Origin of the sequence: Streptomyces sp. NPDC015139, assembly GCF_043079785.1 — a bacterium.
GTDB lineage: Bacteria > Actinomycetota > Actinomycetes > Streptomycetales > Streptomycetaceae > Streptomyces > Streptomyces albidocamelliae.
The window spans coordinates 1-105245 of the sequence record NZ_JBIBUW010000019.1 but is presented as its reverse complement, the minus strand read 5'-3'; the positions used below and the strand labels follow the sequence as shown (position 1 = coordinate 105245).

Below are 105245 nucleotides of genomic sequence, written 5' to 3'. Positions count from 1 at the left end.
CCAACCCCCCCCCCCCGGGGGGTGTTTGGGTCGGCCGCCCCCCCCCCCCCCCCCCCCGGGGGGGGGGGGGGGGGGGCCCGCCCCCCCCCCCCGCCCGTCTCCTTGGTGCGGCTCGCCCGTGGGGCCGCCCACGTGGTGAGCCTTCTCTCTCATGGTGCGAAGAGTCACAAAAGCTGACTTTTACTCCGTCCGGTGGGTGGAGGGTGTCGGTCTGCCGTGTAGATTCCGGGGGCCGAGAGCCATGGAAGGGACCGATCCGGTGAACAAGAAGCTCACGGCCGCGCTGTCCGGCGGTGCGGTACTCGTGGTGGCGCTGTCGGGATGCACCAGCAGCGAAGACAAGGGGCCCGACCCCAAGCTCGTGGCCTGGGCCAAGACGGTGTGCGACCCGCTGCCCGCTCAGCAGTCGAAGATCTCGGAGGCCTTCGACGCCCTCGCGGCGGTGGCCAAGGACGGTCCGCCGAAGGACGTCCAGAAGACCGACTCGAAGGCCTTCCAGGAACTGGCCGACGGCTTCAAGGCCCGTGCCGGCACCCTCATCGACGCCGGAGCGCCCCCCGGTATCGAGGACGGCAAGCGGAAGCAGCAGGACGCCGTCAAGAAGCTCACGGCCCTGTCCGCGGCCTACGCGGACCTGAAGAAGCGGGTCGACGGGCTCGACACCAAGAACCAGACGAAGTTCGCCTCCGGTCTGAGCGACCTCTCGGAGCGGATGAAGGCGGTGTCGGTGCAGTACGACGGCGCGATCACCGCCCTGCAGAGCCTGGAGAAGGGCGATGTCAACGAGGCGGTGACCCAGCAGCGGGGCTGCACGAAGACCTCCGCGTCGCCGTCGGCCGCCAAGGGCTGACCCGGCCGCCACGGGACACAATGGGGGGCGTGACTGACTCCGGACTCGCACCCCTGCCCGCTTCCGACCGGCCCGGGGCCGCCGCGCGCCTGCGGGACGCGCTGCTGGCCGCCTCCTTCACCGCCGACGGGCTGCTGGACCTGCTCGGCGCCCCCGCCTACGCGGCGCTGGCCCGCAGCGAGACCGTGCCCGCCCTGCGGGCCACCCGCGGCGACACCCCGCTGGAGACCCTCGTCCGGCTGTTCCTCCTCCAGCAGCCGGTGCCCCACGCGCGCGTGGCGGCCGTGCTGCCCGTCGAGGAGGCCCTGGAGGCCGGCTGGCTGCGCTGTGTGGGCGGCGACGAGCTGGCCGCCACCGTGGACGTACGGCCGTACGGCGGTCCCGGCGGCGAGGACTGGTTCATCGTCTCCGACCTCGGCTGCGCGGTCGGCGGCGCCGGCGGCATCGGACAGCGCGACGAGGGTGTCGTCCTGGGCGTCGGCGGCGCCTCCACGACCCTCGCCGGCATCACGGTCCGCACGCCCGTCGGCTCCGCCCTCGACCTCGGCACCGGCTCCGGCATCCAGGCGCTGCACGCCGCCCAGCACGCCACGCGCGTGACGGCGACCGACCTCAACCCGCGCGCACTGCACATGACCGCGCTCACGCTCGCGCTCTCCGGCGCCCCCGCCGCGGAGCTGCGCGAGGGCTCCCTGTTCGAGCCCGTCGCCGACGACGAGACGTTCGACCTCATCGTCTCCAACCCGCCCTTCGTCATCTCCCCGGGCGCCCGCCTGACCTACCGGGACGGGGGCATGCGCGGGGACGATCTGTGCCGCTCGCTCGTCCAGCAGGCGGGGGAACGGCTGAACGAGGGCGGGTTCGCGCAGTTCCTCGCCAACTGGCAGCACGTGGCGGGGGAGGACTGGCAGGACCGGCTCAGGTCGTGGGTGCCGCGCGGGTGCGACGCCTGGATCGTGCAGCGCGAGGTGCAGGACGTCACGCAGTACGCCGAGCTGTGGCTGCGGGACGCCGGTGACCACCGCGGGGACCCGGCGGAGTACCAGGCACGCTACGACGCCTGGCTCGACGAGTTCGAGGCGCGCAAGGTGAAGGCGGTCGGCTTCGGCTGGATCACCCTGCGCAGGACCGGGGCCGCCGAACCGAGCGTCACGGTGGAGGAGTGGCCGCACCCGGTCGAGCAGCCCCTCGGGGACGCCGTCCGGGCGCACTTCGAGCGGCTCGACTACCTCCGGGAGCACGACGACGCGGCGCTGCTGGCGAGCCACTTCAGTCTCACCGCCGAAGTGGTCCAGGAGCAGGTCGGGCTGCCCGGCGCCGAGGACCCGGAGCACGTGGTGCTCCGGCAGCACCGGGGCATGCGCCGGGCCACGAAGGTGGACACGGTCGGCGCCGGGTTCGCGGGCGTCTGCGACGGCTCGCTGAGCGCGGGCCGGATCCTCGACGCCATCGCCCAGCTCATGGGCGAGGACCCGGTGGTGCTCCGCGACCAGACGCCCGCGCAGATCCGCCTGCTGGTGGAGCAGGGCTTCCTGGAGCCGGTCCGCTGACACCGGGCGCCCCCCGGCGGCCCCGCCCGGACCACCGTCGTATGCCGGTGGCACGGGCCGGGGCGTGCGCCCGCCCGGAGCCCTGACGCACGGGTGGCGTGAAAAAGGCCGGAAAAATATGTCCGCGGTCCGGGGCCCTCCACTCCGTCCGGGCCACGGGTGACGGGTCGATCTTCCGTTCACCTCGATGTCGCCCGCCGGTCTCCCTGGCGTGGCACCCTCCCCGCGCTGGGCAGAGCCGAACCGGACGGAAGAGGTGGGCGGGGGATGGAGAGCGCACCGGCGATCTTCGCGGGACTGGTGTTCGCCCTGTTCGGAGGGGGTCTGCTGGCGTGGACGGGAATTCGTCTGCGCCGCCGCGAGCCGGTGGCCCACGGTGTGAGCCGGGTCGCATCGGCGACCCTCGCGAGCCTGGCCGGCACGGTCGCGCTGGCCCTGGGTGTGTACTGCCTGACCCGCCTCTGACGTCGGCGGGCGCGCGGTCGTGACGATGCCGCGAGAGTAAGGGGAGCATCACGCTCCGGACAGGCGCCGGCGGGGTACCCGGCAGTCCGGGCGGCAGGAATGCCGGTAGTCGGGTTACCGTTCGAGTGGCCGTTGTGGGCTTTTCCCGTTTGACACGGGAGCGGGATGTACCGTCACACTCCGCAGCGTCACACGAGCCAGAAGCACGCCGCGACCCCGGGACGAACGCCTGGGGAGGGCAAAGCGTCGACCGGAGAGAAGAGCCAAGTTGTCCCCGACCAGCGAGACCGCACAGGGCGGCCGCCGACTCGTCATCGTCGAGTCGCCTGCCAAGGCGAAGACGATCAAGGGCTACCTCGGCCCCGGCTACATCGTCGAGGCGAGCGTCGGGCACATCAGGGACCTTCCCAACGGCGCCGCGGAGGTGCCGGAGAAGTACACCGGCGAGGTCCGCCGCCTCGGTGTGGACGTCGATCACGACTTCCAGCCGATCTACGTGGTCAACGCCGACAAGAAGGCCCAGGTCAAGAAGCTCAAGGACCTGCTGAAGGAGTCCGACGAGCTCTTCCTCGCCACCGATGAGGACCGGGAGGGCGAGGCGATCGCCTGGCACCTCCAGGAGGTCCTCAAGCCGAAGATCCCCGTCAAGCGGATGGTCTTCCACGAGATCACCAAGGACGCGATCCGCGAGGCCGTCGCCAACCCGCGCCAGCTCAACCAGAAGCTGGTCGACGCCCAGGAGACCCGCCGCATCCTCGACCGCCTCTACGGCTACGAGGTCTCGCCGGTCCTGTGGAAGAAGGTCATGCCGCGCCTGTCGGCCGGCCGCGTCCAGTCCGTCGCGACGCGGCTCGTCGTCGAGCGGGAACGCGAGCGCATCGCCTTCCGCTCCGCCGAGTACTGGGACCTGACGGGCACCTTCGCGACCGGCCGCACGGGCGATTCGTCCGACCCGTCGTCGCTGGTGGCCCGGCTGCAGACCGTCGACGGCCGGCGCGTCGCGCAGGGCCGCGACTTCGACTCCCTCGGGCAGATCAAGAGCGCGAACACCCTCCACCTCGACGAGGCGAACGCCCGCGCCCTCGCCGCCGCGCTGGAGGACACCCGTTTCTCCGTGCGTGCGGTCGAGTCCAAGCCGTACCGCCGCTCGCCGTACGCCCCGTTCCGTACGACGACGCTCCAGCAGGAGGCGAGCCGCAAGCTCGGCTTCGGCGCGAAGGCGACCATGCAGGTCGCCCAGAAGCTGTACGAGAACGGCTACATCACGTACATGCGTACGGACTCCACGACGCTGAGCGACACCGCCGTGTCGGCCGCCCGCGCCCAGGTCACGCAGCTGTACGGCGCCGACTACCTGCCCCCGCAGCCGCGCACCTACGCCGGGAAGGTCAAGAACGCCCAGGAGGCGCACGAGGCGATCCGCCCCTCGGGTGATCGTTTCCGCACGCCCGCCGAGACCGGTCTGACCGGCGACCAGTTCAGGCTGTACGAGCTGATCTGGAAGCGGACCGTCGCCTCCCAGATGAAGGACGCCACGGGCAACTCCGTGACCGTGAAGATCGGCGGCACCGCCGCCGACGGCCGGGACGTCGAGTTCAGCGCCTCCGGCAAGACGATCACCTTCCACGGCTTCCTCAAGGCCTACGTCGAGGGCGCCGACGACCCGAACGCCGAGCTGGACGACCGCGAGCGCCGGCTGCCGCAGGTCTCCGAGGGCGACGCGCTGTCCGCCGAGCAGATCACGGTCGACGGCCACGCCACCAAGCCCCCGGCCCGCTACACCGAGGCCTCCCTGGTCAAGGAGCTGGAAGAGCGCGAGATCGGCCGCCCGTCGACGTACGCGTCGATCATCGGCACGATCCTCGACCGCGGCTACGTGTTCAAGAAGGGGACGGCCCTCGTGCCGTCCTTCCTGTCCTTCGCCGTCGTCAACCTCCTGGAGAAGCACTTCGGGCGGCTCGTCGACTACGACTTCACCGCCAAGATGGAGGACGACCTCGACCGCATCGCCCGCGGCGAGGCCCAGGCCGTGCCGTGGCTGAAGCGCTTCTACTTCGGCGAGGGGCACAACGGCGTGGGCAGCGCCGCCGAGGCCGGCAACGGCGACGGGGACCACCTCGGTGGCCTCAAAGAGCTGGTGACCGACCTGGGCGCGATCGACGCGCGCGAGGTGTCGTCGTTCCCGGTGGGCAACGACATCGTGCTCCGCGTCGGCCGCTACGGCCCCTACATCGAGCGCGGCGAGAAGGACACCGAGCAGCACCAGCGCGCCGACATCCCGGACGACCTGGCGCCCGACGAGCTGGGCATCGAGCTGGCCGAGGAACTGCTGGCCAAGCCCAGCGGCGACTTCGAGCTGGGCACCGACCCGGCCAGCGGTCATACGATCGTCGCCAAGGACGGCCGTTACGGCCCGTACGTCACCGAGGTGCTCCCCGAGGGCACCCCGAAGACCGGCAAGAACGCGGTCAAGCCGCGTACGGCCTCCCTCTTCAAGTCCATGTCGCTGGACACCGTCACCCTGGACGACGCGCTCAGGCTGATGTCCCTGCCGCGGGTCGTCGGCACGGACGCCGACGGCGTGGAGATCACCGCGCAGAACGGCCGCTACGGCCCGTACCTGAAGAAGGGCACGGACTCGCGCTCGCTGCAGACCGAGGACCAGCTCTTCACGATCACGCTGGAGGAGGCGCAGGCGATCTACGCCCAGCCGAAGCAGCGTGGCCGCGCGGCCGCCAAGCCGCCGCTGAAGGAACTGGGCGAGGACCCGGTCTCCGGAAAGCCGGTCGTGGTGAAGGACGGCCGCTTCGGTCCGTACGTCACCGACGGCGAGACCAACGCGACCCTGCGCTCCGGCGACAGTGTCGAGGAGATCACCCCGGAGCGCGGCTTCGAGCTGCTCGCCGAGAAGCGCGCCAAGGGTCCCGCCAAGAAGACCGCGAAGAAGGCGGCGGCCAAGAAGACCGCCCCGGCGAAGAAGACCGCGGCCAAGAAGACGGCGGCGAAGAAGACGACGACCGCCGCGAAGAAGACGACCGCCAAGAAGACCGCCGCGAAGAAGGCGACGGCTTCCGGCGCGGAGGGCTGACACTCCGTCGGCACCTCCCGCGGACCCGGCGGACCCCCTCCGCGGCTTCGCGAATCGAACGCCCCGGCATCACTTTGGTGTCGGGGCGTGCGCATGCCAGGAGAGGCGAGGTGTGGTGTCCGTGGCTGCGGATAGGCTGAACGCATGACGCGAGCCGAGCAGCCAACGGCCCCCACCACAGCACCGGACGACGCCCTCGTCGCGGACTCCCGCGAGCGCGCCGTCCGTTCCCTGCTGCGACGACCGCAGTTGAGGCGACTGTGGAGCGCACAGCTGGTGAGTGGTGTCGGTGACACCCTCGCCCTCCTCGTGCTGGTCCTCCTCGCCCTCCAGGCGGCGATCGTCGAAGGCACCTTCGGCGGCGGCTACCGGGGCGTGGCGTTCGCAGTGGCGACGGTCTTCGGGGCGCGTGTCCTCGCCACGCTGCTCTTCGGCGCGGTCCTGCTCGGGCCCCTGACCTCGCTCACCGCCCAGGACGGCCCGCTCGACCGACGCTGGACCATGGTCGGCGCCGACGGCGTGCGCGCCGCGCTGCTGATCGTGGCGCCCCTGTGGATCGACTGGACCCCGGACAACGCGCTCGCGGTCCTGCTCGTCACCGCCTTCGTCGCCGGCATCGCCGAGCGGCTGTGGACGGTGTGCCGGGAGAGCGCGGCCCCCGCGCTGCTGCCCGCCCCGCCCCCGGAGGGCGCCACCGTCCGGCCGCTGCCCGACCACCTGGACGCCCTGCGCCGCCTCGCGCTGCGCACCAGCTTCCTCGCGGTCCCGCTGGCCGCCGCCGCACTGGTCGCCGCCGCCCTGCTGAACAACCTGCTGGGCACCGGCCTGGCCTGGTTCGACCAGCACCAGGCGGCCCTCGGCGCCTATGTGGCGGCCGGCCTGTTCGCCGCCTCCCTGTCCCTGCTGACCTTCCTCGAACTGCCCGGCACGCGCACCCCGCGCCCGCGCTCCCCGCTGGAGGGCCTGCGCCGCCCGCGCACCGGCACCGGCGTCGACAAGGGCCGCACGGGCGCCATCCCGCTGCTCGTCCCGGCCTGCGCCGCGGTCGCCGGAGCCATCGCCGCCGCCGTCGCGGTGTGCGTCCTGCACACCAAGGACCTGGGCGGCGGCCCCGTCCTCTACGGCCTGCTGGTGCTGGGCCTGACCGGCGGTGTCGCCGTCGGCATCCGCACGGCCCCCGCCGTGCTGCCCTCGCTCTCGCGCCGCCGGCTGCTGGCCCTCGCGATCGCCTTCACCGGTATCGCGCTGCTCGCCGCCGGGCTGGTCCCGGACGTCACCACCGTGCTGCTCATCGTCACGCTGGCCGGAGTCGCCGCGGGCGTGGCCGCCAACACCGGGCACGCCCTGCTCGACCAGGAGACCGAGGAATACCGCCGGGCGCGCACCACCGAGCACCTGCATGCGGTGGTCCGGGTCTTCATAGCGCTCGGCGTCATCGTCGCGCCCCTGGTCGCGGCGCTGATCGGCCCGCACCGGCTGGAGAACGGCAAGTTCGTCTTCGCCCACGGCGGCGCGGCCTTCACGCTGATGCTGGTCGGCGCGCTGCTGCTGCCGGTGGCCGCGCTGGTGCTCGCCAAGGTCGACGACCGCTCCGGCGTACCGCTGCGCCAGGACCTCAAGGACGCCCTGCTCGGCGGGGACGACCCGGACCAGACACCGGCGACCAACGGCTTCTTCATCGCCCTCGAGGGCGGCGACGGCGCCGGCAAGTCCACCCAGGCCGAGGCGCTCGCCGAGTGGATCCGGGCCAAGGGCCACGAGGTCGTCCTCACCCGCGAGCCCGGGGCCACGCCGGTCGGCAAGCGGCTGCGCTCCATCCTGCTCGACGTGTCCTCGGCCGGCCTGTCGCACCGCGCGGAGGCGCTGCTGTACGCGGCGGACCGCGCCGAGCACGTCGACACCGTCGTACGTCCCGCCCTGGAGCGCGGCGCGGTGGTCATCTCCGACCGCTACATCGACTCCTCCGTCGCCTACCAGGGCGCCGGCCGCGATCTGTCGCCGACCGAGATCGCCCGCATCAACCGCTGGGCGACCGACGGGCTCGTCCCGCACCTGACCGTCCTGCTCGACGTCTCCCCGGAGACCGCCCGTGAGCGGTTCACCGAGGCGCCGGACCGGCTGGAGTCGGAGCCCGCGGAGTTCCACGCGCGCGTACGGGCCGGTTTCCTCACGCTGGCCGCCTCGGACCCCGGCCGCTACCTCGTCGTGGACGCGGGCCAGGAACCCGAGTCCGTCACCACGGTGATCCGGCACCGCCTCGACACCGTCCTGCCCCTGTCCGAGGCCGAGATCCAGGCCCGGGAGGAAGCCCGCAGGAAGGCCGAGGAGGAGGCCCGCCGCAAGGCGGAGGAGGAGGCCGCCCGCAAGGCCGAGGAGGAGCGGCTGGAGCGCGAGCGCCAGGAGCAGCTCGCCAAGCTGCGCGCCGAGGAGGAGGAGCGCAAGCGGCGCGAGCTGGAGGAGGCGCAGCGCCGCGAGGCCGAACGGCAGGCGGAGGAGGCCCGGCAGCGGGCCGAGGAAGCACACCGGCGGGCGGAGGAGGAGCGGCAGCGGCTCCTCGCCGAGGAGAAGGCCCGCGCCGAGGAGGAGGCCCGTCGCAAGGCGGAGGAGGAGCGCCGGCGCCGGCAGGCCGAGGAGGAGGCACGGCTGCGCGCCGAGGAGGAGGCCCGCCAGGCCCGGGTGCGCGCCGAGGAGGACGCCCGGCGTCTGGAGGCGCAGCGCAAGGCCGAGGAGGCACTGCTGCGGGCCGAGGAGGCCCGGCGGCAGGCGGCCGAGGCCGCGGCGGCGGCCGACGTGGCGGCCCGCAGGCCCAGCACCCCCCGGCCGTCCGCGCCGGGCGTGGCCGCGGACGCGGCGACGGTCGCGACGCCGGCCGTGTCGCCGGGCGGGCGCGACGGGAACGGGCCGGAGCGCGCCGCGGACGAGACCGCGGTGCTGCGCCCGGTGCGTGAGGAGCGCGACGGCGCCGCCGGCCGTGCCCGGGGTGCGCAGTCCGAAGCCGAGGTGACCACCGAGCTGCCGCAGCCGACGGACGCCCCCGGCGCCGCGGACGAGACGGCGGTCCTGCCGCCGGTGCCCCCCGTGGGCGCCGCCGACGAGACGGCCGTGCTGCCGCCGGTCCGGGACGAGCGTCCGGGGGGCCGGGTGCCGCCCGGCTACTTCCGGGACGAGCGCTCCGGCGCGGGCCTCGACGGCACCGAGGACCGCACGCGTGAGATGCCGCAGATCGACGCCGACGGCACGCCCCGCCGCCGGCCGCGTTCGGACTGGGCCGAGGAGACCCCGCTGGACGACCTGCCCACGCTGGCGGACGAGCTGCTGGGCTCGTACGGCGAAGGGGAGTACGGGGACGCCGGCGACGAGCAGGGCCGCAAGGGCCGTGGCCGGGGCCGCCGCGGCTGACGCCGGCCGCCGCGCCGCACTGTCGGTGCCGACCCGCACAATGGAGTGCGGAACGCGCAGTGTGACGGAAGGGCGGCGTGACCCATGACCGTGTGGGACGACCTCGTCGGGCAGGAGAAGGTGAGCGCGGTGCTCGGTGCCGCCGCGCGGGACGCCGACGCCCTCGTCACCGCCGCCGCGGCCGACGAGCCGCTGCCCGAGACGTCCGGGATGACGCACGCCTGGCTGTTCACGGGCCCGCCCGGCGCGGGTCGCAACCAGGCGGCCCGGGCGTTCGCCGCCGCCCTGCAGTGCGTGAGTCCCGACCGCGCCCTGGGCGGTGCCCCCGGCTGCGGCTTCTGCGACGGCTGCCACACCGCCCTGCTCGGCACGCACGCCGACGTCAACCCGGTCGCGGCGGTCGGCGCGGAGATCCTGGTCAAGGACATGCGGGACACGGTCCGCAAGTCGTTCACCGCCCCGGCGAACGGCCGCTGGCAGATCATCCTCGTCGAGGACGCCGAGCGGCTGAACGAGAAGTCGGCCAACGCGGTCCTCAAGGCCGTGGAGGAGCCCGCCCCTCGCACGGTGTGGCTGCTGTGCGCCCCCTCCGTCGAGGACGTCCTGCCGACCATCCGCTCCCGCTGCCGGCACCTGACCCTGCGTACGCCCTCGGTGGACGCGATCGCCGACATGCTCATCCGCCGCGACGGCGTCGAACCGGCGGTCGCCACGGCCGCCGCGCGGGCCACCCAGGGCCATGCCGACCGGGCCCGCCGGCTGGCCACCGACCCGGCGGCCCGCGAACGCCGGGCCGCCGTGCTGAAGCTGCCGCTGCGCCTGGACGAGGTCGGCGCCTGTCTGCGGGCCGCGCAGGAGCTGGTCGACGCGGCCGCCGAGGACGCCAAGCAGCTCGCCGAGGAGATGGACGGCAAGGAGGCCGAGGAGCTGAAGGCCGCGCTGGGCGCCGCGCAGGGCGGGCGGCTGCCGCGCGGCACGGCGGGCGTGATGAAGGACCTGGAGGACATGCAGAAGCGCCGCAGGACCCGTACGCAGCGCGACAGCCTCGACGTCGCCCTCGGTGACCTCACCGCCTTCTACCGCGACGTCCTCGCCCTCCAGCTCGGCTCCCGCGTGGCCATCGCCAACGCCGACGCCGAGGACGCCCTGGAGCGGCTGGCCCGCGGCAGCACGCCGGAGTCCACCCTCCGCCGGATCGAGGCGATCGCCGGCTGCCGGGACGCCCTCGACCGCAACGTGGCTCCGCTGCTGGCGGTGGAGGCGATGACGATGGCACTGCGGGCGGGCTGAGGGGCCCGGACGCCGCGGACGGGACCCCGGGACCGGGGTGACCGAGGGGGGTGACGGGCCGGCGAAGGTCTGGAGGATCGCATGGGTGATCGCAGGGGTGCCGGACCCGCTCACCGGATCCCCGAGGGTGCCGGAGCTCCGGTCGCGCCCCCGGTGCCGTCCCCCGTACGAGCCACAAAGCGCACGTACCGCACTCGATCGATCGCGCAGCGTTACGCTCGCCTGATGCAGACCTGGCCTTCCGCCCACCGCCGACCACCCCGCCGTACCCGGGGCACCCGCACCCGGACGACGGCCCGCCTCACCGCCTCGCTCCTCACCGCGGCCGCCCTGCTGATCTCCGCCTGCTCCGCCGGCGGTTCGACCACGTCGGCGGGCGGGACGGTGGAGGCGGCGCTGGCCGCGCTGCCGCGTTCGACGCCCTCGGCGCTGGCGCCGTACTACTCGCAGACCCTGAAGTGGCGCGACTGCGGCGCACCCGGGTTCCAGTGCGCGACGCTCAAGGCCCCGCTGGACTACGACAGGCCCGGTGCGGGCGACATCCGCCTCGCGGTCGCCCGCAAGAAGGCCACCGGAAAGGCCAGACCGATCGGCTCGCTGCTGGTCAACCCCGGCGGCCCGGGCGGCTCGGCCGTCGACTACCTCCAGCAGTACGCGGGCATCGGCTACCCGGCGGACGTCCGCGCCCGCTACGACATGGTCGCGATGGACCCGCGGGGCGTCGCCCGCAGCGAGCCCGTCAAGTGCCTCGGCGGACGCCAGATGGACGCGTACACGCAGACGGACATGACACCCGACGACCAGAAGGAGCGGGACGCCGTCGTCACGGCGGACAAGAAGTTCGCGGAGAGCTGCGGCGCGCACTCTGCGCGGTTGCTCCGGCACGTCTCCACCGTCGAGGCGGCACGGGACATGGACATCCTGCGGGCGGTGCTGGGCGACCAGAAGCTGAACTACGTCGGGGCGTCGTACGGCACCTTCCTCGGGGCGACCTACGCCGGTCTGTTCCCGGAGCGCGTCGGCCGCGTGGTCCTGGACGGCGCGATGGATCCGAGCCTCGACGCCCGCAGGCTCAACCTGGACCAGACGGCGGGCTTCGAGACGGCGTTCCAGGCGTTCGCGAAGGACTGCGTCCGGCACACCGACTGCCCGCTCGGCGGCAGGGGCACGACGCCCGCGCAGGTCGGCGAGCACCTCAAGGCGTTCTTCCGCAAGCTGGACGCCCACCCCATCCCGGCGGGCGACAAGGACGGCCGCAAGCTCGGTGAGTCGCTGGCCACCACCGGGGTGATCGCGGCGATGTACGACGAGGCGACCTGGGAGCAGTTGCGCGAGGCGCTGGGCCAGGCGATGAGGGACAACGACGGCTCGGGTCTGCTCGCGCTCTCCGACAGCTACTACGAGCGGGACGAGAACGGCGGCTACAGCAACCTGATGATGGCCAACGCGGCCGTGAACTGCCTCGACCTGCCGCCGGCCTTCTCCGGCCCCGACCAGGTGAGGAAGGCGCTGCCCGCGTTCGACAAGGCGTCCCCGGTCTTCGGTGACGGCCTGGCCTGGGCCTCGCTGAACTGCGCGTACTGGCCGGTGAAGGCCACGGGCGAACCGCACCGGATCGAGGCGAAGGGCGCGGCGCCGATCGTCGTGGTCGGCACCACCCGGGACCCCGCGACCCCCTACCGCTGGGCGCAGTCCCTGTCCCGCCAGCTCTCCTCGGCCCGCCTCCTGACCTACGTCGGGGACGGCCACACCGCCTACGGCCGCGGCAGCACCTGCATCGACACCGCGATCAACACCTACCTGCTGCGCGGAACCCCGCCGGCCGCGGGAAAGCGCTGCTCATAGCCCTGCCGCCCGCCCCGGGGCCCTCCGCCCCGGGGCGGGTACGAAGCACCCCTCGAAACTGTGTAGACTTACCGACGTTGCTGATCGCACCATGGTGCGGACAGCGCGCCGCTTTAGCTCAGATGGCCAGAGCAACGCACTCGTAATGCGTAGGTCTCGGGTTCGAATCCCGAAAGCGGCTCCACTGGAACCCCAGCTCAGATCGATCTGAGCTGGGGTTTTTTGTCCAGCGGATGTGGTGGCGGCGAAGAGGACGCGCCGCGCGGGTGTCGGTGGTCTCAGTGGGCCCGGACCAGGGGCCGACTACGGCGGCACGAAGAACTCGCCCATGACGCGGCATGGCGTCCTTGGACAGGTGAGACCGGCCCTTGACGTACCGCCCCGAGCAGGGTGCTCGGGGCACCGAGAGCGTGAGCGGGCTGCTTGGGGTCATTTCGATGGAGCGGGCGACGCTGGTGCGGCCCCAGTCGATGAGGACGCCGCGTCCGGCGGGGAGCCGAGAACGATCGGCAGGGTCTCCGCTGTCTCAGACACTGCGGGCCTCGATCCCGCGACGGATTCCCGCTCGCCAGACGTCACCGGTGGTGGTGACGCGAGCTGCGAGTCGGCGGTATTCCCGCAGGGCGTCTTCCTGGCCGGCAGGCGCTTCACGGCGACGCCGAACGATCTGTGGATACCGGTCCCGCCAGTCGAGAAGGGCCGCGATGGCGTCGGCTGATGTGTACCAACACGCAGACCGGACCCGGTGTTCCAGGTCAACCGGAAGTCGCAGCGACATCTTTTCGGGAAATCCTCCGTCCTGTGAACCGGGCCATCGACCCGGACCGCGGGCCTCCTCCGGGTAATCCGGCCAGGAGCGGTCCCATCCCCGCGATTGCAGTTCGCGCAGTACGCCCAGAGCCGCCAACCGGTCCACAGAGTCCAGGAGTTCACCGCGTTCACGGGCCCTGAACAGTTGACGACGTCGTGCCGCGCGTACGGCTGCGACTTCGCGCTGAGTGAGGCCGGACAGGTCCAACTGTCTGCTATCTGCAAGCTCCTTGGACAATCTCCTTTCGTTATTCAACAACTGATGTAGCTGCACCCGAGTGCCGTACGGCAGGCGCACCGTCACAGGCACAGTTCCTTTTGTACGCACGACGCTCACTATGGCGTATTTAGCTTGCAACTTACGAGCAGTCAAAAAGGGAACCAGTAGCAGAATTGTTTCAGCGTGCGGGTCAACTCCGTTCGGTACATGATGTGAATGTCGCCGGGTGAGCGACCCTTTGGGTAGTCGCCCAAATCCGCAGGAAGAGAGGAGAAGGAGATGGGGAGCCCTAACGTCGTCTGGGAGCAGGGGACAGTGCTGACCCAGGAGTCCGCGCAGAATCATTTCGATCTGCTGCGTGCCGACCAGGAGGTGAGGCTGCACGAACTGCAGCACGCCCTTTCCACGCAGTACGCGACTAGCTCGTCGGACGAGATCGCAAGCGCTGTTGGCCTGGAATACAGCGCCCAGTTCGAACGCGCGGTACGTGATCGGGAAACTGGTCTGAGTGTGGCGCGGTACACCGCCAGGCTTGTGTTCGGCGAGGCGCCGAGCACGGATGATCAGCGGATAGGCCTCATGGCCGCCACGATCGCCACCTACCCGGCGGCAGGAGCCGCCGCTTCGACGGAGGAGACGGTGGCGAGGGCCCTCGTCCAGAGGGCCGGGGACGGGGGCTGGCTCGGCGCCGATGAGTACGAGCTCGACCCGAGCGGGGACCTCATCGCTGTCCGCGGCCTCTGGGACGCCTTCAGAAACTGTCTCGGGAGCAGCTGCGGCGGCACCTGCCTGGGGGCGCTGGGAAGCTGCCTCCCGCTGGGCGCCTTGCCCGCGGTGGTCGCCTGCCTGGCAGCCACTTGTGGGCTCTGCGCAGCCAAGTGCGCCGCCTGCGTGGCGTGCGATTGCGGCTGGCTCTGCAGCGTCGTCACCGGATGCTGCCACACGTGACACGGGAGATCGCGACGTGAAAACCGTCATCCACTGGCTGACCGTGCCAGTCGAACAGCAAGCGGGAAGAAATACGCTGCCGTCGCTGAAATACGATGTTCCCAACGCGATCATCGTCCGTGGCAGCGAGATGGCATACGTCGGGATCATTGACGGAGAGGCTGCCGAGAAGCTCCTCACATATCCGGACGTAGTGATCCTGAGCGAAAAGGAAAAAAAGCTCATCGAGATCGTTCCGGGTATACCCGTGAGCTGGGAAAGCCTCGAAAGTCAGGTCCCTGCACTCGGTGCAGACCATCAGCGAAAGAGCGCGGTCGGCCTGGGTGACGTGATCTCCGCCTTCACGCGCCGGGCGCGCATCCCTGAGTGCGGAAGCTGCGGCCGGCGCCGGAAAGGGCTCAACCGCATCACCGTATGGGGCTGGTGGCGCAATCGGAAACTGTTCCTCCAGCCCGAAGGGTGACCCACGCTGAATGGCGCCTCGCTCGGTCAGGGGGAGGCGCCCCCCATCGTTCGCACGGTAGCGAGAAGGAGCGTTAGTGCCATGACCGGTAAAAACGAAGACCAGATCCCCGCCTTTCTGTCTCGAGAGGAAGGGATCGCACTCAAGGAGCAAACGGTGGGTCTCGCCGAGGAAAAGCGCTGGCGTTGGATGGGGTTTTATGCCACACCCCAGGACGCCGTCGCCGTCGCGAACCAGAATCCTCCCCAGCGGGCTGGAGAAGTCATATTCACCGCTGGTTGGGGCCTGGCTCTCTTCTACTAGAGCGTGCAGCCCGGTCCAGCGGAGTCAAGGAAGCCTCGTGAGCAGGTGCGAAGTCAGCCACCTGGACCGCCGTGGACGTCCCCGGAGCAAGATCGCACAACTCGCAAGCGTAGGTCTCGGGTTCGCATCCCGAAAGCGGCTCCACGCAGACCCCAGGTCAGGCGTCAACTGACCTGGGGTTCTGTCGTTCGGTCCCGGAAGGCTTCGCGTGCGTGCGCGGCGGGTGGGAATGCGGCGGACAAAACCGGAGCAAAGCCACCGCAAAGTGAATCGGTATCAGCTGAACCCGCGGACCTGGGGCAACATCGTGGTGAACAGCGGGCGCCGCGCGGTCAGGTGCGGTGCCGCCGTCGGCCGGATGGAATGAGGGACGTGGTGGAGCCGAGGATCGCCGTCGCCGTGGTCACCATGGGCAACCGGCCCGCCGAGGTCGACGCCCTCCTGGAGTCCGTCGCCAAGCAGGATCTCCCCCCGGTCCGGATCGTGATCGTCGGCAACGGCTGCCGGCTGCCCGAGTTCGCCCGGCGGCTCGGCCTGCCCGGTGAGGTCACCACCCTCGACGTGGACGAGAACCTGGGGTGTCCGGGTGGGCGGAACGTCGCCCTGGCCCGATTGCGGGAGTACGGGGACGTCGACGTCGTGGTGGAACTGGACGACGACGGGCTGCTCGTCGACCCCGATGTGCTGCGCCGCGTGGCCGAGTTGTACGACGCCGACCCCCGCCTCGGCATCGTCGGCTTCCGTATCGCCGACGAGCACGGCGAGACGCAGCAGCGGCACGTGCCCCGGGTGGGGAAGTCCGACCCGCTGCGCGGCGGCCGGGTCACCGGGTTCCTCGGCGGCGGGCACGCCCTGCGCATGACGATGCTGGCCGAGACCGGGGACTGGCCCGCCGAGTTCTTCTTCGCGCACGAGGAGACGGACCTCGCCTGGCGGGCCGCCGACGCCGGCTGGACCATCCTCTACGCACCCGAGCTGCTGCTCCAGCACCCCAAGACCTCTCCGGCCCGGCACGCCATCTACTACCGGGTCAACGCCCGCAACCGCGTCTGGCTCGCCCGGCGTCGGCTGCCCCTGCCGCTCGTTCCCGTGCACCTCGGGGTGTGGACGCTGCTCACCCTCGCCCGCACCCGTTCCACCGCGGGACTGAAGGCGTGGTTCGGCGGGTTCGTGGAAGGTCTGCGGGAGCCGGCCGGCGAGCGGCGGCCGATGCGCTGGCGTACGGTCTGGCGGCTGACCCGGCTCGGACGCCCGCCGGTGATCTGAGGCACGCGAGTCCCGCGCACGGGAACGGGACGGAGCCCCGGTCGTTCACCTCCGCCGACCGGGGCCCCTCTGTGCCCCCGGATCCGGCCTGCGGCGACACTCCCCCGAGCTACGCGACTACGCGCGCGCCGTCGGGCCGGTTCCGATGGACATGATCACATCAGGGGACGCCAACGGATCGCTAACATGTGGCCAACGGTTCGACAGCAGGTCGCGGACCGGTTGGCCGGAAGTCGTCGGGCGGCATCGGGAAAGCGCCGCCGGACGGGCGGTTCCGGAGACCAGGTCGGCGATCGACGGTGGCGGGAAACCGTTGTGGGCAGGCGGAATTCCGCCAGGAACGGTGGGCGGAAGGCCGCCCCGGAGCGTGGCCGGTGCGGGCCGTGCGGGAAGGCAGTGGGCGGCGTGATGCGGCGGTACGAGCTGCGGTTCGGACTGCTGGGACCCCCGGTCCTCTACGACCGACCGCCGTACGAGATCTCGTACGACCCCTCCTCCGACGTGGCGGCGTCCGCCGACGCCCGCGACGAGGGTGTCCGTGCCATCGGCAGCCCCAAGGTGCGCGCCCTTCTCGCCGCCCTGCTGCTGGAGCCCGGACGGGTGGTGTCGGTCGAGTCCCTGAAGGACGCCCTGTGGGGCGGGGCGCCGCCCGTCTCCGCACAGGCGTCCCTGCACAACCACGTCGCCCGGCTGCGCCGGCTCCTGGACGACCCCGACCGGCTCAGGGCCGTACCGCCGGGGTATCTGCTGCGCGTCGACCACGGCGAGTTGGACGTGCACGTGTTCGACGGCCAGGTCACCGAGGCGCGCGCCGCACACGCGCGGCGCGAGTGGCCGGGCGTGGTGCGGGCCTGCACCGCGGCACTCGCGCTCTGGCGCGGCACCCCGCTCGGCGGGCTCCCCGCCGACTTCGGCGGCTACGCCCTCGTGGAGCGTCTGGAAGAGGCGCGACGGCTCCTGCTGGAGTGGCGCTACGACGCCGAAGTGGCCCTGGGCGGCGCCCGGCTGGCCGCACTCGTGCCCGAACTGACGGCCCTCGTCGCCGAGTATCCGCTGCGCGAGGCGTACCACCGGCAGCTGATGCTCGCCCTGCACCGCACCGGCCGGCAGGCCGAGGCCCTGGCCGTCCACCGCGACCTGCGTGCCCGGCTGGTCGAGGAGCTCGGCGTCGAGCCCGGACCGGCGGTCCGGGCGGCGCACGCCGAGGTGCTGCGGGAAAGCGACGGGGAGCCGCGGCCGGGGGCGGAGTACGGCGACGCCCCGGAGCGTGGCCTCGGCACGGCGCCGCAGCAGCCGCCCGCCGCGGGCCGTCCGGACGGGGGCGCCGCGAGGGCGTCCTCCGCGACCACGCATCCGGACGGCGCGGCGCGGCAGACCCCGCGTCCCGCCCAACTGCCCCCTCCGCCGGCCCACTTCACGGGCCGTGCGGAGGTGCGCGGACAGCTGCGCCGGGCGCTGACCGAGCCGCACGCACCGGCCCCCGCCGTCGCGGTGATCAGTGGCATGGCGGGCGTCGGCAAGAGCGCGCTGGCCCTGCACGTCGCCCATGAACTGCGCGAACGCTTCACCGACGGCCAGCTCTACGTCAATCTGCACGGCGCCACGCCCGGCATGGCCCCCCTCACCGCCGCGCAGGCCCTCGCGGCCCTGCTGCGGGACGTCGGGACGGAACCCCGGAACATCCCCGAACACCCGGACGCGGCCGCCGCGTTGCTCCGCTCGCTGCTGGCGCCGGCCCAGGTTCTTCTGGTGCTGGACGACGCGGCCAGCGCGGCCCAGGTACGGCCCCTGCTGCCGGCCGGCCCCGGCTGCGCGGTGATCGTCACCAGCCGTTCGCCGCTGACCGCGCTCGACGGCGCCCGGCGCTTCCCGCTCGGCCCGCTCACCGGCGAGGACAGCGCGGCCCTGCTGCGCGCGGTCAGCGGACGCGCGGGGCTGGACGCCGGTCACGCCCTCGTCGAGCTGACCGGCCGGCTGCCGCTGGCGCTGCGGGTGGTCGCCGCCCGCCTCGCCGCCCGCCGCGCCCTCACCCCGGACACCCTGGCCGGCCAACTGGCCGCCACCGGAGGGCGGCTGCATCACCTGGAGTACGACGACCTGAGCGTCCGCCGCTCCCTGGCCGTCGCCCATGACGCGCTCGCCGCCGCCGACCGCGAGGCGGACCGGGACGCGGCCCTCACCCTGCGGCACATCGGCGCGCTCGACCTGCCGGCCTACGGCGCCCCGCTGATCGCCCGGCTCACCGGCACGGACGAGCGCCGCGCCGAAGCCGCCCTGGACCGCCTGGTCGACGTCGCCCTGCTGGAGGAGACGGCGTACGGCCGCTACGCACCCCACGACCTGGTCCGCGACTTCGCCCGGGAACTGGCGGACACGGATGCGCGGTCCACCGTCCGGGCCGCCGGCGCCCCGGCATCCCCGGGCGCCCACCCGACCGTCGGCGCGGTCGGCGGCACACCCGCCCCCGCGGGCCCCGGCCCGGACCCCGCCACGGCACCCACGCCCCCCGAGCTGTCCGCCCTGCGCTGGTACGCCGCCGTTGCCGAGCGGGTGCTGACGGCGGTCGTGGAGCCGGGGCTCGACCAGGACGACCGGCGCCGGCCGACCTTCGCGCAGACGGCCGGGCACGCCGAGGACCTGGCCGCCATACCGCCCTTCGAGTCGGCCGAACACGCTCTGGCCTGGGGCGAGGTGGAGCTGGAGAACATCGTCGCCCTGGTGGCGCGGAACGCGGACACGACCGACGTGCGCCGGGCCGCCCAGCTGTCGGCGCTCATACGGCTGATCCATCCGTACGTGCAGCGCAGCGGACGGGTCGCCGAACTGGAGGTGCTGGGGAGGGCCGCGCTCGGGGCGGCGCGTCGGCTGGGTGACGCGGCCGCCGAGGCGTACGCGCTCGGCGACCTGGCGGGCCTGCACTTCCTGGCCGGCCGGCAGAACGACGCCCTCGCCCTCACCGACCAGGCCCTGGAGATCTGGCGGCGGCTGGGCATGGCGTCCAGGATCCGGCGCTGTCTGAACAACCGCGGGCTGCTGCTGGAGGGCCTGGGCCGGTTCGCGGAGTCCGAGGAGGCGCTGCGGCAGAGCCTCGCGTACTCGCGGCAGCTGAACGACGCCTACGGCGAGGCCGTCACCCACAGCCATCTCGGCAACCTCCACGAGCACACCGACCCGCGCGCCGCCATCGAGCAGCACCGGCGCTCGCTGGCGATCGGGGACGCGATCGGCGCGGTCGTCGTGCGGCACTCGGCACACTGCAACATCGGCTACGCCCATCTCAGCCTCGGCGAACCGGCCGCAGCCGCCCGGCACTTCGAGGAGAGCCTGCGCATCCTCGGCGGCAATGGCGACTGGCACGGCGAGTCGCAGACCCGGCTCGGCCTGGTTCGCGCGCTGCGCGGGCTCAGAGACACCAGGCGGGCGGGCCGCGAGTGCGCCGAGCTGCTGCACCGGGCCGACGCCCGCGCCGACCGCTACATCGGCGGTCTCGCCCGGCACCAGCACGGGCTGCTGCTGCGCGAGCAGGGGCGGCGGGCCGAGGCGCACGACGTCTGGCGCGCGGCGCTCGCGGCGCTGGACGGGACGGACGAGGAGACGGTGTCGGCGGAACTGCGCACCCTGCTCGCCGACCGGCCGGCGAAGGGTGACCGGCCGGCGACGGGCGACGGGCCGACGTAGGGCGACGGGGCGGCGCCCGGCGACCGGCCGGCAAACCGCCGTACCGTGCTCACTTGGCGTCGGCGTAGCACTCCACCACCGCCGTGGTGAACGGGAACCGCACCGGTGTCTCGCCGAAGGTCAGCCGTCCGGCGAGGTCGGCGGACTCGCGGATGACCCGGACGACCGCGTCGGCCTCCTCGGCCGGGCAGTGCACGATCACCTCGTCGTGCTGGAAGAAGACCAGTTCGGCCTTGAGCCCGGCGCAGGCCCGGCGCAGCGCGGCGAGCAGCAGCAGGGCCCAGTCGGCGGCGCTGCCCTGCACGACGAAGTTCCGCGCGAAGCGGCCCCGCGCGCGGGAGTTCGCGGAGGCGTGGCCGGGGACCCACCCCTGGGCCTCGGTCTGCGTCTCGGTGTCGTCCTCGCCGACGGGGATGCCTGCCTCCTCCGCCGCGTCCCCGCCCGCGCCGGCCGCGGGCGGGCAGGTCCGGCCCAGCCAGGTGCGCACCAGCCGGCCCTCCTCGCCCGCGCGTGCCGCGTCGTCGACGTAGGCGACGGCTCTGGGGAAGCGGCGGCGCAGCGCGGCCAGGTTCTTCAGGCCGTCTCCGGAGGTCTGGCCGTAGACCGCCCCGAGGACGGCGAGCTTGGCCTGGTTCCGGTCGCCGGAGAAGGCACGGTCGGAGACGGACTGGTACAGGTCGCTCTCGCGGCCGGCCACCTCCATCAGACCGGGGTCGCGGGAGATCGCGGCCAGGACCCGCGGCTCCATCTGGTCGGCGTCGGCCACCACGAGCCGCCAGCCGGGGTCGGCGACCACGGCCCGGCGGATCACCTTGGGGATCTGCAGGGCGCCGCCCCCATTGGTCACCCAGCGGCCGGTGACCGTCCCGCCGGCGTGGAACTCGGGCCGGAACCGGCCGTCGCGGACCCAGTCCTGCAGCCAGGACCAGCCGTGCGCCACCCAGATGCGGTACAGCTTCTTGTACTCCAGCAGGGGTGCGACGGCCGGGTGGTCGACGGACTCGAGCTCCCAGCGGCGGGTGGACTTCACCTTGATCCCGGCCTGCGTGAAGGCCTTCGTCACGTCGGCCGGCAGGTCCGGCCGCACCCGGCGGCCGAAGGCGGCGGACACCTCGTCCGCCAGCTCGGCCAGGCGGCGCGGTTCGCCTCCGCCCGTGTACCGGTCGCCGAGCAGGCCGTGGAGCAGTTCGCGGTGGACCGGGGCGCTCCAGGGCAGACCCGTGTGGTTCAGCTCGGCGGCCACCAGCATCCCGGCGGACTCGGCGGCCGTCAGCAGGCGCATCCGGTCGGGGTGGGCGGCCTGCCCGTGCCGCCGCTGCTGTTCGGCGTAGACGGCGAGGAGGTCCTCGAGGGGCAGACGGGTGCCGGTGGGTTCGAACAGCGGGGACTGGGCGCCCGGTTCGGCCGCGCGCTGCGGCGGGTCGGGCGGTACGGGGCCGCCGCGGAGGCGGGCCAGGGCGGCGACGGCCGAGCGTGGCTCGCCGTACCTGCCCTCGTGGCCCAGCAGCAGGGTCTCGGCGTCCTCGACGTCGTAGCACCGCTCCACTCGCACCCCCGTGGCGGCAGACGCGGGTAGACCTCGGGGGTCGACCGCCACACCCAGCGCGTCACCTCCGGGCGGCTCCGCACCGCCCCGGCGAGATCGCTCTCCCGCCGCACCGGTCCGGCGGGCAGCCCGTCCGGGCCGAGGGGGGCGACGTCCACGCCACCCTCCTCGGCCGGTGCGAGCGCCCACCGGTCGGTCATGACGCGAGTGTGGCACGCAGCTCTGACAACGAGGCTGACCTGCGGTTTCAGTCCTCCGTGGAGGCGGCGGAGGCGGTCGCCGAACCGGCCGCCTCCGCCGCTTCCTTCTTCTGCTCCAGCAGCAGGGCCAGCACCTTGCCGACGTACTCCTCGGTCGCCGCCTTGGTGATGCCGAGGCCGCTGAGGACTCCCGCGCCGTTCTCGTGCTCCAGAAGGGCCAGCAGGATGTGCTCGGTGCCGATGTAGTTGTGGCCCAGCCGCAGGGCCTCGCGGAAGGTGAGTTCCAGGACCTTCTTGGCCTCGGGGCCGTAGGGGATCAGGTCCGGGACGTCGTCCGCGGCCGGCGGGAGCGCGGCGGTGGCGGTCTGCCGCACGGCGTCCAGGAGGACGCCCTGCGCGGTGATCGCCTTCGCGGCGAGGCCGTCCGGCTCGGCCAGCAGTCCGAGGGCCAGGTGCTCGGGCCGGCCTTCCGGGGTGCGGGCGGCGACGGCCTCGCTGTGCGCGGCCATGACCACGTTTCGCGCGCGTGGGGTGTAGCGGCTGAAGCCCTGGCTGAGGTCGAGGTCGGCGGACTCCTTCGGTACGAACCGCTTCTGTGCCGCCTGCCGGGTCACGCCCATGCTCCTGCCGATGTCGGTCCAGGACGCGCCGGAGCGGCGGGCCTGGTCGACGAAGTGGCCGATGAGGTGGTCGGCCACGTCTCCGAGGTGATCGGCGGCGATCACCGCGTCCTGGAGCTGTTCGAGGGGCTCGTTGTGGGCCTTCTTGATGGCCTCGATCAGGTCGTCGAGGCGCACGGTCGCCGTGGTGTTCCGGTTGGTCGCCATGTGTCAACCGTAGGTTGCGCCCCTCGGGCTGTCAACCGATGGTTGACGGTCGCCGCGCGCCCATGCGGCAGGGTGGCCGACCGCCGGCGCTCCGGGCCGCGCCCTGGAGCCCGTCGCACGAGCCCGCCGTGCCGAGAGGTTGTCCACAGCCTGTGGACGGACTCCGCGCACTGTCGGCGGGCCATGGCACGATCGACGGCGTGACCAGCACTGCCAGCACCGTCGAGCGGGCCTTCCGGGCCGCCCTGTACGACGACACCGACACCGGCCTCGACACGGGCGCCTCCCTGCTCGCCGCCGACCCCGCGGCGGACGCCGAACTCGCCCGGCGGGGTGAGGAGTTCACGGCTGCCGCCTGGCAGCGCGGCTGGCAGCCCGCCGACGTGGTCCGGCTGGTGCGGCGCGAGCTGGACGAGTCGCACGTCGGCCTGGCCGCCGCGCTGATCCGGGCGCAGGCCGGCCGGGACCGCCCGCGCGGACGCCGCTGGGCCGCCCAGCTGGAGGCGCTGCCGGAAGACCCCGCGCGCGGGGCGGACCGCTTCTCGCACGCCACGACCGTCCTGGAGCTGTACCGCCTGCTCCTGCGCCTGCCTGCCCTGGAGCCGCTGGAGGACGAGTCCCGCCGCGCACCCGGCCCCGGCGCCTCCCGCACGCTCACCCGCATCCGCGCGCTGCTCGCCAAGGCCGAGGCGACCGGCTACCCGGAGGAGGCCGAGGCGCTCAGCGCCAAGGCGCAGGAACTGATGGCCCGGCACAGCGTCGACGAGGCCCTGCTCGCCGCGGGGGCGCCCGAGCCGGACACGCCCGGTGCCTGCCGGATCGGTGTGGAGCCGCCGTACGAGCAGGCCAAGGCGGTCCTGCTGGACGCCGTGGCCACCGCGAACCACTGCCGCGCGGTGTGGAACGAACCGCTCGGCTTCTCCACGGTCGTCGGGTTCGAGGCCGACCTGGAGGCGGTCGAGCTGCTCCACACCTCGCTGCTGGTGCAGGCCACGCACGCGATGGCCAGGGCGGAGGCGGCCCAGAGAGCCGGCGGACGGAAGCGGACCAAGACCTTCCGGCAGTCGTTCCTGGCCGCCTACGCCCACCGCGTCGGCGACCGGCTCGCGGCCGTCGCCGAGACCCAGGTGACCCGGGACCTGCTGCCGGTGCTGGCCACGCGCGAGGTGGCCGTCACCGGCCGCCTGGAGCGCATGTTCCCCGAGACCACCACGACGCGGATGCGGGGCGTGAGCGACGCGGCGGGCTGGACGGAGGGCACGGCCGCGGCCGACCGGGCCCAGGTCGAGCGCCGGCACCGGCTGCCCTGAGGCCCTCCGCCCGCCTCAGTCCCCGACCTGCTGGAAGGCGCTGACGGAGGCGTCCGGCCCGCTGCCCTTGAGGGCGACGGGGCCGTAGGACCAGGGGAAGCTCCGGGTCGTCGCGGAGCCGGGCAGGGCGATCGTCACCGACTTGGCCGCCACGCCGTTCTTGTCGCCCTCCTTTCCGCGCACGTAGGCGATGGTGAAGGACGCCGAGTCGCCCTTGGCGAGCTTCAGCTTCTGCGCCTTGGCGCCCGCGAGCACGGGCAGCTTCTCCTTGGCGGTGCCGGTTTCCAGCACGGCGCCCGGGAAGTCGTCGAGGGTGCACGGTGTGCTCTGGTTGGTGATGCTGACCGGCACCTCTCCGGCGTCACCGGCGGCCGGTGCGACGCTCGCCGACCCGATCTGCACCGACACCCCGCCGATCTCGCAGGCGGAGCTGTTCTTGTCGGTGCTCTTGCCGCCGCCGTCGTCGCAGGCAGTGAGCAGCAGGGCGGCGGCGAGAGCGGTGACGGTGAGCGGAAAAGCGCGCATGAGCGGTCCTCAACGAGATCGTGACGGTGCCATGAGCATCATGGCGCCTGCGCTCGGCCTCCGCTCGCGCGCCCCTCCCCAATCACCGCTTCCGGAGCCCCTGCGGACCGCCGCCGCAGGGGGTCTCCCCGGTCACCGGATCACCATTTCGGGTGCACCGCCAAGCGCCGGACGTCACTGCGTGAACGCGGTCGGCAGCCCCGACGGCAGCTTGCCGCCCTCGGCCCTGCTGTACGTCTCCTGGCCGAGCTTGCCCGACCAGGTGACCTTCATGGTCTTGGCGCCGACCCGGTCGACCATGCCGGTGACCCGGTCCTTGCTGCCGTCGGCGCAGGTCAGGTGGATCATCCGCATGCCCGCCTCGCTGCCTGCGGTCCCGCTGCACACGGTCCCGCCGGTCGCGAAGACGCCGGCCTGCTTCCCGGTGATCACCAGTGCCACGACCTTGCCACCCGCCGTGGTGATCCAGCTGCCCTGCAGCTCGTCGGAGGCGCCGGTCACGGCGGAGGAGCCCGACGGCGACGCGACCGCGGAGGCGCCGGACGAGGAGGGGGACGGTGAGCCGTTCCCCGAGTCGCCGCCGCTGCACGCCGTCAGTGTCAGCGCGCCCGCCACCGCCGCGGCCAGGGCCGCGCTCCGCACTCGCGCACTCGCAGAAGTCACCGGAAAGCTCCCATGCTGTAGCGGGCGGCCGCCCTCGGCCGGACGGCCCGCAGCAAGCTACCAGCAGCCGCCCGCGGGCCTCCGGGAGGCGGGTACCGGACCCGTTCCGGGCCGCAGCCCGCAGCCGCCCGCATATGGGTAGGGATTCTCCTACGCTTGACCGGTAGGGAATGGCCTACCTATCGTGGGTGCATGCACATCACCCACGCCTCTTTCGTCACCCTTCCCGTCGCCGACCAGGACCGGGCCCTGCGCTTCTACCGGGACGTCCTCGGCTTCGAGGTCACCGCCGACGTTCTGATGCCGCCGGGGCGGTGGCTTCAGGTCGCGCCCCGGGGCGCGCAGACCGTCTTCACGCTCTCGGGGCCGGGGATGGGGGATTTCGAGCCCGGCTCGGCCCGGGGGATCATGTTGGTGACGACCGATGTCGACGCCGACTGCGCCCGGCTCGCCGAGACGGGTGCCGAGGTGCAGGGTCCGGACGACCACCCCTGGGGGCGGATGGCCGCCTTCCGGGACCCGGACGGCAACGGTCTGATGCTGCTCACGGAGGCTCACCAGTAGAAAGGCCGGACATGCCCGCAGCCGGGGTCGAAGAGGCCGCCACGGAGGACCGCGTCTTCGCCGCGCTCGCGAACGCCACCCGCCGCGAGGTCCTGCGCCTGCTGCGCGAACGCGGACCGCAGCCCGTGCAGGCGCTGGCCGACCACTTCGACATGCGCCGCCCCAGCCTCTCGGAACACCTCAAGGTGCTCCGGGAGGCCGGCCTCGTCTCCGAGCAGCGCTCCGGCCGGCAGCGCATCTACCGCCTGGAGGCGGCGCCGCTCGCCGAGGTGCAGGACTGGCTCCATCCGTACGAGCGGTTCTGGCGGGAGCGGCTGAAGGGCCTCGGCGATCTGCTGGACCGCATGCCCGACGATGACCAGCCATGAGCACACCGTTCGAGGGTGACGAGGACGACACGGGCGACCTCACCACGATCCATGTCGACCAGTTCTTCCCGCACCCGCCCGCCAAGGTCTGGCGCGCCCTGACCGACCCCGGACTGCTCGCCCGCTGGCAGATGCCGGGCGCCGAGGGCTTCCGGCTCGAGGTGGGCCACGAGTACCGGATGACCTCCGTCCCGCGTCCCAACGCCCGCTTCTCCGGTGTCGTCCGGGTGCGGGTGCTCGCCTACGACACCGAGCGGATGCTGTCCCTCCGGTGGACCGACGCCGATCCAGCCAATCCCGCGGACTGGACCATCACCTGGACCCTGGAACAGGAAGGGCGCGGTACGCGTCTCTTCCTAGTGCACGAGGGGTTCGATCCGGACGACCCGGCGCAGCTGATGGCGCGGAAGATCATGAACGGGGGCTGGAGAGGGCATGTCATGCCTGCTCTTGGGCAGGTGCTGGGGCAGCCCGGGTAAAGCGCTCGTCAAAGCTGTAACCGCGGCACCACTGCGCGTGCACGTGCATCTGCTCATGCAACTGCACGTGAACGGGGCTATGATCCGGTTCAGTTGACTACAGCATCTATGGCCACAACAGCCAACGCACCACCGGGGAGCGACCTGTGGACCGCGACGTTGACGGCGTTTACGGGGGGTACGACGTGCACAACGGCATGGCTGCCACGCAGCTGGACGGAGTGGCCTGGCAGAAGAGCAGGCACAGCAACTCGCAAGGGTCCTGTGTGGAGTTCGCGCGGCTGCCGGGTGGTGAGGTCGCCGTACGCAACTCGCGTTTTCCGGACGGACCGGCGCTCGTCTACACGCGTGCGGAGATCGAGGCCATGCTCCTCGGCGTCAAGGACGGCGAGTTCGACCATCTGATCGTGAGCTGACCGGCCGGTGCGCGGCGCTCCCCGGTGGCAACGATGTCGATGCCGTCGGGGACCGGGTTTACGCGCGTAGAACCGGTACGTCGGAACGCTCGACGGGATGTCAGCCGGCCGGCAGGAGCCGGAACATCGCCCAGACGACCTTGCCGTGGAGCGTGCCCGCGAGCGGGTGCCAGCCCCAGCCGTCGGCGAAGGAGTCGACCAGGAACAGACCCCGTCCCGACTCGGCCGAGAAGTCGTCCGAGTCACGCGGCACCGGGGTCTCGTGGCTCGGGTCGCGCACCGCGCACACCAGCCGCTCGGTCCAGCGCATCAGATGCAGCCGCACGGACGGGTTGCGCTCGTCCCCGCGATCCTGTTCGGCCGGCGTCGCGTGGCGCAGCGCGTTGGTGACGAGTTCGGAGACGACGAGGCATATGTCGTCGAAGCGGTCGCCGACGTCCCACTGGTCGAGGGTGCCCCGGGTGAAGCGCCGGGCCTCGCGCACCGCCTCGTAACGGGCGGGCAGGGCGCAGGAGGCGGCATCGGACACGGCCGTGGGGTCCAGAGGCGGAAGGCCCTGCCGTAACGGCTTGAGCATGGTCGATCCATTCGTTCCCATGCGAGGCACTCCCGGGAATTCGCGGTCGTTGCGAGGCAGCGGTGGCGCGGCACCATGGTTTCGGAAGCGCAGAGCAGATGCAAGGGCAGATGCACGTGCACGCGACCGAAATGGTCATGCCCGTACCGCTTCTTGGCCATTTTTTCTGCCATCTTCCCGCAGACCTCCGTCAGTGGTCCGGACCTCTTGTCGGGGAGCGAGGGGGCAGAAACGGCCGCACTCTTTCCGTTTCCGTAACCGGACGAGTACTGCTCGAAGTGTTTTAGTGGCAGACTGCGGCCCTTGAAGACGGTTGGGGAGGCTGGCGAACGTGAGCGCGGGAGAGCCCGGATCGGTGGTGCGGCGGATGCTGCTCGGCTCGCAACTCAGGCGACTGCGTGAAGCACGGGGGATCACGCGTGAGGCCGCGGGTTACTCGATCCGCGCGTCCGAGTCGAAGATCAGCCGGATGGAGCTGGGCCGGGTGAGCTTCAAGACCAGAGACGTGGAAGACCTGCTGACGCTGTACGGCATCACCGACGAGGCCGAGCGCGAGTCTCTGCTCTCCCTCGCCCGGGAGGCCAACGTGGCGGGCTGGTGGCACAGTTACACCGACGTCCTGCCCACCTGGTTCCCCACCTACGTGGGCCTGGAGGGCGCCGCCTCCCTGCTCCGCGCCTACGAGGTGCAGTTCGTGCACGGCCTGCTGCAGACCGAGGAGTACGCCCGCGCCGTGGTCCGGCGCGGTATGAAGGGCGCGAGCGCCGCCGACGTGGAGCGGCGGGTCGCACTGCGCCTGGAGCGTCAGAAGTACCTGCTCTCCGACAACGCCCCCGAGTTCCACATCGTCCTGGACGAGGCCGCCCTGCGCCGCCCCTACGGCGACCGCGAGGTGATGCGGGGCCAGCTCCAGCACCTGATCGACCTGTCCGAGCGGCCCAACGTACGGCTGCAGGTCATGCCGTTCGGCTTCGGCGGGCACTCCGGCGAGAGCGGCGCCTTCACCATTCTCAGCTTCCCCGACGCCGACCTGTCCGACGTGGTCTACCTGGAGCAGCTGACCAGCGCCCTCTACCTGGACAAGCGTGAGGACGTCGCCCAGTACGAGCAGGCGCTCAAGGAGCTGCAGCAGGACAGTCCGGGCCCGGACGAGAGCCGGGACCTGCTCCGGGGCCTGCGGCAGTTGTCCTGAGGGGCCGCTTGTCTTGAGAGGTCACTCTCAACTCCCTTTGATCACAAGTACGATGACGTCCGATCAGACATGGCGTAGATCTGGTGTCCGCTAGCGATTGAGGGATCACATGTCGTCCTACTTCACCGACCTGGCCCAGCAGTACATCGACGGCGAGTGGCGTCCGGGCAGCGGGTCCTGGGACGTGATCGACTTCAACCCGTACGACGACGAGAAGCTGGCCTCGATCACGGTGGCCACCGTCGACGAGGTGGACCAGGCCTACCGGGCCGCCGCCCGCGCCCAGAAGCAGTGGGCCGCGACCAACCCCTACACGCGGCGCGCGGTCTTCGAGCGGGCGCTCAGACTGATCGAGGACCGCGAGCAGGAGATAGCCGACCTGATCATCGCGGAACTGGGCGGCACGCGCGTGAAGGCCGGCTTCGAACTGCACCTCGCCAAGGAGTTCCTGCGCGAGTCGATCCACCTCGCACTGCGCCCCGAGGGCAGGCTCCTGCCCTCCCCGACGGACGGCAAGGAGAACCGCGTCTACCGGGTGCCGGTCGGCGTGGTGGGCGTGATCAGCCCCTTCAACTTCCCCTTCCTGCTGTCGCTGAAGTCGGTCGCCCCGGCCCTCGCGCTCGGCAACGGCGTGGTCCTCAAGCCGCACCAGAACACCCCGATCGCCGGCGGCACCCTGCTCGCGAAGATCTTCGAGGAGGCCGGACTGCCCGGCGGCCTGCTCAACGTCGTCGTCACCGACATAGCCGAGATCGGCGACGCGTTCATCGAGCACCCCGTCCCGAAGGTCATCTCCTTCACCGGCTCCGACAAGATCGGCCGGCACGTGGCCACCGTCTGTGCCCGGAACTTCAAGCGCGCGGTGCTCGAACTCGGCGGGAACAGCGCGCTGGTGGTGCTGGACGACGCCGACATCGACTACGCGGTGGACGCGGCGGTCTTCAGCCGGTTCGTGCACCAGGGCCAGGTCTGCATGGCCGCCAACCGGGTCCTCGTGGACGCCTCCGTGGCCGACGAGTTCACCGAGAAGTTCGTCGCCAAGGTCAGGACGCTCAAGGTCGGCGACCCGCGCGACCCGGAGACCGTCATCGGCCCGGTGATCAACTCGGCGCAGGCGAACGCCGTCTCGGGCACGATCCGGCAGGCGATCGCCGAGGGCGCCACGGCCCTCGTGCACGGCTCCACGACCGACAACCTGGTCGAGCCCAGTGTGCTCACCGGTCTGCCCGCCGACTCCGCGCTGCTGCGGCAGGAGGTCTTCGGGCCGGTCGTCTTCCTCGTCCCGTTCGACGGCGAGGAGGAGGCGGTCCGGATCGTCAACGACACCCCGTACGGCCTGAGCGGTGCCGTCCACACGGGCGACATCGAACGCGGTGTCGCCTTCGCCAAGCAGATCGACACCGGCATGTTCCACGTGAACGACGGCACGGTCCACGACGAACCGCTCGTCCCCTTCGGCGGTGAGAAGCACTCGGGCATCGGCCGCCTCAACGGCGAGACCACGCTGGAGGCCTTCACCACCGTCAAGTGGATCTCCGTCCAGCACGGCCGCAGCGGCTTCCCGTTCTGACCCGCCCCTCCCGGCCCACGGCCTTTTCGCGGACCCGGGCCATTGAGGACAGCAGTTGACCGCAATGGCCCGTAGCGTCGTCGGTGTCGGGGAGAACGGCCCCGGCGCACCGATTCCACGAAAGGCGGCGGGTCATGGTCACTCACGTGCCGGCGGAGGCGCAGGGCGACGAGCGGGGAGCGCTGCTCGCATTCATCGAGGAACAGCGCGGCGGCATCCGCCGGGCCCTGCTCGGGCTGACGGACGAGCAGGCCCGCACCCGCCCCAGCGCCAGCGAGCTCTCGCTCGGCGGCCTGCTCAAGCACGTCGCCGAGGTGGAGCAGAGCTGGCTCGCCCGGGCCAGGCAGGAGCCGCCCGCGGTACGCCGCGACGAGACGAACTGGCACGAGACGTTCCAGCTGGTCGGCGACGAGACGGTGGCCTCGCAGCTGGCGTACTGGGAGCAGGTGGCCGCCGACACGGAGAAGTACATCCGCTCCGCGCCGAGCCTCGACGACACCTTCCCGCTGCCGCCGGACCCCTGGTTCCCGCCGGAGGGCCGTGTCTCGCTGCGCTGGCTCTGCCTGCACCTGATCCGCGAGACGGCCCGGCACGCCGGTCACGCCGACATCATCCGCGAGTCCCTGGACGGGAAGACCGCGTTCGAGCTGGTGGCCCTGGAGCAGGCCGGCTAGCCCCGCGGCCATAACCTGGACGGCATGTCAGCGATCCGTCTCCTCGTGCTCGGCGCGGTCCGGCAGCACGGGCGGGCCCACGGCTACCAGGTGCGGGGCGACCTGGAGTACTGGGGCGCGCACGAGTGGTCCAACGCCAAACCGGGCTCGATCTACCACGCGCTCAAGCAGCTGGCCAAGCAGGGACTGCTGCACGCGCACGAGATCGCGCCGTCCACGGCCGGCGGGCCGCCGCGCACGGAGTACGAGCTGACGGAGCGGGGCACCGAGGAGTACTTCGCCCTGCTGCGCGAGGCGTTGGTCTCCTACGACCAGCGCGGTGACGTCAAGACGGCGGCCCTCGGCTTCATGGTGGACCTGCCGAGGGCCGAGGCGGTGGCGCTGCTGAAGGAGCGCACCCGCCGGATCGAGGCGTGGCGCTCCTCGGTCACGGAGCACTACGTGCCCGCCGAGGGGCCCGAACGGCTCGGCCACATCGGCGAGATCATGAGCATGTGGGTCCACACGGCCGACTCCGAGGCCGAGTGGACCCGCGGCCTCGTCGAGCGTCTGGAGAACGGTGCCCACACGTTCGCGGGCGAGGGCGAACCGTTCGTCGGCGTGCTCGCCGAGGGCCAGGACAACCCGTTCGCGACGGGCGAGCGGCACCCGGAGGACGACCGCTGATCCGACGCGGCCGCCGGCTCCTAGTGGTGGAAGCTCGTGGCCGCTCCCTTGTCCCGGGTCTGCGGGTGCGGCTGCCGGCGCAGCTCCGGCAGCAGCCGGCTCAGGTCGTCCAGGAACAGGTCGGCCAGGTCGTGGGAGAAACCGTTGCGGCACACGATCCGCAGCACGGACAGATCCTCGCGGTTCGCCGGGAAGGTGTACGCGGGCACCAGCCAGCCGCTCTCGCGCATGCGCCGGGACACGTCGAAGACGTCGTACGCCGAGACGTCGTCGGCCGTGGTGAGCGCGAACACCGGCAGCTCCTCGCCGCGGGTGAGGAGCCGGAAGTCGCCGAGCGCCGCGATCCGGTCGGCCAGCGAGGTCGCCACGTCCCGCGTCGACTGCTGGACCGCCCGGTAGCCCTCCCGCCCCAGCCGAAGGAACGTGTAGTACTGCGCCACCACCTGGGCGCCGGGCCGGGAGAAGTTCAGCGCGAAGGTCGGCATGTCCCCGCCCAGGTAGTTGACCCGGAAGACCAGCTCGTCGGGGAGCGCCTCCTTGTCCCGCCACAGCGCCCAGCCGACACCCGGGTACACCAGCCCGTACTTGTGCCCGGAGGTGTTGATCGACGCCACCCGCGGCAGGCGGAAGTCCCAGACCAGGTCCTCGTCGAGGAACGGGGCCACCATGGCGCCCGAGGCCCCGTCGACGTGCACGGGGACGTCCAGGCCGGTGCGCTCCTGAAGGGCGTCCAGGGCGGCGCACAGCTCGGCGATCGGCTCGTAGGAGCCGTCGAAGGTCGAGCCGAGGATGCCCACGACCCCGATGGTGTTCTCGTCGCACAGCTCCACCGCGGCCTGCGGGTCGAGGTGGTAGCGGTCGCCGTCCATCGGGACCAGCCGGGCCTCCACCTCCCAGAAGTTGCAGAACTTCTCCCAGCACACCTGGACGTTGATGCCCATGATCAGATTGGGCCGCGCCCCCGGGTACCGGTCGGCGTTCCGCTTCGCCCAGCGCCGCTTGAGGGCCATCCCGGCGAGCATGCACGCCTCGCTCGAACCGGTCGTGGAGCAGCCCACCGCCGCCGACGGGTCCGGCGCGTTCCACAGGTCGGCGAGCATCGCCACGCAGCGCCGCTCCAGTTCGGCGGTGCGCGGGTACTCGTCCTTGTCGATCATGTTCTTGTCCCGGCACTCCGCCATCAGCACCCCGGCCTGCGGCTCCATCCAGGTGGTGACGAAGGTGGCAAGGTTCAGCCGGGAGTTGCCGTCCAGCATCAGCTCGTCGTGCACCAGCTGGTAGGCGGTGGACGGGGGGAGCGGGGCGTCCGGCAGCCGGTGCGTGGGCGGGGCCTCGGCCATGCCGGCGACGGGGTTGGCCTCCCCGAAGAACGGGTTGACCGACACCGTCCGCTGCTCGTGCTTCTCGGGACCTTTGTGCAGGGCCATGGACGTGCCTCCAGAAGAGATGGGAGTCAGCGGATCGACGTGCCGTCCGCCCGCAGCTGCATCTGCGGGCGCCCCGTCACCAGCAGCCAGGCCGGCAGCGAGGCGATGCACAGCAGGGCGATGATGGCGGGCGAGGCGACCAGGACGGCCGCGGTGAACAGGCTCACCCAGCCCTGGCGGGTGATCGCCAGAAGGATGCCCAGGACGCCCGTCGCCACGCCCAGCGAGGGATGTACGGCGGGGACGAGCGCGTGGGCGCACAGTCCCAGGGCGGTGCCGATGAAGACGGCCGGGAAGATCCGGCCGCCGCGGAAGCCGCAGGACGCGGCGACCAGCAGGGCGGCCAGCTTCACCACCGTCATGGTGGCGAACTGGCCCGCCGACCAGCCGTCCGGGTTCGCCGCGAGCACCCCGACCTCCGACAGCCCCTTGAACAGGGTCAGATGACCACCCACGGCCGCCAGGGCCCCGAGGACCACCCCGCCCGCCGGGAGCATGAGCATCGGATGCCGCAACCGCTGGAAGGCCGCGTGGACGTACGGGAAGGCGCGGACGGCGCACATGCCGAGCAGCGCGGCCACCGGGGCGATCACCAGCGCGGCCAGCACGTCCTTGGCGTTCGGGTGACCCAGCGGCGGCAGCCCCAGGTCGAAGGTCGGATGGGCCACCAGGGTGGTCGTGATCGCCCCGAACGCGCCGGCCGTCAGCGGCGCGAACAGGTTGTCCCACAGCAGGCCGGGCATCGGCTTCCCGGCCAGCGCCTCGGAGATCACCAGCGCCGCCGCCACCGGTGTGCCGAACAGCGCCCCGATCGTCGCGGCCTCGGCGAGCACCGGCCACAGGGCGCCCGGTCTCCGTGGCAGGAAGCGCGTCCCGAGCCAGGCCACGAGTCCCACGTTGACGGCGATGATCGGGTTCTCCGGGCCCAGGCTCGGCCCGCCGGCCAGCATCAGCCCGGCCGCCAGCACCAGGCCCGGCAGCACGTACAGCGGCAGGACCGGGGCGTTCAGGCCGGTCGTGGCCGGGTCCGGACCGGCGTGACCGGGCACCTTCCAGACCACCAGACCGACGGCGGCGCCGGTCGCCACCAGCATGACGAACATCCACAGCACCGAGTACGGACCCACGCCCAGCGCCTTCGGCAGCGGCCCCCACAGCACGCGCTGCAACTGCTCGGCGGCCGAGCTGACACCGACGAAGGTGAGACTGGCGAGCACGCCGACGGCGGCGGCGGGCAGGATGGACGGCAGCAGCGCCCGCGCCGGTGCCGCCGGGCGGGTCGAGGGAGCCTGCTTCTCGGTCTCCTGAGCCACGGGCTCACCATAAGCGGACATAACGCACCCAACATCCCGAGCGGAATCCGGCTTGCACCTCACGTGACGTCAGGCCTCAGCGTGGAGGCGTACCGACGACAAGGAGCGGAAAGTGAGCTACTCCGTGGGACAGGTCGCGGGGTTCGCCGGGATCACGGTGCGCACCCTGCACCACTACGACGAGATCGGTCTGCTCGTGCCCAGCGAGCGCACGTACGCCGGCCACCGGCGCTACAACGACGCCGACCTCGACCGGCTCCAGCAGATCCTGTTCTTCCGGGAACTCGGCTTCCCGCTCGACGAGGTCGCGGCCCTGCTCGACGACCCGGACACGGATCCGCGCGCGCACCTGCGCCGCCAGCACGAGCTGCTGACCACCCGGATCGAGAAGCTGCAGAAGATGGCCGCGGCCGTGGAGCACGCCATGGAGGCACGCACGATGGGCATCAACCTCACACCTGAGGAACGGTTCGAGGTCTTCGGCGACTTCGACCCGGACGAGCACGCCGCCGAGGCCGAGGAACGCTGGGGCGGCACCGAGGCCTACCGGCAGTCGCGGCGCCGGACCGCCCGGTACACCAAGGAGGACTGGAAGCGGATCAACGAGGAGATGGGCGCGATCCACGGCCGCATGGCGGACCTGCTCGCCGAGGGCGTGCCCGCCGACTCCGCGGCGGCCATGGACGTCGCCGAGGAGCACCGCCGGTTCATCACGGGCGCGTACTACGACTGCCCGCACGAGATGCACGCGTGCCTGGGGGAGATGTACGTGGCCGACGAGCGTTTCACCGCGACGTACGAGGCCGTCCGGAGCGGTCTCGCCGTGTACCTGCGGGACGCGATCGTGGCGAACAACGCCCGGCACACCGCGTCCTGACGTCCCGGCCCGGGGTCACTCCCGGGCCAGGACCACCGCCGTGCCGTAGGCGCACACCTCGGTGCCGACGTCCGCGGCCTCCGTCACGTCGAACCGGAACATCAGCACCCCGTTGGCGCCACGCGCGCGTGCCTGCTCCACCAGCCGCTCCATGGCCTGGTTGCGGGTCTGCACGAGCGTCTTGGTGAGGCCCTTCAGCTCCCCGCCGATCATCGACTTCAGCCCGGCGCCGATCTGGCTCCCGATGTGCCGGGAGCGCACGGTGAGGCCGAAGACCTCGCCGAGCACCTGCTGCACCCGGTACCCGGGCACGTCGTTCGTCGTCACGACCAGCACGTCCGGCTGGGGCCCCTGGCCGCCGCCGTAGTCATCGAGTCCCATGGCTCACAGCTTTGTGCCAGTCCGCCCACAGTGCATCCTGGAGACACCGGTGGAACCTGGGTCGGACACATCGCGTTGATAGCTTTGTGCGGCCCACATGGATGCCGCAGCCGCCTCACCCCCTCAGGAGCCCGGACCCGTGATGACACTCGCCCTAGGCCCGAGCTGGCTGGATCCCAACTATCTGCTCGACACGTACAGCATCTGGGGCCTGCTGCTCATCGTCTTCGCCGAGTCCGGACTGCTCATCGGGTTCTTCCTGCCGGGTGACTCGCTCCTGTTCACCTGCGGCCTGCTGATCACCTCGGACCAGCTGGACTTCCCGCTGTGGGGGGCGATCGCCCTGATCTGCCTCGCCGCGGTCCTGGGCGACCAGGCGGGCTACATGTTCGGCAAGAAGGTCGGCCCGTCCCTGTTCAACCGGCCCGACTCCCGCCTGTTCAAGCAGGAGAACGTCACCAAGGCGCACGAGTTCTTCGAGAAGTACGGCCCGAAGTCCCTGATCCTGGCCCGCTTCGTGCCGATCGTGCGGACGTTCACACCGATCATCGCCGGCGTCAGCGGCATGAAGTACCGCTCGTTCCTGACCTTCAACGTCATCGGCGGCGTCCTGTGGGGCGCGGGCGTCACCCTCCTCGGCTCCTGGCTGGGCAACATCGCCTTCGTCAACAAGAACATCGAGGCGATCCTCATCCTGATCGTCCTCGTCTCCGTCGTCCCGATCGCGATCGAGTTCCTGCGCGCACGCGGCAAGAACAAGAAGGCCGAGCAGGCGGAGCCGGCCGCGGCGCGGGCCCCGTACCGGCCGCAGCAGCCGGCGTACCAGCAGCCCGCCCCGCACCAGCAGGCCCCCGCCATGGACGACGCCACGACCCAGCTGCGCCGCATCGAGCAGGAACAGCCGTACCAGCAGCCGTACCAGCAGGATCCGCAGCAGCACTGGAACCAGGGCTACGGCGACCAGGGCTACACCGACCAGGGGTACGGCGACCAGTACTACGACCCGCGGCAGTACCCCCAGCAGCAGCCCTACCCGCAGCAGCAGTACCCCGAGCAGCAGTACCCGCAGCAGGACAACGGCCAGAGCCCGTACCCGTACGACCACCGCAACCACTGACGGGGACCGGGTGGCGCCCTAGAAACCCCTCGTCCGCTTCGCGGCCCGGCGCTTCCCGGCGGAGCCGACCCGCAGGAACAGCCGCGAGATCTCCGACCCCAGGTTGACCCCGATGGCGATGGCCATGGCCAGTGACGCGGCCTTGGCCAGCGACACGAGTCCCTTGTCCACCTCGTTCTGCGCGATGGACAGCAGCCCGAAGTAGGTCGCCGAACCGGGCAGCAGGGGCCCGATCGCCGCCGTCGTGTACGGCAGCGCGGACGCGAACCGGTAACGCGACAGCAACTGCCCGAACAGACCCACGAGTCCCGCCGCCACGGCCGTGGACGCCACCGGTGAGATGTCGCTGACGACGTGCATGGCGCCGTACACCGACCACGCCACCCCGCCGCTGAGGGTCACCCACAGCACGGTGGACCGCTCCTGCTGGAGCAGCACCGCGAAGGTCAGCGACAGCACCATCGACGCCACGATCTGCACCAGCGGCCGGTCGGAGCTGCCGAGCGCCGCGTCCGGGTTCAGCTGGCCGCCGACCTTCACCCCGAAGTACAGGACCACCAGCACCCCGGCGACGATGCCCACGAAGAAGTACATGACCTCCAGCAGGCGCGCGGACGCGGTGATGTAGAAGCCCGTCAGGCCGTCCTGCACGCCCGCCACCAGCGCCCGCCCCGGCAGCAGCGCGAACAGCCCACCGGTGACCACCGCGGACGCCTTCAGGTCCACATCGGCCAGCGCGAACGCCACACCGATCGCCGCGGGCGGCATCGCGGCCACCGTGAACTGGTAGAACTCGGGCAGCCCGCGTCCCGCGCACAGCCACGCCAGCCGGTCGCCGAGCATCGCGCCCAGCGCCGCCGCCACGAAGACGATCAGGTCACCGCCGACCAGCACGGAGGCCGCGCCGGCCAGCAGCCCGCCGGCCAGCGTCAGCGCCCAGCCGGGGTACGGGTGCCGGTTACGGCGGATCTCCGCCAGGCGCCGGTAGGCCTCCTCCAGCGAGACATGGGTCTCCGGGTCGGTCAGATCGTCCACCAGCCGGAACACCGCCGCCAGCCGCGTGTAGTCGGTGCCCCGGCGCCGCACCGTGCGGGACGCCGTCACCGGGTCCTCCACCAGCGACGGCTGGTGCGAGATCGACAACAGCGTGAAGGTGACGTTCGGCTCGCAGCGGTCGAGGCCGTAGGACCGGCACACCGCGAACATCGCGGCCTCCACGTCCTCGGCGCCCTCGCCGCCCGCCAGCAGCAGCTCGCCGATACGCAGGGTCAGGTCGAGCACGCGCGGGACGGCCGGACCGCCCTCCTCCACGCGCTGCACGTGTTCCGGCGCGGGCCGCTCGGTCACCGGCATGCGCAGCATCGTGCGCATCCGGTCCTGCCACGGCGCGTCCTTGACCAGGCTGACCATCGGCACGCCGGTGGCCGGCGTGAACGCGGCCGGGGCCCCGCTGGCGCTGTAGGTACGCGGCGTGCTGAACGCCGACCCCTCCGGTTCCGCGCTCGGCGGCTGCGGCGTCTCCAGCCCCCGGGGCACGGTGAACTCGGAGGTCGTCTCCGGCTCACCACCTGTCCTCGGCACGTCGAGACCCACCGGAATGGCGAACTCGGACGTGATCTCCGGGTCGTACCGCGCCTCGTCGGACCGGGGCTTGCGGTCCTCCGCCTCCGTCACCTCGCACCGCTCCCTGAACGACACCTTCCGTAGGCCTCAGTATGCGCATGAGCGCGCAGACGGGCCGCGTCACCCCACCCAGGGTGCCGCGGCCCGTCGCGGACAAACCGGCCGGTCAGTGGCCGCCCTGCTCCTTGAAGCGCTTGTACGACCGCTCGATCTCCACCTCGGCGTCCGTACGGCCCACCCAGTTGGCGCCCTCGACGGACTTGCCGGGCTCCAGGTCCTTGTACACCTCGAAGAAGTGCTGGATCTCCAGGCGGTCGAATTCCGACACGTGGTGGATGTCGCGCAGGTGCTCCACCCGCGGGTCGGTCGAGGGGACGCACAGCAGCTTGTCGTCGCCGCCCGCCTCGTCCGTCATCCGGAACATGCCGATCGCACGGCACTTGATGAGGCAGCCCGGGAAGGTCGGCTCATCCAGGATGACCAGCGCGTCCAGCGGGTCGCCGTCCTCGCCGAGGGTGTTCTCGACGAAGCCGTAGTCGGCCGGGTAGGCGGTCGAGGTGAAGAGACGGCGGTCCAGACGGATCCGACCGGTCTCGTGGTCCACCTCGTACTTGTTGCGCGAACCCTTCGGGATCTCGATCGTGACGTCGAACTCCACCGGTGGCTCCTCCATGATCAACACATAGTTCTGGTGATTAAGTGTCCCTCACGCAGGTGTGTGATCGCGAAAGGGGCTGGTGGTCGTGCCAGAGCTGAGGCCTTGGCGAGCCGCGGGACCGCAGGTGAGGCGGATCGCGAGCGCCGTACGACCGCGTCTGGCGCGGGCCGCGGCCGCCGCGGGGCCGCGGGTCGCGCGGCTCGCCAAGGCCGTCCGTCCGCGGCCGGCGCCCCGTCCGAGAACGGCCAGGACCTGGCAGTACACCGCGGGCGCCGCCACCGCCGGCCTGGCACTGGCCGCCGGCGTGGTGACCGTGGCCGGCCCCTGGGACGCCAATGGTCAGCGTACGGCCGAGCGGGAACGGGCCGCCGCCCTTGAGCGGCCAGGTGGCACAGATCACGGCCGCTCCGGCACCGCGACCGGCGGACCCCGCCCGGCTCCGAGCGCCGCACCCGTCCTGACCGGCCTGGGCGGTACGGACGGCGCCGTCGGCACCACGAACGACGCCTCCGGCGGAAAACCCTTCGCCGACGTCCTCGGGCCCCTCCTGGACGCCCCCGCCCTGGGCGGCACCCGCACGGCCGCCGTCGTCGACGTGACCACCGGCAAGCACCTCTACGCCACCGACGCCGGCAAGGCCCTCACCCCCGCCTCCACCACCAAGATCGCCACCGCCGTCGCCGCCCTGTCCGCCCTCGGCCCCGACCACCGGATCACCACCCGCGCCGCCCTCGAACCCGACACCGGCGAACTCGTCCTGGTCGGCGGCGGCGACCCCACCCTCACCGCCCGCGCGAAGTCCGACGGCTGGGCGAGCCTGCGCACCCTGGCCACCGGCACCGCGAAGGCACTCCGCGCGCGCGGCATCGGCGAGGTCACCCTGTCGTACGACACGACGCTCTACTCCGGGCCCGCCCAGCACCCCATCGGCGTCAACGAGAACCTCGCCCCCGTCAGCGCCCTCATCGCCGACGAGGGCCGCACCGACGACTCCGTCAGCGGCCCGGCGACTCGCGTGACCGACCCCGCGAAGGACGCGGCGGGCAAGTTCGCCGGCTTCCTCGCCGACGCCGGCATCAAGACCACGTCCCCCGGCACCTCCAAGGCCACCACCCGCGCCCAGACCCTCGCCACCGTCTCCTCGCCCCCGCTGGCCGCCCTGGTCGAACGCATGCTGACCAACAGCGACAACGACATCGCCGAGGCGCTCGCCCGCCAGACCGCGCTCACCAGCGGCGAGCCCGCGGGCTTCGCCGGCGGCGCCAGGGCGGTCTCCGCCCGGCTGACCAAACTGGGCCTGCCGATGTCCGGGGCCTCCTTCCACGACGGCAGCGGACTCGACCGCAACGACAAGCTGACCGCCGAACTGCTCACCGCCCTCCTGGTCGAGGCCGGCAACCCCGAGCGCCCCGGCCTGCGCCCCGCCCTCACCGGCCTCCCCGTCGCGGGCTTCACCGGCACCCTCGCCCGCCGCTACACCGACGGCGCGTCCGGTGTCGTACGCGCCAAGACCGGCACCCTGACCGGCGTGAACACCCTCGCGGGCACCGTCGTCGACACCGACGGCCACCTCCTCGCCTTCGCCTTCCTGGCCTCCGGCACGACGAACCCCCTGGAGGCCCAGGCGGCCCTCGACACCACGGCCACGGCCCTGGCGGCCTGCGGCTGCCGATGACGGCGGCCGGCCCCGTGCCACCGCCCGGCGACCGGGCCGCCCACCCCCGGCGGCCCTCACGGTCTGCCCCAAGCCGTGACGCTCACGTACGGTTGACGGCATGACTGGCTTCGGCGGCACCGCATCTTCCGGGATGGTCGACTGGAACCTCGCGGTGGCAACCGCGACACGGCTCGTACGACCGGGCCCCGACGTCAGCCGTGACGAGGCGAGGGCCGTCGTCGCGGAGCTGCGCCGGCACGCGAAGGCCTCGGAGGAGCACGTCCGCGGCTTCACCCGGATGACCACCGAGGAGACCCACGACACCCCCGTCCTCGTGGTCGACCGGCCCGGCTGGGTCCGCGCCAACGTCGCCGGCTTCCGCGAGATCCTCAAACCCCTCCTGGAGAAGATGCAGGAGCGGCGCGCGGGCAGCCCCGGCAGCGCGGTCCTCGGCGCCGTCGGCGGCAAGGTCACCGGCGTCGAACTCGGCATGCTGCTGTCGTTCCTGTCCTCCCGGGTCCTCGGCCAGTACGAGACCTTCGCCCCCGCCGGCCGCGACCTCCCCGCCGGTGAGAACGGCGGCGGCCGGCTCCTCCTCGTCGCCCCCAACATCGTCCACGTCGAACGCGAACTCGACGTGGAGCCGCACGACTTCCGGCTGTGGGTGTGCCTGCACGAGGAGACCCACCGCACCCAGTTCACCGCCGTGCCCTGGCTGCGCGACCACCTCGAGGGCGAAATCCAGTCGTTTCTCGCGGAGACCGACGTCGACCCGATGACCTTCCTGGAGCGCATCCGGGAGGCCGCCCAGTCCCTCGCCGGCGGCCGCCCCGAGGGCGAGGAGGAGGACGGCGGCCGTTCCTTCGTGGAACTGGTGCAGACCCCCGCGCAGCGCGAGATCCTCGGCCGTCTCACCGCCGTGATGTCCCTGCTGGAGGGTCACGCCGACTACGTCATGGACGGCGTCGGCCCCAGCGTCGTACCGACCGTCGCGGAGATCCGCGAGAAGTTCCAGCAGCGCCGCGCCAAGGGCGCCTCCCGCCTGGACCAGGCGCTGCGCAAACTGCTCGGCCTGGACGCCAAGCTCAAGCAGTACCGGGACGGCGAACGCTTCGTCCGCGCGGTCGCCGAGGACGTCGGCATCGACGGTTTCAACCGCGTGTGGACCTCCCCGAACACCCTGCCCACCAAGGCGGAGATCGCCAAACCGGCGGACTGGATCGCGCGGGTGCACCGCAGGACCGAGTCGTGAACGCCGTGGAGGAGTCGTGACACGAATCCGGCCGACGGCAGACGGACGCCCCTTCAATCACCCGTCCGAGGGACCGTGGGCCATGCGTAGGCGTGCAATGCTCGGGGAACGGCCCGGTTCTGTCACCATCTACACACTCTGAGTGACCGAGCTCGGTCTCACCCCCCGAAAACTTCATGAAGGGAACCGGACATGGGTCCCCATCCTGCGGTCGCGGCGATACGCCTGGCGGTTCGCCGCGTACTCCACGACCTCCTCAACGACCTGCAGACCCCCGGCGCGCACCCGGACCGGCCGGCCGAGCGGCCCCCCTCCCCGCTCGTGCTCGTCGCGTGCTCCGGCGGCGCCGACTCCATGGCGCTCGCCTCCGCCCTCGCCTTCGAGGCCCCCAGGCTCGGCATCCGAGCGGGCGGTGTCACCGTCGACCACGGCCTCCAGCCCGGCTCCGACCTCCGCGCCGACGAAGTGGTCCTGCGCCTGCGTGAACTCGGCCTCGACCCCGTCGAGTCCGTCGCCGTGACCGTCGGCCGCGACGGAGGGCCCGAGGCCGCCGCCCGCGACGCCCGCTACGCCGCCCTGGACGCGCTGGCCGAACGCCACGGCGCCGCGGCCGTCCTGCTCGGCCACACCCGGGACGACCAGGCCGAGACCGTCCTGCTGGGCCTCGCCCGCGGCTCCGGCATCCGCTCCCTGTCCGGGATGGCCGCGGTCTCGGGGGCCGGCGGCCGTTACCGACGGCCCTTCCTGCACGTCGACCGCCAGACCGCCCGCAAGGCCTGCATGGTCCAGTCCCTGCCCGTCTGGGACGACCCGCACAACGCCGACCCGGCCTACACCCGCTCCCGGCTCCGGCACGAAGGCCTGCCCGCCCTGGAGAAAGCTCTCGGCAAGGGTGTCGTCGAGGCACTCGCCCGTACCGCCCAGCTCTCCCGCGACGACGCCGACGCCCTCGACAGCTGGGCCAGTCAGGCCGAGTCCTCCGTACGGGACGCCGGCGGGCTGCTGGAGTGCGCGAAGCTCTACGCCCTGCCGCCCGCCGTACGCCGTCGCATCCTGCGCCGGGCCGCCATCGAGGCCGGTGCGCCGGCCGGTTCGCTGTTCGCCCGGCACATCGAGGAAGTCGACCGTCTGATCACCGGCTGGCGCGGCCAGGGAGCCATCAATCTCCCGGGCAAAGTCGTGGCCCAGCGGCAGGGTGGCAGACTGGTGATTCGGCAGGGCTGAATCCCGACCTCCCGGAGCGATCCTCCGGCGGCCGGTCCGGGCAGCCGGAGGCCGTAAGTGCGGGACGACCGAAAGTGATGCGGGTGGACGCGAAAGACATGGGTGCCGACCTCCAGCAGGTGCTCATCACCAAGGAAGAGATCGACGCGAAGCTGGCCGAGCTGGCCGCGAAGATCGACGCGGAGTACGCGGGCAAGGATCTGCTCATCGTCGGCGTCCTCAAGGGCGCGGTGATGGTCATGGCCGACCTCGCCCGAGCGCTGTCCACCCCCGTCACGATGGACTGGATGGCCGTGTCCTCCTACGGCGCGGGCACCCAGTCCTCCGGTGTGGTCCGCATCCTCAAGGACCTCGACACCGACATCAAGGGCAGGCACGTCCTGATCGTCGAGGACATCATCGACTCCGGGCTGACCCTGTCCTGGCTGCTCAACAACCTCGGCTCCCGCGAGCCCGCCTCCCTGAAGGTGTGCACGCTGCTGCGCAAGCCGGACGCCGCCAAGGTCGCCATCGACGTGGAGTGGGTCGGCTTCGACATCCCCAACGAGTTCGTCGTCGGCTACGGCCTCGACTACGCCGAGAAGTACCGCAACCTGCCGTTCGTCGGTACGCTCGCGCCGCACGTCTACGGCGGCTGACCTCGGAGCGGACCCCGGGCTGAGCCAGTCGGCCCAAGCCCGGTGGGACGATCGGGAACCCCGGCGGGGCCCGCGCCGTTGAAGCATGCAGAGACGGGTTTCCCGGCCCTCGAAACGGCTTCGTGCGGCTTCGGGCAACAATGCTGGGGTACCGTCAGAAGAACTGTCTTATCAAACTCACTATGGCAGGAGGGACGGGGCGACACCGCTCCGTATGGATGGACGTGAAGCGATACTTCCGTGGGCCGGTCATGTGGATCGTGCTGGCCGTCCTTGCCGTGGTCGTGTTGATGCAGGTCGTCGGCTCGTCCGGCGGCTACAAGACGGTGGACACCGGTCAGGTCGTCGCGGCGATCAATGACAACAGGGTCCAGTCGGCCAAGCTGACCACAGGCGACGAACAGACCATCAAGGTCAATCTCAAGGACGGCCAGAAGGTCGACGGCAGCTCGAAGATCCAGGCGAGCTACATCGGCGACCAGGGCGTGACCATCGCCAGCCAGCTGCAGACCAAGTACCAGGACAAGCAGATCCCGGACGGCTACACCGTCTCGCCGTCGAAGCAGAACCCGTTCGTCGGCGTCCTGCTCTCCCTGCTGCCCTTCGTCCTGATCGTCGTCGTCTTCCTGTTCCTGATGAACCAGATGCAGGGCGGCGGCTCCCGGGTCATGAACTTCGGGAAGTCCAAGGCCAAGCTCATCACCAAGGACACCCCCAAGACGACCTTCTCCGACGTCGCCGGCTGCGACGAGGCGGTCGAGGAGCTCCAGGAGATCAAGGAGTTCCTCCAGGAGCCGGCCAAGTTCCAGGCCGTCGGCGCCAAGATCCCCAAGGGCGTGCTCCTCTACGGCCGCCCGGGTACCGGCAAGACGCTCCTCGCGCGAGCCGTCGCCGGCGAGGCGGGCGTCCCCTTCTACTCGATCTCCGGTTCCGACTTCGTCGAGATGTTCGTCGGTGTCGGTGCCTCCCGGGTCCGTGACCTGTTCGAGCAGGCCAAGGCGAACGCCCCGGCGATCGTCTTCGTCGACGAGATCGACGCGGTCGGCCGCCACCGCGGCGCCGGCCTCGGCGGTGGTCACGACGAGCGCGAGCAGACGCTGAACCAGCTGCTCGTCGAGATGGACGGTTTCGACGTCAAGGGCGGTGTCATCCTCATCGCCGCCACCAACCGCCCGGACATCCTCGACCCGGCGCTGCTGCGCCCCGGCCGCTTCGACCGCCAGATCGCGGTCGACCCGCCGGACCTGCAGGGCCGCCTGGAGATCCTCAAGGTCCACCAGAAGGGCAAGCCGGTCGCGTCCGACGTCGACCTGGCCGCCGTCGCCCGCCGCACGCCCGGCATGACCGGCGCCGACCTGGCCAACGTCCTCAACGAGGCCGCCCTGCTCACCGCCCGCGGTGACCAGAAGCTGGTCGACAACAAGGCGCTGGACGAGGCGATCGACCGCGTGGTCGCGGGCCCGCAGAAGCGGACCCGGATCATGTCGGACAAGGAGAAGAAGATCACCGCGTACCACGAGGGCGGTCACGCCCTGGTCGCGGCGGCCTCGCCGAACTCCGACCCGGTCCACAAGATCACGATCCTGTCCCGCGGCCGTGCCCTCGGTTACACGATGGTCCTGCCCGACGAGGACAAGTACTCGACCACCCGCAACGAGATGCTCGACCAGCTCGCCTACATGCTGGGCGGCCGGGCGGCGGAGGAACTGGTCTTCCACGACCCGACCACCGGCGCCGCCAACGACATCGAGAAGGCCACCAACCTGGCCCGCGCGATGGTCACGCAGTACGGCATGACCGAGCGGCTCGGCGCGATCAAGTTCGGCGGCGACAACAGCGAGCCCTTCCTCGGCCGTGAGATGGCTCACCAGCGCGACTACTCCGAGGAAGTCGCCGCGCTGGTCGACGAAGAGGTCAAGAAGCTCATCGAGACGGCGCACAACGAGGCCTGGGAGATCCTGGTCGAGAACCGCGACGTGCTCGACCAGCTCGTCCTTCACCTGCTGGAGAAGGAGACCCTGGGCAAGGAGGAGATCGCCGAGATCTTCGCCCCGATCCACAAGCGCCCGCCGCGGCCCGCGTGGACCGGCTCCTCCCGCCGCACCCCGTCCACCCGCCCGCCGGTGCTCTCCCCCAAGGAGCTGGCACTGACCAACGGTGCGAACGGCGCGACGGCCTCGATCAGCACGGCCAAGTCCACCGCCTCGGAGTCCGCCCCGATCACGGAGCAGACCCCGGAGGACCGCCCCGAGAGCTGAGGCACCCGGCCGACGGGCCCGGAATGAATGCCGCGCCCCCCAGGTTTTAGCCTGGGGGGCGCGGCATTCGTATGTCCGCGGCAAGACGTACAGGAACGAGGCATCAGATGACCGACCCCGTGACGCTGGCCGGCGACGGCTTCATCGGCGAGTTCGACGAGAAGCGGGCCGAGAACGCCGTACGCGAACTCCTCATCGCGGTGGGTGAGGACCCCGACCGCGAGGGTCTGAAGGAGACTCCGGCACGGGTGGCGCGTGCGTACCGGGAACTGCTCGCGGGACTGTGGCAGGAGCCGGAGGACGTCCTGACGACGACCTTCGACCTGGGGCACGACGAGATGGTCCTGGTGAAGGACATCGAGATCGTCTCCCTCTGCGAGCACCACCTGCTGCCGTTCCACGGCGTGGCGCACGTCGGGTACATCCCGGCCGAGACGGGCAAGATCACCGGCCTGTCCAAGCTGGCCCGGCTGGTCGAGGTGTTCGCCCGCCGCCCGCAGGTGCAGGAGCGGCTCACCACCCAGATCGCGGACTCGCTCATGCGGATCCTGGAGGCGCGCGGCGCGATCGTCGTCATCGAGGCCGAGCACATGTGCATGTCGGTGCGCGGCATCCGCAAGCCCGGCGCCAAGACCACCACGTCGGCGGTGCGCGGCCAGCTGCGGGACGCCACGACCCGCGCCGAGGCGATGAGCCTGATACTGGCGCACTGAGCTCCGTGACCGGAGGCGGCGGTCAGGCCACCGGCTCCGCGCCCGGGTGGTTCTGGTCGTCGTCCTCCGGGAGCTTGCAGACCCGCTCCAGGAACAGGGCGGCCACTATCACGCCGAGTGCGGCCAGGGCCGAGAAGCCGGCGTAGATGGCCTGGTCGCGGCGGGCGGGGATGTCGAGGAGTTCCAGGAGGAACACGCCCGTGCCGGCGTACATGCCGGCGACGAGGGCGGCGACCAGGGCGCTGGCCTGGCCGAAGACAGCCGCGCGGGCGGCCATCAGGGGGTCGACGCCCTTCGCGCCGGGACGGCGCTCGCGCTGGGCCCGCAGCCGGGCGCGCAGCGAGAGCGCGGTCGCGAGCAGGACGACGGCGATCAGCGCCAGGACGATCGGCGCGGCCAGGGGGACGCTGGGGAGTGTCCCGATCGAGTTCCAGAGGCGGGCGCCCGCCCAGGACAGGATGCCGGCCACGACAAACACACCGACCAGCACCCTGATGCGCAGCTCTCTCACGGTGTCCCTTCAGCTCCCCCCGGACCGTCCCGGATCGTTGGTCGTCTTGACCTTAACGACTACTCGGGCAGTCGGAGTTCCAGGTCCGCGCGTGCCTCCACGCCTTCGCGGGTCACGGCCGCGAGCAGGGTGGCCACGGTGCCGCGTCCGGGCAGCTGTGCCTGCGGGTCCACGTCGTGCCAGGGGGCGAGGACGAAGGCCCGCTCGTGGGCGCGCGGGTGGGGGAGGGTGAGGTGCGGGTCGTCCGAGGTGACGTCGGCGTAGGAAACGATGTCGACGTCCAGGGTGCGCGGGCCCCAGCGTTCGTCGCGGACGCGGTTGAAGGCCTCCTCGACGGCGTGCGCACGCTCCAGCAGGGAGGCGGGGGGCAGGGTGGTCTTGAGGACCACGACCGCGTTGAAGTACGACGGCTGGCTGCCGGGCTCGACGCCCCACGGCTCGGTCTCGTAGACCGGGGAGACGGCCTTCACACGGACGCCGGGGGTGTCCTCCAGGGCGTCGACGGCGCCCTGGAGGGTCTCCAGGCGGTTGCCGAGGTTGGAGCCGATGGAGATCACGGCCCATTTCGGGTTCTGCAGGGTCGTGTCGGCGGCGTCCACCCGCTCGACGACCGAGGCGGGCACCGGCTGGACGGTCGGGTCGCTGTGACCCTGAAGGAAGGATCGGGTCATACTCGGCTCCGGGTGATGGTGACGGTCACGTCGTCGAAGGGGACGGTGATCGGCGCGTCCGGCTTGTGGACGCAGACCTCGATCTCCTGGACCCCTTCGTGCTTCAGGCAGGTCTGGGCGATCCGCTCGGCGAGCGTCTCGATGAGGTTCACCGGCTCGCCCTCGACCACGGCCACGACCTCCTCGGCCACGATGCCGTAGTGCACGGTCTTCGCCAGGTCGTCGTCGGCCGCGGCCGGCCGGGTGTCCAGGCCGAGGACGAGGTCGACGATGAAGGTCTGGCCCTCCTCGCGCTCCTTGGGGAACACACCGTGGTGCCCGCGGGCCTTGAGGCCGCGCAGCGCGACACGATCCACGCGAATCACTCCTGCAATCGTCGGGAACGACCGGGTCGTACCGCGTGCGGGCGGCACACCGGTCACAGACGAATCTACCTGCGGGCACCGACAGAGCCGGGCCACGGGGGCGTGGGCTCGGGCCGGGACCGCAGGGTTCACCCCGTGTTTCCCCCGGGGAACCCGGACGCGTCATGGGGTGGTAGCCGCTCATACCCGGGGGTAGGTGATTCCAACCACTTATTGGTCCCTGCGGGCCCCTCCGGTGCCTTCGCGGGGTGTGCCGGCGTGTTCAGGCGAGGGTGCCGTCGTCCGGGTCGGTGCCGTTCACGCCGCTGTCCCCGTCGTCCGACTCGTCGGTCTCGGCGAGGACGGGGGAGGCGTGGTGCGACCAGAGTTTCCAGCCGGAGGGCGAGCGCCGGAACACGTTGGTGGCGACGACGAGCTGGCCGACCAGGGGCCCCAGTTCCGCCCCCTCCTCAGGGGCCGGGCCGCCGCTGAGGATGTTCTCGGTGCAGGTCACGAGGGCCGTGTCGCCGGTCACGGAGACGTGCACGTCGGTGAGGAAGAACTGGATGTAGTCGGTGTTGGCCATGATCAGGGCGTACGACCTGAGGACCTCGCCGCGGCCGGTGAGCACCGGCCAGCCCGGGTGGACGCAGGAGATCACGCCGGTGTCCGCGGGGTCGTGGTACTCCTCGTCGACGCCCAGGTCGGCGGGGGTGAGCCAGAGCGAGGAGACCTCCTCGAAATCGCCGCGTTCGAGCGCCTCGTAGAAGGCGGTGTTGGCGGCCTCGACCTGCTCGACGTCGGTATGGGGGGCGCTCACCGGCTTCCTTCCGCCCCGCGCCCGTTGTCCGCGCTCCGCGCCGTTCCGACGGTGCGCGCCCCCTCGACGGCCCGTGCGACCCGTACCGCGTCCGCGGTGGCGCGCACCTCGTGGACGCGCACCGCCCACGCGCCGGCCTGCGCCGCGAGCGCGGAGACGGCGGCCGTGGCGGCGTCGCGCTCCCGGGCGGGCGGGGGCGCCCCCTCCGGGCCGGCGAGGACCCGGCCGAGGAACCGCTTGCGGGAGGCGGCGACCAGCAGGGGATGGCCCAGGGTGTGCAGGCGGTCGAGGTGGGCGAGGAGGGTGAGGTCGTGGTCGGCCTCCTTGGAGAAGCCGAGGCCCGGGTCGACGACGATGCGGTCGGGGCTGATGCCGCCCGCCAGGACGGCGTCCACGCGCGCGTGCAGCTCGTCCACGACCTCGGCGACGACGTCCTCGTACGTGCCCCTGACGTTGCCGCCCTCGAGGAAGCCGCGCCAGTGCATGACGACGAACGGGGCGCCCGCGTCGGCGACCACCGGGATCATCGCGGGGTCGGCGAGGCCGCCGCTGACGTCGTTGACGAGGGCGGCGCCGGCCTTGAGGGACTGCGCGGCGACGGTGGCGCGCATGGTGTCGACGGAGACGGCCACGCCCTCGGAGGCGAGGCCGCGCACGACGGGGATGACACGGCGCAGTTCCTCGGCCTCGTCCACGCGCGTGGCGCCGGGGCGGGTGGACTCGCCGCCCACGTCGACCAGGTCCGCGCCCTCGGCGACCAGGTCGAGGCCGTGCTTGACGGCGGCGGTCGTGTCGAACCAGCGGCCGCCGTCGGAGAAGGAATCGGGGGTCACGTTCACGACTCCCATGACCGCGCACCGGTCCCATGCCGGAAGACCCGTCACTCGTCCGCGCCCGCTGAGGTTGTTCATACGTTCAGCGTAGGCCCAGGAGGGTGCCGGGAACGCGCGGCGGCCCGGGTGGCAGCCCCTGTGCTGGAGGGGGCGGGGCTGCCACCCGGGCCGGTCTCGGGCCGTACCGCCGGTCCGGGTGGTCAGGCGGCCCGGACGTCACGCTCGGGCACGGCGTGCGCGCAGGGGCGCCGGCCGGCCGCCCGGCGCCGGCGCAGGAAACGCGGCACCGGCAGGGCGAGGTCGACGAAGCCCTCGGCCTGCATCGCGGCGAAGCCGATGCGCGGCAGGTCGCCGGAGACGCGGTAGACCACGAAGCGGGGCTCCCAGCGCGGCTGGAACTTGGCGTTGAACTTGTAGAGCGACTCGATCTGGAACCAGCGCGAGAGGAACACCAGCAGTCCGCGCCAGGCACGCAGCACCGGTCCGGCGCCGATCTTCTCCCCGCGCGCGAGGGCGGAGCGGAACATCGCGAAGTTCAGCGAGACGCGGGTGATGCCGAACCTGGGGGCGGCCTGCAGCGCGGCGACGATGAGCAGTTCGTTCATGCCGGGGTCGGCGGCGCGGTCGCGGCGCATGAGGTCCAGGGAGGCGCCGTCCTCGCCCCAGGGGACGAAGTGCAGGACCGCCTTCAGGTCGCCGTACTCGCCGGGCTCCTCGTCCTGCTTGTGCGCGGTGGCGATCAGGCAGTCGCCGTCGGCCGCGTCCCCGATGCGGCCGAGCGCCATGGAGAAGCCGCGTTCGGTGTCGGTGCCGCGCCAGTCCTCCGCCGCCCGGCGGATGCGGTCCAGTTCGGCCTCGCCGAGGTCACGGATGCGCCGTACCCGGGTTTCGTAGCCGGCCCGCTCGATGCGCTTGACCATCTGGCGCACGTTGCGCATCGCGCGTCCGGCGAGCGAGAAATCCGCGACGTCGACCACCGCCTCGTCGCCCAGTTCGAGCGCGTCCAGACCGGTCTCACGGGTCCACACCTCGCCGCCGGTCTCCGAGCAGCCCATGACCGCGGGGGTCCAGGAGTGGGCCTTGGCCTCGTCCATGAAGCGTTCGATGGCGCCCGGCCAGGCCTCGACGTCGCCGATGGGGTCGCCGCTGGCGAGCATCACCCCGGAGACGACGCGGTAGGTGACGGCCGCCTTGCCGCTGGGGGAGAAGACGACGGCCTTGTCGCGGCGCAGCGCGAAGTGGCCGAGGGAGTCGCGGCCGCCGTGCTTGACCAGCAGGGCCCGCAGCTTCTCCTCGTCCTCCTCGGTGAGCCGCGCGGCCGGGTGCTCGGGGCGGAAGGCCAGGTAGACGGTGGTGACCGCGGTGATCCAGCCGAGGGCGCCGAGGGAGAAGGCCACGGTCCAGGAGGTGTTGCCCTGGTAGTCGACCGGGCCCTCGAAGCCGAACAGGCCGTAGACGACGTGCGTCAGCCGGTCGGCGAGGCTCGGGTCGCCGATCGTCCGGTGCGGGTGGACGTTGACGATGACCAGGCCGAGCAGCAGGGAACCGGCGCTCATCAGGACGAAGTTGGCGAGCGCGCGCCAGCGGCTGCGGGGGTCGGGCAGGGCCGCGAACTCGTCCCGGTGGCGCAGCAGCGGCACCAGCAGGGCGACCGCGATGAGCACGCCGACGAGCGAGTGCCGGTAGGCGAACTGGGCCGCCGCCCCGGCCGGCAGCAGCGCCACCGCGGCGCGCCATGCCCGGCGCTTGCGCCGCTTGAGGCCGTGCGCCAGCAGCAGCAACAGCACGCCCGCGCTCAGCGAGAGCGCGGCGGCGAAGGGGCCGAAGGAACCCGGCAGCACCTCGGCTATGGCGTGCATACGGCTGTGCCGGAAGCGCGGGAACACGCCCGCCGCGATGTCCAGGGCGCCCACGATCGCGGCCGCCCTGGCGACCAGTGCGGGGACGGCCTCGGGGCGCGGGCCGCGCAGCATGCGCCGCGCCCGGCTTGATCGGCCCGGAACCCCGCCCGACATTTCCCCATCTATCCTGACAGACATCGCATCCCGTAGTTCTGCGAGAGACCTTGAACCCGGGCCCGATCGGGCATCCGGCGACATTGCGCCCTCTAGGACGGTGTCTCGGGGAGAGAGGTTCACTCCCCACCGGAAAGTCGGGTCAAAGGCCAAGGAAAGCCCCGGGCAAGTCCGCGCGACGACGTGTGGACGCGGCACGGGCGGAAAGCGCAGGCAGGAAACAGCCCATGGGTCTCACGAGCAACAAAGTGCTGGTGCTGGCGATGTTCTTCGCCGCCGTGCTGTTCGTCGGCACAGTGTGGCTGTGGCCGCGCCTGGCCCGGCAGAACTGGCGTACCGTCAGCGGGCGGGTCGGCCTGCTGCTGGCCACCCAGCTGGCACTGTTCGCGTGCGTCGGCCTCGCGGCCAACCAGGCCTTCGGCTTCTACGCCAGCTGGGCCGACCTGTTCGGCAAGGAGACCGAGCAGGGGATCGTCGTCGACCACACGGCGCACGGCAGCACCGGCGGTCCGCTGCAGGTGGTCTCCACGTCCGACGTGCCGGGCGGGCGCGGTTCGCGGCCGGAGACGGCCGGGCAGATCCAGAAGGTCGACATCGTCGGCCGGACGAGCCGCATCGCCGCTCCGGCGTACGTGTACCTGCCGCCGGAGTACTTCCAGCCGCAGTACCGCACGCGTACGTTCCCGGTGGGTGTCGTCCTGACCGGTTACCCCGGTACGGCGGAGTCGCTGGTCAACAAGTTGAACTACCCGCGTACGGCACAGCAGCTGGCCAAGGACGGGCGGATGCAGCCGATGATCCTGGTGATGATGCGGCCGTCCGTGGCGCCCCCGCGGGACACCGAGTGCGTGAACGTGCCGGGCGGCCCGCAGGTGGAGACGTTCTTCGCCAAGGATCTGCCGGAGGCCGTGCTCGCGCACTACCGGGTCGGGAAGCGGCCGGGCAGCTGGGGGGTCATCGGGGACTCCACGGGCGGCTACTGCGCGCTGAAGTTCGCCATGCACCATCCGCGGGTGTACGCGGCCGGCGCGGGCCTGTCCCCGTACTACAAGGCGCTGATCGACCCCACGACCGGCGACCTCTTCCACGGTGACCGGAATCTGGAGAACCATGCCGATCTGTGGTGGTTCATCAAGCACCGCCCGGCGCCGGACACCTCGCTGCTCGTCACCAGCAGCAAGGTCGGCGAGCGCAACTACCGGTCCACGCTCACGTTCATACAGGGTGTGCAGGCCACGAACCTGACCCGGATCTCGTCGATCATCCTGGACAGCGGCGGGCACAACTTCAACACCTGGAAGCGCGAGATCCCCCCGGCGCTCCAGTGGCTGAGCGGCCGGCTCACCGACCGCTGACCCGCCGGACCCCTGACGCCCCGTGAGCCACGGGAAGTGGCTGGCTTTTTACGGGGCGGGGGTCCGCGAATCGCCTACGCGCGGTAAGTTTCTGGCCATGCCACGTGGACGCCACCGCCATTCCCCCCCTTTGCACCGGCTGTTGCCTCCGTCGGCGATCGCCGGTGTGTCCGTCGTCTGCGCGCTGGGTCCCTGGGTGTTCTCCGAGGCCACGGTGCTGCGCGCGCTGGCCGCCGCCGCCGCGGTGACCGCTGTCGTCGGTGCGGTCGTGATGCGCCGCTGGGACGTGCAGGCGGGCAGGCAGGTCGCCGACCTCACACGCGCGCGTGCCGGCGACGAGTGGCGGTTCGAGGAACGGGTCGCCGAACTGGAGACCGACCTGGAGGAGTCCCGCGAGCTGCGGACCAAGCTGGAGCAGCGGCTGCGCGCCAAGCGGGCCGAGCTGGCGGGCCTGCGCAACGAGCACGCCTCCCTGCTGCGCCGGTACGCCACGGCGGAGACCGAGCGCGCGAGCGCGCTGGAGGGCCGCCGGCTGCTCGAGATCGAGGCGGCCGAGCCGTCGACCTCGCCCGCCCTGCCGCCCGCGCGCAGCGCCGGCCGTGGGGCGCTGGAGGCGGCCCCGAAGACCGTGAAGGACTGCGAGAGCGCCGAGGACACCAAGGACACCAAGGACACCAAGGACGTCGAGAACGCCGGGGACACCGAGGCCGGCGGCGCGAGCTCCGAGGAGGCCGGGGGGTCCCCGGCGTCCGGGGACGGGCCGAAGGCGAACGCGGTGTTCTCGCCCGAGGGTTCCTGGCTGTACCAGCGGGCCCTGCTGGCGCTGGCCGGCTTCGACGGCGACGCCCCGGCCGACGACTCCGAGGCGGAGGCCGCGGGTTCCGGGTCCGCGGTACCCGAGACCGAGTCCGCGGTTTTTGAGGAGGAGGCGGCCGACGACGGTGCCGCTGAGCCCGAGCCCGCCGCTGCCGACGCGTCCGGGGCGGACGCGTCCGGGTCCGACACGCCCGGGCCCGAGGCCCCGAAGGGCGGGACGGCCGAGGCCGGGCCCGTCGCCAAAGGAGTCACCGAAGGAGTCGCCGCAGGAGAGGGCGCCGAGGACGGCGTGACGGACCACTCCGCCGCGCCCCGGAGCGAGGACGGCGCGCCGGCGGCGCATGAGGACGGGGAACCGGGGCAGCACGCGACGGACGGCGCTCACGCGCGCGCGGCCGACCCGACGGCTCAGGCCCTGCCCGCCAAGTCCGCAGGACAGCCGCAGTCCGGGCACTTCACGGTGCCGACGGCGGTGGCCGTCGTACCGGCCGCGCCCGCGCGTCGCCAGGTGGTCCAGGGCGGATTCGACTTCTTCGGCACGCAGAAGGGCGAGCCGAAGGCCGCGCTGGACTCCGTGCAGAACGAGGACCTCGCCGACGTCGTCGGCCAGGAGGCCCTCGCCGTGCACAAGGCCGAGGCGGAGGCCGAGTTCAAGCCCGCCGGCCCGCACTCCCTCGGGGTCGGGCAGGTCATCGACCTGACGGAGCACGACGAGACCGAGCAGATCGACGTCCAGGGACTGCGCAGCGCGGCGTCCTGAGCCGCGCGGAACCGTACGGACCGAAGACAGGGCCCGGCTCCCCCAGTCAGGGGGGCCGGGCCTTCGTCACGGCCAGGCCGTCTCCTCAGCCGGTCATCCAGCGGTCGGGGAGTGCGCCCCGGCGTCCGGTGCGGGACCGCTCCGCCTGCTCGCGCAGCAGCCGCCGGGCCTCCTCGGCGTCCCGCAGCCGCGCCGTCACGGTCTTTCCGGCCCCGGTGTCCACGTGCACGTCGGCGAGCCGCCACAGGCGCTCCCAGGGCCCCTGGGTGAGCCGTACGCTCTGCACCTTGGCGTGCGGGACCAGCGACAGCCGGCGGCACAGCAGACCGCTGCGGGTCGCGAACACGGCGCCGGTGACGGCGAGGTGGTGTCCGCGCCACCACACCGGCACGTTCCAGTGGGCCCGTCGGGGCGACCGCGACAGCTCACCGGGCAACTCACCGGGCACGGCCGCACCGGGCAGCACGCGCGCGACGACCGACTCGGCGACCGCGCGCGGGACGACGGGCAGCAGGACCGAGTTCGCGGACCCGGCCACGTCCAGTTCGACCCGGACCCGGTCGATGCGCCGCCACAGCAGGGGCTCCACGATCCGCACGGTCTGCACCCGGCCGGGCGGCACCGTCTCGTGCGCGCGGTCGAGCAGCCCGTGGTCGATGCGCAGTCCGTCCGGGGACTCGCTCACCGTCCAGTCGAACTCGGTGACGAACCGCCCCACGCTGCTCGCGCCGGCCGCGCCGAGCAGGGGCAGGGCGCTGGCGAGCACGCTCCACGGGTTGTGCGTGGTGAACCACAGCACGGCCGGCACCACGAGGGCGGCGCACAGCGAGCCCCAGGTGGCGCCGGTCAGCAGCAGGGCGCGCACCAGCTCGCGGGGAGGCACGTGCACCAGCGCGCGGGCCGGGGCCTCACCGACCTCGGCGGCGCTCTCGGGCGCGAAACCGGCCGCGCGCGCGAGCAGTTCCGCGCGCAGGGCGCGCGCGTCCCGCTCGCCCAGGAAGGCGAGCTCGTCCTTGTCGTCGGTGCCGACGACGTCGATCCGCAGCTTCGCGACGCCCGCCACGCGCGCGAGGAGGGGACGGGAGACGTCCACGGCCTGGATGCGTTCCAGCCGGATGTGCGCGGTGCGCCGGAACAGCAGCCCGGTGCGGATGCGCAGTTCGGTGCCGGTCACCGAGTAGTGCGTGAACCACCAGGACAGAAAGCCGTACAGACCGGCCACCGGCACCAGTACGGCCAGCCCCACGAGGAGCATGGTGGAGGTCAGCCGCGCCAGCTGTTCCTGGGTGCCGTTCGGGTCGTGCACCGCCCAGCCGGCCAGGACGGTGACCGGCGCCCACGCCCGGCGGAAGGGCGTGACCGGATGCAGCCGGTGCTCGGTGACGGACGGGTGCTCCGGTATGCCGCCGTCGCCGTCCGGGGAGCTCACAGCCCCGCCGATCGGGCCTCGCCCAGCTCGGTGAGCCGGTCGCGCAGCCGCTCCGCCTCGGCCGGGTCCAGGCCGGGGATGGTCGCGTCGGTCGCGGCCGCCGCCGTGTGCAGCTGCACGGTGGCCAGCCCGAAGCGCCGCTCCAGGGGCCCGGAGGTCACCTCCACCAGCTGCATCCGCCCGTACGGCACGACCGTCTCCTCGTGCCACAGCACACCGCGGCTGATCAGCAGGTCGTCGGCGCGCTCGGCGTACCGCCAGGAGCGCCAGTTGCGCTTCACCAGCCACCAGCACCAGGCGCCCAGGGCCAGGGGCAGCAGGGCGAGGGACGCCCACGCGGGACCCGCGAACAGGTTCAGCAGCAGTCCCGTCGCGAGCGCGAGCACCCCCGCCCACAGCGCCAGCAGCAGCCGGCGCACCCGTACCAGGGCGGGCCGCAGCCCCCGCCACACCAACTCGTCCCCCGGTATTCCGGTCCCGTCAGGGCTCCCCGTCTCCATGGGGCCAGCGTACGTAGGGGAAACTGGGGCCATGACTCCTACGACGGAGACCACGGTCGGTATCGGCGGCGCCGCGGAGAGCACCGACATGGTGCTGAACATCGGGCCCCAGCACCCGTCCACGCACGGCGTGCTGCGGCTCAGGCTGGTGCTGGACGGGGAGCGCATCGTGCACGCGGAGCCGGTGATCGGCTACATGCACCGGGGTGCCGAGAAGCTCTTCGAGGCGCGCGACTACCGGCAGATCGTCATGCTGGCCAACCGCCACGACTGGCTGTCGGCGTTCTCGAACGAGCTGGGCGTGGTCCTCGCCGTGGAGCGCATGCTCGGCATGGAGGTCCCGGAGCGCGCGGTGTGGACGCGCACGCTGCTCGCCGAGCTGAACCGGGTGCTGAACCATCTGATGTTCCTCGGCTCCTACCCGCTGGAGCTGGGTGGGATCACGCCGGTGTTCTACGCGTTCCGGGAGCGCGAGGTGCTCCAGAACGTCATGGAGGAGGTCTCCGGCGGGCGCATGCACTACATGTTCAACCGCGTCGGCGGCCTCAAGGAGGACCTGCCGGCCGGCTGGACCGCACGCGCGCGTGCGGCCGTCGCCGCCGTCCGTTCCCGCATGGACGTCTTCGACGACCTGGTGCTCGGCAACGAGATCTTCCGGGGCCGCACGCGCGGGGTGGGCGTGCTCTCGCCCGAGGCCGTGCACGCCTACGGCGTGAGCGGGCCCATCGCGCGCGGCTCGGGGGTCGACTTCGACCTGCGCCGCGACGAGCCGTACCTGGCCTACGGCGACCTCCAGGACACCCTGAAGGTCGTCACCCGGAGCGAGGGTGACTGCCTCGCGCGGTTCGAGGTGCTGCTGGAGCAGACCCACAACGCGCTGGACCTGGCCGACGCCTGCCTGGACCGGTTCGCGCAGCTCCCGCCGGGCCCGATCAACCAGCGGCTGCCCAAGGTGCTGAAGGCGCCCGAGGGGCACACGTACGCGTGGACCGAGAATCCGCTCGGGATCAACGGCTACTACCTGGTCAGCAGGGGCGAGAAGACGCCGTACCGGCTGAAGCTGCGCTCGGCGTCGTACAACAACATCCAGGTGCTGACCGAGCTGCTGCCGGGGACGCTGGTGGCGGACATGGTGGCGATCCTGGGCTCGATGTTCTTCGTGGTCGGGGACATCGACAAGTAGGCGACAGCGGCCGATGCGCCGGAGCGGGTGCGCCGGCGGGCCTCAGGCGAGCGGGTCGGGGATGCCGACCGGCTGGAGCAGCCAGCCGAAGTCGCCGAGGCCGCCCGGGGCGGTGAGCTCGGCGGCCTCGCCGGCACCCGCCAGCGCGCGCACGTAGGCGGCCGGGTCCGTCGAGGCCAGCGCCAGCGGGGGGCGTGCGCCGGTGATCTCCAGCGCGCGCAGGGCGTCGCGTTGCGTGAGAAGACGCGCGGCGGGCAGCCTGCGCGCCGTGTCCTCGGGGCTCCGTGCCCCGCCCGGTCCGGGCTCGCCGAGGTCGTGCGACGCGCCGGCCGCGGCGCACGCGTCCAGGGCCACGTGCGCGGTGATGTCGCAGGAGCCGTCCGGTACGGGCGGCGTCTCGCGGCCCTCCCGGAAGCCGGTGAGCGTGCCGAACGGGGGGCGCGTGTCCATGGTGTGCGCGTAGTCCACGGCCACCGCGAGCCCGCGCACCACGGTGGCGACGGCGTCCGCCCAGGCCCGGTCCCGCGGCAGCCCGATCTCCGCCCGCAGCCCCTCCTCTGCCGGCAGCGGCCACCACCGCGCCAGCCAGTCCGCCTCCGCGCCGCCCACGGGCGCCCCGAGGCGTTCGGAGCCGTCGTCCGCGACCAGCACCAGCCGGGGCACGCCCGAGGAGTCCACCTCGGCGACGTCCACGGGGACGTTGTCCAGCCACTCGTTGGCGAACAGCAGCCCGGTGACGGCGTCCGGGGGCTCGCTCAGCCAGGTGATCCGCCCGTCCGGGCGGGCCGGACGGTGGGCGATCTCGACGGCGTACCCGCGCGCGCGGGCGGCCACCTCGGCGGGCAGGGCGGCGAGCACCCCGGCGACCAGCTCCCCCCGTCCGGCGCCCATGTCGACGAAGTCCAGCACCGGGGGCCGGCCCAGCGCCTCGTCGACCCGGCACAGCAGCCGGGCCACGGCCCCCGCGAACAGCGGGGAGGCGTGCACGGACGTACGGAAGTGGCCGGCCGGGCCCTCCGGGCGCCGGTAGAAACCGCCGGGCCCGTACAGCGCCGTCCCGGCCGCCGTCCGCCAGCCGCGCGGGCCGCCCGCGCGGGGGCCCTCCGCTCCCGCGGTCGTCTCATCCGTCACCGGAACAGACTAGGCGCACAGATGATCACGTCCTCCACCTTGCGGAGTACACACGCGGGGTACGGATCGGCCCTCCGGTTGACCCCTGCACACATCTGGTTTCCCTACTCTGGGTTACGTGCAGCGCCTCTACGACTTCCTCCGCCGCCACCCGACCTGGGTCGACACCTTCTGGGCCGTCGTCCTGCTCGGGCTGTCCGGCCTGAGCGTGGTCAACCAGCACGGAGTGGCGGGCCGGCACGGCACGATCGCCGAGGGGATGGCCGTGTCGGCGGTCCTGTGCGTCGTCGTCGCGCTGCGCCGCCGCCACCCCGAGCCGATGCTGCTGCTCGCCCTCGCGACCGGACTGGCCCAGCTGGTCCTGGACGTCGAGACGACCGCCGCGGACTTCGCGATGCTGGTGATCACCTACACGGTCGCGGCGATCGGTGCCCGCTGGGCCTCCCGGCTCGCCCTGGCCGCCGGTCTCTGCGCGGCGGTCCTCGCGCAGATCCGCTGGCCGGACGAGCACAGCAGTCTCGCCGGGCAGATCGCGATAGCCGTCTTCCAGACGGTGCCCTTCGCCCTGGCCTGGGTGCTCGGCGACTCCATGCGCACCAGGCGGGCCTACTTCGCCCAGCTGGAGGAGCGCGCGGCCCGGCTGGAGAAGGAACGCGAGGCGCAGTCGAAGGTGGCGGTCGCCGCCGAACGCGCCCGCATCGCGCGCGAGCTGCACGACGTCGTCGCGCACAACGTGTCGGTGATGGTCGTGCAGGCCGACGGCGCCGCCTACGTCCTCGACGCCGCCCCCGACCAGGCCAGGAAGGCCCTGGAGACGATCTCCTCCACCGGCCGCCAGGCCCTCGCCGAGATGCGCCGCCTGCTGGGCGTGCTGCGCACCGGGGAGCACCAGGAGGGCGGGGAGTACGTCCCGCAGCCCGACGTCGAGCAGATCGACGACCTCGTCGACCAGTGCCGCACCTCCGGCCTTCCCGTCGACTTCAAGATCGAGGGCACCCCGCGCCCGCTGCCCAGCGGCGTGGAGCTGACCGCCTACCGGATCGTGCAGGAGGCGCTCACCAACACCCGCAAGCACGGCGGGCCCAACGCCGGCGCGAGCGTCCGGCTGGTCTACTTCGACGACGGGCTCGGCCTCCTCGTGGAGGACGACGGCAAGGGCGCCCCGCACGAGCTGTACGAGGAGGGCGGCGCGGACGGCCAGGGGCACGGCCTGATCGGCATGCGCGAGCGGGTCGGGATGGTCGGCGGCACCCTGGACGCCGGGCCGCGCCCGGGCGGAGGATTCCGCATCAGCGTCCTGCTGCCGCTCAAGCCCGCCTCCTGACGCGCTCGCGCCGCCGAACGAACGCCCGCCCGCCCCGAACGAAAGAGACCCGATGACGATCCGCGTGATGCTCGTCGACGACCAGGTGCTGCTGCGCACCGGGTTCCGGATGGTGCTCGCCGCCCAGCCGGACATGGAGGTCGTCGCGGAGGCGGGCGACGGCGTCGAGGCCCTCCAGGTGCTGCGCGCCGCCGCCGGCGCCGTCGACGTCGTCCTGATGGACGTCCGCATGCCGAAGCTCGACGGCGTGGAGACCACCCGGCGCATCTGCGTGGAGCCCGACCCGCCCAAGGTGCTCATCCTGACCACCTTCGACCTGGACGAGTACGCCTTCTCCGGGCTCAAGGCGGGCGCCTCCGGGTTCATGCTCAAGGACGTGCCGCCGGGTGAGCTGCTGGCCGCCATCCGCGCCGTGCACAGCGGTGACGCGGTGGTGGCGCCCTCCACGACCAGGCGCCTGCTCGACCGCTTCGCGCCGATGCTGCCCTCCAGCGGCAAGCAGCCCCACCACAAGGAGCTGGAGCGGCTCACCGACCGGGAGCGGGAGGTGATGGTGCTGGTGGCGCAGGGCCTGTCCAACGGTGAGATCGCGGCCCGGCTGGTGCTGAGCGAGGCGACGGTGAAGACCCACGTGGGCCGCATCCTGACCAAGCTCGGTCTGCGCGACCGGGTCCAGGTCGTGGTGCTGGCGTACGAGACGGGTCTGGTGCGCGCGGGCGGCCACGGCTGACGGCCGGCGGCGGGGACCGCACGGGCGGGAGGGCGTCCGTCAGCGCAGGACGCCCTCGATGAAGTCGCTGCCCAGGCGGGCCACCGCGGACAGGTCCAGCTGGTGCTGCACGTACCGGCCCTGGCGGCAGGCGGTGATCAGGCCCGCCTTCTTCAGCACCGCGAGGTGCCGGGAGATCTCCGGGGCCGACATGCCGTGCGCGTCGGCCAGTTCACTCGTGGTGTGCGGCCCCCGCGCGAGGTGCCGGCACAGCCGTATCCGCACCGGGTGCGCCAGCGCCTCCAGACGGCGCGTCAGCTGTTCCACGGACGGCGCCTGCGGGCGGACGCCGTTCACCGGATAGGTGATCGAGGGCTGCCAGCCGTAGCGGTGCAGGACCAGCAGGTGCGGATGCCCGAGGCTGGTGGGCACCAGGACCAGGCCGCCGTCGCCGGTGGCCGCGCGGCCCACCAGGAGCTTGTCCACCGTGACGAGGCCGGCCTCCTCGTCCACCGAGACGGCCGCCGACAGCGAGGTCAGGGCCTCGCCGAGGCCCTTGCGGCGGAGCAGTTCGGTCCGGTGCCGGGCGTCCGCGGCGAGCTGGGGCTGGATCCGCGCCCAGGTGTCGGCGAAGAACGCCTCGTCGCAGTCGAGCATCAGCTGCCGGAACCAGGCGCGGACGGCCGGCGGGTCCTCCAGCAGGCGGCGGGTGAACCGCTCCTGCACGGCGCCCCGCGCGGCGGCCAGTTCCAGGGAGCGTCTGCGCAGCTCGGGGTCCTCCAGCGGGCCGTCCGCCTGGAGGTGGTACCGGGGGTGGCAGGTGAACTCCAGCGCCGCGGCGACGAACTGGCCGTCGGTCAGCTTGTCCAGCTGGTCGAGCTCCTCGGCGAGCGTGACACCCGGAATCTCGCGGCCCCCGGGGATGCCGGCGAACGGGGCGAACACGTCCGAGAACGTCGTACGCCACAGGAAGTCCGCCTCGCACAGCCGGTCGGCCAGGCAGGGGTCCAGCCGCGACGAGACGGCCGTCGCCCAGCCCTGCAGCTCCGGGTGGTGGCCGGGCTCACTGAGCGCGTGCAGGGCCATCCCGAGCTCCGCGAGCGGAGAGGGCACGACGGACACCCGCCGCCACCTCTCGGCCGTGCTCGCGCCGGCCGCGCCCGTGTCGGCGGCCAGCCCGGTGATGTCGATGGTCACGCTCATGCCCCCATCGTGCACCGGCCCACCGACAGCGCCCGCACGGATTGACGGCAGCCGTCAATCCACGGGACATCCGCCCGGCGCACGAGCAGGCTGATCCGCCATGAGCATCACCCAGCAGTACCTCCTCGACACCCACCGGGCCCGTCTGCACGGCGAGCCGGAACCGCCCGCGCCGGGCCGTCACGACCTCGACGTGCTGCGCGCCCTGCGCGACCACCGCCGCTTCCGCGCGGTGATCGCCGGACGCCCCGCGGGCAAGCGCGTGCGGTACGCGCTGCGTCGTCTGCTGCGCCCGCACGCGCTGTAGCGACACGCGGGCCCCGGTTCGGTGCGCTGGGCGCGGGCTACGCGCCGGGCAGCCGGCGCGCGAAGTCGGCGACGGCCGCGCGCACGTCCCCGGCACTCCACTCCAGGCCTTCGGCGCCCACGGACACCTCCGTGCGGGACAGCCCCGGCCCGCCCGGCTCCCAGTGGCCGCCGAAGAGGTACGTCCCCGTCTCCTCGGCCTGGCACAGCGCCGCCTCCATCAGGACCGCGGAGTCGTACGGCAGCCACACCTGGAACTCGTGCGTGTGCGGCTCCCCGGGGTGCACCCGCGCCCACGGCACGCCCGCCGCGGCGAAGCCGTCCCGCAGCGCCCCGGCGACCACGCGCGCGTGCCGGACGTAGTCCGGCAGCCGGGGCAGCTCGCGCTCCAGGCCGACGAGCGCCGACAGCACGGTGGGGAACTGCTGGAAGACCATGCCGCCGTAGCGGTGCCGCCAGGTCTTCGCCTCTTCCACCAGGCTCGCCGGGCCGGCCAGCGCGGCGCCGCCGAAGCCGTCGAGCGACTTGTAGAAGGACACGTAGACGCTGTCCGCCAGCCCGGCGATCTCCGCCAGCGGGCGCCCGAAGTGGACCGTGGTCTCCCACAGGCGCGCGCCGTCGAAGTGCACCACCGCGTCGCGCTCCCGCGCGGCCTCGACGGCACCGGTCAGCTCGTCCCAGGTGGGCAGCACGTAACCGGCGTCCCGGAGCGGCAGCTCCAGCATCAGCGTCCCGAAGGGCTCCTCGAAGTCGCGGACCTCGGCGGCCGTGGGGAGCCGGGGTTCGCTCGTCACCCGGACCGGGTGCAGCCCGCTGACCCGGCTGAAGGCCTGCCGCTCGTGCACCTCGGGGTGGGCGAGGGCGTGCAGGGCGACCGTGCGGTTGCCGGTGCGGTCCGCCCAGCAGCGCAGCGCCACCTGCTGGGCCATGGTGCCGGTCGGGAAGAACGCGGCGGCCTCGGCGCCGAGGAGGCCCGCGACCCGCTCCTCCAGGTCGGCCACGATCCGGTTGCCGTACACATCCACGAGCCGGTCCGTGTCGTACACCTCGTCGGCCGCCTGCTGGAGGTGCGTCAGCCGCTCGCCGACCGTGCGGTAGGCACCGGGGCGCGACAGCACGCGCTCCGCCTTCGCGATCGCGGTGAGGCGCCGTTCCCGCCTGTGCTCCTGCTCGGACTGCCCGGTCCGCCGTTCCCCGCCCTGTGCCGCCGTCTCAGTCATGTACGGATCATGCCGTGGCCGGTGCCCGGCGCACAGCCGGATTTTCCCCGGCCGTGCGGCTCCGCGCGCGTGGGGGAGCGGTGCCGTACGCGTGTGCAGAAACCCACAGCCTGTGGACAACCGGCCGCCATCCCACCCGATAGCGTTAACATGACGAGAAATCGTTCGGTACATCGTCCGGTACCCGAAGCGGACTGGAACGGGAAGGCCGCCGTCGCGTGAGTACAGTCCACCAGCAAGACCTCAAGGACCGCCCCGCGCGGCTCACCGTAGGCGTCGTGGGCGCCGGACGCGTGGGCCCCGCGCTGGCCGCGTCCCTCCAGCTCGCCGGGCACCGCCCGGTGGCCGTCTCCGGGGTCTCCGACGCCTCCCGCAGGCGTGCCGAGACGATGCTCCCGGGCGTGCCCCTGGTGCCGCCGGCCGAGGTGCTCGGACGCGCCGACCTGGTACTGCTCACCGTCCCCGACGACGCCCTGCCCGGCCTGGTCACCGGGCTCGCCGACACCGGCGCCGTACGGCCGGGACAACTGCTGGTGCACACCTCCGGCCGGTACGGCGCGCAGGTCCTCGACCCCGCCCTGCGCGCGGGCGCGCTGCCGCTGGCCCTGCACCCGGCGATGACCTTCACCGGCACCCCCGTGGACGTGCAGCGCCTGGCCGGCTGCTCCTTCGGCGTCACCGCGCCCGAGGAACTGCGCCTGGCCGCCGAGGCCCTGGTCATCGAGATGGGCGGCGAACCGGAATGGATCAGCGAGGAGAACCGCCCGCTGTACCACGCGGCCCTCGCCCTCGGCGCCAACCACCTGGTCACCCTGGTCGCCCAGTCCATGGAGCTGCTGCGCACGGCCGGGGTGGAGGCACCCGACCGGATGCTCGGCCCGCTGCTCGGCGCCGCCCTGGACAACGCCCTGCGCTCGGGGGACGCGGCTCTCACCGGGCCGGTCGCGCGCGGAGATGCCGGCACGGTCGCCGCGCACGTCACGGAGCTGCGCAAGCACGCCCCGCAGGCCGTGGCGGGCTATCTGGCGATGGCCCGCGCGACCGCCGACCGCGCGCTCGCGCACGGGCTGCTGAAGCCGGAACTCGCCGAGGACCTGCTCGGGGTGCTCGCCCACGGCAGCGGCGGCACGAACGGCACCGACGGCACCGAGGGGAACGACCGATGACCACCGTCCTGCTCAGCACCGCCGACGAACTGCACGCGCGCGTGCGCCGTGGGCGCCGGGCCGTCGTGATGACCATGGGCGCCCTCCACGAGGGTCACGCCACCCTGATCCGCACCGCGCGGGAGATCGCGGGGCCGGACGGCGAGGTCGTCGTCACGGTGTTCGTCAACCCGCTGCAGTTCGGCGCGGGCGAGGACCTGGACCGCTACCCGCGCACCCTCGACGCCGACCTGAAGCTCGCCGAGCAGGCGGGCGCCGACGCCGTGTTCGCGCCGTCCGTGGACGAGGTCTACCCCGGCGGCGAACCCCGGGTGCGCGTCTCCGCGGGCCCCATGGGCGAACGGCTGGAGGGCGCCTCGCGGCCCGGCCACTTCGACGGCATGCTCACCGTCGTCGCCAAGCTGCTGCACCTCACCCGCCCCGACGTGGCCCTCTACGGGCAGAAGGACGCCCAGCAGCTGGCCCTGATCCGGCGCATGGTGCGGGACCTGAACTTCGGCGTGGAGATCCTCGGCGTGCCGACCGTGCGCGAGGAGGACGGGCTCGCCCTGTCCAGCCGCAACCGCTACCTCTCGCCCGACGAGCGCCTCACCGCGCTCGCGCTGTCCCGCGCGCTCTTCGCGGGCCGCGACCGGCACGCCGCCCAGGAGGCCCTGCGCGCGCGTGCCAGGGAAGTGCCCTCCACACACGCGCGTGCCGAGGCGCTGAGCGCCATAGGGGAGTCCCGGGCGGCCGCCGACGCGCACGCGGTGGCCACCGCCGCGCCCGGCGGCCCGGCGGCCGTCCGCGCCGCCGCCCGCCAGGTCCTGGACGAGGCCGTCCGCTTCGACCCGCCGCTCAAGCTGGACTACCTCGCCCTGGTCGACCCCTCCGACTTCACCGACATCGACGACGGCTTCACCGGAGAGGCCGTGCTCGCCGTCGCCGCCCGGGTCGGCTCGACCCGGCTGATCGACAACCTCCCCCTCACCTTCGGATCCCTCGGAGCCGCCTCGTGACCAGCACAGGCATACGACTGCACGCGCCCGCACCCGGGTGGGCCATCTCCGCGGACGTGGTCGTCGTCGGCTCCGGGGTGGCCGGCCTGACCGCGGCGCTGCGCTGCGAAGCCGCCGGACTCACCACCGTCGTGGTGACCAAGGCCCGCCTGGACGACGGCTCCACACGCTGGGCGCAGGGCGGCATCGCCGCCGCCCTCGGCGAGGGCGACACCCCCGAACAGCACCTGGAGGACACCCTCGTGGCGGGCGCGGGCCTGTGCGACGAGGAGGCCGTGCGGATCCTCGTCACCGAGGGCCCCGACGCGGTACGGCGGCTCATCGACACCGGCGCCCACTTCGACGAGTCCTCCGAGGGCCGGCTCGAACTCACCCGCGAGGGCGGCCACCACCGCCGCCGGATCGCGCACGCGGGCGGCGACGCGACCGGCGCCGAGATCTCCCGCGCACTCGTCGAGGCCGTACGCGCGCGCGGACTGCGCACCATCGAGAACGCGCTCGTGCTGGACCTCCTCACCGACGCCGAGGGCCGCACGGCCGGTGTCACGCTGCACGTGATGGGCGAGGGCCAGCACGACGGCGTGGGCGCCGTGCACGCCCCCGCGGTGGTCCTCGCGACCGGCGGCATGGGCCAGGTGTTCTCCGCGACCACCAACCCGTCCGTGTCGACCGGTGACGGCGTGGCGCTGGCGCTGCGCGCCGGCGCGGAGGTCAGCGACCTGGAGTTCGTGCAGTTCCACCCGACCGTGCTCTTCCTCGGCACGGACGCCGAGGGACAGCAGCCGCTCGTCTCCGAGGCGGTGCGCGGCGAGGGCGCCCACCTGGTCGACGGCGACGGCGTGCGCTTCATGACCGGACAGCACGAGCTGGCCGAGCTGGCGCCCCGGGACATCGTCGCCAAGGGCATCATGCGGCGCATGCAGGAGCAGGACGCCGAGCACATGTTCCTCGACGCCCGGCACTTCGGCGCCGACATGTGGGAGCACCGCTTCCCGACCATCCTGGCCGCCTGCCGCGCCAACGGCATCGACCCGGTCACCGAGCCCATCCCGATCGCCCCGGCCGCCCACTACGCCTCCGGAGGCGTGCGCACCGACGCGCGGGGCCGCACGACCGTCCCCGGGCTGTACGCGTGCGGGGAGGTCGCGTGCACCGGCGTGCACGGCGCGAACCGGCTCGCCTCCAACTCGCTCCTCGAAGGGCTCGTCTACGCCGAGCGCATCGCCGCGGACATCGCCGTCTCCCACGCGGAGAACGGCCTCCACGCGCGCGTGCCGGAGCCCGTACCGGACCCGGAGCGGCCCGCGCACCCGCTGCTGGCCCCCGAGGCCCGGTTCGCCATCCAGCGGATCATGACCGAGGGCGCCGGCGTGCTGCGCTCCGAGGAGTCCCTGGCCAGGGCCGCGGACCAGCTCCAGCGGCTGCACAGCGAGGCCCGCGACGCGCTCGACGAGAACGGCAAGACCGCCGAGCCCGGCGTCGACACCTGGGAGGCCACCAACCTCCTGTGCGTGGGCCGGGTCCTGGTCGCCGCCGCCCGGCTCCGCGAGGAGACCCGCGGCTGCCACTGGCGCGAGGACCGCGCCGGGCGCGACGACACCCGCTGGCGCCGCCACATCGTCGTACGGCTCAACCCGGACCGGTCGTTGGCCGTACGCACCACCGACACCGCAGACTTCCCCCCTACCCGGACCGACCAGCGCCCCCAGGAGCAGTGACAGACGTGAGCACCGACGACCTTCCCCTCGCCCCGACCGGCGGCTGCGGCGACGGCTGCGCCTGCGGGGCGGAGGGTGACGAGGAGTACCTGGAGTGCGGGCTCGACCCCGCGCTCGCCGAGCTGCTGGCCGCTGCCGGGCTCGACCCGATCGAGGTCGAGGACGTCGCCAACGTCGCCATCCAGGAGGACCTGGCCGGCGGCGTCGACGTGACGACCGTGTCGACCATCCCCGAGGACGCGGTGGCCACCGCCGACTTCACCGCGCGCGAGGCGGGCGTCGTGGCCGGCCTGCGGGTCGCCGAGGCCGTGCTCTCCGTGGTGTGCACGGACGAGTTCGAGGTCGAGCGGCACGTCGAGGACGGCGACCGGATCGAGGCCGGGCAGAAGCTGCTGTCGGTCACCACGCGCACGCGTGACCTGCTCACCGCCGAGCGCAGTGCGCTGAACATCCTGTGCCGCCTGTCCGGCATCGCGACCGCCACGCGCGCGTGGGCGGACGCGCTGGAGGGCACCGGGACGCGGGTGCGCGACACCCGGAAGACGACGCCGGGTCTGCGCTCGCTGGAGAAGTTCGCGGTGCGCTGCGGCGGCGGCGTCAACCACCGCATGTCGCTCTCGGACGCCGCGCTGGTGAAGGACAACCACGTGGTCGCCGCCGGCGGCGTCGCGCAGGCCTTCAAGGCCGTACGGGAGGCCTTCCCGGAGGTCCCGATCGAGGTCGAGGTCGACACCCTGCACCAGCTGCGCGAGGTCGTGGAGGCGGGCGCCGACCTGATCCTGCTGGACAACTTCACGCCCGGCGAGTGCACGGAGGCCGTCGGCATCGTCGACGGCCGGGCACTGCTGGAGGCGTCCGGACGGCTCACGCTCGCCACCGCGCGCGCGTACGCCGACACCGGCGTGGACTTCCTGGCCGTCGGCGCCCTCACCCACTCCTCGCCGATCCTGGACATCGGCCTGGACCTGCGCGAGGCGGAGTAACGCCATGCTGCTCACGATCGACGTCGGCAACACCCACACCGTCCTCGGTCTGTTCGACGGCGAGGACATCGTCGAGCACTGGCGCATCTCCACGGACGCGCGTCGTACCGCCGACGAACTGGCGGTCCTCCTCCAGGGACTGATGGGCATGCACCCGCTGCTCGGCGACGAGCTGGGCGACGGCATCGACGGCATCGCGATCTGCGCGACCGTCCCGTCGGTGCTGCACGAGCTGCGCGAGGTCACCCGGCGCTACTACGGCGACGTGCCCGCCGTCCTCGTGGAGCCGGGGGTGAAGACGGGCGTGCCGATCCTCACCGACAACCCCAAGGAGGTCGGCGCCGACCGGATCATCAACGCGGTCGCGGCCGTCGAGCTGTACGGCGGCCCGGCGATCGTCGTCGACTTCGGTACGGCGACCACGTTCGACGCGGTCTCCGCGCGCGGGGAGTACGTCGGCGGCGTCATCGCGCCCGGCATCGAGATCTCCGTGGACGCGCTCGGCGTGAAGGGCGCGCAGCTGCGGAAGATCGAGGTGGCCCGGCCGCGCAGCGTGATCGGCAAGAACACCGTCGAGGCCATGCAGGCGGGCATCGTGTACGGGTTCGCCGGACAGGTCGACGGGGTCGTCAGCCGGATGGCGCGCGAGCTGGCCGACGACCCGGACGACGTCACCGTGATCGCCACGGGCGGCCTCGCGCCGATGGTGCTGGGCGAGTCCTCGGTGATCGACGAGCACCAGCCGTGGCTGACGCTGATCGGCCTGCGCCTGGTGTACGAGCGGAACGTCTCGCGGCTGTGACATGACCGGCGCCCCCCGGGGGCGCCGGTGCGCGGGGTGGCCCCGGCCGGGGGAAAGCGCGGGCGACACGCCTCGACACAACATCCCGATCCGTAACTTTTGTCCGATTAGCGATAGCGTCGCCGCATGCCCACGCCATACGGATCCCGCGGCGGCATGGCGTTCGGCGTGGAGGAGCTGCGTGTGCTCCGCCGCGCCCTCGCCCTCGCCCTTCACCCCGGCCAGGCGTCCGCCGAGGACGTCCAGGACTGCTTCCGCCTCGCCGAGTCCCTCGACGAGGCGACACGCGAGGGCGTCAGACTGCGCGCCTTCCTGGTGGCCGACCTCGACCGGTACCGCGCCGCCCTGCCGGGCGCGGTCTCCGGCTATCTCGCTCTCCTGGAGGAGGCGCTGGGCGCCGGGCACCGGCCGACAGCGGACGATCTCGCCGCGCTGCGGGCGCTGCGCGGGAACCCCGCGGCGGCCGCCCTGCTGGACCGCTGCCGGGCCCTGGCCGAGCGGGACGTACGGGCCCGGTTCGCCCAGGGCCCGCGCAAGGTGCCCGCACCGGCCGTACCGGCCGCACGTACCCGTCTGCTGGCCCTCGCGGGCGGTGGGGGAGAGTACGGGGCACCTGGGGTCTCCGTCGTCCGGCAGGGCGAGGAACGGCCCGCGGAGCCCGCTCAGGAGCCGAAGCCCGCGCCCAAGCCGGCGCCGGCGCCCCGCGAGCGGCCCGCCGAGGAGCCGGCCGCCCCGAAGCGGCCCATCCCGACCCCGGGCGAGGTCTTCCCCCGCCGCAAGCCGACCCCACCGTCGGGCGCGACCGCCGCCGACCACCTGGCAGCCGGCTGACCCACCCACCGGCCCGGACGCGCGGGTGGCGCCCCCTCCTGGAGGTCCGGGAGGGGCCGCCCCCTTGGCCGGACAACGCACCCCCCGCGGCCGCGGCGCGCCGAGGGGTGGTTCGCGTACCCCGCCCCTTTCGTGCCGTCCCGCGTGGCTACCCTGGTCGCATGGACTACGTCTCCGCGCTCGTGCCCCCCATCGTCATGGCCGCCTTCTTCATCGGTGTGGTCAGGGTGATCGTGAAGACCCAGGGCGGGGCCGCCAAGGCCAAGGAGGACGCGGCCGTCGACGCCGCGCTCGCGCGCGCGGAGGGTGCGCGCCAGACCCCCGCGGGCAGCGGCGGGGCCTGAGGCGACGGCGCCCGGCGGGCGCCCCTCACCGGCGTACGACTCCACGCCGCCGTGCCGTCGGCACGTCCGGCACCCATCGAGTCGTGCGCCCTTTTTGTTCACTTTCGTCGGATTGGTGCACGTCCGGCACGCCATTGCCGGGATCTCCCACTATTGTTCTGAGCGTGCCTCGCCCATTGGGAGAACTCGAAGACGCGGTCATGACGCGGGTGTGGAAGTGGAACCGCCCGGTGACCGTTCGAGAAGTCCTTGAAGACCTCCAGCAGGAACGCTCCATCGCGTACACCACCGTCATGACCGTTTTGGACAATCTCCATCAGAAGGGCTGGGTGCGCCGCGAGGCCGAAGGGCGGGCCTATCGATATGAGGCCGTCTCCACGCGGGCCGCGTACGCCGCCGCCCTGATGAACGACGCGTGGTCGCAGAGCGACAACCCTGCGGCCGCTCTCGTCGCCTTCTTCGGGATGATGAGCGAGGAACAGCGCCAGGCCCTCAGGGACGCCGTACGGATCGTCCAGGGACCGGAAGAAACCCAGGAAGCGCCCGAAGTGAGGCAAGAGGAGAACCCCGGCTCGGCCGAGGACGGCACCGGGCGATAGCGTCCGCTCATGTCCGCAGAGCGTCCCGAAGTCTCCGCAAAAGCCATCACCGTCCGGCGGGCCAGGACCAGCGATGTCCCGGCCGTACGCGACCTCCTCGACGCCTACGTCCGCGGTCGCATCCTGCTCGACAAAGCCACGGTCACCCTTTACGAGGACATCCAGGAGTTCTGGGTCGCGGAACGCGACGACAACGCCGAGGTGGTCGGCTGCGGGGCGCTGCACGTCATGTGGGAGGACCTGGCGGAAGTCCGCACTCTGGCCGTGAAGCCCGGCCTCAAGGGCGCCGGCGTCGGCCACCGGTTGCTGCAGAAGTTGGTGGAGACCGCCCGCTGGCTCGGCGTTCGCCGGGTTTTCTGCCTGACCTTCGAAGTCGACTTCTTCGGGAAGCACGGCTTCGTCGAGATCGGCGAGACACCGGTCGACACCGATGTGTACGCGGAGCTGTTGCGTTCCTATGACGAGGGCGTCGCGGAGTTCCTCGGTCTCGAACGAGTGAAACCGAACACCTTGGGCAACAGCCGGATGCTTCTGCATCTGTGATCGTCATTGCCCCGGTGGCCTATGTCCGAAACGCGCATGTTTCCGGACGCCGGCAGTCCACCGGTCCTCTCCCAGGGGTTTGTGTTTTTCCGGCAAAAGCGGTTTGCTTTCCGACGTACTGCAGTACTGCATATAACAGGGGTGGCGAAACGGCGGACGCTGCACAACCCCCTGACCCTGAACGTTATCGATGAAAGGAAATCCGGTGGCACAGAAGGTTCAGGTCCTTCTTGTCGACGACCTCGACGGCGGCGAGGCGGACGAGACCGTGACGTTCGCGCTGGACGGCAAGACCTACGAGATCGACCTCACGACCGCCAATGCGGACAAGCTGCGCGGCCTTCTCGACCCGTATGTGAAGGGTGGCCGTCGTACCGGTGGCCGTGCTTCCGGAGGCCGCGGAAAGGCCCGTGCCGCTTCCGGTGGCAGCCAGGACACCGCGGCGATCCGCGCCTGGGCCAAGGAGAACGGTTTCGAGGTCAATGACCGGGGCCGTGTTCCCGCGTCCATCCGCGAGGCCTACGAGAAGGCCAACGGCTGATTCCGCGGGACCCGTGGGAACGCCTAGCGCCGGCCTCGCCGGCGAGCGGGCGGTCCGGCGCACGCGCGCCGCAGCCGGATCCGGTGACATCGCGCTGCCACCGTGTCCACCAGTCGTACGAGATCGGGGGCGCTCCCCTCGCGCCCCACGGCCGACAGAGCCGGCAGCGAGGCCTCGACCTCGCGACCCGGCCCGGGGGGCCGCAGCCACACGGCGGCCCCCTGCACGGAACCACCCCGCAGGGCGGTCATGAGCGCGGTCGGCGCCAGGGGGGCCGCCATCGAGTCGCCCGCCCCCAGGGCTCGCAGGTCGAGAGCGACAGCGCTCCACTCCAGCCAGTCCAGCAGCCCCGGCAGCTCCTCGGCGCTGCCCGCGGCCACCAGCAGCCCCATCCGGTCCCCGCGCAGGGCCACCGGTGAGTCCGGAGCGAGATGCCGGAGCGCGCCCGCGCCCGCCTCGGCCGGAACGTCCAGCACGTCGAACCGCACCCCGGTGCGCAGCCGCAGCGGCCGCCCGGGCACTGTCGCCCACCCCAGATCGTTCTCGTACCAGAGCCCGGCCCGGGTGACCGGGTCGGCCGGCTCGGACACCCGGGCCGGGACCGGTTCCGGCCCCGCGTCGAGGGGTCGCCGGGGAAAGGGGAGCGTATGGATCGTGCGGGCCGAGCCAGCCATGCCACATGCAACCGCCGAAACAGGCGTCGGGTTACGCTGAGTGCCCTTCCGGGCGCGAGGAGTGCCGACAAAGGGGGCGCGTGGGGCACGGGGGAGGCGCAAGGTTGTTCGCCCATAGCGGAGGGAACCGGTGCGCGCGGCATGGAGTGTCAGTCCCAGCGGGTAAGACATGCCTAGTGGGAGGGGGCGACACGCAGGTCGGGGCGTCTCACGTTCGCCATCGGCGTACTGGCGACTGGGGTAACTGCCTGGCCTGCGGGAACATCGTCTCGCACCATCGGGTTGGAGCAGATGTCGGCGTTCGGGGTCAGGAGGCCATCGACGGTGTCGGCAGTTGGAATGAGCGGTCCCCGCTTGCGGGACTAAGCTGCGGAAGGACAGGGAGGGGAAGTTCCCCCCACTGCCTGACCGCTCTGAGGAGCGATTAACGATGTTCGAGAGGTTCACCGACCGCGCGCGGCGGGTTGTCGTCCTGGCTCAGGAAGAAGCCCGGATGCTCAACCACAACTACATCGGCACCGAGCACATCCTCCTGGGTCTCATCCACGAGGGCGAAGGTGTCGCCGCTAAGGCCCTGGAGAGCCTCGGCATTTCGCTTGAGGCGGTCCGCCAGCAGGTGGAGGAGATCATCGGTCAGGGCCAGCAGGCCCCGTCCGGGCACATCCCCTTCACCCCCCGTGCCAAGAAGGTCCTGGAGCTGTCGCTCCGCGAGGCCCTTCAGCTGGGCCACAACTACATCGGCACGGAGCACATCCTGCTCGGCCTGATCCGTGAGGGCGAGGGCGTCGCCGCCCAGGTCCTGGTCAAGCTCGGCGCAGACCTCAACCGGGTGCGGCAGCAGGTCATCCAGCTGCTCTCCGGTTACCAGGGCAAGGAGACGGCCACCGCCGGCGGCCCGGCCGAGGGCACCCCCTCGACCTCCCTGGTCCTGGACCAGTTCGGCCGGAACCTCACCCAGGCCGCTCGTGAGTCCAAGCTCGACCCGGTCATCGGGCGCGAGAAGGAGATCGAGCGGGTCATGCAGGTGCTGTCCCGCCGTACCAAGAACAACCCGGTGCTGATCGGTGAGCCCGGCGTCGGCAAGACCGCCGTCGTCGAGGGTCTCGCCCAGGCGATCGTCAAGGGCGAGGTGCCCGAGACGCTCAAGGACAAGCACCTCTACACGCTGGACCTCGGCGCCCTGGTCGCCGGCTCCCGCTACCGCGGTGACTTCGAGGAGCGCCTGAAGAAGGTCCTCAAGGAGATCCGCACCCGCGGCGACATCATCCTGTTCATCGACGAGCTGCACACGCTGGTCGGTGCGGGTGCCGCCGAGGGCGCCATCGACGCGGCCTCCATCCTGAAGCCGATGCTGGCCCGCGGTGAGCTGCAGACCATCGGTGCGACCACGCTGGACGAGTACCGCAAGCACCTGGAGAAGGACGCGGCCCTCGAACGCCGCTTCCAGCCCATCCAGGTCGCCGAGCCGTCCCTGCCGCACACGATCGAGATCCTCAAGGGTCTGCGCGACCGGTACGAGGCGCACCACCGCGTCTCCATCACGGACGAGGCCCTGGTCCAGGCCGCCACCCTGGCCGACCGGTACATCTCGGACCGCTTCCTGCCGGACAAGGCGATCGACCTGATCGACGAGGCCGGTTCCCGGATGCGCATCCGCCGGATGACCGCGCCGCCGGACCTTCGCGAGTTCGACGAGAAGATCGCCGCCGTCCGCCGGGACAAGGAGTCCGCGATCGACTCGCAGGACTTCGAGAAGGCCGCCTCCCTGCGCGACAAGGAGAAGCAGCTCCTGGCCGCCAAGGCCAAGCGGGAGAAGGAGTGGAAGGCCGGCGACATGGACGTCGTCGCCGAGGTCGACGGCGAGCTGATCGCCGAGGTCCTCGCCACGGCCACCGGCATCCCGGTCTTCAAGCTGACCGAGGAGGAGTCCTCCCGCCTGCTGCGCATGGAGGACGAGCTCCACAAGCGGGTCATCGGCCAGGTCGACGCCGTCAAGGCGCTGTCGAAGGCGATCCGCCGTACGCGTGCCGGTCTGAAGGACCCGAAGCGCCCCGGTGGCTCGTTCATCTTCGCCGGCCCGTCCGGTGTCGGTAAGACCGAGCTGTCCAAGGCCCTCGCCGAGTTCCTCTTCGGTGACGAGGACGCGCTGATCTCCCTCGACATGTCGGAGTTCAGCGAGAAGCACACGGTGTCGCGTCTCTTCGGTTCGCCCCCCGGCTACGTGGGCTACGAAGAGGGCGGTCAGCTGACCGAGAAGGTCCGCCGCAAGCCGTTCTCCGTCGTCCTCTTCGACGAGGTCGAGAAGGCCCACCCGGACATCTTCAACTCGCTGCTGCAGATCCTGGAGGACGGTCGCCTGACCGACTCCCAGGGCCGGGTCGTGGACTTCAAGAACACGGTCATCATCATGACGACCAACCTCGGCACCCGGGACATCTCCAAGGGCTTCAACCTCGGCTTCGCCGCCGCGGGTGACACGAAGACCAACTACGAGCGCATGAAGAACAAGGTGTCGGACGAGCTCAAGCAGCACTTCCGCCCCGAGTTCCTCAACCGCGTCGACGACGTCGTCGTCTTCCCGCAGCTGACGCAGGAGGACATCCTGCGGATCGTCGACCTGATGATCAGCAAGGTGGACGAGCGCCTGAAGGACCGGGACATGGGCATCGAGCTCTCCCAGTCCGCCAAGGAGCTGCTGGCCAAGAAGGGCTACGACCCGGTGCTGGGTGCGCGTCCGCTGCGCCGCACGATCCAGCGCGAGGTCGAGGACACGCTCTCCGAGAAGATCCTCTTCGGCGAGCTGCGTCCCGGTCACATCGTGGTCGTGGACACCGAGGGCGAGGGCGATGCCCGGACCTTCACCTTCCGCGGTGAGGAGAAGTCGGCGCTGCCCGACGTCCCGCCGATCGAGCAGGCGGCCGGCGGTGCCGGTCCGAACCTGAGCAAGGACGCGTAGGCGTCCGGGCGATGCCCCAAGGGGCCGGTGCTTTCGCACCGGCCCCTTTCGCATGCCCGGGTGATACGCCGCCCTACGGCTGCCTCAGAAGTGTCGTTCTACGACAACTGGCCGTTGTAGTCGGGCAGTTTGTACGTCGTCTCGGCGTGGCCGCCCGAGAGGTCGGTGGCGCTGTTGCCGATGTTCGCGATGATCGTGTAGCCCTGGTTCTCGATGCCGACGCGCTGGGCGGTCTTGTAGGCGGCGACGTCCTTGAAGAGGTCGAGGAGACCGCGCACGTAGAGCCCGGATACGTCGTAGCCGTCGTGTTCGAGGTTGTACTCGGTGGGCCAGTAGACGATGCCCGGCCGGGCGGTCACGAAGAACAGCTTGACGCCGTGCTCCTGGGCGTAGCGGGCGACGTTCAGCACCGGCTTGTTGGCCGGCTGCGGGAAGCTGAAGCCGAAGTCGGTCTCCAGCGTGGTGTTGTCGATGTCGAAGACGATCGCCTGCTTCTCGCCGGGCTTCGCGGCGGCGATGCGCTGCTTCAGGTAGGGCAGGGCGTCGTTCATGACGGTCTGGCAGTCCTGCTGCCAGGTCGCGTAGTCGACCTTGGCGGCAGCGCCGGCGGTGCTGCTCGTGGTCGCGGCCTCGGCCGGGGCGGCCATCGCGGCCAGGGCGGCCACGGAGACGGTGGTCACGGATATGCGGCGCGCCCAGGGGCGTCTGGTCATCGGTGGGGGTCCTCTCACGTCCGTACACGTGCCTGAATGTCAGGGGCATGATCTGAGGTGAGGGTGGCGCGAGAGGAACCGTAAGGTTACCGATGGGTAGGCGCCTAGGGGTCTGCGGCACTTTTCTTCGTGGGAATCGCGGAGACCTGGGTCACCTTTCCAGCGGATTTACGCGACCTGGGTCACGTTTGTCGGATGCATTCGAGAGGCCCAGGTCACATTCACGGGTGGGACACCGAGAGGCCCAGGTCACATTCGCCGGCCCTGCGCCCGGGCGGCCGGTGACATGGCGCACAGGGTAAATACCCCGTACTAAGCCGGATAGTGTCATACGTAATAGGGCAAAACGGACATATTAAAGAGGCTGAGCAGGAAACGGCCAGTTCACCCGGGTGGCGGAACGTGTCGGGTATGTCAAGAACTGGGCGAATTGGCCGACATCTACTACAGAGTGCCGTAGAACGGGGCTTTGTGGCGGCATGGGAAGTCGGGTTACCAATGAATGGCCCCACCGGCGAAAGTCAGTACGCCGGATGGTCGTTCCGTCCCCGAGCCCACGAGGTTTCGTATGTTCCAGCGCGTCACGTCCCGTTCTTCCCGTACGTCCTCGCTCCGCAACCGCGTGGCCGTCGTGGCTGCCGGCATCGGCGCCACGGCCGTCATGGGGGCCGGGGTCGCGAGCGCCGCCGCGCCGTCCGCCGCCTCCTGGGTGGACCCGGTGAAGAAGTACACGCTCTCGGCCAGCTTCATGCAGGCGGGCAGCCACTGGGTCGCCAAGCACAGCGGTCAGGACTTCGCCGTGCCGACCGGCACCGAGGTCATCGCCGCGCACGGCGGCACCGTCGTCAAGGCCGGCCCCAACGGCGCCGGTGACGGTCCCGCGTACGGCAACGCCGTCGTCATCAAGCATGGCAACGGCACGTACTCGCAGTACGCCCACCTGTCGCGCATCGACGTCAAGGTCGGGCAGATCGTGAAGACCGGCCAGCACATCGCCCTGTCCGGCTCCACCGGCAACTCGACCGGGCCGCACCTGCACTTCGAGATCCGCAAGACCCCGAACTACGGCTCGGCCGTCGACCCGGTCTCCTTCCTGCGCGCCCAGGGCGTGAAGGTCTGATCTAACCCTTGCCGTGGGCGCGCTCGTGCGCCTGCGTGACGAGGTCCAGGGCGACTTCGAGAACGGCCTCGCGCTTTTTCTCGGAGTCGCCTTCGAGGTCCTGCATCACGAACATCCCGGCGTGCAGCGTGAACATCGCGCTGATGGACCGCACCTGGTCCACGAGTTCGGCCTCGGGGTCGATCAGGATGTCCCGCAGGCCGCGCATCCGGTCCTTGAAGGTGTCGCCGATGCGCAGTTCCCGTACCGTCGCCTGGTTCTCCTGCATGAAGCGGAAGAGCGGTTCCGCCCCCGCGAGCGCCTGGCTGTAGCGGCGGACGATCTCCTGCTTGGTCTCCAGAGTGTGCGGCTGCTGTCTGCCCCACTCGATCAGGTCCAGGATCGGTTTCGTCAGGTCCTCGAAGAGGCTGACGATGATCTCTTCCTTCGTCTTGAAGTGGTAGTACAGAGCCGCCTTCGTGACGTCGAGGCGCTCGGCGATCTCGCGCAGGGAGGTCTTCTCGTACCCCTGCTCGGCGAAGAGCTCGAGCGCGACGTCCTGGATGCGCTGGCGGGTGTTTCCGCGGCGCTGCTGCTTGGTGCCGTCCATGGTGCCGCCCATCCTCGTACTCCTCGCGCTCCCAGGAAAACTTACTTGACGCCCGGCTAGTTACAGGTCTACCTTCCCAGTGTAGTGAACTAGCCGGGCGGCAAGTAAGTGCGCGCCGCAGGGGGAGTGGGAAGAGATGGCGGACACGGTGGAGAGTGTCGAGGGCAAAAAGCCCAGGAGCGTGCGGGTCGTCCTGCTCGCGCTCATGATCGCGATGATGCTCGCGATGCTGGACAACATGATCGTGGGTACGGCGATGCCCACGATCGTCGGTGAGCTGGGCGGCCTGGAGCACCTGTCCTGGGTGGTCACCGGCTACACCCTGGCCACCGCGGCCTCGACCCCGATCTGGGGCAAGGTCGGCGACATGTACGGGCGCAAGGGCGCCTTCCTCAGCTCGATCGTGATCTTCCTGATCGGCTCCGCGCTGAGCGGTATGGCCCAGAACATGGGCGAGCTCATCGGCTTCCGGGCCGTTCAGGGTCTCGGCGCCGGCGGTCTGATGGTCGGCGTCATGGCGATCATCGGCGACCTCATCCCGCCGCGCGAGCGCGGCAAGTACACGGGCATGATGGCCGGCGTCATGGCGCTGGCGATGATCGGCGGCCCCCTCGTCGGCGGCACCATCACCGACAACTGGGGCTGGCGCTGGTCCTTCTACATCAACCTGCCGCTCGGCGCGGTCGCCCTCGTCCTGGTCAGCGTCGTGCTGCACCTGCCGAAGAAGCGGGCCAAGGCGCGCATCGACTTCCTCGGCGTGGCACTGCTGACCGTCGGCATCACCTCGATCGTGCTGGTCACCACCTGGGGCGGCACGGAGTACGCGTGGACCTCCGCGCGGATCATGGAGCTGACCGGTATCGGCGTGGCCAGCCTGGTCGGGTTCGTGTTCTGGCAGACCAGGGCCGCCGAACCGGTGGTGCCGCTGCACATGTTCCGCAGCCGCAACTTCACCCTGATGTCGGTCATCGGCTTCATCACCGGCTTCGTGATGTTCGGCGCCACGCTGTTCCTGCCGCTGTACCAGCAGGCGGTGCAGGGTGCCTCCGCGACCAACTCGGGTCTGCTGCTCCTGCCCATGCTCGGCGCGATGCTCGTGACGTCGATGGTCGCCGGCCGGGTCACCACCAACAGTGGCCGCTACAAGATCTTCCCGATCGCCGGCGGCGCCCTGATGATCGTCGGTCTGTACCTGCTGTCGCTGATGGACACGGACACGACCCGGTTCACCTCCGGTGTCTACATGGCCGTACTGGGCCTCGGCATGGGCTGCCTGATGCAGACCACCATGCTGGTGGCGCAGAACAGCGTGGAGATGAAGGACATGGGCGTCGCGTCCTCGTCCACCACCCTGGTCCGTACGCTCGGCTCCTCCTTCGGTGTCGCCATCATGGGCGCCCTGTTCAACCACCGGGTCCAGGACGTCATGTCCGAGCGGGCCGGCGCCCTGGGCTCGAAGATCACCGAGCAGTCGGCGCAGCTGGACGCGGCGAGCCTCGCCAAGCTGCCGGCGGCGGCGCGGGAGGCGTACCAGCACGCGGTCTCCGCGGGCACGCACTCGGCGTTCGTGCTGGGCGCGGCCGTCGCGATCCCCGTGCTGATCGCCGCGTTCTTCGTGAAGGAAGTGCCTCTGCGCAGCGGTCCGCAGAAGCCGGCTCCCGCCGAGGGCGGCGAGGACGTCGCTCCGGCCGCCGTGATCGAGGCCGTCTGAACGAGTCCCCGGTGATCGAGCGCGTCTGACGATCGCCGACGAAGGCCCCCGGCCGGTGTCCGCCCCGGGGGCCTTCGCCATGCCCGGCGCCCGAACCGGCGCCGCCCCGGCCGTCGGTGTCCCGGACCGGATCCGCGGGTGCGCCGGGCCGGGACGCGACGGGCCGGGACCGGCGCCGCCGGGTGCGCCGGGTGCGCCGGACGGGGACGCGACGGGCCAGGACCAGGTCTCATGTGGCCGGGGACGCGTCGGACCTGGACCGGGGCCCATGTGGCCGAGAGGGGACGGGACGGGATCGGGTCCGACGTTGCCCGGGGCGTGCCTGGCGCCGAAGTGGCGTAACCCGGGGCGTGCCCGAGCGGCCGCGTCACCCGCCTCCCGACAGCGGCATCACCGGGTAGCTGCCCGTGTTCGTCGGGGCGTGCTCCGGGAGCCACAGCACGGCCACCGCGCCCTCCGCGGGGACATGGGCGGGGACTCCGGCGGGCCGCACGTTCCGGAACGTCAGGCGGGCGCCGAGCACTCGCGCCTGGCCGGCCGCGATGGTCAGGCCGAGCCCGTGTCCGGTGCCGGCGCGGTCCATGCTGCCGGTGCGGAACCGGCTCGGACCCTCGGCGAGCAGTTCCTCGGGGAAGCCGGGGCCATGGTCGCGGACCCGGATGACCCGGCCCTCCACGGTCACCTCGATCGGCGGCCGACCGTGCCGTGCCGCGTTGGCCAGCAGGTTGAACAGGACCCGCTCCAGGCGTCGCGGGTCGGTGGTGACCTCCGACTCGTGCACCACCCGTACGACGATGTCCGGGTCCTTGGCCGCCACCCGGCGGGCCACGAACTCGCCGAGCATGAGGTCCTGCAACTCCGCCCGCTCCGAGGCGCCGTCCAGCCGGGCCACCTCCAGGACGTCCTCGACCAGGGTGCGCATGGCCTTGGCGCGGTCCAGGACCAGCTCGGTCGGCCGGCCGGGGGGGAGCAGTTCGGCCGCGGTCAGCAGACCGGTCACCGGGGTGCGCAGCTCGTGCGCGATGTCGGCCGTGACCCGCCGTTCGGCCTCGATCCGCTGCTGGAGCGCGTCCGCCATGGCGTCCACCGCCCGCGCGAGATCGTCCGTCTCGTCGCGTACGACCCCGCCGATGGCCTTGCGCACCCGGACCTCGGCCTCGCCCTTGGCGACCTGGTTCGCGGCGGCCGCCGCCTTGCGCAGCCGCCGGGACAGCTGACCGCCGATCAGCACGCCCAGCGCGCTGCCGCCGAGCACGACCGCGACGGAACCGATCACCAGGGCCTGGTCCAGGTCCTTCATCATGTCGGTGCTGCGGTCCGGCATGTGGAGGTGCACGGACAGCACGTGACCGCCCTTGACGGGTACGGCCGCCCAGATGTCCGGCACCCCGTCGTGCTCGGCCACGTCACTGGCCCGGCGGCCCTGTTCGACCTTCTCGCGCAGGGTGGCCGGCAGTCCCGCGTCGTCGATCTTGATGTAGGGGAAGGTCGGTCCCCGGTTCAGCTCGTAGTTGCGCTGGGCCAGCAGCAGGCGTTCGTTGGCCAGTTCGCGCGCGTTGTCCAGCATCGAGACACGGGCCGCGTTGTGCACGACCAGGCTGAGCACGATCGCCACCAGACCGGCCACCAGCGCGATCGCCGCGCTGAGCTTCCATCTGAGCCCGGTGCGCAGACCGGCCCGCTCCATGTGCCGGACCGGGTGCCGAAGGATCCCCCGCATCATGCCGCTCCGCTCAGGCCTTCAGCTTGTAACCGAAGCCGCGGACCGTCTCGATCCGGTCCTGGCCGATCTTCTGCCGCAGCCGCTGCACATGCACGTCGACGACCCGGGTGTCCCCGCCCCAGCCGTAGTCCCACACCCGCTCCAGCAGCTTGTCGCGGGAGAGCACGGAGCCCGGCGCGGAGGAGAACTCCAGCAGCAACCGCATCTCGGTCGGGGTCAGCGCCACCGGCCGGCCGGCCCGGCGCACCTCCATGCCGTCGGTGTCGACCTCCAGGTCGCCGAAGGCGAGCGTGCCGCCGTTCACCGGGTCGGCGGACTCCCCGGCCTGCGCGGCACCGCCGGCGTGCCCGAAGCGCCGCAGCACCGCGCGGATCCGCGCGACCAGCACGGCACCGTCGAACGGCTTGGTCACGTAGTCGTCCGCACCCGCCTCCAGGCCGAGGACCACGTCGATGGAGTCGGCGCGCGCGGACAGCATGATCACCGGCACGGTGGACTCGTCCCGGATGCGGCGGCACAGGCTCACGCCGTCCAGGCCCGGCACCATGACGTCCAGCAGCGCGATGTCGGGACGGTCCGCCCGGAACGCCTCCAGTCCCGACAGGCCGTCGGGCATCGCGGTGACCGCGAAGCCGTCCCGCTCCAGCGCGAGTTGGGTGGCCTCGCGGATGACGTCGTCGTCCTCGACGAACAGGACGTGGGTCTGGTCTGCCATCCCGGTGCTCTCAGTCCTCGTGATCGTGTGGGGGGTCAGTCGTCCGCCGCGCCGGAGTCGGCGCCGGTCTTGCTGTAGTCGGTCTCGTGGATCTGTGTCTGGACGAAGCGCCCCGACCGCCAGCCGTACGTGATCACGGTCTCCCTCGACGGGTTCGACACCGGATTGTCCGTGTCGTAGACCTGCTTGGTCACGGTCAGGTCGGCGCCGTCGATCTCCGCGTAGACCGGCGACTCCTCGTTCTTGAAGACGTTCGTGAACGTGCCGTTCTCCTCGCGGTACACGTACGTGGCGATGCCCACGTAGTCACCGCAGGTCGTCACGTTGACCAGGACGTCGTTGACGGATCCGCCGGTCAGGTCGCCGTAGGTGACGTCGACCGGGTAGTCGTCGCCGCTGCACGGCTTCAGCTCCCGCTTCACCGTCCCGGACACCGCCGGATCCTTCTTGATCAGGTCGACCGCGTCCACCCGCCGGTACTTCTCGGACGGGCTCGGCGAGGGGGAGGCGACGGCGCCCGCCACCGCGGACGCGTGCGCCGGGCCCTCGTCCCGGGGCCCCGTCCCCCCGGCACCGCAGGCGGCGACGAAAAGGGCGAGGGCGGCGATCGAGGCCACCGCCGCGATCACCGCCAATGAACTCCCTCGGGCCCGGTCGGGCCCGGCCCCGGTCAGGCCGCGCAACGCTCCTGCTCCTCACGCTCCAGCGCGCGTGCGTCCAGATCGCGGGCCTCCAGCTCCTCGCGGAGCCGGGCGAGCGCCCGGTGCAGCGTGCTCTTGACCGTTCCGGCCGACATGCCGAGGGCGGCGGCCGTCTCCTCCGTGGACATCTGCTCCCAGTGTCGCAGCACCACGACACTGCGCTGCTTCGGTGCCAGCACCTTCATGATGTCCATCAGCAGGGCCCGGTCGGCGTGCTGCTCGGTGGAGTCGTCCACGGACGCGTCCGGCAGCTGCTCGGTCGGGACCTCCTCCAGCTTGCGCGCCCGCCACCACTCGGTCCGCGTGTTGATCATGACCCGGCGCAGGTAGGCGTCGGCGAGCCGCTTGTCGGCGATGCCGTCCCAGCGGCCGTACGTCCGCACCAGCGCGGTCTGCAGCAGGTCCTGGGCGTCGACCGGGTCCGGCACCAGTCGGCGGGCGCTGCGCAGCAGCGCGTCCTGCCGGGTGCGGACGTACTCCTCGAATTCGAGCACCTCGCCCTGCGCCATGATCAACCGCCTCCGTTCCCCGTTCACCCCGGATCGCGTCCGGAGTCCTTCAGTCCCCGTGTCCCGTGGTCTGCCGGGCACGGAGAAGAAGCTACGGAGCGGTTGTCACGGGGCTGTGCGGACCAGCCTGCGGCTAGCAATCGGCTGTCCGTCGGTTGTGTAACGGAAGGAGGAAACGGGTAAAGCGAGTGACCTGAATGTCCCTTTATCTAGCGCTTTGTCGGGCTGAGGGCTTCGTAACGAACCCCCGTCGGCCGTGACTTGGCCGCCCGTCAGGTCGACGGCAGCCGGTACAGACCGCCCGCCAGCGGCTCCACCAGACCGTCGGTGACGAGCCCGTCGAGCGCGCGGGCGCGCTGCACCGGCTCGTGCCACACCCGGTCCAGGACCGTCTGCGGCACCGGCGCGTGCGCCTCCCGCAGCACGGCGAGCAGCTTGCCGCGCACCTGCCGGTCGGTGCCCGCGTACGTCTGCCCGCGACGCGGCGGGCCGGCGTGCTCCGGCTTGCCGGCGAGCCGCCAGGCGCACTGCGCGGCGATCGGGCACCGGGCGCAGCCCTCGTTCCGTGCCGTGCACACCAGCGCGCCCAGCTCCATGGAGGCGGCGGCCCAGCGGGCGGCGGTCCCGTCGTCCTCCGGGAGCAGTTCCCGGGCCAGGCGCCGTTCGGCCGCCGTGGTCGCGTTCGGCGGGTACTGCACACCCGTCACCGCCCGGGCGAGGACCCGGCGCACATTGGTGTCCAGTACCGGGTGCCGCTGCCCGTAGGCGAACGAGGCGACGGCGGCGGCCGTGTACTCGCCGATGCCGGGCAGGGCCAGCAGCTGCGCGTGGTCCGTCGGTACGTCGCCGCCGTGCCGTTCCGTTATGGCGACCGCGGCGCCGTGCAGCCGCAGGGCCCGGCGGGGATAGCCGAGCCGGCCCCAGGCGCGCACCGCCTCGCCCGGGGCCTCCTTCGCGAGGTCGGCGGGGCGGGGCCAGCGGGCCAGCCACTGCTCGTAGACGGGCAGCACTCGGCTGACGGGGGTCTGCTGGAGCATGAACTCGCTGACCATCACACCCCACGGGCCCGCCTCCGGGCGGCGCCAGGGGAGGTCGCGGGCGTGGGCGTCGAACCAGGCGATCACGGGGGCGTGAAGCTTCTCAGTCATGGCCTTCCGATCCTGCCACGGCTCGGCGGGTGCCGGGTGTGACGGCGCGGTGACCGAACGTCGCGAAACGTGAAGAAGCCCGCCGCCGACGTCAGTTGCCGGGATGATGATCCGGAAAAGTTGGTGCGGGCGCGGCGGGTGGGGCCAGCAAGCGTCACGATCTCTCGTAAAGTTTGCGCCGTGGGATCTCTGCGCAATCCGGTCGGGCCGCTTCCCTCCACCATCTACTGGCGTCGGAGGGCCGTACTGCTGTCCGTGGTCGCCCTGTTGGCGCTGCTGGTCACGTGGATCGTGACCTTCGGCGGCGGTGGCGGCAAGAAGGGCGCCGACGGGGCCGACGGCAAGAATCCCCAGCACACCATCACGCCGGGCCCCACCCCCTCGGGGTCCGCGATCAGCCAACACCCGGGCGGACGCGACGAGTCGGGCGGTGGGGACTCCGACGGGAGCGGTTCCGGCACCGGTGGCGACGGCGGCGGTGGCGCGGACGCGGGGTCGTCGGGGTCCGCCGGTTCCGGGGGTTCGGGCGACGGCTCGGGGTCCGGCTCCGGCTCTGGTTCCGGTGCCGGGAACGTCGGCACGGGCGACGCCATCCCGGCGTCCTCGTCACTGCGCAACTGCTCCGCCGGATCGCTGGTGTTGAGTCTGCGCAGCCTGCACAACTCCTACTCGCCGGACCAGACGCCGACTTTCGAACTCACCGCGAAGAACAGCGCGTCCGAGGACTGCAAGGTTGATCTCGGGCCGAGGAACGCGGTGTTGACGATCACCCCGGCGGACGGGGACGACGCGTACTGGTCGTCGGACGACTGCCCCAAGGGAGCCGGGAGCCTGCTGTTCCGGGTGACCGCGGGCAAGAGCATCACGTACACCGTGACGTGGGACCGCAAGCCGAGCGCCGCCCACTGTGCGACGCCCCCCGCGGGCTCGGCGAAGGCGGGCACCTACCTGCTGGAGGCCAAGGCGCCGGGCCTCACCAAGACCCAGGCGTCCTTCGTCCTGTCCGCGGACTAGACACCACCGGAGCGCCCCGAAGGGGCGCGGGGAACCGCGCGGCAAGCCACGACGCCCCCGCAGCCGCGGGACGGCAACGCCCCCCGAGCCGGTGGGCGCCCCGGCCGGGTCTCAGACGTACCGCTCCAGGATGGACGACTCCGCCAGCCGGGACAGACCCTCGCGCACGCTCCGCGCCCGGGCCTCGCCGACCCCGTCCACGGTCTGCAGATCGTCGACGCTCGCGGCGAGCAGCTTCTGCAGACCGCCGAAGTGCTCCACCAGGCGGTCGATGATCGCGCCCGGCAGCCTCGGAACCTTGGCCAGCAGCCGGAAGCCGCGCGGGGACACCGCGGAGTCGAGCGTCTCGGGAGAGCCGGTGTAGCCCAGCGCCCGCGCCACCGTGCCGAGTTCGAGAAGCTCCGCGTGGGTCAGGGCGTCCAGCTCGGCCAGCGCCTCGTCGACGGTGCGGGAGCGCTTCGCCGTCGGCTCGGGGACGTAGTCCCGGACGACCAGCTCGCGGTCGGGCTCCACCCCCGCGATCAACTCCTCCAGCTGCAGCGCGAGGAGACGTCCGTCCGTGCCCAGTTCGACCACGTATTCGGCGATTTCGGTGGCGATGCGCCGGACCATCTCCAGTCGCTGGGCGACCGCCGACACGTCCCGGACCGTGACCAGGTCCTCGATCTCCAGCGCCGACAGCGTGCCCGCGACCTCGTCCAGGCGGAGCTTGTACCGCTCCAGCGTGGCGAGCGCCTGGTTCGCGCGGGACAGGATCGCCGCGGAGTCCTCCAGGACCCGGCGCTGACCGTCCACGTACAGGGCGATCAGCCGCATCGACTGGGAGACCGACACCACAGGGAAGCCGACCTGCTTGCTCACCCGGTCCGCCGTACGGTGCCGCGTGCCCGTCTCCTCCGTGGGGATCGTCGGGTCCGGCACCAGCTGGACGCCCGCGCGCAGGATCTTCGACAGGTCCGAGGACAGCACGATGCCGCCGTCCAGCTTGCACAGCTCCCGCAGCCGGGTCGCGGCGAACTCGACGTCCAGGACGAAACCGCCCGTGCACATCGCCTCGACCGTCTTGTCCGAGCCGAGCACGATGAGACCGCCGGTGTTGCCGCGCAGCACCCGCTCCAGGCCGTCGCGCAGGGCCGTACCCGGAGCCACGGCACTCAGCGAGGCGCGCATCAGGCGATCGGAACCGGCACTCCCACCGGACTTTCCGGGAGCTGCTGCCCGGTCATTGGCTGCCACTGCACTCCTCCGGTCGCAGGTTCTGGGCGCTGCCGTCGTGCGCACTCTGTTCGTACGGACGGGCGAGACCTGGGCAAAGTCTACCGGCGCTCCTCCGACTCCCGTGGGGCCTCTCGGCGACGGGAGCGCGGCAGCACCCGGAGCGCGTCTCCCATGTCGGCGACTTCCAGCACCTTCATACCGGCCGGCACCTTGCCCGGATCGGTCGGCACGAGCGCGTGCGTGAAGCCCAGCCGGTGCGCCTCGGCGAGCCTGCGCTGCACCCCCGTGACCCGTCTGACCTCCCCGGCGAGCCCCACCTCGCCGATGGCCACCAGGTTCTTCGGCAGCGGGGTGTCGCTCGCGGCGGACGCGAGCGCGAGCGCGATGGCGAGGTCCGCGGCCGGCTCCGAGAGCTTCACCCCGCCGACCGTCGCGGAGTAGATGTCGCGCTTGCCCAGCGCGCTGATCCGGCCGCGCTGCTCCAGCACGGCGAGCATCATCGACACCCGGGAGGTCTCCAGGCCCGACGTCGTGCGGCGCGGGGAGGGGATCTGGGAGTCGACGGTCAGCGCCTGCACCTCGGCCACCAGCGGGCGGCGGCCCTCCAGCGTGACCGTCAGACAGGTGCCGGGGACCGGTTCGGCGCGGCGGGTGAGGAAGAGACCGCTCGGGTCGGCGAGACCCGTGATGCCCTCGTCGTGCAGCTCGAAGCAGCCGACCTCGTCCGTCGCCCCGTAGCGGTTCTTCACGCCGCGCACCAGGCGCAGGCGGGCGTGCCGGTCGCCCTCGAAGTGCAGGACGACATCGACCAGGTGCTCCAGCAGGCGGGGGCCGGCGATCGCGCCGTCCTTCGTGACGTGGCCCACCAGGAGCGTGGACATGCCGCGTTCCTTGGAGGCGCGGATGAGGGCGCCCGCGACCTCCCGGACCTGGGCCATGCCGCCGGGCGCACCCTCGATCTCCGGGGAGGCCACCGTCTGCACCGAGTCGAGGATCAGCAGCGACGGCTTCACCTCGTCCAAGTGGCCGAGGACGGCGGACAGATCGGTCTCGGCCGCCAGATAGAGGTGGTCGTCGAGGGCGCCGATGCGGTCGGCGCGCAGCCGCACCTGGCTCGCGGACTCCTCACCGGTGACGTAGAGGGTGGGGTGCTCGGTGCTCGCGGACTTGGCGGCCACGTCCAGCAGGAGGGTGGACTTGCCGACGCCGGGCTCGCCCGCGAGGAGCACCACCGCGCCGGGCACGAGGCCGCCGCCGAGCACCCGGTCCAGCTCGGGCACCCCGGTGGAGCGGGCGGTGGCCTGGCGGCCGTCGACCTGGCCGATGGGCAGCGCGGAGCTGGTCACCCGGCCCGGCGCCGTCGTGCGGACCGCGGGCGCGCCGTACTCCTCGACCGTGCCCCAGGCCTGGCACTCGGGACAGCGGCCGAGCCACTTGGCCGTCTGCCAGCCGCACTCGGTGCAGCGGTAGGACGGGCGGTCCTTGGTGGTCTTGGTACGGGCAGCCATGCGGAAACCGTAGCCCGGAGCACTGACAACGGGACCGGGGGCCGCGTGTGGGTGGTCGGGTATCGGCCACCCTCCACCGGGATCCGGCCGCGGAATAAAAGGTTCCTGTCCCCTTATGAGGGATCGTTTCACCCGTACGGATTAAAAGTGCTCAAGGTTCCAGAAGGGGCACTCCGCCGCCGCCTACGGTCGCACGGGTGATGAGCAGCAGTCCGCAGACCACGACCCGCACGACCGGCGCGCACCGGGCGCACCGCGAGGCGCGCGACCGCGCCGCCGCGCGCACCCTGGCCCAGCGGCCGCCGGCGCGCTACGAGCCGTACCTGGACGGACTGTTCACCTACTGTCTGTCGGTGCTGTGCGACCACGACACGGCCACCGCCGCCCTCGGTGACGTCCTCGCCCTGGCGGAGCGGCGCGGGACCCGCGTCCCGGAGGCCGCGGGAGACCGCAGGGCCTGGCTGTACGCGCTGGCCCGCTGGGCGTGCCTGCGCAAGCTGGCCGAGGCCAAGCAGAAACGTCAGGCCTCCCACGCGGCGGGCCGGACGACGGCCGGTAAGGCGGTGCCGGAACCGCCCGTCGCCGTGGAGGTCCAGGAGCAGCGGCGCCGCGAACTGGCGCTGCTGGCCTGGCCGGAGGCGGCGGGCACCACCCCGGAGCAGCGCGAGGCCCTGGAGCTCGCCGTCCGCCATCGTCTCGCCGCCCACGAGGTCGCCGCGGTTCTCGGCATGGAACCCGCGGCCGCGCGCGAACTCCTCGCCACGGCCGCCTGCGAGGTCGAGCGGACCCGGGCCGCCCTCGCCGTCGTCGAGACCGGCGGCTGCCCGAGCGTGGCCCACCTCACCGGGGACAGCCGGCTCGTCCTGAGCACCGCACTGCGCCGGGAACTGGTCCGGCACGTCGACGACTGCCCGCGCTGCCGCCGCACCGCCGAGCGCGCCGTACCCGGCCGCTGGCCCGGTGCCACGGTCACCCCGGCGGAGCTGCCCGTCCTGGAGGCCCCCCGCGCCGCCCTGCACATGGCCCTCGCGCACCACTCACGCACGCGCGGCGCCGACGTGCCGCGTTTCGACCGGCGCGGCTTCCCGATGGACCCCAAGGACCGCGCGGCCCGCCGCGACCGCATCCGCGCGCGTGCCGTCACCACGACCGTCGTCGCCACGGTCGTCGCCGCACCGGTGCTCGCCCTCTGGGCGGCCTACCGGGGCGCCCCGGTGGGTGACGAGGACGGCCCCTCCGCCACCGCGCGGGAGGCGCAGGGCCCCGACGCCCTCGGCGGCGACACGGCCGGCGGCTACGAGAACGCGGGCAACGCGCGCGTGAAGCCCGGCGTCCGTATCGGCAAGGACGGCAAGCCGGACGTCTCCGTGGAGGTCGTGAGCGTCTCCGACGACGACGGCGAGGGTGCCGCGCGGCTCACGGTCGGCGCGGCGAACGCCGGCGACACCACCCTGATCACCCTGACCGCGTCCGGTTCCGGGAAGGTGCGCTGGTCCACGGCCACCTCGGCGGCCTGGCTCTACTTCAGCCGGTCCTCGGGGACCCTCGCCCCCGGCGAGACGGCGACGATCAAGGTGTACGTCGACCATCTGCGGGAGCCCTCCGGTCACTGGCGCGCGCGGGTGGCGGTCTCCCCGGCCGGTGCCGTGGTCACGATCGACGGCTACGGCACCGCGCCGAGCCGTCCCACGCCCCCGCAGTCGTCCGCCAGCCCCGATCCGACGCCGTCCGCCACGCCCCCCACCGACCCGCCCACCAGCGAGTCACCCGCACCGTCCACCCCGCCCGCGACCCCCAGCGACCCACCGCCGTCCGGCTCCCCGACCCCGACGCCCCCGCCGAGCGACAGCGAGCCACCGAGCCCGTCGGACAGCTAGCGGTGGACGCGAGGGGGGAGCCGGGGGCCGGGGCGGGGGACCGGCCGGGTCACCGCCTCCGGCCGGAAGCCGCGTCGCCGGACGCGGCCCGGGCGGCGTGGACGGGACGGGCATGTCCGTTCCCGGCGCCGGACGAACCGCGGGCCGGAGGACGTCCCGCCGGGAGCGCGGGGCACCGGTCGGCCGGGCACGCGGAACGGGTCCGCCCCTCGCCCACCGGGACGGCAGGCCGCATCCCGCGCCCACCGGAACGCCCTCCGCCCGACCGGGACGGCCGGGCGGAGGGCCGGGCCGCGGGCCGCGCGGGAGGGCCGGCTCCGCCGCTAGGGCGCCGGGTCGGCCGGGTGCGGGGCGACCAGGGGCAGCTGCGACGCCAGCCGCTGTTCGCACAGCTCGGCGAGGCGGTCGTAGCCGGCCTTGCCCATCAGCTCGGTCAGCTCGGCCCGGTAGGAGACGTACACGGGGTCGCCCGCGCCGTGCGCCGAGGTCGCCGAGGTGCACCACCAGTGCAGATCGTGGCCGCCCGGGCCCCAGCCCCGGCGGTCGTACTCCCCGATGGACACCTGCAGCACGCGCGTGTCGTCCGGCCGGTCGATCCAGTCGTAGGTCCGCCGGATCGGCAGCTGCCAGCACACGTCCGGCTTGGTCTCCAGCGGCTCCCGGCCCTCCTTCAGGGCGAGGATGTGCAGCGAGCAGCCCATGCCGCCCGCGAACCCGGGACGGTTCTGGAAGATGCAGGAGCCCTGGAAGGGCCGCGTCTGGCGGGACCCCTCCTCGTCCTCGGAGACCCAGCCGCCGCGCACGCCCTCGTCGTGGTGCTGCCAGATGTCCGGGGTGAGCCTCGCCACATGCTCGGCCACCCGCTTCTCGTCGTCCTCGTCGGAGAAGTGGGCGCCCAGCGAGCAGCACCCGTCGTCCGCGCGGCCCGCCTGGATGCCCTGGCAGCCGCTGCCGAAGATGCAGTTCCAGCGGGAGGTCAGCCATGTCAGATCGCAGCGGAAGACCTGCTCGTCGTCCGCCGGATCAGGGAACTCCACCCAGGCGCGTGCGAAGTCGAGCCCCTTCTCGTCGCTCACCTTCGACCCCTTGGAGGACTTGCCGCCCTTGCGAACCTTGTCCGCCTTTTCTGCTTTATCGGAGTTCGCCTTTTTCGTCTTTGGCACCCGTCCAGGGTAAGTGGCCGGGGCCCGCTCCGGGGACCGAGCAGCGGCGTTCTGGCAGTAGCGTTCCGTATATGAGACTCGGTGTCCTGGACGTGGGTTCGAACACGGTGCATCTGCTGGTGGTGGACGCCCACCCCGGCGCGTGCCCGCTGCCCGCGCATTCGCACAAGGCCGAACTTCGGCTCGCCCAACTCCTCGACGACAGCGGTGCCATCGGCGACGACGGCATAGAGAAGCTGATCGCCGTCGTACGGGAGGCGCTCCAGGCCGCCGAGGACAAGGGCGTCGAGGACCTGCTGCCGTTCGCCACCTCCGCCGTGCGCGACGCCGAGAACGCCGACGACGTCCTCGCGCGCGTGGAGGCCGAGACCGGTGTCCGCCTCCAGGTGCTCAGCGGCGAGGAGGAGGCCCGGCTCACCTTCCTCGCGGTCCGCCGCTGGTTCGGCTGGTCCGCCGGAAAACTGCTGGTCCTGGACATCGGCGGCGGCTCCCTGGAGATCGCCTACGGCATGGACGAGGAACCGGACACCGCCGTCTCCCTCCCGCTCGGCGCCGGCCGGCTCACCGCCGGCTGGCTGCCCAAGGACCCGCCGGCCCCGGAGGACGTCCGCGCCCTGCGCCGGCACGTCCGCGCGCAGATCGCCCGCACGGTCGGCGAATTCAGCCGCTTCGGCGCCCCCGACCACGTCGTCGCCACCTCCAAGACCTTCAAGCAGCTGGCCCGCATCGCCGGCGCCGCCCGCAGCGCCGAGGGTCCCTACGTCCAGCGCGAGCTCAAACGCGAGTCCCTGGAGGCCTGGGTGCCGCGCCTGGCCGGCATGACCACGGACCAGCGCGCCGAACTCCCCGGGGTCTCGGAGGGCAGGGCCAACCAGCTCCTCGCCGGCGCCCTGGTGGCCGAGGGCGCGATGGACCTGTTCGGGGTGGAGAACCTGGAGGTCTGTCCGTGGGCCCTGCGCGAGGGCGTGATCCTGCGGCGCCTCGACCACATGGGCTCCGCGTAGCGTCCCGGGAGGGGCTCGGGGGGCCGCGCGGGATCCCGCGGCCGCCCGCATGGCAAACCTCACAACGGCGAACAGGCACCGAACATGGGCCCCACCCGACGCCGTATGGTGACGGACGTGGCTGAAGCAAAGGACGTGCGCGTCGCCCTGTCGACGGCCTCCGTGTATCCGGAGTCGACGGCGACGGCCTTCGAGATCGCCGCGCGCCTCGGCTACGACGGCGTCGAGGTCATGGTGTGGACCGATCCGGTCAGCCAGGACATCGAGGCGCTGCGCCGCCTGTCGGACTACCACGCCGTCCCGATCCTGGCCGTCCACGCCCCCTGTCTGCTGATCACCCAGCGGGTCTGGTCCACCGACCCCTGGGTCAAGCTCCAGCGGGCCCGGTCGGCCGCGGAGAAGCTCGGTGCCTCCACCGTCGTCGTCCACCCGCCCTTCCGCTGGCAGCGGCAGTACGCCCGGGACTTCGTCGACGGGATCTGGCGGATGGCGAACGAGACGGACGTACGGTTCGCCGTCGAGAACATGTACCCGTGGCGCTACCGCGACCGCGAGATGCTCGCCTACGCCCCCGACTGGGACGTCACCCGGCACGACTACCGGCACTTCACGATCGACCTCAGCCACACGGCGACGGCCCGCACCGACGCCCTGGACATGATCGACCGCATGGGCGACCGCCTCGGGCACATCCACCTCGCCGACGGCCGGGGCTCCGCCAAGGACGAGCACCTCGTGCCCGGCCGCGGCACCCAGCCCTGCGCCGAGCTGCTGGAGCGCCTGGCGTTCACCGGGTTCGACGGCCACGTCGTGATCGAGGTCAACACCCGGCGGGCGATGTCCAGCGCCGAGCGCGAGGCCGATCTCGCCGAGGCCCTGGAGTTCACGCGCAAGCACCTCGCCTCGGCGGCGGTGCGGGTGCCCCGGCGATGAACGGCACCGCGCGGCCGCCGGCGGACGGCGGCACGCCCCCTGCGGGGAACGGGACCACGGCACGCCGCCGGGGCCGCCCCCCGCGCGCCGAGTCCGCCGACACCCGCGACCGCATCCTCGCCGCCGCCCGTGAGGAGTTCTCCGAGCGCGGGTACGAGAAGACGTCCGTACGCGGCATCGCCAAGGCGGCCGGTGTGGACTCGGCGCTCGTCCACCACTACTTCGGCACCAAGGACCAGATCTTCGAGGCGGCCATCGAGGTCGCCTTCGCGCCCGCGCTCGACGCGCCCAACGCGCTGGCCGACGGACCGCTGGACGGCGTGGGGGAGCGGCTGACCCGCTTCATCTTCGGTGTCTGGGACAACCCCACGACCCGTACCCCGCTCCTCGCGATCGTGCGGTCCGCCGTGAACAACGAGACCGCCGCCGCCGTCTTCCGCCGCCTCGTCGCCGCCCAGCTGCTGCGCCGCGTCGCCGCCCAGGTGGACCTGCCGGACGCGGAGCTGCGGGCCGAGCTGGCCGCCGCGCAGCTGGTCGGTGCGGCGATGATGCGCTACGTGATCAAGCTGGAGCCGCTGGCCTCCGCGGACCTGGAGCAGATCATCGCCCGGGTCGCTCCCGTCGTGCAGGGGCACCTCACCAACCCCTGAGCCGTGCGGCGACCGCACCCCGGCACCCGCCGCACCCACGGCCCATGGGACACGCGTCCCGCATTCCGGACAACCGTGTCCAGTCCTTGGAGGCGCGGCGTACGCTCGTAGACAGTCAGAACTCACTGGCAGAAGGTCTTCGAAGGAGCGAGCGACGATGCCCGAGCTGAGGTCCCGCACAGTCACCCACGGCCGCAACATGGCGGGCGCCCGCGCCCTTATGCGCGCCTCCGGTGTACCCGGTGCGGACATCGGCCGGAAGCCCGTCATCGCCGTCGCGAACTCCTTCACCGAGTTCGTGCCGGGCCACACCCACCTCCAGCCGGTCGGCCGGATCGTCAGCGAGGCGATCAAGGAGGCGGGCGGCATCCCCCGCGAGTTCAACACGATCGCCGTCGACGACGGCATCGCCATGGGCCACGGCGGCATGCTCTACTCCCTGCCCTCCCGCGACCTGATCGCGGACTCGGTGGAGTACATGGTCGAGGCCCACTGCGCCGACGCCCTCGTGTGCATCTCCAACTGCGACAAGATCACCCCGGGCATGCTGATGGCCGCCCTGCGCCTGAACATCCCCACGGTCTTCGTCTCCGGCGGCCCCATGGAGTCCGGCCGGGCCACGCTGGTCGACGGCACGGTCCGCACCCTCGACCTGGTCGACGCGATCTCCGACGCCGTCAACGACAAGATCTCCGACGAGGACATCCTGCGCATCGAGGAGAACGCCTGCCCCACCTGCGGCAGCTGTTCCGGCATGTTCACCGCCAACTCGATGAACTGCCTGACCGAGGCCATCGGTCTCTCCCTGCCCGGCAACGGCTCGGTCCTCGCCACCCACACCGCCCGCCGCGCCCTGTACGAGAACGCGGCCCGCACGGTCATGGACCTCACCCGCCGCTACTACGAGCAGGACGACGACACCGTCCTGCCCCTCAACATCGCCACCTTCCAGGCCTTCGAGAACGCCATGGCCCTGGACATCGCGATGGGCGGCTCCACGAACACGATCCTGCACCTGCTGGCCGCCGCCCAGGAGGCCGGCGTCCCCTTCGGCCTGGAGCAGATCGACGCCGTCTCCCGCCGGGTGCCCTGCCTGGCCAAGGTGGCGCCCAACGTCGCGAAGAACCGCACGTACTACATGGAGGACGTGCACCGCGCCGGCGGCATCCCGGCCCTCCTCGGCGAACTGCACCGCGCGGGCCTGCTGAACGAGGACGTCCACGCGGTCCACAGCCCGTCCCTCTCGGACTGGATGAAGACCTGGGACGTCCGCGGCGGCTCCCCCTCGCCCGAGGCCGTGGAACTCTGGCACGCGGCCCCCGGCTGCGTCCGCTCCGCCGAGGCCTTCTCCCAGTCCGAGCGCTGGGACTCCCTGGACGACGACGCCGAGAACGGCTGCATCCGCTCCGCCGAGCACGCCTACTCCAAGGACGGCGGTCTGGCGGTCCTCAGGGGCAACCTGGCGGTCGACGGCTGCGTCGTGAAGACGGCCGGCGTCGACGAGTCGATCTGGACCTTCGAGGGCCCGGCCGTGGTCTGCGAGTCCCAGGAGGAGGCCGTCCAGCGGATCCTCACCCAGGAGGTCAAGGACGGCGACGTCGTCGTCATCCGCTACGAGGGCCCCAAGGGCGGCCCCGGCATGCAGGAGATGCTGTACCCGACCTCGTACCTGAAGGGCCGCGGCCTCGGCAAGAGCTGCGCGCTGATCACCGACGGCCGCTTCTCCGGCGGCACCTCCGGGCTCTCCATCGGCCACGCCTCCCCCGAGGCGGCCTCCGGCGGCACCATCGCCCTGGTCCGGGACGGCGACCGCATCCGCATCGACATCCCGAACCGCACGATCGAGCTGCTGGTCGACGAGGCCGAACTGGCCCGCCGCGAGAAGGCCCTCGACGGCGTGTACGCCCCGAAGGACCGCGAGCGCAAGGTCTCCGCCGCCCTGCGCGCCTACGCCGCCATGGCGACCAGCGCGGACAAGGGCGCCGTCCGTGACGTGAGCAAGCTCGGCTGACCCGGACTCCCGCGCGGGGCCGCTCCCACCGGGGGCGGCCCCGCGCCGTCTCACCAGGCCGCGGGGGTACGGCCGTCCACGGCGAAGACGCTGCCGTCGGGCGCCGTGGCGTACACCTGGGCGCCCGCGGCCAGCGGAGCCGGCAGGGTGCCGGCGACCTGGCCCGAGCCCGCCCCGAGCCGGGGCGGTGTCTGCCCGAGCAGGCGTCCGTCCCGGGCGGCCACGGCGAGCAGGCGCCCGTCGGGGGCGCTGAAGTAGACGTGATCGGCGGTGGCGACCGGCGCCGAGCCCCGGCTCACCGCCGTCTCCAGGTGCCAGAGCCGCTTGCCGGTGCGCAGGTCGACGGCTTCCAGCGAGCCGCCGGCGGCCAGCAGGTGCAGCACCCGGCCGTGCACGGCCGCCTGCGGAGCCGTCAGCGGCACGGTCAGCTTCGTCCGGCGGGTCGTGCCCGAGGCCGGCGAGTAGCGGACCACCGCGTCCGTGACCGCCGCCGCGCTGTCGTCGGACAGCAGGATCAGCGCACCGCCGTCACTGCCGACCGGCCGCAGCACGCCCCGCAGCCGCGCCGTCCAGCGCGTGCCGCCGGTACCCGCGTCCAACTCGGTGACCTGCGTGTACGCCCCGTCCAGCGAGGTGGTGGCCGCATGGACCAGGGTGCCGCCGGCGTCGGCGGTCAGGGCCGGGGTGCCGCGGCCGGGCAGCCGGCGGTGCCAGCTCTCGCGCCCCGATGCTCCGTCCACCCCCGTCACCGTGCCGTCCGTGCCGGTGACGAGGAGCATGTCGCCCGCGATCCGCGTCTCCGTGCCGGCGGCCCGGTCCCGCTGCCAGCGGGTCCGGCCGGAGGCCGGATCCAGGCCCACCAGCCGCCGGCCCCCGTCCGTCGGCAGCACCAGCACCCCGCCGGCCAGCGCGGGCGCGCCGTTCGCGTCCGGGCCGCCGACCGCGCGCCGCCACAGCCGCGTGCCGTCCGCCGCGTCGAGCGCGTACGCCGAACCGGACCGGAAGCACAGCAGCCGCCCGGCACCCTCCGTGCACCGCGGTATCCCGGATCCCCGGCCCGCCGGCTTCGCCCGCCACGCCCCGACCGCGGGCACACCGGCCCGGGCCCCGGTCTCCTTCACCTCCGGTCCGTCCGCACCGCGCGGCCACAGCAGTGCCGTGCACACCCCGCCCACGACCAGGACGACGGCCACGGCCGCGACGAGACTCCGCCGCACCACCGGGCGGCCGGGAAGCGACCGCCGGGCCCAGCGGCCGGGGAGCGACCGCCGGGACGGCCGTCCGCCGCCCTCCGGTTCGCCGGCTCCGGCCGCGGGCAGCCGCCGTTCCCCGTCGGCGCCGTCCCGCCGTCCGGCTCGGGCACCGGCCAGGGGATCCGCGATGTCACCGGCCCGCCGCTCCCCGTCGCCCCCGGTCCGCCGTCCCGCGTCGTCACCGGTCCGCTGCGCCGGTATGAAGGCCTGGGTGTCGTACGAGGCCGCCACCGAGCGCAGCTCCCGCATCAACTCGTCGGGCGTCGGCCGCTCGTCGGGCTCCTTGGCCAGACAGCGCACCACCAGTGGCGCGAGGCTCTCCGGCACACCCGTCAGATCGGGCTCGTCGTGCACCACCTGGTACGCCACCACGTACGGGCTGTCGGAGTCGAACGGCCCCCGCCCGGTGGCCGCGTGGACCATGACGGAGCCGAGCGCGAAGATGTCCGCCGCCGGCCCCACCTCCCGCGGCCGCCGGAACTGCTCGGGCGCCATGAACGGCGGCGTGCCGATCAGCTTCCCGGTCTCGGTGCGCAGTTCGCTGTCCTTCGGCCGGGAGATCCCGAAGTCGATGACCTTCGGCCCGTCGTCCGCGAGCAGCACATTGCTCGGCTTGAGGTCCCGGTGCACCACGCCGACCCGGTGGATGTCGCGCAGCGCCTCCGCGAGTCCGGCCATCAGCCGCCGCAACTGCTCCGTGGCCATGGGCCCATGACGCTTCACCTGGTCGGAGAGGGTCGGCCCGGGAATGAACGACGTGGCCATCCAGGGCCGTTCGGCCTCCGGATCGGCGTCGACGACGGGCGCGGTGAACGCACCGCTGACCCGCCGGGCGGCGGCCACCTCCTGCCGGAAGCGGCCCCTGAACTCGGGATCCCGCGCGAACTCGGCGTGCACGACCTTCACCGCGAGCCGCATCCCCGAGGTGCTGCGGGCGAGATGGACGACCCCCATGCCGCCGGAACCGAGACATGACTCCAGGCGGTAGTGGCCGGCGTACTCGGGAAGTTCCGCTTCCGCGCCCGTTCCGCTGCTGCGCTGTGGCGCCATGGACCGCCCCCCGTGCTCGTCGTCCGCGCGCGACGCACGGAGCCTAGTCGATGACTCGTGCGAGACAGAGGCGGCTTGCTAGCCTCCGCGTGCGAGTCGCGCACAACTGTTCAGCGACTCGCTTCTGTCGCCTCGGTCACCGTGACCGGGGGAACGACGGTCCCCATGACAGCCGTGGGGGCCGAGGGGGGAAGTCTCATGTCCGTCGACTCCGTCGACCACCCGGAAGCGGTCCAGGGCTCCGGCGAGCAGGAAGCCCTGACGGCGGAGGCCGCCGTGCGCACCTTCGCGGTCGCCCCGGGCGTCAGCCTCAACGTCCGCAGCGGCCCCGGCACCCAGTACGGCATCGTCCGCGTGCTCCCCGAGGGCTCCCGCGTGGCGATCTTCTGCCAGGCACCCGGCACCACGGTCACCGGCCCGTACGGCACCACCAAGATCTGGGACAACATCGACAACGGCCAGTACGTGTCCGACGCCTACGTCCACACGGGCAGCGACGGCTACGTCGCCTCGCGCTGCGCGCTCTGACGCCACCCGCGACGGCCGACCCGGCCGGGAGCCCGCCGGGGTCCGGCGCCATAATCGTCCCGTGAGCGACGAAACCGGCACCCCGGACACCCCCGCGGGCTCCGCGGGCGAGACGGCGCCGACCAGCGGCCCCCGCCCGGAGCCGCTGCGCTTCTTCGGCACCTCCTGGGTGAACCACGACGCCGGCTACGCGGCGCGCCGCGCCGGCGTCGCCGCCGGGTCCCTGGTCGCGGCCGCCGCCTCCTGCCTGGTGCTGCGCTTCGCCTACGAGGGCATCGCGATCGCCGACACCGGCTCCTTCGTGACCGTGCTGATCATCGCCATGTTCGCGATCTGCAGCGCGCTCGCCTTCCGCAACACCTGGGAGGGGTTCGGCAGCCGGCACGACCCCCAGCGCCAGGCCTCCCTGCGCGGCCTGCTCGCCATCGGCTTCGTCGGCTCCCTCCTCGCCTACTTCTTCCGCTCCCTCACCGAGGCCCCGGGCGAGAAGCTGCACCGCGAGGAGTACGACAAGGCCCGCGAGGAGTACGAACGCCGTACCACCCGCCGCACCGGCAACCCGGCGAAGAAGAAGCGGCACCGCTGACGACGGCTGCCACCGGTACCGGCTCCCCGGCACGCCCGCTCCCGGCCGAGTCCACGCCGGGGCCCGCCCTTCGCCGCGTACGCCCCGGCGTCCGGCGCCCCGCTCCCGGCGGGCGCGTCGACCGGGAAGCGTTCGCCGCCCAGCCGGATCACCGCGCCGGTCGCGCCCCACCGCACACGGCGCCGGCCCACGCCGGCCACCCGGTCCGGTCGCCCGGGCGCGGTCACGGAAATGCGGTGCCACCGGATGCCGCGCTCACCGAGCATGGTCGTATGACCACGACGCAGCCGCCCTCGCACGCCGCCCGCGCCCACTCCTTCAACGCCGCGGCGGCCCAGTACGCCGCGAACCGCCCGTCCTACCCGCCCGCGCTGTTCGACACCGTCGAGGAACTGGCCGGCCGCTCCCTGTCCGGCGCCCGGGTCGTGGACGTCGGTGCCGGTACCGGAATCGCCACCGCCCTCCTGCACGGCCGCGGCGCCGACGTCCTCGCCGTCGAACCCGGCGCGGGCATGGCCGCCGAGTTCCGCCGCGCTCTGCCGCACATCCCGATCGTCCGGGGCGACGGCAACGCCCTCCCCGTCGCCGGCGGCCACGCCGACTTCGTCACCTACGCCCAGGCCTGGCACTGGACCGACCCGGCCCGCGCGGTGCCCGAGGCGTTGCGGGTGCTGCGGCCGGGCGGTGCGCTGGCGCTGTGGTGGAACGGCGACGCCCTGGACGTGCCCTGGCTCGCCGAGGCCGCGGGCCGTATCGGCCGCTTCCTCGGCACGGACATCGTCGCCCAGCAGCGGGACGGCACCCGCCCGGAACTGGCCGACCCGAGCGGCCGCCTCGGCTTCAGCCGGCGGGTGGTCCGCTGGAGCCGCCGCGTCCCGGTCGACACCCACCTCGCGAACATCGGCAGCCACTCGGCGTTCCTCCTCACCCCCGAGGACTCCCGGAACGGCTTCCTCCAGGAGGAGCGCGGCCACCTGCTGGAGGTCTTCCCCGACGGCGTGGTCGAGGAGGTCTACGACGTGCTCCTGCTCGTCGCCACCAAGCCCTGACACCCGGGCTCCCACGACCGACGGAGCGGCGGCCGGGTCCACCCGGCCGCCGCTTTCGCATGCGCCGGACTCCCAGGAGCCCCGCCGGTCCGCGCCGAGAACCGTCGAGTCCCCCCTTGACGGCCCCTGTCCGCGGCGCAATTATTCATCACATGATGAATTACGTGCCGGACCCACCGCACCCGGCCCCGACCCCCGCCGTCCACGCCGAGGACCTCACCGTCCGGCGCGGCCCCCGCACGGTCCTGCACCAGCTCCGATTCACCGTCCCCCGCGGCCAGATCACCGGCCTGCTCGGCCCCTCCGGCTGCGGCAAATCCACCCTCATGCGCTCCGTCGTCGGCACCCAGGCCAAGGTCACCGGCACCCTCGACGTCCTCGGCCACCCGGCCGGCCACCCCGGCCTGCGCAACCGCATCGGCTACGTCACCCAGGCGCCCTCCGTCTACGACGACCTGACCGTCCGCCAGAACCTCGAGTACTTCGCCGCGATCCTCGACCCCGGCCGCACCGCCGACGAACGCCGCCAGGAGCACGTCACCCGGGCCATCGCCGACGTCGACCTCACCAGCCACGCCGCCGCCCTCGCCGGCAACCTCTCCGGCGGCCAGCGAAGCCGCGTCTCCCTGGCCGTCGCCCTGCTCGGGGCCCCCGAACTCCTCGTCCTCGACGAGCCGACCGTCGGCCTCGACCCCGTCCTGCGCCGCGACCTGTGGCAGCTCTTCCACGAACTCGCCGCCGGCCGGGGCGCCACGCTCCTCGTCTCCTCCCACGTCATGGACGAGGCCGAGCGCTGCCACCGCCTCCTCCTCATGCGCGAGGGCGAGATCCTCGCCGACGACACCCCGGACGCCCTGCGCACCCGCACCGGCACCGACACGGTCGAGGCCGCCTTCCTTCACCTCGTCGACCAGGCCGTCACCGCGGGCCGCAGCAAGGAGAGCACCCGATGAGCACGACCGGCCCCGCGCACACCGCCGCACCCACCAGCGCCTTCAGCGCCGCCCGCAGCAGCGCCACCGCGTCCCGGGTACTGCGCCAGCTCCGCCACGACCCGCGCACCATCGCGCTGATGATCCTCATCCCGTGCCTGATGCTGATCCTGCTGCGCTACGTCTTCGACGCCAGCCCCCGCACCTTCGACAACATCGGCGCCTCCCTGCTCGGGATCTTCCCGCTGATCACGATGTTCCTGGTCACCTCCATCGCGACCCTGCGCGAACGCACCTCCGGCACCCTCGAACGCCTCCTCGCCATGCCCCTCGGCAAGGCGGACGTCATCGCCGGCTACGCCCTCGCCTTCGGCGCCCTCGCCATCGTCCAGTCGGCTCTCGCCACCGGCCTCGCCGTGTGGCTGCTCGGCCTCGACGTCACCGGCTCACCCTGGCTGCTCCTCCTCGTCGCCCTCCTCGACGCCCTCCTCGGCACGGCCCTCGGTCTGTTCGTCTCGGCCTTCGCGGCCTCGGAATTCCAGGCGGTCCAGTTCATGCCCGCGGTGATCTTCCCCCAGCTGCTCCTCTGCGGCCTGTTCACTCCCCGCTCCGCCATGCACCCCGCCCTGGAGGCCGTCTCCGACGTCCTGCCGATGTCGTACGCCGTGGACGGCATGAACCAGGTCCTGCACCACACCGACATGACCGCGACCTTCGTCCGCGACGTGCTGATCGTGGCCGGCTGCGCCCTGCTCGTCCTGGGACTGGGCGCGGCGACCCTCAGGCGCCGTACCGCGTAGGCACCGCGGGGGTGTTCCGCCTGCCGGACAACCCCGCCCACCGTCCGGAGCCGGTGCGAGGATGACTCCATGAGCCAGAAAGTCGCAGTCCTCGGCACCGGCAAGATCGGCGAAGCCCTGCTCAGCGGAATGATCCGGGGCGGCTGGGCTCCGGCCGATCTCCTGGTCACCGCACGCCGACCCGAACGCGCCGAGGAACTCCGCACCCGGTACGGAGTCACCCCGGTGGCCAACGCCGAGGCCGCCAAGACCGCCGACACCCTGATCCTCACGGTCAAGCCGCAGGACATGGGCACCCTCCTGGACGAGCTCGCCCCGCACATCCCCGCCGACCGCCTGGTCATCAGCGGCGCCGCCGGCATCCCCACCTCGTTCTTCGAGGAGCGCCTGGCCGCGGGCACCCCGGTCGTCCGCGTCATGACCAACACCCCGGCCCTCGTCGACGAGGCCATGTCCGTCATCTCCGCCGGCACCCACGCCACCGGCGCGCACCTGGCCACCGCCGAGGAGATCTTCGGGGCCGTCGGCAAGACCCTGCGCGTGCCGGAGTCCCAGCAGGACGCCTGCACCGCCCTGTCCGGCTCCGGCCCGGCGTACTTCTTCTACCTGGTCGAGGCCATGACCGACGCCGGCATCCTGCTCGGTCTGCCCCGCGACAAGGCCCACGACCTCATCGTCCAGTCCGCGATCGGCGCCGCCGTGATGCTCCGCGACAGCGGCCAGCACCCCGTCAGGCTCCGCGAGAACGTCACCTCGCCGGCCGGTACGACGATCAACGCCATCCGTGAGCTGGAGAACCACGGCGTACGCGCCGCACTGATCGCCGCCCTCGAAGCCGCCCGCGACCGCAGCCGCGAACTCGCCTCCGGCAAGAAGGACTGAGAAGCCCGCTCCGGCCGACGGGACCGAACCGGTGCCGAACGGGGTCTTCCCCCTCCGGCACCGGCCGACCGCTCCCGGGCACCCGGCCCGCCCGTAGACCTACGCGGTCAGGGCCGTGTCGAACACCGGCGGCAGCAGCCCGATCGCCCGGTACGCGGCATCGACGGTCGGTCGCGCCATCGCCCGCGCCTTCTCCGCTCCGTCCCGGAGGACCCCTTCCACGTACGCGGGGTCCGCGCACAACTCCCGGTGCCTGGCCCGCACGGGCCCGAGGACCTCCACCACGGCCTCCGCGGTGTCCTTCTTCAAGGCGCCGTACGACGCGTACGCGCCGGCCAGCGCCTCGGGGTCCCCGTCCGTGCACGCGGCGAGGATCTCCAGCAGATTCGCCACGCCCGGCCCGTTCTCCCGGTCGTACACGACGTCCCGCCCGCTGTCGGTCACGGCCCGCATCACCTTCTTGCGCACCACGTCGGGCTCGTCGAGCAGGTACACGATCCCCGGCCCCGAGTCCTCCGACTTCCCCATCTTCGACGTCGGGTCCTGAAGGTTCATCACCCGCGCCGCCACTCCCGGCCGGGTCGCGCGCGGCACCACGAACGTGTGCCCGTACCGCTGGTTGAACCGCACCGCCACGTCCCGCGCCAGCTCCACGTGCTGCACCTGGTCGTCGCCGACCGGCACCTCGTCCGTGCCGAACGCCAGGATGTCCGCCGCCATCAGCACCGGATACGTCAGCAGCGACAGCCGGACGCTGCCGCCCCGCTCCCGCTCGCGCGCGGACTTCTCCTTGTACTGCACCATCCGTCGCATCTCGCCGTCGGTCGCCACGCACTCCAGCAGATAGGACAGCCGGGTGTGCTCGTCGACATGGCTCTGCAGATAGACCGTGCAGACCTCCGGGGCGAGCCCGGTCGCCAGCAGCAGCGTCGCCGCCTGCCTGCTGAGCCTGCGCACCCGCGCCGGATCGTGGTCCACGGTCAGCGCGTGCAGATCCACGATGCAGAACAGCGAGTCCGCCCGGTGCTGGTCCACCTGGGCCCACCGCCGCATGGCGCCCAGGTAGTTCCCGAGGGTCACGTGCCCGGTCGGCTTGATCCCGCTGAAGACCCGCGTCATCTCCACTCCACCTCCTGATCGGGACCGCCGCTTCTGCGGCCGGCCCCCGGAGTCCCGGAGGAGATATGAGAACGGCCGCCGAAGCGGCGGCCGTTGAGTGCATACGTGTGTACGGCCGCCGTCAGGCGGCCCACCAGAGCTGGGTACACGTACGCGTAGACATGACGGCCAGCGTACGCCGTCGGAGGGCCGTCCGGACGAGGGTTGACACACCCCGGGCCGATGCGTAGTGTTCTCCGAGTTGTCCGACGTGAGCACCGACTCCGGTCGGCCCCGGACAGCCATTCCGCAGGTACCAACCACTCTCTCGTCGCTTCGGCGTCGAATGTTTTGGCGTGCGTATTTGCGAAATGAGGAATCCGCGTTCGAAAGGGCGCCGGCCCCGATTAGCTCGGGGGCGAGGAATCCGCTAAAGTCTCACTCGTCAGAACGGCCCAAGGGCCGGGAAGACAAACCCCGCCGACGGGGGATCGGACGCCGAAAGGATCTGATAGAGTCGGAACCGCCGGAAAGGGAAACGCGAAAGCGAGAACCTGGAAAGCACCGAGGAAATCGGATCGGAAA

94 protein-coding genes, 1 tRNA gene and 1 pseudogene are annotated in these 105245 nt (G+C 72.2%); 61 read left to right on the top strand and 35 right to left on the bottom strand.

Annotation, left to right across the window (positions count from 1 at the left end):
- The first annotated feature begins 259 nt into the window (after positions 1 to 259).
- The 8 genes from ACF08B_RS34945 (at position 260) to ACF08B_RS34910 (ending at position 12671) form a co-directional block, all read left to right on the top strand.
- Positions 260 to 850 (top strand): small secreted protein, encoded by a 591-nt coding sequence (locus ACF08B_RS34945; protein WP_392321055.1) that lies wholly within the window; start codon positions 260 to 262, stop codon positions 848 to 850.
- Positions 851 to 870: 20 nt separating this feature from the next.
- Positions 871 to 2400 (top strand): methyltransferase, encoded by a 1530-nt coding sequence (locus tag ACF08B_RS34940; RefSeq protein ID WP_392321054.1) that lies wholly within the window; start codon positions 871 to 873, stop codon positions 2398 to 2400.
- A gap of 267 nt (positions 2401 to 2667) precedes the next feature.
- Positions 2668 to 2865, top strand: a complete 198-nt coding sequence (locus ACF08B_RS34935) for a hypothetical protein (protein WP_392321053.1) — start codon at positions 2668 to 2670, stop codon at positions 2863 to 2865.
- Positions 2866 to 3133: 268 nt separating this feature from the next.
- Positions 3134 to 5953, top strand: a complete 2820-nt coding sequence (gene topA / locus ACF08B_RS34930) for a type I DNA topoisomerase (RefSeq protein WP_392321052.1) — start codon at positions 3134 to 3136, stop codon at positions 5951 to 5953.
- A 144-nt stretch (positions 5954 to 6097) separates the two neighbouring features.
- Entirely contained in the window at positions 6098 to 9352 is a 3255-nt protein-coding gene (tmk, locus tag ACF08B_RS34925) for a dTMP kinase (RefSeq protein WP_392321051.1), read from the top strand.
- 84 nt (positions 9353 to 9436) lie between these two features.
- Positions 9437 to 10642 (top strand): DNA polymerase III subunit delta', encoded by a 1206-nt coding sequence (locus tag ACF08B_RS34920; RefSeq protein WP_392321050.1) that lies wholly within the window; start codon positions 9437 to 9439, stop codon positions 10640 to 10642.
- A gap of 225 nt (positions 10643 to 10867) precedes the next feature.
- Entirely contained in the window at positions 10868 to 12487 is a 1620-nt protein-coding gene (locus ACF08B_RS34915) for an alpha/beta hydrolase (protein ID WP_392321049.1), read from the top strand.
- Between the two features lie 107 nt (positions 12488 to 12594).
- Positions 12595 to 12671, top strand: a tRNA-Thr gene (locus tag ACF08B_RS34910).
- 342 nt (positions 12672 to 13013) lie between these two features.
- Here the strand turns inward: ACF08B_RS34910 and ACF08B_RS34905 are convergent.
- Positions 13014 to 13601, bottom strand: a complete 588-nt coding sequence (locus tag ACF08B_RS34905) for a hypothetical protein (RefSeq protein ID WP_392321048.1) — start codon at positions 13599 to 13601, stop codon at positions 13014 to 13016.
- A gap of 231 nt (positions 13602 to 13832) precedes the next feature.
- Here ACF08B_RS34905 and ACF08B_RS34900 point away from each other — a divergent pair, with 231 nt between their 5' ends.
- The 5 genes from ACF08B_RS34900 (at position 13833) to ACF08B_RS34880 (ending at position 20175) form a co-directional block, all read left to right on the top strand.
- A complete protein-coding gene (locus ACF08B_RS34900) occupies positions 13833 to 14465 on the top strand; it encodes a hypothetical protein (RefSeq protein ID WP_392321047.1) in 633 nt (210 codons plus the stop codon).
- 16 nt (positions 14466 to 14481) lie between these two features.
- A complete protein-coding gene (locus ACF08B_RS34895; RefSeq protein ID WP_392321046.1) occupies positions 14482 to 14928 on the top strand; it encodes a hypothetical protein in 447 nt (148 codons plus the stop codon).
- A gap of 81 nt (positions 14929 to 15009) precedes the next feature.
- Complete coding sequence (locus ACF08B_RS34890; RefSeq protein ID WP_392321045.1) at positions 15010 to 15231, top strand: hypothetical protein; 222 nt, start codon at positions 15010 to 15012, stop codon at positions 15229 to 15231.
- 372 nt (positions 15232 to 15603) lie between these two features.
- Positions 15604 to 16497 carry a glycosyltransferase family 2 protein gene (locus ACF08B_RS34885; protein WP_392321044.1) on the top strand — a complete coding sequence of 298 codons (894 nt, stop codon included), beginning with the start codon at positions 15604 to 15606 and terminating at the stop codon, positions 16495 to 16497.
- Positions 16498 to 16905: 408 nt separating this feature from the next.
- Positions 16906 to 20175 (top strand): BTAD domain-containing putative transcriptional regulator, encoded by a 3270-nt coding sequence (locus ACF08B_RS34880; RefSeq protein WP_392321073.1) that lies wholly within the window; start codon positions 16906 to 16908, stop codon positions 20173 to 20175.
- A gap of 49 nt (positions 20176 to 20224) precedes the next feature.
- On the opposite strand, the pseudogene ACF08B_RS34875 reads toward ACF08B_RS34880, so the two are convergent.
- A pseudogene (locus ACF08B_RS34875) lies at positions 20225 to 21921 on the bottom strand (bifunctional 3'-5' exonuclease/DNA polymerase).
- 47 nt (positions 21922 to 21968) lie between these two features.
- Positions 21969 to 22748, bottom strand: a complete 780-nt coding sequence (locus ACF08B_RS34870) for a Clp protease N-terminal domain-containing protein (protein WP_392321043.1) — start codon at positions 22746 to 22748, stop codon at positions 21969 to 21971.
- Positions 22749 to 22948: 200 nt separating this feature from the next.
- Here ACF08B_RS34870 and ACF08B_RS34865 point away from each other — a divergent pair, with 200 nt between their 5' ends.
- Positions 22949 to 24058, top strand: coding sequence for a DUF2786 domain-containing protein (locus ACF08B_RS34865; RefSeq protein ID WP_392321042.1), 1110 nt, complete (start codon positions 22949 to 22951; stop codon positions 24056 to 24058).
- Positions 24059 to 24073: 15 nt separating this feature from the next.
- Here ACF08B_RS34865 and ACF08B_RS34860 read toward each other — a convergent pair whose 3' ends face one another.
- Both ACF08B_RS34860 and ACF08B_RS34855 read right to left on the bottom strand, forming a co-directional pair.
- Positions 24074 to 24583 (bottom strand): DUF4232 domain-containing protein, encoded by a 510-nt coding sequence (locus tag ACF08B_RS34860; protein ID WP_392321041.1) that lies wholly within the window; start codon positions 24581 to 24583, stop codon positions 24074 to 24076.
- A gap of 174 nt (positions 24584 to 24757) precedes the next feature.
- Entirely contained in the window at positions 24758 to 25246 is a 489-nt protein-coding gene (locus tag ACF08B_RS34855; RefSeq protein ID WP_392321040.1) for a hypothetical protein, read from the bottom strand.
- A 192-nt stretch (positions 25247 to 25438) separates the two neighbouring features.
- Here ACF08B_RS34855 and ACF08B_RS34850 point away from each other — a divergent pair, with 192 nt between their 5' ends.
- The 4 genes from ACF08B_RS34850 (at position 25439) to ACF08B_RS34835 (ending at position 27073) form a co-directional block, all read left to right on the top strand.
- Positions 25439 to 25810, top strand: coding sequence for a VOC family protein (locus ACF08B_RS34850; RefSeq protein ID WP_392321039.1), 372 nt, complete (start codon positions 25439 to 25441; stop codon positions 25808 to 25810).
- Between the two features lie 11 nt (positions 25811 to 25821).
- Complete coding sequence (locus tag ACF08B_RS34845) at positions 25822 to 26178, top strand: ArsR/SmtB family transcription factor (RefSeq protein WP_392321038.1); 357 nt, start codon at positions 25822 to 25824, stop codon at positions 26176 to 26178.
- Positions 26175 to 26657: an SRPBCC domain-containing protein gene (locus tag ACF08B_RS34840; protein ID WP_392321037.1), complete on the top strand. Its 483-nt coding sequence runs from the start codon at positions 26175 to 26177 to the stop codon at positions 26655 to 26657. Before ACF08B_RS34845 ends, ACF08B_RS34840 begins: the two co-directional genes overlap by 4 nt.
- 146 nt (positions 26658 to 26803) lie before the next feature.
- Positions 26804 to 27073 (top strand): DUF397 domain-containing protein, encoded by a 270-nt coding sequence (locus ACF08B_RS34835; RefSeq protein ID WP_093476636.1) that lies wholly within the window; start codon positions 26804 to 26806, stop codon positions 27071 to 27073.
- Positions 27074 to 27173: 100 nt separating this feature from the next.
- Here the strand turns inward: ACF08B_RS34835 and ACF08B_RS34830 are convergent, their stop codons facing one another.
- Complete coding sequence (locus tag ACF08B_RS34830; RefSeq protein WP_392321036.1) at positions 27174 to 27650, bottom strand: ATP-binding protein; 477 nt, start codon at positions 27648 to 27650, stop codon at positions 27174 to 27176.
- A gap of 367 nt (positions 27651 to 28017) precedes the next feature.
- Between ACF08B_RS34830 and ACF08B_RS34825 the strand changes: the two genes are divergently transcribed.
- From ACF08B_RS34825 to ACF08B_RS34810, 4 genes are all read left to right on the top strand, one after another.
- On the top strand, positions 28018 to 28842 hold the full coding sequence (locus ACF08B_RS34825) for a helix-turn-helix domain-containing protein (protein ID WP_392321072.1): 825 nt from the start codon (positions 28018 to 28020) through the stop codon (positions 28840 to 28842).
- 109 nt (positions 28843 to 28951) lie between these two features.
- Positions 28952 to 30412 (top strand): aldehyde dehydrogenase family protein, encoded by a 1461-nt coding sequence (locus tag ACF08B_RS34820; RefSeq protein WP_392321035.1) that lies wholly within the window; start codon positions 28952 to 28954, stop codon positions 30410 to 30412.
- 134 nt (positions 30413 to 30546) lie between these two features.
- Positions 30547 to 31086 (top strand): DinB family protein, encoded by a 540-nt coding sequence (locus tag ACF08B_RS34815; RefSeq protein ID WP_073901129.1) that lies wholly within the window; start codon positions 30547 to 30549, stop codon positions 31084 to 31086.
- A gap of 24 nt (positions 31087 to 31110) precedes the next feature.
- Positions 31111 to 31752, top strand: a complete 642-nt coding sequence (locus ACF08B_RS34810; protein WP_392321034.1) for a PadR family transcriptional regulator — start codon at positions 31111 to 31113, stop codon at positions 31750 to 31752.
- Positions 31753 to 31772: 20 nt separating this feature from the next.
- On the opposite strand, the gene ACF08B_RS34805 is transcribed toward ACF08B_RS34810, so the two are convergent.
- On the bottom strand, positions 31773 to 33179 hold the full coding sequence (locus tag ACF08B_RS34805) for a glutamate decarboxylase (RefSeq protein ID WP_392321033.1): 1407 nt from the start codon (positions 33177 to 33179) through the stop codon (positions 31773 to 31775).
- Between the two features lie 26 nt (positions 33180 to 33205).
- On the bottom strand, positions 33206 to 34492 hold the full coding sequence (locus ACF08B_RS34800; RefSeq protein WP_093696703.1) for an ion channel protein: 1287 nt from the start codon (positions 34490 to 34492) through the stop codon (positions 33206 to 33208).
- 112 nt (positions 34493 to 34604) lie between these two features.
- On the opposite strand from ACF08B_RS34800, the gene ACF08B_RS34795 reads away from it, so the two are divergent.
- Positions 34605 to 35369 carry a MerR family transcriptional regulator gene (locus tag ACF08B_RS34795; RefSeq protein WP_392321032.1) on the top strand — a complete coding sequence of 255 codons (765 nt, stop codon included), beginning with the start codon at positions 34605 to 34607 and terminating at the stop codon, positions 35367 to 35369.
- Between the two features lie 15 nt (positions 35370 to 35384).
- Here ACF08B_RS34795 and ACF08B_RS34790 read toward each other — a convergent pair whose 3' ends face one another.
- The gene (locus tag ACF08B_RS34790; protein ID WP_350839999.1) at positions 35385 to 35750 is read right to left on the bottom strand and encodes a YbjQ family protein; all 366 of its coding nucleotides are present in this window, start codon (positions 35748 to 35750) and stop codon (positions 35385 to 35387) included.
- A 139-nt stretch (positions 35751 to 35889) separates the two neighbouring features.
- Between ACF08B_RS34790 and ACF08B_RS34785 the strand changes: the two genes are divergently transcribed.
- Positions 35890 to 36867: a DedA family protein gene (locus ACF08B_RS34785; RefSeq protein WP_392321031.1), complete on the top strand. Its 978-nt coding sequence runs from the start codon at positions 35890 to 35892 to the stop codon at positions 36865 to 36867.
- An 18-nt stretch (positions 36868 to 36885) separates the two neighbouring features.
- On the opposite strand, the gene ACF08B_RS34780 is transcribed toward ACF08B_RS34785, so the two are convergent.
- Positions 36886 to 38541: a threonine/serine exporter ThrE family protein gene (locus ACF08B_RS34780; RefSeq protein WP_392321030.1), complete on the bottom strand. Its 1656-nt coding sequence runs from the start codon at positions 38539 to 38541 to the stop codon at positions 36886 to 36888.
- A 115-nt stretch (positions 38542 to 38656) separates the two neighbouring features.
- Positions 38657 to 39148: an inorganic diphosphatase gene (locus ACF08B_RS34775; protein WP_073901115.1), complete on the bottom strand. Its 492-nt coding sequence runs from the start codon at positions 39146 to 39148 to the stop codon at positions 38657 to 38659.
- A gap of 124 nt (positions 39149 to 39272) precedes the next feature.
- Between ACF08B_RS34775 and dacB the strand changes: the two genes are divergently transcribed.
- The 6 genes from dacB to folE all read left to right on the top strand — a co-directional run bounded on the left by dacB (position 39273) and on the right by folE (position 46890).
- Positions 39273 to 40823 (top strand): D-alanyl-D-alanine carboxypeptidase/D-alanyl-D-alanine-endopeptidase, encoded by a 1551-nt coding sequence (gene dacB, locus ACF08B_RS34770; protein ID WP_392321029.1) that lies wholly within the window; start codon positions 39273 to 39275, stop codon positions 40821 to 40823.
- Positions 40824 to 40923: 100 nt separating this feature from the next.
- Positions 40924 to 42057, top strand: coding sequence for a zinc-dependent metalloprotease (locus ACF08B_RS34765; protein ID WP_392321028.1), 1134 nt, complete (start codon positions 40924 to 40926; stop codon positions 42055 to 42057).
- 192 nt (positions 42058 to 42249) lie between these two features.
- On the top strand, positions 42250 to 43281 hold the full coding sequence (gene tilS, locus ACF08B_RS34760) for a tRNA lysidine(34) synthetase TilS (RefSeq protein WP_392321027.1): 1032 nt from the start codon (positions 42250 to 42252) through the stop codon (positions 43279 to 43281).
- A 77-nt stretch (positions 43282 to 43358) separates the two neighbouring features.
- On the top strand, positions 43359 to 43919 hold the full coding sequence (gene hpt / locus ACF08B_RS34755; protein WP_073901105.1) for a hypoxanthine phosphoribosyltransferase: 561 nt from the start codon (positions 43359 to 43361) through the stop codon (positions 43917 to 43919).
- Between the two features lie 218 nt (positions 43920 to 44137).
- A complete protein-coding gene (gene ftsH / locus ACF08B_RS34750) occupies positions 44138 to 46177 on the top strand; it encodes an ATP-dependent zinc metalloprotease FtsH (protein WP_392321026.1) in 2040 nt (679 codons plus the stop codon).
- A gap of 107 nt (positions 46178 to 46284) precedes the next feature.
- Positions 46285 to 46890: a GTP cyclohydrolase I FolE gene (gene folE, locus ACF08B_RS34745; RefSeq protein WP_392321025.1), complete on the top strand. Its 606-nt coding sequence runs from the start codon at positions 46285 to 46287 to the stop codon at positions 46888 to 46890.
- 22 nt (positions 46891 to 46912) lie between these two features.
- Here the strand turns inward: folE and ACF08B_RS34740 are convergent, their stop codons facing one another.
- From ACF08B_RS34740 to ACF08B_RS34715, 6 genes are all read right to left on the bottom strand, one after another.
- A complete protein-coding gene (locus ACF08B_RS34740; RefSeq protein ID WP_392321024.1) occupies positions 46913 to 47401 on the bottom strand; it encodes a DUF3180 domain-containing protein in 489 nt (162 codons plus the stop codon).
- Between the two features lie 59 nt (positions 47402 to 47460).
- Positions 47461 to 48072 (bottom strand): 2-amino-4-hydroxy-6-hydroxymethyldihydropteridine diphosphokinase, encoded by a 612-nt coding sequence (folK, locus tag ACF08B_RS34735; protein WP_093476660.1) that lies wholly within the window; start codon positions 48070 to 48072, stop codon positions 47461 to 47463.
- Positions 48069 to 48428, bottom strand: coding sequence for a dihydroneopterin aldolase (gene folB / locus ACF08B_RS34730; protein WP_093476661.1), 360 nt, complete (start codon positions 48426 to 48428; stop codon positions 48069 to 48071). Before folB ends, folK begins: the two co-directional genes overlap by 4 nt.
- 271 nt (positions 48429 to 48699) lie before the next feature.
- A complete protein-coding gene (locus ACF08B_RS34725; RefSeq protein ID WP_392321023.1) occupies positions 48700 to 49236 on the bottom strand; it encodes a nuclear transport factor 2 family protein in 537 nt (178 codons plus the stop codon).
- Positions 49233 to 50147 carry a dihydropteroate synthase gene (folP, locus tag ACF08B_RS34720; RefSeq protein ID WP_392321022.1) on the bottom strand — a complete coding sequence of 305 codons (915 nt, stop codon included), beginning with the start codon at positions 50145 to 50147 and terminating at the stop codon, positions 49233 to 49235. The genes ACF08B_RS34725 and folP overlap by 4 nt, the downstream gene beginning before the upstream one ends.
- A gap of 122 nt (positions 50148 to 50269) precedes the next feature.
- Positions 50270 to 52084 (bottom strand): phosphatidylglycerol lysyltransferase domain-containing protein, encoded by a 1815-nt coding sequence (locus ACF08B_RS34715; RefSeq protein ID WP_392321021.1) that lies wholly within the window; start codon positions 52082 to 52084, stop codon positions 50270 to 50272.
- Positions 52085 to 52311: 227 nt separating this feature from the next.
- Between ACF08B_RS34715 and ACF08B_RS34710 the strand changes: the two genes are divergently transcribed.
- Together ACF08B_RS34710 and ACF08B_RS34705 are read left to right on the top strand one after the other, a co-directional pair.
- On the top strand, positions 52312 to 53439 hold the full coding sequence (locus tag ACF08B_RS34710) for an alpha/beta hydrolase (RefSeq protein ID WP_392321020.1): 1128 nt from the start codon (positions 52312 to 52314) through the stop codon (positions 53437 to 53439).
- 97 nt (positions 53440 to 53536) lie between these two features.
- On the top strand, positions 53537 to 55015 hold the full coding sequence (locus ACF08B_RS34705) for a hypothetical protein (protein WP_392321019.1): 1479 nt from the start codon (positions 53537 to 53539) through the stop codon (positions 55013 to 55015).
- A gap of 85 nt (positions 55016 to 55100) precedes the next feature.
- Here ACF08B_RS34705 and ACF08B_RS34700 read toward each other — a convergent pair whose 3' ends face one another.
- Positions 55101 to 56444, bottom strand: coding sequence for a PH domain-containing protein (locus ACF08B_RS34700; protein WP_392321018.1), 1344 nt, complete (start codon positions 56442 to 56444; stop codon positions 55101 to 55103).
- Positions 56441 to 56944: a PH domain-containing protein gene (locus tag ACF08B_RS34695; RefSeq protein WP_392321017.1), complete on the bottom strand. Its 504-nt coding sequence runs from the start codon at positions 56942 to 56944 to the stop codon at positions 56441 to 56443. The genes ACF08B_RS34700 and ACF08B_RS34695 overlap by 4 nt, the downstream gene beginning before the upstream one ends.
- A 31-nt stretch (positions 56945 to 56975) precedes the next feature.
- On the opposite strand from ACF08B_RS34695, the gene ACF08B_RS34690 reads away from it, so the two are divergent.
- Positions 56976 to 58127 (top strand): NADH-quinone oxidoreductase subunit D, encoded by a 1152-nt coding sequence (locus ACF08B_RS34690; protein ID WP_392321016.1) that lies wholly within the window; start codon positions 56976 to 56978, stop codon positions 58125 to 58127.
- A 42-nt stretch (positions 58128 to 58169) separates the two neighbouring features.
- Here the strand turns inward: ACF08B_RS34690 and ACF08B_RS34685 are convergent, their stop codons facing one another.
- The gene (locus ACF08B_RS34685) at positions 58170 to 59258 is read right to left on the bottom strand and encodes an SAM-dependent methyltransferase (RefSeq protein WP_392321015.1); all 1089 of its coding nucleotides are present in this window, start codon (positions 59256 to 59258) and stop codon (positions 58170 to 58172) included.
- A 118-nt stretch (positions 59259 to 59376) separates the two neighbouring features.
- Between ACF08B_RS34685 and ACF08B_RS34680 the strand changes: the two genes are divergently transcribed.
- Positions 59377 to 60582, top strand: a complete 1206-nt coding sequence (locus ACF08B_RS34680) for a sensor histidine kinase (RefSeq protein WP_392321014.1) — start codon at positions 59377 to 59379, stop codon at positions 60580 to 60582.
- Positions 60583 to 60634: 52 nt separating this feature from the next.
- Complete coding sequence (locus ACF08B_RS34675) at positions 60635 to 61312, top strand: response regulator transcription factor (protein WP_093476674.1); 678 nt, start codon at positions 60635 to 60637, stop codon at positions 61310 to 61312.
- Positions 61313 to 61351: 39 nt separating this feature from the next.
- On the opposite strand, the gene ACF08B_RS34670 is transcribed toward ACF08B_RS34675, so the two are convergent.
- A complete protein-coding gene (locus ACF08B_RS34670; RefSeq protein ID WP_392321013.1) occupies positions 61352 to 62494 on the bottom strand; it encodes a DUF5937 family protein in 1143 nt (380 codons plus the stop codon).
- Positions 62495 to 62594: 100 nt separating this feature from the next.
- On the opposite strand from ACF08B_RS34670, the gene ACF08B_RS34665 reads away from it, so the two are divergent.
- A complete protein-coding gene (locus tag ACF08B_RS34665; protein ID WP_392321012.1) occupies positions 62595 to 62801 on the top strand; it encodes a hypothetical protein in 207 nt (68 codons plus the stop codon).
- 37 nt (positions 62802 to 62838) lie between these two features.
- Here ACF08B_RS34665 and ACF08B_RS34660 read toward each other — a convergent pair whose 3' ends face one another.
- Positions 62839 to 64020 (bottom strand): threonine aldolase family protein, encoded by a 1182-nt coding sequence (locus ACF08B_RS34660; protein WP_392321011.1) that lies wholly within the window; start codon positions 64018 to 64020, stop codon positions 62839 to 62841.
- A gap of 218 nt (positions 64021 to 64238) precedes the next feature.
- On the opposite strand from ACF08B_RS34660, the gene ACF08B_RS34655 reads away from it, so the two are divergent.
- From ACF08B_RS34655 to ACF08B_RS34610, 10 genes are all read left to right on the top strand, one after another.
- Positions 64239 to 65186, top strand: a complete 948-nt coding sequence (locus ACF08B_RS34655) for a Rossmann-like and DUF2520 domain-containing protein (RefSeq protein ID WP_392321010.1) — start codon at positions 64239 to 64241, stop codon at positions 65184 to 65186.
- Entirely contained in the window at positions 65183 to 66184 is a 1002-nt protein-coding gene (panC, locus tag ACF08B_RS34650; RefSeq protein ID WP_392321009.1) for a pantoate--beta-alanine ligase, read from the top strand. The genes ACF08B_RS34655 and panC overlap by 4 nt, the downstream gene beginning before the upstream one ends.
- Positions 66181 to 67902, top strand: a complete 1722-nt coding sequence (locus ACF08B_RS34645) for an L-aspartate oxidase (protein ID WP_392321008.1) — start codon at positions 66181 to 66183, stop codon at positions 67900 to 67902. The genes panC and ACF08B_RS34645 overlap by 4 nt, the downstream gene beginning before the upstream one ends.
- Before the next feature lie 5 nt (positions 67903 to 67907).
- Positions 67908 to 68885, top strand: coding sequence for a carboxylating nicotinate-nucleotide diphosphorylase (gene nadC, locus ACF08B_RS34640; RefSeq protein WP_392321007.1), 978 nt, complete (start codon positions 67908 to 67910; stop codon positions 68883 to 68885).
- Positions 68886 to 68889: 4 nt separating this feature from the next.
- A complete protein-coding gene (locus tag ACF08B_RS34635) occupies positions 68890 to 69687 on the top strand; it encodes a type III pantothenate kinase (protein WP_093476686.1) in 798 nt (265 codons plus the stop codon).
- A 156-nt stretch (positions 69688 to 69843) separates the two neighbouring features.
- Entirely contained in the window at positions 69844 to 70518 is a 675-nt protein-coding gene (locus ACF08B_RS34630) for a hypothetical protein (protein WP_392321071.1), read from the top strand.
- Positions 70519 to 70679: 161 nt separating this feature from the next.
- Positions 70680 to 70862, top strand: a complete 183-nt coding sequence (locus tag ACF08B_RS34625; RefSeq protein WP_073901063.1) for a hypothetical protein — start codon at positions 70680 to 70682, stop codon at positions 70860 to 70862.
- 200 nt (positions 70863 to 71062) lie between these two features.
- Complete coding sequence (locus ACF08B_RS34620; protein WP_107423860.1) at positions 71063 to 71461, top strand: BlaI/MecI/CopY family transcriptional regulator; 399 nt, start codon at positions 71063 to 71065, stop codon at positions 71459 to 71461.
- Positions 71462 to 71470: 9 nt separating this feature from the next.
- Positions 71471 to 72004 carry an amino-acid N-acetyltransferase gene (locus ACF08B_RS34615; RefSeq protein ID WP_093476691.1) on the top strand — a complete coding sequence of 178 codons (534 nt, stop codon included), beginning with the start codon at positions 71471 to 71473 and terminating at the stop codon, positions 72002 to 72004.
- A gap of 205 nt (positions 72005 to 72209) precedes the next feature.
- Positions 72210 to 72545, top strand: coding sequence for an Lsr2 family protein (locus tag ACF08B_RS34610; RefSeq protein WP_392321006.1), 336 nt, complete (start codon positions 72210 to 72212; stop codon positions 72543 to 72545).
- Between the two features lie 23 nt (positions 72546 to 72568).
- Here the strand turns inward: ACF08B_RS34610 and ACF08B_RS34605 are convergent, their stop codons facing one another.
- A complete protein-coding gene (locus ACF08B_RS34605) occupies positions 72569 to 73219 on the bottom strand; it encodes an SCO3374 family protein (protein WP_392321005.1) in 651 nt (216 codons plus the stop codon).
- A gap of 430 nt (positions 73220 to 73649) precedes the next feature.
- Between ACF08B_RS34605 and ACF08B_RS34600 the strand changes: the two genes are divergently transcribed.
- On the top strand, positions 73650 to 76175 hold the full coding sequence (locus ACF08B_RS34600) for an ATP-dependent Clp protease ATP-binding subunit (protein WP_073901053.1): 2526 nt from the start codon (positions 73650 to 73652) through the stop codon (positions 76173 to 76175).
- Positions 76176 to 76273: 98 nt separating this feature from the next.
- Here the strand turns inward: ACF08B_RS34600 and ACF08B_RS34595 are convergent, their stop codons facing one another.
- Positions 76274 to 76888 carry an HAD family acid phosphatase gene (locus ACF08B_RS34595; protein WP_392321004.1) on the bottom strand — a complete coding sequence of 205 codons (615 nt, stop codon included), beginning with the start codon at positions 76886 to 76888 and terminating at the stop codon, positions 76274 to 76276.
- 568 nt (positions 76889 to 77456) lie between these two features.
- On the opposite strand from ACF08B_RS34595, the gene ACF08B_RS34590 reads away from it, so the two are divergent.
- Positions 77457 to 78008, top strand: a complete 552-nt coding sequence (locus ACF08B_RS34590) for a M23 family metallopeptidase (RefSeq protein ID WP_392321003.1) — start codon at positions 77457 to 77459, stop codon at positions 78006 to 78008.
- 1 nt (position 78009) lies between these two features.
- On the opposite strand, the gene ACF08B_RS34585 is transcribed toward ACF08B_RS34590, so the two are convergent.
- Complete coding sequence (locus tag ACF08B_RS34585; protein ID WP_073901047.1) at positions 78010 to 78609, bottom strand: TetR/AcrR family transcriptional regulator; 600 nt, start codon at positions 78607 to 78609, stop codon at positions 78010 to 78012.
- A 124-nt stretch (positions 78610 to 78733) separates the two neighbouring features.
- Here ACF08B_RS34585 and ACF08B_RS34580 point away from each other — a divergent pair, with 124 nt between their 5' ends.
- A complete protein-coding gene (locus ACF08B_RS34580) occupies positions 78734 to 80308 on the top strand; it encodes an MDR family MFS transporter (protein ID WP_392321002.1) in 1575 nt (524 codons plus the stop codon).
- A 367-nt stretch (positions 80309 to 80675) separates the two neighbouring features.
- On the opposite strand, the gene cseC is transcribed toward ACF08B_RS34580, so the two are convergent.
- The 5 genes from cseC to ACF08B_RS34555 form a co-directional block, all read right to left on the bottom strand.
- Complete coding sequence (cseC, locus tag ACF08B_RS34575) at positions 80676 to 82028, bottom strand: two-component system sensor histidine kinase CseC (RefSeq protein WP_392321070.1); 1353 nt, start codon at positions 82026 to 82028, stop codon at positions 80676 to 80678.
- Positions 82029 to 82041: 13 nt separating this feature from the next.
- On the bottom strand, positions 82042 to 82746 hold the full coding sequence (gene cseB / locus ACF08B_RS34570) for a two-component system response regulator CseB (RefSeq protein WP_093476702.1): 705 nt from the start codon (positions 82744 to 82746) through the stop codon (positions 82042 to 82044).
- A 35-nt stretch (positions 82747 to 82781) separates the two neighbouring features.
- A complete protein-coding gene (locus tag ACF08B_RS34565; RefSeq protein ID WP_392171348.1) occupies positions 82782 to 83375 on the bottom strand; it encodes a hypothetical protein in 594 nt (197 codons plus the stop codon).
- Positions 83376 to 83416: 41 nt separating this feature from the next.
- Complete coding sequence (locus tag ACF08B_RS34560) at positions 83417 to 83956, bottom strand: SigE family RNA polymerase sigma factor (protein ID WP_073901040.1); 540 nt, start codon at positions 83954 to 83956, stop codon at positions 83417 to 83419.
- Between the two features lie 272 nt (positions 83957 to 84228).
- Positions 84229 to 85104: an A/G-specific adenine glycosylase gene (locus ACF08B_RS34555; protein ID WP_392321001.1), complete on the bottom strand. Its 876-nt coding sequence runs from the start codon at positions 85102 to 85104 to the stop codon at positions 84229 to 84231.
- Between the two features lie 180 nt (positions 85105 to 85284).
- On the opposite strand from ACF08B_RS34555, the gene ACF08B_RS34550 reads away from it, so the two are divergent.
- Complete coding sequence (locus tag ACF08B_RS34550; protein WP_392321000.1) at positions 85285 to 86118, top strand: hypothetical protein; 834 nt, start codon at positions 85285 to 85287, stop codon at positions 86116 to 86118.
- Between the two features lie 111 nt (positions 86119 to 86229).
- Here ACF08B_RS34550 and disA read toward each other — a convergent pair whose 3' ends face one another.
- Both disA and radA read right to left on the bottom strand, forming a co-directional pair.
- Positions 86230 to 87354 (bottom strand): DNA integrity scanning diadenylate cyclase DisA, encoded by a 1125-nt coding sequence (disA, locus tag ACF08B_RS34545; RefSeq protein WP_073901036.1) that lies wholly within the window; start codon positions 87352 to 87354, stop codon positions 86230 to 86232.
- Between the two features lie 80 nt (positions 87355 to 87434).
- A complete protein-coding gene (gene radA / locus ACF08B_RS34540) occupies positions 87435 to 88844 on the bottom strand; it encodes a DNA repair protein RadA (protein WP_392320999.1) in 1410 nt (469 codons plus the stop codon).
- A gap of 197 nt (positions 88845 to 89041) precedes the next feature.
- On the opposite strand from radA, the gene ACF08B_RS34535 reads away from it, so the two are divergent.
- Entirely contained in the window at positions 89042 to 90721 is a 1680-nt protein-coding gene (locus ACF08B_RS34535) for a hypothetical protein (RefSeq protein WP_392320998.1), read from the top strand.
- Between the two features lie 323 nt (positions 90722 to 91044).
- On the opposite strand, the gene ACF08B_RS34530 is transcribed toward ACF08B_RS34535, so the two are convergent.
- The gene (locus ACF08B_RS34530; protein ID WP_392320997.1) at positions 91045 to 91884 is read right to left on the bottom strand and encodes a hypothetical protein; all 840 of its coding nucleotides are present in this window, start codon (positions 91882 to 91884) and stop codon (positions 91045 to 91047) included.
- 71 nt (positions 91885 to 91955) lie between these two features.
- On the opposite strand from ACF08B_RS34530, the gene ACF08B_RS34525 reads away from it, so the two are divergent.
- The 4 genes from ACF08B_RS34525 (at position 91956) to ilvD (ending at position 96482) form a co-directional block, all read left to right on the top strand.
- A complete protein-coding gene (locus tag ACF08B_RS34525) occupies positions 91956 to 92888 on the top strand; it encodes a Ppx/GppA family phosphatase (protein ID WP_392320996.1) in 933 nt (310 codons plus the stop codon).
- Positions 92889 to 92993: 105 nt separating this feature from the next.
- Positions 92994 to 93821, top strand: a complete 828-nt coding sequence (locus tag ACF08B_RS34520; protein ID WP_392321069.1) for a sugar phosphate isomerase/epimerase family protein — start codon at positions 92994 to 92996, stop codon at positions 93819 to 93821.
- Entirely contained in the window at positions 93818 to 94471 is a 654-nt protein-coding gene (locus tag ACF08B_RS34515; RefSeq protein ID WP_392320995.1) for a TetR family transcriptional regulator, read from the top strand. Before ACF08B_RS34520 ends, ACF08B_RS34515 begins: the two co-directional genes overlap by 4 nt.
- A 157-nt stretch (positions 94472 to 94628) precedes the next feature.
- On the top strand, positions 94629 to 96482 hold the full coding sequence (gene ilvD, locus ACF08B_RS34510) for a dihydroxy-acid dehydratase (protein ID WP_392320994.1): 1854 nt from the start codon (positions 94629 to 94631) through the stop codon (positions 96480 to 96482).
- Positions 96483 to 96532: 50 nt separating this feature from the next.
- Here ilvD and ACF08B_RS34505 read toward each other — a convergent pair whose 3' ends face one another.
- Positions 96533 to 98785 carry a PQQ-binding-like beta-propeller repeat protein gene (locus ACF08B_RS34505; protein ID WP_392320993.1) on the bottom strand — a complete coding sequence of 751 codons (2253 nt, stop codon included), beginning with the start codon at positions 98783 to 98785 and terminating at the stop codon, positions 96533 to 96535.
- Between the two features lie 198 nt (positions 98786 to 98983).
- Between ACF08B_RS34505 and ACF08B_RS34500 the strand changes: the two genes are divergently transcribed.
- The 6 genes from ACF08B_RS34500 to proC all read left to right on the top strand — a co-directional run bounded on the left by ACF08B_RS34500 (position 98984) and on the right by proC (position 103562).
- A complete protein-coding gene (locus tag ACF08B_RS34500; RefSeq protein WP_392320992.1) occupies positions 98984 to 99313 on the top strand; it encodes an SH3 domain-containing protein in 330 nt (109 codons plus the stop codon).
- Between the two features lie 61 nt (positions 99314 to 99374).
- Positions 99375 to 99899, top strand: a complete 525-nt coding sequence (locus tag ACF08B_RS34495) for an EamA/RhaT family transporter (RefSeq protein ID WP_392320991.1) — start codon at positions 99375 to 99377, stop codon at positions 99897 to 99899.
- 272 nt (positions 99900 to 100171) lie between these two features.
- On the top strand, positions 100172 to 100948 hold the full coding sequence (locus ACF08B_RS34490; RefSeq protein WP_392320990.1) for a class I SAM-dependent methyltransferase: 777 nt from the start codon (positions 100172 to 100174) through the stop codon (positions 100946 to 100948).
- Positions 100949 to 101100: 152 nt separating this feature from the next.
- Positions 101101 to 101901 carry an ABC transporter ATP-binding protein gene (locus ACF08B_RS34485; protein WP_392320989.1) on the top strand — a complete coding sequence of 267 codons (801 nt, stop codon included), beginning with the start codon at positions 101101 to 101103 and terminating at the stop codon, positions 101899 to 101901.
- On the top strand, positions 101898 to 102680 hold the full coding sequence (locus ACF08B_RS34480) for an ABC transporter permease (RefSeq protein ID WP_392320988.1): 783 nt from the start codon (positions 101898 to 101900) through the stop codon (positions 102678 to 102680). Before ACF08B_RS34485 ends, ACF08B_RS34480 begins: the two co-directional genes overlap by 4 nt.
- A 69-nt stretch (positions 102681 to 102749) precedes the next feature.
- Positions 102750 to 103562, top strand: coding sequence for a pyrroline-5-carboxylate reductase (proC, locus tag ACF08B_RS34475; RefSeq protein ID WP_392320987.1), 813 nt, complete (start codon positions 102750 to 102752; stop codon positions 103560 to 103562).
- Positions 103563 to 103661: 99 nt separating this feature from the next.
- Here proC and trpS read toward each other — a convergent pair whose 3' ends face one another.
- A complete protein-coding gene (gene trpS / locus ACF08B_RS34470) occupies positions 103662 to 104681 on the bottom strand; it encodes a tryptophan--tRNA ligase (RefSeq protein ID WP_392320986.1) in 1020 nt (339 codons plus the stop codon).
- Positions 104682 to 105245 lie beyond the last annotated feature (564 nt).

Excerpts from the sequence above, each read along its gene's own strand:
- folE (WP_392321025.1), top strand. The coding sequence starts at position 46,285 with ATGACCGACCCCGTGACGCTGGCCGGCGACGGCTTCATCGGCGAGTTC.
- folP (WP_392321022.1), bottom strand. The coding sequence starts at position 50,147 with ATGAACAACCTCAGCGGGCGCGGACGAGTGACGGGTCTTCCGGCATGG.
- ACF08B_RS34935 (WP_392321053.1), top strand. The coding sequence starts at position 2,668 with ATGGAGAGCGCACCGGCGATCTTCGCGGGACTGGTGTTCGCCCTGTTC.
- ACF08B_RS34850 (WP_392321039.1), top strand. The coding sequence starts at position 25,439 with ATGCACATCACCCACGCCTCTTTCGTCACCCTTCCCGTCGCCGACCAG.
- ACF08B_RS34505 (WP_392320993.1), bottom strand. The coding sequence starts at position 98,785 with ATGGCGCCACAGCGCAGCAGCGGAACGGGCGCGGAAGCGGAACTTCCC.
- folK (WP_093476660.1), bottom strand. The coding sequence starts at position 48,072 with ATGACCCGATCCTTCCTTCAGGGTCACAGCGACCCGACCGTCCAGCCG.
- ACF08B_RS34670 (WP_392321013.1), bottom strand. The coding sequence starts at position 62,494 with ATGAGCGTGACCATCGACATCACCGGGCTGGCCGCCGACACGGGCGCG.
- cseB (WP_093476702.1), bottom strand. The coding sequence starts at position 82,746 with ATGGCAGACCAGACCCACGTCCTGTTCGTCGAGGACGACGACGTCATC.
- ACF08B_RS34915 (WP_392321049.1), top strand. The coding sequence starts at position 10,868 with ATGCAGACCTGGCCTTCCGCCCACCGCCGACCACCCCGCCGTACCCGG.
- ACF08B_RS34845 (WP_392321038.1), top strand. The coding sequence starts at position 25,822 with ATGCCCGCAGCCGGGGTCGAAGAGGCCGCCACGGAGGACCGCGTCTTC.
- ACF08B_RS34520 (WP_392321069.1), top strand. The coding sequence starts at position 92,994 with ATGGTGACGGACGTGGCTGAAGCAAAGGACGTGCGCGTCGCCCTGTCG.
- ACF08B_RS34600 (WP_073901053.1), top strand. The coding sequence starts at position 73,650 with ATGTTCGAGAGGTTCACCGACCGCGCGCGGCGGGTTGTCGTCCTGGCT.
- ACF08B_RS34860 (WP_392321041.1), bottom strand. The coding sequence starts at position 24,583 with ATGCGCGCTTTTCCGCTCACCGTCACCGCTCTCGCCGCCGCCCTGCTG.
- ACF08B_RS34695 (WP_392321017.1), bottom strand. The coding sequence starts at position 56,944 with ATGGAGACGGGGAGCCCTGACGGGACCGGAATACCGGGGGACGAGTTG.
- ACF08B_RS34805 (WP_392321033.1), bottom strand. The coding sequence starts at position 33,179 with ATGGCCCTGCACAAAGGTCCCGAGAAGCACGAGCAGCGGACGGTGTCG.
- ACF08B_RS34830 (WP_392321036.1), bottom strand. The coding sequence starts at position 27,650 with ATGCTCAAGCCGTTACGGCAGGGCCTTCCGCCTCTGGACCCCACGGCC.
- trpS (WP_392320986.1), bottom strand. The coding sequence starts at position 104,681 with ATGACGCGGGTCTTCAGCGGGATCAAGCCGACCGGGCACGTGACCCTC.
- ACF08B_RS34815 (WP_073901129.1), top strand. The coding sequence starts at position 30,547 with ATGGTCACTCACGTGCCGGCGGAGGCGCAGGGCGACGAGCGGGGAGCG.
- ACF08B_RS34825 (WP_392321072.1), top strand. The coding sequence starts at position 28,018 with ATGCTGCTCGGCTCGCAACTCAGGCGACTGCGTGAAGCACGGGGGATC.
- ilvD (WP_392320994.1), top strand. The coding sequence starts at position 94,629 with ATGCCCGAGCTGAGGTCCCGCACAGTCACCCACGGCCGCAACATGGCG.
- ACF08B_RS34635 (WP_093476686.1), top strand. The coding sequence starts at position 68,890 with ATGCTGCTCACGATCGACGTCGGCAACACCCACACCGTCCTCGGTCTG.
- ACF08B_RS34660 (WP_392321011.1), bottom strand. The coding sequence starts at position 64,020 with ATGACTGAGACGGCGGCACAGGGCGGGGAACGGCGGACCGGGCAGTCC.
- ACF08B_RS34590 (WP_392321003.1), top strand. The coding sequence starts at position 77,457 with ATGTTCCAGCGCGTCACGTCCCGTTCTTCCCGTACGTCCTCGCTCCGC.
- tmk (WP_392321051.1), top strand. The coding sequence starts at position 6,098 with ATGACGCGAGCCGAGCAGCCAACGGCCCCCACCACAGCACCGGACGAC.
- radA (WP_392320999.1), bottom strand. The coding sequence starts at position 88,844 with ATGGCTGCCCGTACCAAGACCACCAAGGACCGCCCGTCCTACCGCTGC.
- ACF08B_RS34595 (WP_392321004.1), bottom strand. The coding sequence starts at position 76,888 with ATGACCAGACGCCCCTGGGCGCGCCGCATATCCGTGACCACCGTCTCC.
- ACF08B_RS34920 (WP_392321050.1), top strand. The coding sequence starts at position 9,437 with ATGACCGTGTGGGACGACCTCGTCGGGCAGGAGAAGGTGAGCGCGGTG.
- ACF08B_RS34880 (WP_392321073.1), top strand. The coding sequence starts at position 16,906 with ATGCGGCGGTACGAGCTGCGGTTCGGACTGCTGGGACCCCCGGTCCTC.
- ACF08B_RS34940 (WP_392321054.1), top strand. The coding sequence starts at position 871 with ATGGGGGGCGTGACTGACTCCGGACTCGCACCCCTGCCCGCTTCCGAC.
- ACF08B_RS34615 (WP_093476691.1), top strand. The coding sequence starts at position 71,471 with ATGTCCGCAGAGCGTCCCGAAGTCTCCGCAAAAGCCATCACCGTCCGG.
- ACF08B_RS34665 (WP_392321012.1), top strand. The coding sequence starts at position 62,595 with ATGAGCATCACCCAGCAGTACCTCCTCGACACCCACCGGGCCCGTCTG.
- ACF08B_RS34480 (WP_392320988.1), top strand. The coding sequence starts at position 101,898 with ATGAGCACGACCGGCCCCGCGCACACCGCCGCACCCACCAGCGCCTTC.
- ACF08B_RS34690 (WP_392321016.1), top strand. The coding sequence starts at position 56,976 with ATGACTCCTACGACGGAGACCACGGTCGGTATCGGCGGCGCCGCGGAG.
- panC (WP_392321009.1), top strand. The coding sequence starts at position 65,183 with ATGACCACCGTCCTGCTCAGCACCGCCGACGAACTGCACGCGCGCGTG.
- ACF08B_RS34675 (WP_093476674.1), top strand. The coding sequence starts at position 60,635 with ATGACGATCCGCGTGATGCTCGTCGACGACCAGGTGCTGCTGCGCACC.
- ACF08B_RS34620 (WP_107423860.1), top strand. The coding sequence starts at position 71,063 with ATGACGCGGGTGTGGAAGTGGAACCGCCCGGTGACCGTTCGAGAAGTC.
- ACF08B_RS34715 (WP_392321021.1), bottom strand. The coding sequence starts at position 52,084 with ATGTCGGGCGGGGTTCCGGGCCGATCAAGCCGGGCGCGGCGCATGCTG.
- ACF08B_RS34790 (WP_350839999.1), bottom strand. The coding sequence starts at position 35,750 with ATGGGACTCGATGACTACGGCGGCGGCCAGGGGCCCCAGCCGGACGTG.
- ACF08B_RS34485 (WP_392320989.1), top strand. The coding sequence starts at position 101,101 with ATGATGAATTACGTGCCGGACCCACCGCACCCGGCCCCGACCCCCGCC.
- ACF08B_RS34870 (WP_392321043.1), bottom strand. The coding sequence starts at position 22,748 with ATGGCGACCAACCGGAACACCACGGCGACCGTGCGCCTCGACGACCTG.
- ACF08B_RS34500 (WP_392320992.1), top strand. The coding sequence starts at position 98,984 with ATGTCCGTCGACTCCGTCGACCACCCGGAAGCGGTCCAGGGCTCCGGC.
- ACF08B_RS34580 (WP_392321002.1), top strand. The coding sequence starts at position 78,734 with ATGGCGGACACGGTGGAGAGTGTCGAGGGCAAAAAGCCCAGGAGCGTG.
- ACF08B_RS34630 (WP_392321071.1), top strand. The coding sequence starts at position 69,844 with ATGGCGTTCGGCGTGGAGGAGCTGCGTGTGCTCCGCCGCGCCCTCGCC.
- cseC (WP_392321070.1), bottom strand. The coding sequence starts at position 82,028 with ATGCGGGGGATCCTTCGGCACCCGGTCCGGCACATGGAGCGGGCCGGT.
- ACF08B_RS34810 (WP_392321034.1), top strand. The coding sequence starts at position 31,111 with ATGTCAGCGATCCGTCTCCTCGTGCTCGGCGCGGTCCGGCAGCACGGG.
- ACF08B_RS34625 (WP_073901063.1), top strand. The coding sequence starts at position 70,680 with ATGGACTACGTCTCCGCGCTCGTGCCCCCCATCGTCATGGCCGCCTTC.
- tilS (WP_392321027.1), top strand. The coding sequence starts at position 42,250 with ATGGGTCCCCATCCTGCGGTCGCGGCGATACGCCTGGCGGTTCGCCGC.
- ftsH (WP_392321026.1), top strand. The coding sequence starts at position 44,138 with ATGGACGTGAAGCGATACTTCCGTGGGCCGGTCATGTGGATCGTGCTG.
- ACF08B_RS34605 (WP_392321005.1), bottom strand. The coding sequence starts at position 73,219 with ATGGCTGGCTCGGCCCGCACGATCCATACGCTCCCCTTTCCCCGGCGA.
- ACF08B_RS34765 (WP_392321028.1), top strand. The coding sequence starts at position 40,924 with ATGACTGGCTTCGGCGGCACCGCATCTTCCGGGATGGTCGACTGGAAC.
- ACF08B_RS34585 (WP_073901047.1), bottom strand. The coding sequence starts at position 78,609 with ATGGGCGGCACCATGGACGGCACCAAGCAGCAGCGCCGCGGAAACACC.
- ACF08B_RS34515 (WP_392320995.1), top strand. The coding sequence starts at position 93,818 with ATGAACGGCACCGCGCGGCCGCCGGCGGACGGCGGCACGCCCCCTGCG.
- hpt (WP_073901105.1), top strand. The coding sequence starts at position 43,359 with ATGCGGGTGGACGCGAAAGACATGGGTGCCGACCTCCAGCAGGTGCTC.
- ACF08B_RS34555 (WP_392321001.1), bottom strand. The coding sequence starts at position 85,104 with ATGACTGAGAAGCTTCACGCCCCCGTGATCGCCTGGTTCGACGCCCAC.
- ACF08B_RS34840 (WP_392321037.1), top strand. The coding sequence starts at position 26,175 with ATGAGCACACCGTTCGAGGGTGACGAGGACGACACGGGCGACCTCACC.
- proC (WP_392320987.1), top strand. The coding sequence starts at position 102,750 with ATGAGCCAGAAAGTCGCAGTCCTCGGCACCGGCAAGATCGGCGAAGCC.
- ACF08B_RS34705 (WP_392321019.1), top strand. The coding sequence starts at position 53,537 with ATGCCACGTGGACGCCACCGCCATTCCCCCCCTTTGCACCGGCTGTTG.
- ACF08B_RS34820 (WP_392321035.1), top strand. The coding sequence starts at position 28,952 with ATGTCGTCCTACTTCACCGACCTGGCCCAGCAGTACATCGACGGCGAG.
- ACF08B_RS34710 (WP_392321020.1), top strand. The coding sequence starts at position 52,312 with ATGGGTCTCACGAGCAACAAAGTGCTGGTGCTGGCGATGTTCTTCGCC.
- ACF08B_RS34525 (WP_392320996.1), top strand. The coding sequence starts at position 91,956 with ATGAGACTCGGTGTCCTGGACGTGGGTTCGAACACGGTGCATCTGCTG.
- ACF08B_RS34490 (WP_392320990.1), top strand. The coding sequence starts at position 100,172 with ATGACCACGACGCAGCCGCCCTCGCACGCCGCCCGCGCCCACTCCTTC.
- ACF08B_RS34560 (WP_073901040.1), bottom strand. The coding sequence starts at position 83,956 with ATGGCGCAGGGCGAGGTGCTCGAATTCGAGGAGTACGTCCGCACCCGG.
- ACF08B_RS34890 (WP_392321045.1), top strand. The coding sequence starts at position 15,010 with ATGACCGGTAAAAACGAAGACCAGATCCCCGCCTTTCTGTCTCGAGAG.